This window comes from Flavobacterium sp. Root935, assembly GCF_001429295.1.
Classification (GTDB): domain Bacteria; phylum Bacteroidota; class Bacteroidia; order Flavobacteriales; family Flavobacteriaceae; genus Flavobacterium.
In genome coordinates, this window is record NZ_LMJL01000012.1 from 403,701 (window position 1) to 510,244 (window position 106,544).

General features: G+C 34.1%; 90 protein-coding genes and 2 pseudogenes (1 of these 92 only partly in view). 41 read left to right on the forward strand and 51 right to left on the reverse strand.

Annotated features, from left to right (window positions below; genetic code table 11):
• Positions 1-1,748: the 3' portion of an aconitate hydratase AcnA gene (gene acnA / locus ASE40_RS16505; RefSeq protein ID WP_057118223.1), read on the forward strand. 1,030 nt of this gene lie to the left of the window's left edge; the window shows 1,748 of its 2,778 coding nt (coding positions 1,031-2,778); its start codon lies beyond the left edge, outside the window; the stop codon is at positions 1,746-1,748.
• A gap of 112 nt (positions 1,749-1,860) precedes the next feature.
• On the opposite strand, the gene ASE40_RS16510 is transcribed toward acnA, so the two are convergent.
• Positions 1,861-2,751 (reverse strand): alpha/beta fold hydrolase, encoded by an 891-nt coding sequence (locus tag ASE40_RS16510; protein ID WP_082586823.1) that lies wholly within the window; start codon positions 2,749-2,751, stop codon positions 1,861-1,863.
• Positions 2,752-2,970: 219 nt separating this feature from the next.
• Positions 2,971-5,430, reverse strand: a complete 2,460-nt coding sequence (locus tag ASE40_RS16515; RefSeq protein ID WP_057118224.1) for a sensor histidine kinase — start codon at positions 5,428-5,430, stop codon at positions 2,971-2,973.
• Between the two features lie 209 nt (positions 5,431-5,639).
• Here ASE40_RS16515 and ASE40_RS16520 point away from each other — a divergent pair, with 209 nt between their 5' ends.
• Positions 5,640-7,616, forward strand: coding sequence for a sigma 54-interacting response regulator (locus ASE40_RS16520; RefSeq protein ID WP_082586824.1), 1,977 nt, complete (start codon positions 5,640-5,642; stop codon positions 7,614-7,616).
• On the opposite strand, the gene ASE40_RS16525 is transcribed toward ASE40_RS16520, so the two are convergent.
• The 9 genes from ASE40_RS16525 to ASE40_RS16565 form a co-directional block, all read right to left on the reverse strand.
• Entirely contained in the window at positions 7,613-8,398 is a 786-nt protein-coding gene (locus tag ASE40_RS16525) for an alpha/beta hydrolase (protein ID WP_241774387.1), read from the reverse strand. The genes ASE40_RS16520 and ASE40_RS16525 overlap by 4 nt on opposite strands.
• 172 nt (positions 8,399-8,570) lie before the next feature.
• Complete coding sequence (locus tag ASE40_RS16530; protein ID WP_057118226.1) at positions 8,571-9,101, reverse strand: hypothetical protein; 531 nt, start codon at positions 9,099-9,101, stop codon at positions 8,571-8,573.
• A gap of 4 nt (positions 9,102-9,105) precedes the next feature.
• Entirely contained in the window at positions 9,106-9,723 is a 618-nt protein-coding gene (locus tag ASE40_RS16535; protein ID WP_057118228.1) for a cysteine hydrolase family protein, read from the reverse strand.
• 56 nt (positions 9,724-9,779) lie between these two features.
• A complete protein-coding gene (locus tag ASE40_RS16540; protein ID WP_057118230.1) occupies positions 9,780-10,601 on the reverse strand; it encodes an alpha/beta fold hydrolase in 822 nt (273 codons plus the stop codon).
• Positions 10,602-10,682: 81 nt separating this feature from the next.
• Positions 10,683-11,453 carry an alpha/beta hydrolase gene (locus tag ASE40_RS16545; RefSeq protein WP_057118232.1) on the reverse strand — a complete coding sequence of 257 codons (771 nt, stop codon included), beginning with the start codon at positions 11,451-11,453 and terminating at the stop codon, positions 10,683-10,685.
• 310 nt (positions 11,454-11,763) lie between these two features.
• Positions 11,764-14,715: an Ig-like domain-containing protein gene (locus tag ASE40_RS16550; RefSeq protein ID WP_057118234.1), complete on the reverse strand. Its 2,952-nt coding sequence runs from the start codon at positions 14,713-14,715 to the stop codon at positions 11,764-11,766.
• A 297-nt stretch (positions 14,716-15,012) separates the two neighbouring features.
• Complete coding sequence (locus tag ASE40_RS16555; RefSeq protein ID WP_128414986.1) at positions 15,013-15,606, reverse strand: hypothetical protein; 594 nt, start codon at positions 15,604-15,606, stop codon at positions 15,013-15,015.
• Between the two features lie 193 nt (positions 15,607-15,799).
• Complete coding sequence (locus ASE40_RS16560) at positions 15,800-17,224, reverse strand: SusD/RagB family nutrient-binding outer membrane lipoprotein (protein WP_057118238.1); 1,425 nt, start codon at positions 17,222-17,224, stop codon at positions 15,800-15,802.
• Between the two features lie 12 nt (positions 17,225-17,236).
• Positions 17,237-20,413, reverse strand: a complete 3,177-nt coding sequence (locus ASE40_RS16565; protein ID WP_057118240.1) for a SusC/RagA family TonB-linked outer membrane protein — start codon at positions 20,411-20,413, stop codon at positions 17,237-17,239.
• A 699-nt stretch (positions 20,414-21,112) separates the two neighbouring features.
• Here ASE40_RS16565 and ASE40_RS16570 point away from each other — a divergent pair.
• Positions 21,113-22,333, forward strand: coding sequence for a DUF763 domain-containing protein (locus tag ASE40_RS16570; RefSeq protein ID WP_057118241.1), 1,221 nt, complete (start codon positions 21,113-21,115; stop codon positions 22,331-22,333).
• 82 nt (positions 22,334-22,415) lie between these two features.
• Here ASE40_RS16570 and ASE40_RS16575 read toward each other — a convergent pair whose 3' ends face one another.
• From ASE40_RS16575 to ASE40_RS16585, 3 genes are all read right to left on the reverse strand, one after another.
• Positions 22,416-22,862 carry a hypothetical protein gene (locus ASE40_RS16575; RefSeq protein ID WP_057118242.1) on the reverse strand — a complete coding sequence of 149 codons (447 nt, stop codon included), beginning with the start codon at positions 22,860-22,862 and terminating at the stop codon, positions 22,416-22,418.
• Positions 22,863-22,987: 125 nt separating this feature from the next.
• Complete coding sequence (locus tag ASE40_RS16580) at positions 22,988-23,668, reverse strand: hypothetical protein (protein WP_057119809.1); 681 nt, start codon at positions 23,666-23,668, stop codon at positions 22,988-22,990.
• A gap of 199 nt (positions 23,669-23,867) precedes the next feature.
• Positions 23,868-24,062 (reverse strand): hypothetical protein, encoded by a 195-nt coding sequence (locus ASE40_RS16585; RefSeq protein WP_057118243.1) that lies wholly within the window; start codon positions 24,060-24,062, stop codon positions 23,868-23,870.
• Between the two features lie 257 nt (positions 24,063-24,319).
• Here ASE40_RS16585 and ASE40_RS16590 point away from each other — a divergent pair, with 257 nt between their 5' ends.
• The 3 genes from ASE40_RS16590 to ASE40_RS16600 all read left to right on the forward strand — a co-directional run bounded on the left by ASE40_RS16590 (position 24,320) and on the right by ASE40_RS16600 (position 27,324).
• On the forward strand, positions 24,320-25,774 hold the full coding sequence (locus ASE40_RS16590) for an FAD-dependent oxidoreductase (protein ID WP_057118244.1): 1,455 nt from the start codon (positions 24,320-24,322) through the stop codon (positions 25,772-25,774).
• A gap of 413 nt (positions 25,775-26,187) precedes the next feature.
• A complete protein-coding gene (locus tag ASE40_RS16595) occupies positions 26,188-26,769 on the forward strand; it encodes a TetR/AcrR family transcriptional regulator (RefSeq protein WP_057118246.1) in 582 nt (193 codons plus the stop codon).
• A gap of 54 nt (positions 26,770-26,823) precedes the next feature.
• Positions 26,824-27,324 (forward strand): acyl-CoA thioesterase, encoded by a 501-nt coding sequence (locus ASE40_RS16600; protein ID WP_057118247.1) that lies wholly within the window; start codon positions 26,824-26,826, stop codon positions 27,322-27,324.
• Positions 27,325-27,429: 105 nt separating this feature from the next.
• Here the strand turns inward: ASE40_RS16600 and ASE40_RS16605 are convergent, their stop codons facing one another.
• The 8 genes from ASE40_RS16605 to ASE40_RS16640 all read right to left on the reverse strand — a co-directional run bounded on the left by ASE40_RS16605 (position 27,430) and on the right by ASE40_RS16640 (position 35,999).
• Positions 27,430-29,454 (reverse strand): M56 family metallopeptidase, encoded by a 2,025-nt coding sequence (locus ASE40_RS16605; RefSeq protein WP_057118249.1) that lies wholly within the window; start codon positions 29,452-29,454, stop codon positions 27,430-27,432.
• Entirely contained in the window at positions 29,451-29,813 is a 363-nt protein-coding gene (locus ASE40_RS16610) for a BlaI/MecI/CopY family transcriptional regulator (RefSeq protein WP_057118251.1), read from the reverse strand. Before ASE40_RS16610 ends, ASE40_RS16605 begins: the two co-directional genes overlap by 4 nt.
• Before the next feature lie 219 nt (positions 29,814-30,032).
• Complete coding sequence (locus ASE40_RS16615; RefSeq protein ID WP_057118253.1) at positions 30,033-31,049, reverse strand: cytochrome-c peroxidase; 1,017 nt, start codon at positions 31,047-31,049, stop codon at positions 30,033-30,035.
• 61 nt (positions 31,050-31,110) lie between these two features.
• Positions 31,111-31,977, reverse strand: coding sequence for an MbnP family protein (locus ASE40_RS16620; protein WP_057118254.1), 867 nt, complete (start codon positions 31,975-31,977; stop codon positions 31,111-31,113).
• A gap of 44 nt (positions 31,978-32,021) precedes the next feature.
• Positions 32,022-32,399 carry a hypothetical protein gene (locus ASE40_RS16625; RefSeq protein WP_057118255.1) on the reverse strand — a complete coding sequence of 126 codons (378 nt, stop codon included), beginning with the start codon at positions 32,397-32,399 and terminating at the stop codon, positions 32,022-32,024.
• A 5-nt stretch (positions 32,400-32,404) separates the two neighbouring features.
• Positions 32,405-34,384, reverse strand: a complete 1,980-nt coding sequence (locus ASE40_RS16630) for a TonB-dependent receptor plug domain-containing protein (RefSeq protein ID WP_057118256.1) — start codon at positions 34,382-34,384, stop codon at positions 32,405-32,407.
• Between the two features lie 4 nt (positions 34,385-34,388).
• On the reverse strand, positions 34,389-35,312 hold the full coding sequence (locus ASE40_RS16635) for a hypothetical protein (protein ID WP_057118257.1): 924 nt from the start codon (positions 35,310-35,312) through the stop codon (positions 34,389-34,391).
• A gap of 318 nt (positions 35,313-35,630) precedes the next feature.
• Positions 35,631-35,999, reverse strand: a complete 369-nt coding sequence (locus ASE40_RS16640; protein WP_057118258.1) for a hypothetical protein — start codon at positions 35,997-35,999, stop codon at positions 35,631-35,633.
• A gap of 238 nt (positions 36,000-36,237) precedes the next feature.
• On the opposite strand from ASE40_RS16640, the gene ASE40_RS16645 reads away from it, so the two are divergent.
• Positions 36,238-36,447, forward strand: coding sequence for a hypothetical protein (locus tag ASE40_RS16645; RefSeq protein WP_057118259.1), 210 nt, complete (start codon positions 36,238-36,240; stop codon positions 36,445-36,447).
• A gap of 27 nt (positions 36,448-36,474) precedes the next feature.
• Here ASE40_RS16645 and ASE40_RS16650 read toward each other — a convergent pair whose 3' ends face one another.
• Positions 36,475-36,942: a response regulator gene (locus tag ASE40_RS16650; protein WP_057119811.1), complete on the reverse strand. Its 468-nt coding sequence runs from the start codon at positions 36,940-36,942 to the stop codon at positions 36,475-36,477.
• A gap of 10 nt (positions 36,943-36,952) precedes the next feature.
• The gene (locus ASE40_RS16655) at positions 36,953-40,018 is read right to left on the reverse strand and encodes a PAS domain-containing sensor histidine kinase (protein ID WP_082586825.1); all 3,066 of its coding nucleotides are present in this window, start codon (positions 40,016-40,018) and stop codon (positions 36,953-36,955) included.
• 329 nt (positions 40,019-40,347) lie between these two features.
• Between ASE40_RS16655 and ASE40_RS16660 the strand changes: the two genes are divergently transcribed.
• On the forward strand, positions 40,348-41,205 hold the full coding sequence (locus tag ASE40_RS16660) for a helix-turn-helix domain-containing protein (protein WP_057118260.1): 858 nt from the start codon (positions 40,348-40,350) through the stop codon (positions 41,203-41,205).
• Positions 41,206-41,314: 109 nt separating this feature from the next.
• Positions 41,315-41,815, forward strand: a complete 501-nt coding sequence (locus ASE40_RS16665; protein ID WP_057118261.1) for a hypothetical protein — start codon at positions 41,315-41,317, stop codon at positions 41,813-41,815.
• Between the two features lie 100 nt (positions 41,816-41,915).
• Here the strand turns inward: ASE40_RS16665 and ASE40_RS16670 are convergent, their stop codons facing one another.
• The 4 genes from ASE40_RS16670 to ASE40_RS16685 are packed head-to-tail and all read right to left on the reverse strand — an operon-like array spanning position 41,916 to position 45,726.
• Positions 41,916-42,671, reverse strand: a complete 756-nt coding sequence (locus ASE40_RS16670) for a LytR/AlgR family response regulator transcription factor (RefSeq protein ID WP_057118262.1) — start codon at positions 42,669-42,671, stop codon at positions 41,916-41,918.
• A 10-nt stretch (positions 42,672-42,681) separates the two neighbouring features.
• Complete coding sequence (locus ASE40_RS16675) at positions 42,682-43,776, reverse strand: sensor histidine kinase (protein ID WP_057118263.1); 1,095 nt, start codon at positions 43,774-43,776, stop codon at positions 42,682-42,684.
• A gap of 35 nt (positions 43,777-43,811) precedes the next feature.
• On the reverse strand, positions 43,812-44,858 hold the full coding sequence (locus ASE40_RS16680; RefSeq protein WP_057118264.1) for a beta-ketoacyl-ACP synthase III: 1,047 nt from the start codon (positions 44,856-44,858) through the stop codon (positions 43,812-43,814).
• Between the two features lie 34 nt (positions 44,859-44,892).
• Positions 44,893-45,726: a universal stress protein gene (locus ASE40_RS16685; RefSeq protein ID WP_057118265.1), complete on the reverse strand. Its 834-nt coding sequence runs from the start codon at positions 45,724-45,726 to the stop codon at positions 44,893-44,895.
• Positions 45,727-46,025: 299 nt separating this feature from the next.
• Here ASE40_RS16685 and ASE40_RS16690 point away from each other — a divergent pair, with 299 nt between their 5' ends.
• The 4 genes from ASE40_RS16690 (at position 46,026) to ASE40_RS16705 (ending at position 50,374) form a co-directional block, all read left to right on the forward strand.
• Positions 46,026-46,511 carry a DUF4280 domain-containing protein gene (locus tag ASE40_RS16690; protein ID WP_057119813.1) on the forward strand — a complete coding sequence of 162 codons (486 nt, stop codon included), beginning with the start codon at positions 46,026-46,028 and terminating at the stop codon, positions 46,509-46,511.
• Positions 46,512-46,523: 12 nt separating this feature from the next.
• Positions 46,524-48,815 carry a hypothetical protein gene (locus tag ASE40_RS16695; protein ID WP_057118266.1) on the forward strand — a complete coding sequence of 764 codons (2,292 nt, stop codon included), beginning with the start codon at positions 46,524-46,526 and terminating at the stop codon, positions 48,813-48,815.
• A 7-nt stretch (positions 48,816-48,822) separates the two neighbouring features.
• Positions 48,823-49,980: a hypothetical protein gene (locus ASE40_RS16700; protein ID WP_128414987.1), complete on the forward strand. Its 1,158-nt coding sequence runs from the start codon at positions 48,823-48,825 to the stop codon at positions 49,978-49,980.
• A 160-nt stretch (positions 49,981-50,140) separates the two neighbouring features.
• On the forward strand, positions 50,141-50,374 hold the full coding sequence (locus tag ASE40_RS16705) for a hypothetical protein (protein ID WP_057118268.1): 234 nt from the start codon (positions 50,141-50,143) through the stop codon (positions 50,372-50,374).
• A gap of 89 nt (positions 50,375-50,463) precedes the next feature.
• Here the strand turns inward: ASE40_RS16705 and ASE40_RS16710 are convergent, their stop codons facing one another.
• A complete protein-coding gene (locus ASE40_RS16710) occupies positions 50,464-51,207 on the reverse strand; it encodes an SDR family oxidoreductase (RefSeq protein ID WP_057118269.1) in 744 nt (247 codons plus the stop codon).
• A 327-nt stretch (positions 51,208-51,534) separates the two neighbouring features.
• On the opposite strand from ASE40_RS16710, the gene kaiC reads away from it, so the two are divergent.
• From kaiC to pgl, 10 genes are all read left to right on the forward strand, one after another.
• The gene (gene kaiC / locus ASE40_RS16715; protein ID WP_057118270.1) at positions 51,535-53,211 is read left to right on the forward strand and encodes a circadian clock protein KaiC; all 1,677 of its coding nucleotides are present in this window, start codon (positions 51,535-51,537) and stop codon (positions 53,209-53,211) included.
• A gap of 1 nt (position 53,212) precedes the next feature.
• Complete coding sequence (locus ASE40_RS16720; protein WP_057118271.1) at positions 53,213-53,506, forward strand: circadian clock KaiB family protein; 294 nt, start codon at positions 53,213-53,215, stop codon at positions 53,504-53,506.
• Between the two features lie 3 nt (positions 53,507-53,509).
• Positions 53,510-53,809, forward strand: coding sequence for a circadian clock KaiB family protein (locus ASE40_RS16725; RefSeq protein WP_057118272.1), 300 nt, complete (start codon positions 53,510-53,512; stop codon positions 53,807-53,809).
• Position 53,810: 1 nt separating this feature from the next.
• Complete coding sequence (locus tag ASE40_RS16730) at positions 53,811-55,067, forward strand: sensor histidine kinase (protein WP_057118273.1); 1,257 nt, start codon at positions 53,811-53,813, stop codon at positions 55,065-55,067.
• A gap of 1 nt (position 55,068) precedes the next feature.
• Positions 55,069-55,473 (forward strand): response regulator, encoded by a 405-nt coding sequence (locus tag ASE40_RS16735; RefSeq protein ID WP_057118274.1) that lies wholly within the window; start codon positions 55,069-55,071, stop codon positions 55,471-55,473.
• 123 nt (positions 55,474-55,596) lie between these two features.
• Positions 55,597-55,932, forward strand: a complete 336-nt coding sequence (locus ASE40_RS16740; RefSeq protein WP_057118275.1) for a winged helix-turn-helix transcriptional regulator — start codon at positions 55,597-55,599, stop codon at positions 55,930-55,932.
• Between the two features lie 188 nt (positions 55,933-56,120).
• The gene (locus ASE40_RS16745) at positions 56,121-57,194 is read left to right on the forward strand and encodes a calcium:proton antiporter (RefSeq protein WP_057118276.1); all 1,074 of its coding nucleotides are present in this window, start codon (positions 56,121-56,123) and stop codon (positions 57,192-57,194) included.
• Positions 57,195-57,476: 282 nt separating this feature from the next.
• Complete coding sequence (gene gndA, locus ASE40_RS16750) at positions 57,477-58,886, forward strand: NADP-dependent phosphogluconate dehydrogenase (RefSeq protein WP_057119815.1); 1,410 nt, start codon at positions 57,477-57,479, stop codon at positions 58,884-58,886.
• Between the two features lie 27 nt (positions 58,887-58,913).
• Positions 58,914-60,452 (forward strand): glucose-6-phosphate dehydrogenase, encoded by a 1,539-nt coding sequence (gene zwf / locus ASE40_RS16755; protein ID WP_057118277.1) that lies wholly within the window; start codon positions 58,914-58,916, stop codon positions 60,450-60,452.
• The gene (pgl, locus tag ASE40_RS16760) at positions 60,436-61,152 is read left to right on the forward strand and encodes a 6-phosphogluconolactonase (protein ID WP_057118278.1); all 717 of its coding nucleotides are present in this window, start codon (positions 60,436-60,438) and stop codon (positions 61,150-61,152) included. Before zwf ends, pgl begins: the two co-directional genes overlap by 17 nt.
• Positions 61,153-62,091: 939 nt before the next feature.
• Here pgl and ASE40_RS16765 read toward each other — a convergent pair.
• The 8 genes from ASE40_RS16765 to ASE40_RS16800 all read right to left on the reverse strand — a co-directional run bounded on the left by ASE40_RS16765 (position 62,092) and on the right by ASE40_RS16800 (position 75,140).
• On the reverse strand, positions 62,092-62,652 hold the full coding sequence (locus ASE40_RS16765; RefSeq protein ID WP_057118279.1) for a hypothetical protein: 561 nt from the start codon (positions 62,650-62,652) through the stop codon (positions 62,092-62,094).
• 2 nt (positions 62,653-62,654) lie between these two features.
• On the reverse strand, positions 62,655-69,833 hold the full coding sequence (locus ASE40_RS16770; protein WP_057118280.1) for an RHS repeat-associated core domain-containing protein: 7,179 nt from the start codon (positions 69,831-69,833) through the stop codon (positions 62,655-62,657).
• Between the two features lie 7 nt (positions 69,834-69,840).
• A complete protein-coding gene (locus ASE40_RS16775) occupies positions 69,841-70,296 on the reverse strand; it encodes a T9SS type A sorting domain-containing protein (protein ID WP_057118281.1) in 456 nt (151 codons plus the stop codon).
• Positions 70,293-71,303, reverse strand: a complete 1,011-nt coding sequence (locus tag ASE40_RS16780) for a hypothetical protein (RefSeq protein ID WP_057118282.1) — start codon at positions 71,301-71,303, stop codon at positions 70,293-70,295. The genes ASE40_RS16775 and ASE40_RS16780 overlap by 4 nt, the downstream gene beginning before the upstream one ends.
• 7 nt (positions 71,304-71,310) lie before the next feature.
• A complete protein-coding gene (locus tag ASE40_RS22130; protein WP_057118283.1) occupies positions 71,311-72,249 on the reverse strand; it encodes a hypothetical protein in 939 nt (312 codons plus the stop codon).
• 5 nt (positions 72,250-72,254) lie between these two features.
• Entirely contained in the window at positions 72,255-72,974 is a 720-nt protein-coding gene (locus tag ASE40_RS16790) for a hypothetical protein (protein ID WP_057118284.1), read from the reverse strand.
• Between the two features lie 171 nt (positions 72,975-73,145).
• Entirely contained in the window at positions 73,146-74,231 is a 1,086-nt protein-coding gene (locus ASE40_RS22135; RefSeq protein ID WP_057118285.1) for a hypothetical protein, read from the reverse strand.
• A 546-nt stretch (positions 74,232-74,777) separates the two neighbouring features.
• On the reverse strand, positions 74,778-75,140 hold the full coding sequence (locus tag ASE40_RS16800) for a nuclear transport factor 2 family protein (RefSeq protein WP_057118286.1): 363 nt from the start codon (positions 75,138-75,140) through the stop codon (positions 74,778-74,780).
• 231 nt (positions 75,141-75,371) lie between these two features.
• Here ASE40_RS16800 and ASE40_RS16805 point away from each other — a divergent pair, with 231 nt between their 5' ends.
• The 7 genes from ASE40_RS16805 (at position 75,372) to ASE40_RS16835 (ending at position 83,841) form a co-directional block, all read left to right on the forward strand.
• Positions 75,372-75,731 (forward strand): hypothetical protein, encoded by a 360-nt coding sequence (locus ASE40_RS16805; protein WP_057118287.1) that lies wholly within the window; start codon positions 75,372-75,374, stop codon positions 75,729-75,731.
• Between the two features lie 232 nt (positions 75,732-75,963).
• Complete coding sequence (locus tag ASE40_RS16810) at positions 75,964-77,055, forward strand: efflux RND transporter periplasmic adaptor subunit (RefSeq protein WP_057118288.1); 1,092 nt, start codon at positions 75,964-75,966, stop codon at positions 77,053-77,055.
• 50 nt (positions 77,056-77,105) lie between these two features.
• Positions 77,106-80,228, forward strand: coding sequence for an efflux RND transporter permease subunit (locus tag ASE40_RS16815; RefSeq protein ID WP_057118289.1), 3,123 nt, complete (start codon positions 77,106-77,108; stop codon positions 80,226-80,228).
• 175 nt (positions 80,229-80,403) lie between these two features.
• On the forward strand, positions 80,404-81,900 hold the full coding sequence (locus ASE40_RS16820) for a TolC family protein (RefSeq protein WP_082586826.1): 1,497 nt from the start codon (positions 80,404-80,406) through the stop codon (positions 81,898-81,900).
• 153 nt (positions 81,901-82,053) lie between these two features.
• Positions 82,054-82,614, forward strand: a complete 561-nt coding sequence (locus tag ASE40_RS16825) for a Crp/Fnr family transcriptional regulator (protein ID WP_057118290.1) — start codon at positions 82,054-82,056, stop codon at positions 82,612-82,614.
• Positions 82,615-82,687: 73 nt separating this feature from the next.
• Positions 82,688-83,014, forward strand: a complete 327-nt coding sequence (locus ASE40_RS16830) for a DMT family transporter (protein WP_057118291.1) — start codon at positions 82,688-82,690, stop codon at positions 83,012-83,014.
• Positions 83,015-83,394: 380 nt separating this feature from the next.
• A complete protein-coding gene (locus ASE40_RS16835) occupies positions 83,395-83,841 on the forward strand; it encodes a GNAT family N-acetyltransferase (RefSeq protein ID WP_057118292.1) in 447 nt (148 codons plus the stop codon).
• A 4-nt stretch (positions 83,842-83,845) separates the two neighbouring features.
• Here the strand turns inward: ASE40_RS16835 and ASE40_RS16840 are convergent, their stop codons facing one another.
• Complete coding sequence (locus ASE40_RS16840; protein ID WP_057118293.1) at positions 83,846-84,709, reverse strand: LysR family transcriptional regulator; 864 nt, start codon at positions 84,707-84,709, stop codon at positions 83,846-83,848.
• 63 nt (positions 84,710-84,772) lie between these two features.
• Between ASE40_RS16840 and ASE40_RS16845 the strand changes: the two genes are divergently transcribed.
• Both ASE40_RS16845 and ASE40_RS16850 read left to right on the forward strand, forming a co-directional pair.
• Complete coding sequence (locus tag ASE40_RS16845) at positions 84,773-85,291, forward strand: GNAT family N-acetyltransferase (protein ID WP_057118294.1); 519 nt, start codon at positions 84,773-84,775, stop codon at positions 85,289-85,291.
• 37 nt (positions 85,292-85,328) lie between these two features.
• On the forward strand, positions 85,329-86,216 hold the full coding sequence (locus ASE40_RS16850) for a DMT family transporter (RefSeq protein WP_057118295.1): 888 nt from the start codon (positions 85,329-85,331) through the stop codon (positions 86,214-86,216).
• A gap of 111 nt (positions 86,217-86,327) precedes the next feature.
• Here ASE40_RS16850 and ASE40_RS16855 read toward each other — a convergent pair.
• The 10 genes and pseudogenes from ASE40_RS16855 to ASE40_RS16900 all read right to left on the reverse strand — a co-directional run.
• Positions 86,328-88,589: pseudogene (locus ASE40_RS16855) on the reverse strand (ATP-binding protein); the annotation flags it as partial.
• A gap of 4 nt (positions 88,590-88,593) precedes the next feature.
• On the reverse strand, positions 88,594-89,187 hold the full coding sequence (locus tag ASE40_RS16860) for a biliverdin-producing heme oxygenase (RefSeq protein WP_057118296.1): 594 nt from the start codon (positions 89,185-89,187) through the stop codon (positions 88,594-88,596).
• Between the two features lie 317 nt (positions 89,188-89,504).
• Positions 89,505-90,935, reverse strand: coding sequence for a glycosyltransferase family 2 protein (locus tag ASE40_RS16865; protein WP_057118297.1), 1,431 nt, complete (start codon positions 90,933-90,935; stop codon positions 89,505-89,507).
• A 12-nt stretch (positions 90,936-90,947) separates the two neighbouring features.
• Positions 90,948-91,769 carry a hypothetical protein gene (locus tag ASE40_RS16870; RefSeq protein ID WP_057118298.1) on the reverse strand — a complete coding sequence of 274 codons (822 nt, stop codon included), beginning with the start codon at positions 91,767-91,769 and terminating at the stop codon, positions 90,948-90,950.
• Position 91,770: 1 nt separating this feature from the next.
• A complete protein-coding gene (locus tag ASE40_RS16875) occupies positions 91,771-92,985 on the reverse strand; it encodes a YaiO family outer membrane beta-barrel protein (RefSeq protein WP_057118299.1) in 1,215 nt (404 codons plus the stop codon).
• Entirely contained in the window at positions 92,985-93,350 is a 366-nt protein-coding gene (locus ASE40_RS16880) for a response regulator transcription factor (RefSeq protein WP_057118300.1), read from the reverse strand. The genes ASE40_RS16875 and ASE40_RS16880 overlap by 1 nt, the downstream gene beginning before the upstream one ends.
• A gap of 77 nt (positions 93,351-93,427) precedes the next feature.
• Positions 93,428-95,413: a GAF domain-containing hybrid sensor histidine kinase/response regulator gene (locus tag ASE40_RS16885; RefSeq protein ID WP_057118301.1), complete on the reverse strand. Its 1,986-nt coding sequence runs from the start codon at positions 95,411-95,413 to the stop codon at positions 93,428-93,430.
• Between the two features lie 78 nt (positions 95,414-95,491).
• Positions 95,492-96,433: a homocysteine S-methyltransferase family protein gene (locus ASE40_RS16890; RefSeq protein ID WP_057118302.1), complete on the reverse strand. Its 942-nt coding sequence runs from the start codon at positions 96,431-96,433 to the stop codon at positions 95,492-95,494.
• An 85-nt stretch (positions 96,434-96,518) separates the two neighbouring features.
• Positions 96,519-97,157, reverse strand: coding sequence for an NAD(P)H-binding protein (locus ASE40_RS16895; protein ID WP_057118303.1), 639 nt, complete (start codon positions 97,155-97,157; stop codon positions 96,519-96,521).
• 107 nt (positions 97,158-97,264) lie between these two features.
• Positions 97,265-98,566 (reverse strand): alginate export family protein, encoded by a 1,302-nt coding sequence (locus ASE40_RS16900; RefSeq protein ID WP_057118304.1) that lies wholly within the window; start codon positions 98,564-98,566, stop codon positions 97,265-97,267.
• Positions 98,567-98,698: 132 nt separating this feature from the next.
• Here ASE40_RS16900 and ASE40_RS16905 point away from each other — a divergent pair, with 132 nt between their 5' ends.
• The 3 genes from ASE40_RS16905 (at position 98,699) to ASE40_RS16915 (ending at position 100,098) form a co-directional block, all read left to right on the forward strand.
• On the forward strand, positions 98,699-99,025 hold the full coding sequence (locus ASE40_RS16905; protein WP_057118305.1) for an ArsR/SmtB family transcription factor: 327 nt from the start codon (positions 98,699-98,701) through the stop codon (positions 99,023-99,025).
• A 52-nt stretch (positions 99,026-99,077) separates the two neighbouring features.
• Positions 99,078-99,548, forward strand: coding sequence for a DUF6428 family protein (locus ASE40_RS16910; RefSeq protein ID WP_057118306.1), 471 nt, complete (start codon positions 99,078-99,080; stop codon positions 99,546-99,548).
• Positions 99,549-99,678: 130 nt separating this feature from the next.
• A complete protein-coding gene (locus ASE40_RS16915; RefSeq protein ID WP_057118307.1) occupies positions 99,679-100,098 on the forward strand; it encodes an arsenate reductase ArsC in 420 nt (139 codons plus the stop codon).
• A gap of 46 nt (positions 100,099-100,144) precedes the next feature.
• On the opposite strand, the gene ASE40_RS16920 is transcribed toward ASE40_RS16915, so the two are convergent.
• Together ASE40_RS16920 and ASE40_RS16925 are read right to left on the reverse strand one after the other, a co-directional pair.
• Positions 100,145-101,053: a nuclear transport factor 2 family protein gene (locus ASE40_RS16920; RefSeq protein WP_057118308.1), complete on the reverse strand. Its 909-nt coding sequence runs from the start codon at positions 101,051-101,053 to the stop codon at positions 100,145-100,147.
• 92 nt (positions 101,054-101,145) lie between these two features.
• On the reverse strand, positions 101,146-102,213 hold the full coding sequence (locus tag ASE40_RS16925; RefSeq protein ID WP_057118309.1) for an NAD(P)H-dependent flavin oxidoreductase: 1,068 nt from the start codon (positions 102,211-102,213) through the stop codon (positions 101,146-101,148).
• Between the two features lie 229 nt (positions 102,214-102,442).
• Between ASE40_RS16925 and ASE40_RS16930 the strand changes: the two genes are divergently transcribed.
• From ASE40_RS16930 to ASE40_RS16940, 3 genes are all read left to right on the forward strand, one after another.
• Entirely contained in the window at positions 102,443-103,036 is a 594-nt protein-coding gene (locus ASE40_RS16930) for a hypothetical protein (protein WP_057118310.1), read from the forward strand.
• Between the two features lie 125 nt (positions 103,037-103,161).
• Positions 103,162-103,650: a GNAT family N-acetyltransferase gene (locus ASE40_RS16935; RefSeq protein WP_057118311.1), complete on the forward strand. Its 489-nt coding sequence runs from the start codon at positions 103,162-103,164 to the stop codon at positions 103,648-103,650.
• Positions 103,650-104,123 carry a MarR family winged helix-turn-helix transcriptional regulator gene (locus ASE40_RS16940; RefSeq protein ID WP_057118312.1) on the forward strand — a complete coding sequence of 158 codons (474 nt, stop codon included), beginning with the start codon at positions 103,650-103,652 and terminating at the stop codon, positions 104,121-104,123. The genes ASE40_RS16935 and ASE40_RS16940 overlap by 1 nt, the downstream gene beginning before the upstream one ends.
• Positions 104,124-104,125: 2 nt before the next feature.
• On the opposite strand, the gene ASE40_RS16945 is transcribed toward ASE40_RS16940, so the two are convergent.
• On the reverse strand, positions 104,126-104,485 hold the full coding sequence (locus tag ASE40_RS16945) for a winged helix-turn-helix transcriptional regulator (RefSeq protein ID WP_373428866.1): 360 nt from the start codon (positions 104,483-104,485) through the stop codon (positions 104,126-104,128).
• A 105-nt stretch (positions 104,486-104,590) separates the two neighbouring features.
• Here ASE40_RS16945 and ASE40_RS16950 point away from each other — a divergent pair, with 105 nt between their 5' ends.
• The 3 genes and pseudogenes from ASE40_RS16950 to ASE40_RS16960 form a co-directional block, all read left to right on the forward strand.
• Positions 104,591-105,223 carry a nitroreductase family protein gene (locus ASE40_RS16950; RefSeq protein ID WP_057118313.1) on the forward strand — a complete coding sequence of 211 codons (633 nt, stop codon included), beginning with the start codon at positions 104,591-104,593 and terminating at the stop codon, positions 105,221-105,223.
• Positions 105,224-105,483: 260 nt separating this feature from the next.
• The gene (locus ASE40_RS16955; protein WP_057118314.1) at positions 105,484-105,861 is read left to right on the forward strand and encodes a hypothetical protein; all 378 of its coding nucleotides are present in this window, start codon (positions 105,484-105,486) and stop codon (positions 105,859-105,861) included.
• A gap of 117 nt (positions 105,862-105,978) precedes the next feature.
• A pseudogene (locus ASE40_RS16960) lies at positions 105,979-106,425 on the forward strand (transposase); the annotation flags it as partial.
• Positions 106,426-106,544: the final 119 nt, after the last annotated feature.

Below are 106,544 nucleotides of genomic sequence, written 5' to 3' on the forward strand. Positions count from 1 at the left end.
GGCGAACAGGAAATGAATCTATAAATTATACTGACGTAATTGAACTCGATCTTTCTACGATAGAGCCTACAATTTCAGGTCCAAAAAGACCACAGGACAAAATTTTACTTAAAAATTTACAGCCTTCTTTTGTTGATATACTTGATAAAAGTTTTGGCAGGAAATATAAAAAATCTGAAAAACAAGTTTCGAGATGGTTTGCTGAAGGAGGATCGCAGCCAACAATTACAAGCAGTGCACCTCTTCCAGATGAAACAATAATTCAAGAAAAAACAGAAAACGGAAGCATCAGCGTAGAGGTTTCTCTTGGATCTGAACAATTTACACTTTCAGATGGCGCAGTTGCCATAGCTGCAATTACTTCATGTACCAATACATCCAATCCTTTTGTAATGATTGGAGCGGGATTGATAGCCAAAAAAGCACGTGAAAGAGGCATCGACACTAAATCTTGGGTAAAAACTTCGCTTGCACCAGGCTCTAAAGTAGTAACAGATTACTTGATAAAAGCTGACCTTTTGAAAGATCTAGAAGCTCTTAAATTTCATGTAGCAGGTTATGGCTGTACGTCTTGCATAGGGAATTCCGGTCCGCTTCCGCCTCATGTGGCAAAAGCGGCAGAAGATTATGATCTTGTACTTGCTTCTGTTCTTTCTGGAAATAGAAACTTTGAAGCGAGAATACATCCGCAGGTCAAAATGAACTTTTTAATGTCTCCAATGCTCGTAGTGATCTTTGCTATTGCAGGAAGAGTTGATATTGATTTGTTAAATGAGCCTATTACATATGATTCTAATCTACTGCCTGTTTACCTCAAAGATTTATGGCCTGAAGATGATGAAATCAATACGGTATTGAGAGAAGTACTGTCTCCAAAACAATTTCAACAATGTTATGAATCAATTTTTGAAGGCAATTCAATATGGCAGCAGCTTCCTATTCCAGAACAAAAAAATTACCGCTGGGATGAGAATTCAACATACATAAAGGAAGCGCCATTCTTTAAAAATCTTCCTGAAAATCCAAAACCGCTGCAAGACATTTCAAATGCTCGAACATTGCTGGTTTTGGGAGACAGCATAACTACCGATCATATTTCTCCGGCTGGTTCCTTTAAAGAAAATTCTGCTGCAGGCGCCTACCTGATGAGCCGCGGTGTTGAAAAAAGTGATTTTAATTCCTACGGTTCACGAAGAGGACACGACGAAGTGATGATAAGAGGAACTTTTGCCAATGTCCGTATCAAAAATGCACTTGCTGATCATGAAGGAGGTTTTACGAAATTCCTTCCCACAGGAGAAGAAATGAATATTTATGAGGCTTCTATTAAATACAAGGAAGCTCAAACACCGTTAATTATTCTTGCAGGAAAAGAATACGGAAGCGGTTCATCTAGAGATTGGGCAGCAAAAGGTACTTTCCTGCTCGGCGTAAAAGCGGTACTGGCAGAAAGCTATGAAAGAATTCATCGAAGCAATCTCGTTGGTATGGGCGTTCTTCCGCTGCAGTACAAAAATGGAGAAAATGCCGCAGTGCTTGGACTTACAGGTAAAGAATATTTTACCATAACTGGAATTGCAGAGGATATAACTCCTTTGAAAGAGCTCGACGTTACTGCTGTTAAAGAGAACGGAGAAGCATTAAATTTTAAAGTAATTGCAAGACTCGATTCAAAAATAGAAATTGAATACTATAGAAATGAAGGTATACTTCAATATGTTTTAAGACAATTTCTTCAAAAAGCGTAATTGAAAAAATTAAAGCGGGCCTGCGAAAAGAGCCCGCTTTATTTTAATACAGAGAATTAACCAACTTTTGATATACCTGCATTAAGTACATTTAAAACCTTATTCATTACATTTATTGTGACAGAAAGGTATTTATATACCCAGCAGTCAGTAATGGTTCTTGATGCTGCGGAGCGTGGCCAGCATGCGGAAGTATAATAATCTGCACAGTAGGAAGCTCACGTAGCAGCGGAAACCAGTTTTCAATAGCAGCACTAATATCGTTGTCTCCTGAGATTACTAAAATTGGCACAGTGGTTTCTTTAAGTTTATCTCTAAGTCCTTCCTTATCTTCTACTGCTGCACCGCCAGCTTGAAAATACAGCTGAAAAACTTCCATTGTAGAAGGAATTTTAGACACATCAAGTCTCTTGCGTATTCTCTCATAAGAAATCTTAGCGGCTTCTATTGATTTTTGAGATTTTGGCTCATAAAAAAGAATAATTTCATCATCAAAGTCATTTATTGGTTTTACTGCGGCTTCTAAAAAAGCAGGTCCTATCTCAACTATTCTTTCTCCTAATGGCACCGCACCAATAACAACTGCACGAGTTATTAATTCTGGATATTCAAGTGCCGCAGCTTGTGCAATTAATCCTCCCCAAGACCAGCCTAACACAACTATTTTATCCAGTTTTAAATAGGAAGCCAAATCTTTAATATCTTTTGCGACAGAGATTACATTTGTTGGCAGTGTTCCTGTAGAATAACCGATTCCAGTGTAATCAAAGGTAATAATACGAAAGTTCTCCGCAAGTGTATCTAAAAATAATGGATCCCATGTATCCAGAGTACCTCTAAAACGGTTGCTTAAAATAATAGGTGTTCCGCTACCGATGGAGCGATACGCCAGTGTTCTTCCTGAAAGTTCGGCATATTGAGTTTCACTGCCATGCGCGGTATCTTTCTCATTTCTGCCAACTACAGTTGTCAGTATTAATGCATTTAAAGAATTTGTTTTCATAATAACTTTGTTTTTTATAATATATTGATCACTCTATTGTCTAAAAATCAGCATCTTATAAATGCTCGAAATAAACTAGAACAATTCAAGTACCAAAACATAAACAGTTGATTATAAACACTTAAAGCACTGTTTTAAAATATACTTTTTTATATTTCGCCATGCTTAGTAGCAAATTTGTGAAATATGATAAAAACAAATTCAATATCATAAAGCAATTTAGATATCCAAAGTTACATCCGGTTTCTTCAAATACTTTTTATTAAGAGGATGTTCTGGCTTAAACTCCAATTTTAGAATAGTACCGTTATTGTTTTCCATAACCAATTTTCCTTCCAAGTCATCACTCAGACCTTTTATTAAACTCATCCCAAAAGAATCAGATTTATTTGTGCTTAAAGCAGTATCAATTCCAATTCCATTATCTGAAATCGTCAGCAAGTATTGATCTTCTTCAGTTTTTTCAAGTATGATACTAATGATTCCACCCGCGTTATCTGGAAAAGCATATTTAATTGAATTGGTAATGGCTTCATTCAAGATAAGCCCAATTGGAATTGCCTGCGCAACATCTAACTCTAACTGCTCAACTCTAATTTCAAACCGAATTCGCTGTCCTATAGAAAAAGAATCCTTTAAATATTCAACTAATTCATTGATATAGCTGGGCATATTAATTGTTGCAATATTTTCTGACTTATAAAGTTTTTGGTGAATCAATGACATGGAGTGTATTCTGTGCTGGCTGTTTTTTATTGCAGACAAAGCCATATCATTATTTAAGTAAGCTGCTTGCGAGCTTAAAAGACTTATTACCGTTTGCAGATTGTTTTTTACCCTATGATGAATCTCTTTCAACAGCCATTCTTTTTCATCTAGTAAATGTCTAAGATTAATATTATTTTGGTTGATTTCTCTTTCTTTAATCTCCAGTTTGGCGTGATTTCGTTGTTTTAATCGATATCGGTTATACAATAACCCAATAATTATCAGCAAAAGAACTAAGCTTCCACTCGAAACATTATTAAGCAGTTTAGATTTTTGCAATTCACTTTGCTGCAGTTTAGATTGATTGTTTAAAAGTCTGATTTTCTGTTCTTTGTTTTTAGTTTCATATTCAATTTTTAGCTCTTCAATTTGTTGGTTTTTGGAAATACCGTGCACTGAATCACTAATTTTTTTATAATTTTGAAAATGTAGTAAAGCATCTTTATAATTGCCATTGATCGAATCCATTTTATAAAGCAATATGTTAAGCATTTCTGTATTAGCAGTACTAATACCTCTTTTACCAAACATTAGTATTTTATCTGTGTAGAATTGAGCTAATTTAGGTCTGTTTGTATTGATGTAGAACAAAGCCATTGTAGTATATTGATGCGCGATTTCTCTGGTTGTTTCAGGTGTATTAAGCTGTTTTGAATAAAAATCCATTTCCTTAAAATATTTTTCAGCCTGAATATTATCTTTTAAAGCTTCATAACAATTAGCTTTAATAAAGGCAACCGACATTTTATCGAAAATACTTTTTGGAGGGTATTGTGCGGTCATGGAATTAATGTAAGCAATAGCTTCTTTATTATTCCCTTTTAATGATAAAGCCGCAACAGCACTAAAAAAACTCTTATACCAAGCTCCCGTATCTAAATTATTTTTTCCTATTTTAATACTTTTTTGATATAGCTGCAATGCCTCCTGATTATGGCCGTATACATTATAAACATCACCCAGACGCATGTAAAAAATGTCTGCAAAAGTATAATCATTTTCAGTTTCCATTCTTTTCACGCTTTTTAAGGCGTAGTATAAAGCTGGTCTTATATTATGCTGATACAATTCGAGAAAGGATATAGTTGTTTCTGCAAACTGCTGATGTGCAAAATCAATTTTTCGTAAATCAACTAGATTTTGATAGAGTCTCTTTTTTGCTTCTTGTATTCTTCCTGACCAAAAATAAATAGTAGTAATCTTAGAATAATTTTCGATTCTTTTTTCCTCTAATCCTAATGCTGCATAAAGTGAGATTACTTCAGTAAGTGTTTTTTCTTTTTCAGGATCTTGATTAGGCAAAACATCTGCTTTGGCTTCTAGACCCCGCGCTAAACCCAATTTGTCTTTACTTTTTCGGCATTCGTTTATAACGTGCGAAAAGCATTTTATACTTTGGGACTGATTATTGGCCTGAAAATAATATTTCCCCAGCAATAACATACTTTGATGCTGCCATTTTACTATTTTGATTTGATTACTTTCTGCAATTGCACTGTCGATATAGTGTTTTGCGCTTTGAAGATCTATTGGTTTAGCACCTGGTTTAAATAGATAAAAACTTCCTAATTGTAATAGCAGTTTAATCTTTTCTTCGCCTTTTAAATTGGTGAGAAGCGTTTTTGCTTTATCACTATTTCCTTTTTCTATTAAATCACTTCCAATGAAAGGTTTTTCACTAAACCCTTCATCATAAGCCAGCATTAAAGGAAGTTTGTATGCCGTTGCTGCTAAAACAACGGAGCTGTCTGCATCTATTGCTCCTTGATTAGCATTATACAAATACATTGAACAAAGCTGGAGTAATAACCTTTTTTTAGGAAGGTCATATTTGGCAACTTTTACAGGCACTTGAGCTGCTGCCGAACAAATAAATAATAAAGTTAAATAGTAACACAGCTTTCTTTTCATAATCAGCTTTAAATCAGGTTATTGTTTTATTTTGGTTTAAAAACAAATATAGAAATAAACAAGAAAGCTCTTTTAAAAATATCAAGAAAATTCACATTAAATATGATTTTATTGCTAATATTTTAAAAGAAACAACTAGATTATTTCTAAGAATTAACTATTTTTATATCAATTAATTACAAGATTTCTAATCTCAATAAAAGTCTAACATGGGAATGCTCTATAACGAAACCCCACAATCTGAAAATCTAGTAAAAAAAAGTATACTTATTGTTGAAGATCAATTTGTTGAAGCACATGATCTCCAGCTAATTCTTGAAAAAGCAAATTATGAAGTGCTGGGAATTGCGCGTTCTGTAGATCAGGCTTTGGAAAAACTCCAGACTCAGACTCCAGATCTTGTATTTCTAGATATCATGCTGAAAGGTGATAAAAACGGGATAGATCTGGCTCATATTTTAAAGAATAGAAACATTGGATTTATTTTTATTTCGGCAAATTCAAGTAAATTAATTCTCAATGAAGCCAAAATAACCTGTCCTTACGGATTTATTATCAAACCCTTTAGAGAGCAGGATATTTTGACTACTCTGGAAATTGCTTTTTATAGACAGCAATACAGCTTAGAATCACATTTAAAGCATCAATTTCAACTTAAAAATAATATCACTGATTTAATAAACTCAAATCTAAATCTTGAAGACGGTTTGATTTCGTTTGCCAAAATAATTCAGACTTTTATTTCATTTGATTATCTAGAGGCTGGATTTACTGATACTGAGCAGTATTCCAACATAGGTGTTATCCGTAAAAATATAGAAGAATATCAACTTGTTCCTGTAGTTAAACTTTCTAAAATAGCGGAGATTTCGAGTAGAGAACTAGATGAAACTTATAAAAAATCTCAGATTGATCTGCATCCTGCTATTTACAGCAGAGAATCTTTGATTAACAATTTTCAAGTTTCTCCTATAAAAGGAATAATTGCTCATAATTTCGGCATTAAATCATATTTAGTTTTCCCTTTTTCAATAGGAAACTCACAAAAGTTCAGTGTTACTTTCTACAGCAGGGATTACAATGCTTACTCAGATGAGAATTTGAATTTATTAATTCCTATTGAAAGCACCATTTGCCATTTTTTTACGCAGTTATATTCGGATAAAAAAACAATTATTGAACCGAAAACAAAAGCAGTCCCTCAAAATAAAGAACTATCAGAAATTACAAAACCAGGTTTTGAAGGCATAATTGGCAGTAGCTCACAGATGGCAACGGTTTTTAACTATATTAAAAAAGTAGCTCCCTCTGAGACTTCAGTTTTAATTTTGGGTGAAAGTGGAACTGGAAAAGAAAAAATAGCGCAAAGTATTCATGCTTTATCTCCACGAAAAGAAAAACCTTTAATTATTATAAATTGTGGTGCAATCCCTGAAAATCTGGCTGAATCTATACTTTTTGGCCATGAAAAAGGCGCTTTTACAGGAGCACTGGAAAGACGTATTGGAAAATTTGAATTGGCAGACGGAGGTACAATCTTTCTAGACGAAATTGGAGAAATGCCACTGACACTTCAAGTCAAATTACTGCGTGTTCTACAAGAAAAGAATATAGAACGTGTTGGCGGGTCGGCACCTCTAAAAATTGATGTGCGAATTATAGCAGCGACAAATAAAGATCTTGAAAATGAAGTTGCTGCTGGGCGCTTTAGAATGGATTTATATTATAGATTATATGTTTTTCCTATTTTGGTGCCTTCTCTTAGAAACCGAATTGAAGATATTCCAGAATTGGCAGATCATTTTATAAAAATGTATAGTGAAAATATGAATATAAAACCTCCAACACTTTCTAAGGCCGCTTTACAACAGCTTATAAATTACAGCTGGCAAGGCAATATTAGAGAAATGGAACATGTTATACAGCGAACATTACTGCTTAATGAAGAAAATACAATTAAAACTATTGAATTTTCGCCATCATCAATACTTAAAACAGAGCAAACCACAGAATCATTTTCAATTAAAACAATGTTGGAAAATGAGCGTGATTATATTCTTTATATTCTTAAAAAATGTAATGGAAAAGTCTCTGGAGCAGGCGGGGCTGCAGAAATTCTAGATATCAATCCTTCCACTTTAACTTCAAGAATTAAAAAACTGGAAATCAATAAAAAAATAAACTAAGATATTTTATCCAGCCATTGCACAATATGCGATGCAGTTTCTTTCCAGTGAGGCTCCAATACAACAAAATGATTGCGGTCGTCGAAATTTTTGTAACAGGTTAAAGAATGGACATTTCTGTATTTTTTAAAATTCCAATAAATTAATTTTGGACTTACAATTTTATCTTGTGAGCAGGAAATTAATAAAAGAGGAGAATGTCTTTTTTTGAAATTTATTACAGCTTTTTTTGAAAATAAATCTCTTAATACCTTTTGAGATTCTGGAATAGCGTATTTCTCATATTTAGTCGATTGTTCGTGATACGAAACATTATTGAAAAAAATATACTGCCAATTTTTGAAAGATAATTTATGTGTTTTTTCTAAAGAAATTAAATTGCTAGAAAGGCCAAAAATGGTTTTATAAAATGTAAGTTTTGAAAATGTAAATCCTGATGGCGGAAAAGAATTAATGCAGATTCCAGCTGATGCTAAATCTTTCTGAATCAATAATTGTACTAAAAGACCACCATAAGAATGTCCTATTAAAATAGGCTTTTCGGGAAGTATTTCAATTATTTCTGTATAATAACAAAGAAGGTCTGATAAAGTTATAGTTCCAATTTTCTGTGTTTGATTTTGCATTCTTAGATTTTCTGTACTGTCGTTTTTATAAAGCCATGGCGGCGCAACAACTTTATAACCTCTTTTCTCCAAAAAAACAATCCACTCTTCCCAATAGTGATGACTCACAAAAACTCCAGAAATGAGCATAATGGTTTTGGTGGTGGTTGCATACATAATACCTTCTTTTAATATTTTGCCCTATTTTTTTGCAGTACAGGTGAAGTTCATTTGAAGTAAAGTATAAGAAAACGCCCAGTCAAATAACAAGACGTTTTCTTGACTTTTCTTTATAAGATTTAATAAAATTATGCAACAGCTCTAACATTTAAAGCAACTCTTGATCTCTTTACTTCCAAATTTCCAAAAGAGCTTTACTCTCAATATCCTTTGCAAATAGTGGTGTTTCTTCTTTATTATGCATTGATACATTTTGCCCCATAAGAGATTTAACAGGATTTAAATCGGTAACACCTGCCTTTTTGAGCAATGAAGAAAATTCGTCTGTCATTAAAATTGTAACTACATTAGTAAACTCACAACTATTCTCTGTAATCTTTTTTACTTTGAGTTCCCAGACTATTCCTAATTTAGTTCTGCCTAAAGGAGAAAAAGAGTCTGATATTGAGTTTACTTTACAATAGTCTTTCTCTCCTATTTCTTCAATGTAATTTTGTATTAACAGTGTATCAGCAACCTGTTCAACATTTATAGACATTCTTTTACCATTTACAGAAATAGATCTGCCTGCAGCAATATGTGAAGACGAACAAGCTTGATATTCGTGGCTTTTTAAACTAAAGAGCCATTCTGTCAGATCAATCTTTTCTATAGACGCATTAATTAAGGCTGTTGCACTGCTTTCTGAAATGATTTCCATTACTTCAAGATTTAGGACTATTTACAAATTCTTCAGTAGTCAACATCGCATGTCCATAATTTGGAAAAGTAATTTCGACAGTAACCCGAATTTCTTCCCAATTGAATGCAGCTATTGCATCTTTAACTAGCGTTACATGATAACCCAATTCTACTCCATATCTAGCTGTTGAATCAATACAGGTGTTGGCTCTCATTCCTGCAAGTATGATATGATCGATATTATGTACTCGCAATAAAAAATCCAGATCTGTATTGGCAAAACCGCTGGCTGTCCAATGATTTTGAGCTATTAAGTCACCTGGCTGTGGTTGAAGTTCAGGATGAAACTCAGCTCCCCAAGTATTTTTTTCAAACAAGACAACTTTCTGACTTCCTTGATGAGAAGGTGCTAAAAATTTCCAATTTAAATAATCAGGTTTCGTTGTGTGATGATGCGGAGCATAAATAACTTGTATTTTGCGGTCTCTTGCTCCTTCAATTAACTTTTTAAGATTTTGCACCAGCGAAATACCTTCTACTGTTTCTTTTGTAAGCGGATAAAGTTTCCCTCCCTCAGATAGAAAGTCGTTGAATGGGTCAATTAATATCAGGGCTGTTTTTGAATATTTACTTGCATCCATTTTCTTTTATTTTTATAATTCGTCTTCTAAAATGCACATAGATTTCAAAATGAACCTTAGGATTTAATGAAATTAAGTATATCTAAATTCACTTTATCAGCATCTGTTGTTGGTATTCCGTGGCAAAGTCCTGGATAAGTGATCAATTTTCCATTTTTTACAAGTTTAATAGCTCTTAGTGCTGTAACATTATGAGGAACAATTTGATCGTCTTCGCCGTGAAGTATTAGTACTGGATAATCAACGCTTTTTAAATCCTCTGTAAAATCTGTTTCAGAAAATGCTTTTATACAATCAAAATGTGCTTTTATGCCGCCCGCCATTCCCTGACGCCACCAGTTATCCTGAATTCCTTTTTTTATAACTGCCCCTTCTCTATTGTATCCATAAAAAGGAAAAGTAATATCCTGATAAAACTGTTGTCTGTTATTTGCTGTATTAAAACGGATATCATCAAATACTGCTAATGGCACTCCATCAGGATTATTTTCGTTTTGAATCATATAAGGTGTTACAGCACTAATCAGTATCACTTTAGACACTCGGTCTTTACCATATTTTGCAGCATATCGAATGGCTTCGCCGCCGCCAGTCGAATGTCCGATATGAATCGCATCTTTTAAATCTAGAAAAGCTGTAAGTTCTGCTACATCTGATGCATAGGTATCCATCTCATTACCTGTAACTGTTTGTGTAGATCTTCCGTGCCCTCTTCTATCGTGTGCAATTACTCTAAATCCTTGGTTTAGGAAGAAAAATAATTGTGCATCCCAATCGTCTGCTGACAATGGCCAGCCATGATGAAAAAAAATTGGTGTTCCAGTTCCCCAATCTTTGTAATAAATCTCTGTTCCGTCTTTTACTGTAATCTTAGCCATATTAGTTTCTTTTAATTGTTATTATAATTTTTAAATGAATTCTATTTCTGATCATAAATTTTAAACTTTTGTCAGAAGCATTTATAAGTTTTCGTACCACTCGATAATATAATCAGCTACTGTTTCCCATCCAGGTTCTCCGCATATAAAGTGGCTTTTACCTGGAAAAATCTTCAAATTAACTCTGCTGTTTTTGTCTTTATATTTTTTTGCCAGCGTTGTTGTAAGAGATGCAGGAAAGATATTGTCGCTTCCCCCTCCAATAAACAAAATAGGATTATGAGCTTTGCCAAAATCAATATTAGAGAAAGAGTTCAAAACAAGTTCACGGCTTACTTTATAACTTTCGGGAACTGCAATGCTGTCAAAAGCAGCTGCCCTTTCTCTTTCGGGCAATGTGTTGAAAAAACATTTGTCGTACCAGTCGCGGCTGCCCATAAAATATTTTGAAGACGAAAAAAAACCAAAAGCCGGCAGTACTGATTTTAATGTTTTAAAGGGAGGAAAAACATTCTTTGGAGGAGCTCCGTCAATACTAACTGCGGCGTCTGCCTTGCCGAGTTCCAGTAATTTCATAGCTGCCATTCCTGCCATCGAATGCCCAATTATTAATGGCTTTTCAGGCAGGCTGTCCACAAGTCTTACAATGTTGTCAACTACATCTACAAAACCTGTTTGAACAAGATCGGGATGAACCTGTTTTCTTAAATCAGAAGGGTTTCCTTCGTGACCCGGATTGGCTGGCGTATAAACCTTATAGCCTTTTTCTTCATAACGTTCTTTCCACCTTGCCCAGCTTGTGTCGTTTACAAAATTCCCGTGTATGAGAATAATGGATTTCGATTTTGTCATAAGATTAATTGTTTAATTAGTAATAGCATAATCTGAAATTGATAACTGTTTGGATGACAGTTTTTTTAATTGTATCCAATTATGCCAAAACAGAGAACAACAATTATACTAAACAAATTAACCCTTAAAAATCAAACAAATAGGCACTTTATTTGTTTTCTCACTTACTATATTTCGCAAATTAGTATCGATATTGTTAAATATAAAAACAGTATTGAAAACAAATATTTGACTTGAATCATCAAAAAACAAAAAAACAACCCGAAGGTTGTTTTGCTAAAGATTAGTATTTCGTAAAATTATCTTTAAATCATTTTACGATAAGTTTTTTAGAAACATTAAACGCATCTGAATTGATGTTAACAATATAAATTCCTGATCCTAAATTATGATTGATTTTAGCAGAAGAAGTATTAACCTTTTTGATCAGGACTTCTCTTCCAGTGATATCAGTAATTGTTAATGTTGCCACATCGCCTGTTTTTAATTCTGGCAGCACAATATTAAATTCATTATTCGTTGCTGGGTTTGGGTAAATGCTAATCAAATTATTCTCAGCCATTACTTCTGGTTCATTTAAGCTGGCTTTTTTTGCTGTTGAAGTTGTTTGAAACTGCCATTGTGCGCTTTCCCAATTATTTTGAGCTCCAGCATATTGAGCAGAACCATTTAGATTTTCTATATGAATCATGCTGCCTGTCTGCCATCTATTTTTAATTCTTACCCAAGTGCCATCAACATTTTCGCTTGACCATTGCGCACTCCACCAAGAAGTCGATCCAGCAGTACATTGTACAGCTCCTGTCAGATTTTCAATATGCATGATATCTCCAGTTCCCACATTTTTTAGTATGAAATAAGTTGCGTCAATAGCGACTTTTTCCCATTTGTAATTATTATTTGCTACTGTTGCACCATATCCCACATTTGCTCCTGCATCATATAAATAATTATTTGTCCACTTATTTTTAATGGTAAAATAATTTCCTGTCGGCGTATTAACCGAAATTACAGCTGTACTTGTTTTATTTCCATCTGCAGTTGTTACTGTGATTGTTGCTGTTCCGTTTGAAACTGCAGTCACTAAACCTGAATTATTTACGGTTGCTACACCTGTATTATTGGAAGCATAACTTACAGATTTATTGGTTGCATTTGATGGTAAAACAGTTGCTGTTAATTGTTGAGTCGCACCTACAGCTAATGTCGTTGATGTTGGATTAAGACTTACACTTGTTACAGCTACATTAGATGAATTCACCGTAACTGCTACAGCTGCCGTTTTAGCTCCATCTTGTGTAGTCACCGTTATTGTTGCCGATCCTGATGCAACGGCTGTAATTAAACCAGCAGAATTTACGGTTGCTACACCCGTATTATTAGAACTGTACGTTACCGTTTTGTTTGTAGCATTTGCTGGAGAAACAGTCGGTGTTAATTGCTGCGTCGCTCCAGCGCCTAGAGTTACTGCTGCAGGCGAAACGGTTACTCCTGTTACTGGAACTGATGTAGTGGAACAATTAGAGCTCTGTGTCCAAGAAAATGTACCAATAGCACTGATTTCTTCGTTAGCTGTCGCATTTCCGCCTCTGTTAGAATAATTCATGTTGCAATAAGTTCCGTTTCCACTAGGAGAACCTGCTATAAGTACAAAATAACCTCTGCCCCAATTTCTATTAAGTGTATTATTGTTTGGGAATTCTTTACCTGTTCCGTTGATGGTTACGTCTTTAAACGAAAGATTGTAGATACCGTCACCAGATCTTTTACTTATAGAAATAGCATCATTTCTAGAATCAAGAATGTCAATATTGTAAAACTGGACATTCTTAACCTGAGTTCCTGCGTTACTGGCACTAAAAATATCTACAGCCGCTACAGGATTGTTGTAAGTGTCATTAAAAGTTCCGCAGGCTGTTATTGTAATATCATGTATTTCATGCATGCCGTCGTTGTTAAATGGCGCTCCATCAAAATTATTGCTTACTCGAATACCTGCTTCCAGATTGTCTTTTATAATTAAATTATAGGCTTTGTTATTTTTTCCTCCATAAATAGCTAAACCAGTGGCACGCCAGCAGTTTTCTGAGGTGTTGTATCTAAATGTATTATTGATACATTCCTGCCCATTTGCAGACCAAATTGCCTGATCATCATCTCCATTATTTCTAAAACTGCAGTGCTCCACAATTGCATTTGCGGTTCCTTTGCAGAGATTAATTCCATCGGCATAATTGTTTCTAAAACGACAATGCGATAGTGTAAAGCCATCTGCTATTGCAGGCCCGCCAGTATTGTATTGTGCAATCCAGGCACCACATTCAAAATGTTCTGCCCAGATGTTTTTTATTGTAGAACCAGCTGTAAAAACACCATTTATAGCTTTATAAGAATTACTTCTAGAGGCCGAATTTGTTGTTAAATAAAGATCACTAAAGGAAATATTACTTGCATTGGCACGCAGTCCACCATTTAAACTGCTAGTGTTGGTAAAATTAATTTGAGTATACCACATTCCTGCTCCTATTAAAGAAGTATTGGCAACACCAAAATACAATTCTCGATTAACGCTGTAAACACCGCTTGGAAGAAATATTTTTTTCCCCCCGTTTGCATCAATAAAAGTTTGAAGATCACTTCCGTTTCCAGTATAAGTTACCGAACCAGCTGGAGCTGTTACGGCAGTTGGAATTGGTTCCATCTCTGCAAAATCCAAATGCAGATTACCTGTTTCTCTAACTAGTTTTAATGTTCCAGAAGCAGGGATTTTGCTAGGAAGTTTATAACGAACTTCATCAAATCGCATCCTTGGGTTTTGGTTGGTAATTCCGTTATTATTCGGATTTCCATTGCTCCATAAATATTCCCAAGACCAGGTTGAAGTCAAAGTCAGTGTTGTAATTTTTATGTTTCCATGATATACGCCCAGAGTAGCCGTTTGTCCATCAGGGACACTGTATCGCACTACGAGTCCATCAGCAGCTTCTGTTAACGTCCATTGCACAGTTGCATTAGTCACAGACATGTTCACACATTGCTGGTCTGAAGCTTCTGATTGAAGATCGGCTTGATTGTATGATTTTGAAGTAGTTGTACTTCCATTAGATAATTGTCCTAAGTTTGCTTCATATCTTTTATACGGCGCATCATAATATCCACGCTGCGCATATAAATTGGAGTTCAAGAGGATGAAAAAGATCCACATTATAATAGGACAGCATTTGCCCTTTTCTAAAAAAATAGCATGTAATTGTTTTCTCATAATTTTTGGTTTTTTAATTAGTAAGGTTCCTTAAATAAGGATATAACGAAACTAGACCTAAAAAATAAATTAAAGAAAAGATGTGTTAAAAATCAAGATTCATACAATGATTTCATCATGCCAAAATACTATATATCAATACAATACACTTTAAAGAGATAAAAAAGAATCAAGAATAAGTATAGATGGTAAAAGGCATTTTGTTTTGCATACATAAAAAAATCACTTCCGCAAATACAAAAAATTGCAGAAGTGATTAGTGTTCTTAAGTGATATAAATACTTTTATTGTATATTATTATGGATTGACAATATCCATATACGGAAGATTAAAACTACCATCTGTAATATTTATTACTGCACCTGATTCCATGTTTCTAACTTTTCCAGAAAATGTACCTTTAATTCCGCTTTTACTTATAGATTCAATTTTTACAGTAAAAATATCATCAGCAGTTCGTGTGTTGTAAAGTATAGTTCCTTTTGGAGTTTGAATTGCATATCGTGCAACCATTCCTTCATCAACTGGTGTTGAATAAGTACCAGCAGTAATGTTACCTCCTAATTTCCATATTTCAAAATCTAGTGAAGGTGGTAGCTGTTCCCCAACTTTCGTAGGATGGGGCGCTTCAAATCCTCCTATTACGATTTGCTCGAAACGATCATCGTTACCGCCTCCCTGAAAGTTTACAGTGTAAAAATCTATTTTTCGACCATCCAGAGCTGCTCTAAAATAATAATCGGATGCCGTTTTATCAGATCCGCCATCATCACTTGAACAAGCAGATAATAGTACAGCAAAAACTGATACATAAAAAAGTTTTTTAAATAAACTTGCTGTTTTATTTTTTAATGCTGACTTCGTTATTAAAAGACTATTGCTATTCATCATTGTATATTTTTTTGATTAATAACAAATTTACTACTGGTAGATTCTAGAAACAATACCTGTATTCATGGTTATTTGCTATAAGAAATTGTAGAGCATAAAATGGAATACAAAAAGAAACCCTCCAAAATCAAATGACTTTGAAGGGTTTATATTTATGAATGCTACTTAAAATTATTCTTTTCAGAATCTAGTTTTATTTGGCATCAAACCATAATTTTGTAGTTAACAAATCTTTTCCTTGAGCAGTTATTGCCGCTTGGTAGCTAACTCCATTCAATGATTGTTCTGTACCTGGATAGAAGAAACGAGAAGGTATTTGCCCGTCTAAAACTGTCGCAGGACCAGCTTTCAATACAGGGTAATCAAGTCTTCTCCACTCTGTAAAAGCATCAAGACCTTGCCCGTAAAATGCAATCCATTTTTGAGTTCCTATAGATTTGGCATAGTTTGTTGCATCGTATTTTACTGAAGCTTGATTAAGATAAGTAGAAATAACTGCTGCATCTGTAATACCAAATTGATTTAGTGATGCTGTAATTGCACCTTTATAGAACTGCTCTGCATCTCCTGCAATGAAACCGCGGGCTGCAGCTTCGGCAAGATTAAAAAGTGTTTCTGAATAAGAAGCAATAACAGCTGGTGATGATGATGTTAAGAAATAAGTACCTGGTTTTGATGTTTTAGCAAAACCTTGACTATTAGCATCACTATTTGATAATCCGTTAGCGCCGCCAACATATTTACCAACGCTCGCATCTGACGGAAGCTGAGCATATACAGGTAAACGCGGATCTGATAATGCACTTAACTGATCGACCATTGTTTTCGAAATACGGAAATCATCACGAGTTTCAAACCAAGCTGATGCTGGATTTTGCTGAGGCGAACTGATATAAGTAAACTTAAAAGTGTCATTGTTACTGCTTAGTAAACCAGCAGCATCAGATGTTGCTTCAATAGCAGCCTGTTTAGCTAATTCAGGTTCTTTGTCTGAAATTCTCAAAGCTATACGCAGACGAAATGAATTTACCAGTTTTTTCCATTTTGAAATATCTCCTTTATAAACCAAATCACCCGTTACAGCACCGCTTGATGCGTTTAATAATGACTGAGCTTGTTTCAAGTCTTCAAGTAATCCTGTATAAACTTCCTTTTGAGTATTATATGCAGGAGTTATTTTTTGACCTGCTTCTTTATAAGGAATACTTCCGTAAGCATCTGTCAACAATAAAAATGTCCAAGAACGCAGCGTTAAAGCAATTCCTTTATAGTTTGGATTTGCCTGTCCATCTGGGAAATTAATAATTGTATTTAAATCCGTAATTAAAGTTGCATATCCAGTATTCCACAAAGAAGTGAAAGAAGTGTTCGAAACATCATATCTGTCTGGTTCCGTATATTGGATTTTAGCCCAATGTTGTACAAACAATAGAGACGAGTTAAAATTGTTATCTGCGCCCCAGTATAAATCAGCCCCTTGTTTTAACGATCCTGTTAACAGGTAAGGTGCCAATGGTGTTTCAGTTGCATTTGGATTTTTATTGATATCATCCAACGTATCGCTGCAAGAGGTCAACGTTAATGCAAATAGAGTTATATAGGCTATTTTTTTTAGCATGATTCTGTATTTTTAGAATTTAAGATTAACATTAAGACTGAAATTTCTGGTTGTTGGCAAAGATAAACTCTCCAAACCTTGAGCATTTCCAGTATTGAAAGCTGTTTCTGGATCAATATTTGGTGCATCTTTATAGATAAAGAACAGGTTACGGCCAACTGCAGTAATACTTGCTCCTTCTAACCCCAGTCTTTTGGCAAATGCCTTATTTAAATTGTAAGACAATTTTATTTCTCTCATTTTTACAAAAGTTGAGCTGTAGATATAAGCCTCGCTAATGTTGTATGAAGCTTTGTAATATTCTTGAGCACTAATAACTTGAGTATTTGGAGTTCCATTATCGTATACTCCGTTAAAAATCATTCCATCATCATATACAGTCGTTCCAGCTGGAGGAGTTCCAGTTACTAAGGTTTTCGTAGTACCATTCAAGTAGTAGCTTAAACCTCCATTTGCAGCATCACGACCTGGAAGAGTTTGCGCCAATACTCCTGTATAAGTACCTGTTCTGTTAGTACCTGAGAAAATTTCTCCACCTACACTTGCATCAACAAGGAATGATAATTCAAGGTTTTTATAAGTCAATGTATTCGTAACACCTGCTAAATAGTCTGGCGTATAATGTCCTAAAACTTTCTTAGTCGGATCAGCTTTTGGCAATCCATTTGCTCCTACTACGATATTTCCGCTAGCGTCACGCAGGTAAGCAGTTCCATAAAGTGCTCCGTATGCTTGTCCTACAGATGCTAATACATCAACACCTCCTGAAGTACCTATTGTATAGTTTTGAATCTGTTTTGCATAATCCAAAATCTCCACTTTACTTCTGTTTCTAGAATAATTGGCACCAATATTCCATTTGAAATTTTCCGTCTGAATCGGGCTTCCATCCAATTGAACTTCTATACCATTATTGTTTATTTTACCAGCATTAATTAACTGAGAGTTGTAGCCACTAGATGCAGTTGTTTTAATTTCCAAAATCTGGTCGAAACTATTCGTGTTGTAATAAGCCACATCAAAATGCAGTCTATTTTTCCAGAAAGAAGCTTCTAAACCAACTTCAGTTGAACGCGTTGTTTCTGGTTTCAAATTCTCATTCAATTTCTTTTGTGAAGAAGTTTGAATCGGGTTTCCATCAAATGCAGTTTGGAAATTATAAACAGTCGATAATTGGTAAGGATCTGCATCATTACCTACTTCAGACCATCCACCGCGTAATTTTAAGAAATCAAGCGTACTACTTTTCAGTTTCAAAGCTTCAGATAAAATCAAACTTCCATTAACAGAAGGATAGAAATAAGAACGGTTACTGCTTGGTAATGTAGATGACCAGTCATTACGAGCTGTAAGGTTTAAATAAGCATAGTTTTTATAGCCTAATTGAGCAGATGCATAAGCGCTGTAAACTCTCAATCTTGACAAATAATTTGAAGAAGTTAAAGGGTCCCTAGAATTTGTTAATGTATACAAATCTGGTACTGCCAAACGAGGCGCTTTTTGATAGTTATTTGCATCACTGTGATTACGAATATTGAATCCAGCAAGAGCATCTAAACTAAAATCATCATTTAGTTTTTTAGTATAAGTAAAAATACCTTCTGTATTTTGCTCATTTACAGTGTAAGCATCTTCTGCATACGATCCGAAAGGAGTTCCATTTGTACCATATTTAATGGTGTATTTTCTACGGTCGTTATAATAATCAACTCCTGTACGGAATTTAAAATTAAGTCCTTCAGCCAATTTTGCATCCAAATGAACGTCACCAATTATACGGTTACGCTGCTGACTTGTTGTATTATAGTAAGCATTCCAATACGGATTACTGTAGTAGCTATTGTTCCAGTTAACATCTCTATTACTTTCTAACTGATTGATATCAACCTGACGACCAAACCAAAGAAACTGAAGCATTACACCAGCAGCACGGTTTCCAGATGGACCACCTGGCAGCGCTGGAGCATTAGTTGTAATATAATTACCAGTTACTCCTACTCTTATTCCTTTAGATATTTGATAATTTGTGTTGATTGTAAAGTTTGTTTTGTTTACTTCACTATTAGGTACCGTCCCTAATTGTTTTTGGTTGTTTACTCCTAAACGGAAATCTGATTTTTCGTCAGATCTGGCAACAGAAATACTATTGTCGTAAGTAACACCTGTATTAAAGAAATCTTTTACATTATTAGGATGCGCAACAAAAGGCACTGCCTCGCCATTTGAGAAAAATTGAGGAATAAGTCGTCCGTCCATTTTTGGTCCCCAGCTTTCGTCAACACCATCATTAATACCGCCTCCTTTACCATCTACATAACTAAATCTTCCGTTTGATCCTTGTCCGAATGTATTTTGAAAACTTGGCAGTGTAGCTACTTGAGAAATCGTAATACCAGAATTTAAAGTAATTCCCAATCCTTTTTGACTTTTTCCAGATTTAGTAGTAATCAAAACCACACCATGCGCAGCACGAGATCCGTAAAGAGCCGCAGCATTTGGTCCTTTCAATACTGTTAATGTTTCAATATCATTTGGATTCAAATCGGCAATTGCATTTTTAAAGTCACGAGTAGCTCCACCCACACTTCCTAACTGCGAATTATCAACAGGAACTCCATCTACCACAAATAATGGCTGGTTATTTCCTGCAATAGAAGTTTCTCCACGAATAATAATACGAGAAGATCCCATATCTCCTTGAGAATTTGTAATACGAACACCAGCTAATTTTCCGCTAAGACTGTTTAAAAAGTTCGTTTCTTTTGTCTCTGCAATATCTTTATTCTTAAGTGCTTGAGTTGTATATCCTAAAGATTTCTTTTCTTTTGAAATACCAAGTGCAGTCACTACAACTTCTGATAACTGGTTTTGTTCTTCAGTAAGCTCAATAACCACAGCATTTTTATCGACTACAACCTCTGCTTTTTTGTAACCTAAATAACTTACTATTAAAGTATAAGGAAATTTTTGTCCAGTTTGAAAATAAAACTTTCCATCAAAATCTGTTTGAACCCCGTGTGTAGTTCCTTTTATATTAACCGAAGCACCAATAACAGGGTCTTTTGTAACCGCATCTATTACTGTTCCTTCTAGTTTAGACTGGATCAAGGGTTTTGTTTCTTGAGCTTTAACTCCTATGGAAATCAACAAAACACATAACCAGATATAGCTATTTAATTTTTTTTTCATTACTTAATTTTAGTTTTATAAATAAGGCAGATCGAAACGGATATATCATTTTCAAGCTCCTTATAGATATGTACAATTTCTTTAAGCTTCGTCATTTCTGCTGCAACAGAAATGTTTTTTTGTATCTACAAACACATTCGTTTTTTCATTTTTACTTTTTTTTTGATTACTATTTTTGGCCTATACAATATTTCAACCCTTTCAGGTTCATTTTTTTAAAATTTTTATATGAATTAAAAAGAGAAGGTTTTAACCGTAGTAACTCACAAGCTATAGAATGATAAATGAGTCTTTTGTATTCAGAAATAAACATACAAATGGTCTTAATCTCAATGTTTTTAACTTATTTTTTAAACTCTACTAATTCGATAGAACAAAAGTAAATTAAATATTTAAGTTCCCAAATTTTAATTTAATTTTCTGAAAAAAAAATGTTAACAAAAACGTTTTAGTAATTTTAAACTACTATAAACAAGACAGTTATTGAATAAGGAATTTTTACAGTTTATGTAAGATTTTTATTTAAAACAAAATAAAAAAATGAAAAATATTGACTGAGTGAATGACTTTATTTGCATTTTTTTTGCATCTAAAAGTCAAAATGCAGTCAAAAAAGATGTAAAAACGAGACGAGAAGATTTAAGAAACAATTAAAATTATTAAAACCATTTTTGCCTATTTTTGTAAAAATACTTTCAAATGAAGCGTTCTGGCACAGCTGATCTCCCACTACACTATGGACAAGTTCCATTATGGCTCTCCGAACGGATGTCTAAACTTGGTTTTGCAATTGTTGAAACGATTGCTTTAGAATTTTCAACTTCTGAAGTTATAAGCAAGCTTAGTAATCCTTTTTGGTTTCAAAGCTTTGGTGCCGTAATGGGAATGGACTGGCACTCTTCTGGAATTACAACTTCTGTACTTGGAGCACTAAAAAAATCTGTAAATCCACATTCTAAAGAATTAGGAATCTATATCTGTGGCGGCAAAGGCAAACATTCTATGTTAACACCGCAAGAACTTCTATTTGTTGGTGAAAAAACAGGACTTGATGGCAACAATTTAGCGAACTGCAGCAGACTTGCCGCAAAAGTTGACAATACCGCTATTCAGGATGGATTTCAATTGTATCAGCATAATTTTATTGTTGATAATAAAGGTCAATGGGCCGTAATACAACAAGGAATGAACCCTGATTCTAAAACTGCGAGAAGATACCATTGGCATTCGCCGGGTTTAAAATCTTTTATTGAAGAACCACATACTTTTATTTATGGTGAAAATCAAGGAACTATTTTGAATCTTACTGCGCAGGCGGCGGCAAAATCCAGAGAAGGAATTTTAGAGTTAGCGAAAGAATCTCCAACCAAAATAATGAAGGAAATGCAATATCTTTCTATGCCTGCACATCATGATGTGAGAATGGAAGATGTTAACATGAAAAGACTCGGCGCTATGCTCTGGGCAACTCACGAAAATAAACCTGAAGATTTTGAAGAGCTATTGCTTTTAAAAGGAATGGGACCGCGAGCCTTACAATCATTAGCACTTGTTAGTGAAGTCATTTATGGCACTCCTACCCGATTTGAAGATCCTGCGCGTTTTTCATTTGCTCACGGCGGAAAAGACGGACATCCTTTTCCTGTTCCTGTCAAAATCTACGATGAAACGATTGATACTCTGCAAAAAGCAATTCACCGTGCTAAAATTGGCAACTCAGACAAAATGGCTGCAATTCAAAAATTATCTGAAATATCTAGAAAAGCAGAAGAGAGTTTTACGCCAAATTCCAATTTTGATGCTTTAATTCAAAGAGAAAGAGATGAATCTTATAAATATGGAGGAAGAACTATTTTTGGAGAAGCTAAACCTCCTAAAAAGAAACCTATAAATCCAAATAATCAATTAGAATTATTTTAAAATTAAAAATTTATCAAATAAAAAAAAAACTCCAAAATCAAATGACTTTGGAGTTTTTTATTAATAGCTTGTTTAAAATATATTACATTAAGTCGTTAAACTCGTGTAAAGATTTTAATGTATTTTCGTAAAATAATATTGCAGCGATAAGATTTCCTTTATCTGAATAAGGCATCATTTTTCTTTGAAACTCTACTGTAGTATCTAAGAAAGTTGTAGTACCAACTGCTTGATTATCTAATATTTTCTTGTGATCACTATCGTCTGGAATACCTAAATCTGCCATTGTAACACCTGGTTTAGTAACCAAAGCAATATATGGAAGAGTTTTTACTAGAACTTTAATACGCTCAATGTACAATTCTAAAAGTTCTCCTTTTTGCATACCGCTCAATTCTTTTTGGTCGTGGTATTTACGGATTAAGGCTGTTGTACTGATAATACTTCTTGGGGCATTTTTTGCCTGTGCTGATATAGCGCCAGTCGTCAAGAAGAAAAGGAAACTTAGTAAAATAATTTTGCTTTTCATTTTAATGTAATTGGTTGTTGATTAATGACAAAAATATATAATTTAACTTAAATTGCAACTTTATTGATTTCTTTTTTTCTGAAAATTTTAACAAATTGATATTAACTTAGTCAGAAGCAGTATTTTTAGTACGATTGCACCAATTTAGGAGTATTATTTTCTATCTCTTCTGTTGGTTTTATTATCCTAAAACGACTTGGGTATTTTATCCAGATACTTTTTTTGTTGCCATAGTAATCCATAAATTCTTCGCATACAAAAACGGCATGCGCTTTTGACCACGCCACTACACCACAGTATTCACTTCCAGACTGTCTTTTCAGCTTCTGCACTTGTTTGCCTTTTGTAAATCCTAAGTATTTGTAGATTGTTGGTGTATAAACTGTACCGTCTTCCAGATCTTCTAATGCTTTATCAAAAGTCGATTCTTTATCGATAATCTGTTTGTATTTTCCCATTACGGCATAGGTCAATATTGCGTAGTCTGTTATTTTTTCACTTTCGCAATTGTCTTTAATGTAAACAAACCCAGCTGAAGTTTTAGCTATTTTAATTTCCTCATCTTTTAGAAGAAATGAGGCGTTATTCTTTAATGTGATCTTTTGTAAACTATCATTTATCTTTTCAGTTACAAAAAGATTATCCAACCCATAAACGTTTAAAGATGCTTTAATAAAAGCAATTGACGAGCAATTTGTGCGTTCTCCTTGTTTAAAGCTTTCGAATATTTTATCTGCACTTAATTGTGAATAAGAACTTGAATAGACAAACATTAAAAGTAAAAATATTGAACTGACAGATTTCATCGAATTTAAATTTTTATAGTTGGTTTGCACCATTTTTTTGGAATATACAGTTTTACAAATCTATAAAAATCAATTCATAGTTCTTTTTTTAGTTTTGAACTTTTTTGAAAAATTTTAAAATGTGAGTAATACTGCTTAAATAACAAGTAAATAGGTCTAAAAAAATAAAGCGCCTTAAATATTTAAGGCGCTTTATTTTTTATTTTTTTTCTTCATTGTTCATTTTGTCGTCAAAATCAGGTTTTTCACCTTTAAACTTATGAGTGTCAACATCATAATTCTCATCGTTTGTTAGAACTTCATCATGATCTTTATATTGATGTTTTCTCGTATCACTGCGATTATCAGAACTATTATCTTTAGTAATATTCTGATTTTGATTATTTGTTTTCATAATTTCTACATTTTAATTTTTATTAAAATTAGTCGAAATATGTGCTTTAGCACTTATATAATCCTAGCAAAAAGTTATAAAATACTCTTATACATATATAAATATAATCAAAATCATCACGTTTTAACTGTAAGTTTGAAAAACTCATTTTGTACTGGTAACCTTTTACCTTAAATTTGCACAGCTGTAAAAATGTGAGAAATATTTTTCACATTAGATTGTACCGAAATACAATTAGATCCAGCAAATGAACGAAAGTGGAAAAAGAGAAAAGAGATAAAGCAAGCTGGACTATTTGTAATGAGTGTCAAGGACGTGGCAAAAAAAGCCGCGGTCTTAGTGACAAAGCGCGACGCCAATACCAGAATGCAGTAGACCAATTTGAAAAAACAAATGGCAAAGGAACAGCTCCTATTCGACCTAAAGCTCACCAGCATACTTGCTTAAATTGTAATGGATCTGGATTGATTCCTTCTGACAATCATCCTGAAGCAGATACAGAAAATTATCCCCATGTTGCTATTATTGGCGCCGGAATTGGCGGAGTAGCATTAGCTGCTGCCTGTTTACATCGGGGTGTTCCTTTTACGCTTTACGAACGTGATGCTAATTTTGCAGCTCGATCTCAGGGTTACGGACTTACTTTGCAGCAAGCAAGCAAAGCAATCGAAGGATTAGGTATTTTTTCTTTGAATGAAAAAGTAATTTCAACCAGACATTTGGTTCATACTACAGAAGGAAAAGTGATTGGAGAATGGGGAATTCGAAAATGGCTGCAGCAAGATGCTAAAAAATCTTCGAAACGCACCAATATGCACATCGCACGACAATCTTTACGATTAGCATTACTTGAGCAGCTCGACGGACATGATACTGTACAATGGGGACATCAACTAATTGATTTTAAAGAAAATGATGATGATATTGAACTGAATTTTCAAGTAAATGGAGAACTTAAAACATCTAAAGCCGACCTTATCGTTGGTGCCGATGGTATTCGCAGCTCGGTTCGCAGATTACTGATTGGCGATGATATTACCCCCCTGCGCTATCTCGATTGTATTGTTATATTAGGAATTTGCCCTTTAAGCGCTCTAATAGATGTTGAGAGTTCTTTATTAGATTCAGCAACTGTATTTCAAACTGCCAATGGAAATGAACGAATTTATATAATGCCTTACACAGCAGATTCTGTTATGTGGCAGCTTAGTTTTCCAATGCCGGAAGAAGATGCTAAAGCGTTAAGCGCACTTGGACCAAAAGCACTTAAAGAAGAAGCCTGCCGTAGAACGCAGTGGCATGATCCTATTCCTCAAATTTTATCAGCGACAATGGAAGCTCAAATTTCTGGATATCCGGTATATGACCGTGAATTACTCCAATCTGAATTACTGGAGAAAGCTGGAAAAGTTACACTAATTGGAGACGCAGCCCACCCAATGAGTCCGTTTAAAGGACAAGGAGCCAATCAAGCTTTACTGGATGCACTCACACTCGCAAGAGGAATTTCAAAAGAATGCCGACCGCTTTCTGAATGGAGAAAAAAAGGAATTAGAAAAACTGTTTTAACCGACTTTGAAACAGAAATGCTAGAACGCAGTGCTGTTAAAGTAAAAGACTCTGCAGATGCGGCACAATTTCTTCATTCGGAAATCGTACTTCACGAAGGCAATGAACCGAGAGGACGTTGTTTGAAGAAAAAAGAAGCTTAAAATTCTTCTATTCTAATTTTAAAATAAATATCGTGTACTTTTTCTTTCATCAAATCTTATAACTGATGAAATTCCCCTACAATATTTCTCAAAAATGACAATAATAGCACCCATTTCTTAAATTTGATGGAGATTATTAAATAAATAACTATAATTGCATCAAATTATTAAACTTTTTTCACACTTTGAAATAATTTCCCTTCACTATAATTAAAGATTTTGTAGTAAACATAAAATGGAAGATTATGTTTATGGACAGCCCGCCTTATGCTTTATGCATCTGGCGGGTTTTACAAATTATAATGTCTAATAAATATAATCATTAATTATTTTTGAAATATTTAAAACCTTTTAAATACCGATCGGTATTTATTGTTATATTTACTGAGAATTTTAATTCAACTTAAAAAATCATGAATACTTCTGAGTTTATATTAGAAAAAGTTTCCCCAGTTTTCAACAAACAAGGATATGTTGGAACCAGTCTTACAGACATTACAAATGCAACTGGACTTACGAAAGGCGCTATATATTGTAATTTTTCTAATAAAGAAGATTTAGCATTACAAGCTTTTCGCTACAATATAAATGCAGCAATAACTCCTTTGTTTACATTAGTCGCTGCTACAGAAGGCAGTATAAATAAACTTTATGCCGTAACCAATTATCAGCGCAGTTATTATGAATTAGTGAAAGACAGAGGCGGATGTCCGATGCTGAGAGCAGGAATAGATACAAAATTTATTAATCCGTTATTGTTTAAGGCCGCACAGCAATTATCTCAAAAATTTATTATCGGTCTTACTACTATTATTAATGATGGAATCACTGCTAATCAAATTAATGAAAATACAGATCCGGTTAAATATTCCAAAATAATTCTATCCCTCATTGAAGGAAGTTCACTTCTAGCATTTACCCATAACGATGAAAGTTACATAGCCAATGCTATGGACTTTATAGACAGTACTATAATTGCCGCTATTACCAAATAAAAATTTTTTAACCTTTCAAATACCGATCGGTATTTGATGTAATACATTTATAAAATGGAAAAAATATTAAAGACAAAAAGAAAAGTTAGATTTCAGGATTGTGATCCTTTTAATCATTTAAATAACTCGAAGTATCTAGAGTACTTTATTAATGTGAGAGAAGATCAAATCGCAGAGCATTATGACCTTGATATTTTTAAATACATGAAAAAAACAGGTCTCAGCTGGGTTGTGGCATCAAATCAAATAAGTTATATAAAACCAGCATTTACAATGGAAACGGTTTTAATTGATTCGCAATTAATTCAATATACGGATAATTTCCTGCTGGTTGAGATGAAAATGTGGAACGAAAGTGAAACCGAACTAAAATCTGTTTTATGGATAAAGTTTGTGCATTTCAATCTTCAAACCCAAAAAACAGCCAATCATTCTGATGAATTGATGCAGTTATTTCAATCGGTTGTTGTACCTGTAGACCAATCTATTTTTGAAAAAAGATCAATAGAAATTATTCAAAAATTAAAAAGCAGAACGGAAGTGAATCAGCAATAAAGCTTCAATAATTTAATAAATAAAAAAGCCCATTCCTATTCAGTTTGGGCTTTATTTTGTCTTACAACTTGAGTTTTTTAACTCATTCAAATAATTAGTTTTCTTTTAATTATTAGCAAGAGCTTTCAATGCAACATATCGGTCCAGGCTTTTAAAATTATGGCCTTTTGCTTTCATTGATTTGATATAAGATGGTGTGGTGCCTGTTGCTTTTGCTCCAACGATATCTTCTAAATTTAGATCTTCAAAACCAAGACTTTTATATTCTTTTACTAAATCTGGCGTTATATCTTGTGATTTCAAAGCGATCAGATTTTCTGCCTCTATGTTTTGAAAACCAGCATTCTGAAAACTTTTTACGTACTCTGGAGTTACATTCAGTGATTTCATACCAATAAGATCACTGTTTGAGATATTTTTATATCCCAGCTTTTTAAAAGACTCCACATATGCTTTATCAATATTTAATGCTTTAAATGCAATAATATCATCGTCGCTATTATCGTTGTCATTATTATTGCTGCTAACTTCTTTATCATTGCTATCGTTATTATTTTTAGCAGAGCGAAAATCACTAATATATTTGGCATCAATTCCCTGCGATTTTAATGCAATAATATTACCTGGACTAACATCTTTATACCCAGAACTGCGTATTTCTTCAATAAAAGCTTTATCTATTCCTAATGATTTGAAAGGAACAAGATTGTCTAAATCAATCTCTGGAATTGCTTTTCTTATAGAAGCAATATAAGCTTCATTTACATCTAAAGCCGCTAGGGGAATAACTTGATCTTTGTCTAAATCGGTATAACCATTTTTCTTAAGCATCTGTACGTAAGACACTTTCACGTTTATCATAAAGAAAACCAAAAGATCATTATCATTTGCAAGCTCTACTCCTTCTTTGCGCATTGCTGTGCTGTAATCTTTGTTTGCAGTAAATTTATAAGTTCCCATTCCTCTGTCTCCTTCAAATTTTCCTGTAAAATACATCGTTCCTGCTTCACGCGTCAATGTAAATTCTCCCTGTTTGTCTCTAGGAAGATTACTGATTTCACTCAATTGAAAAGTACTGGAAGAATTATTCTCATCACTTTTAAAATTGATTTCTAAAGAATTGCCTTTAATGGTAGCAAACCAGTTTCCGTCTGTTTTCATTCCGTTTTGAATGGCTGTTTCTTTTTGTGCTTCCCCTTTAGAATTTAGGGTTTGACTCTGCGCTGCCGGTTGATTAAAAAGGCAGGCAAAAAGCACCATTAGCGGCACTAGGAAAAAATATTTCCAAGTGGTGTGCACATTTGATTTTTTTGAGTTCATCATGATGATTCGTTTTTTTAATAATGATTGATTATAATTGGTTGTAAGACTCAATGGAAATTGCGGCGCAGCAACCTGCAGTAAGCTGAACTGATAACTTTCTTTTTCAACGTTATCTTGTTGTAGCATTTGATCGTCTGTTAAAAATTCTAGATTGGTCTCTAGGGCTTTTCTCCATTGCCAAGCAAAAGGATTAAACCATTGAAAGATCAGAACAATCTCGGCAAGCAGCAGATCGATAGTGTGTTTCTGTTCGATATGAATTTTTTCATGAAGCAAAATCTGGCTGTAGGTTTCCCATTCGTATTTTTCAGGATTAATAAAAATATTATTGCCGAAAGAGCACGGAGCTTTATCTCCTGTTATTTCCACAATACGAAATTTACCATCTTGAATAACCGATTTAGAATTGGCCCTAAATAGTAATATAACAGCCTGCATTAAAAAATTAAGTCCAAATATTACGACTCCAAACCAGTACAAATACACCAAACACTTTAATAAGACATCAACATTGATTACTTGTTTTGTCTGTTCTGTAAGTGTTGGCTGAACTGTAGGCTCTTTTACTGCTGTTGAAGTAAGATTTTCAACTGGAGCTTTGACAAGTGTAATGTTCTTTTCGGCATCAATTTTTCTAAAAGACAATTGCTGAGGAACTGGAACTAATGGCAGAATAAAAGCCAGTACCATACAAGACAACAATATATATCTGTTTAAATGAAAAAAAGTTTCTTTTTGCAAAAGCAGTTTGTAAAACGCAAAGCAAGCTGAAAGAATAAGTGCTGTATATAAAATATAAGGTATCATATTTTTTCTTTTTTAATGATGCTGACGATTTCATCCAATTCCTTTTCTGAAAGCTTTTGTTCTTTTGCAAAAAAGGCAAGCATTCTCGGATACGAATTATCAAAATACTGACTTACAATATCTTTCAAAGCAAATTGCTGGTATTCTTCCCTGCTGATTATTGGAAAAAAGCAATGCATATTTCCAGCAGTTTCATAATTCAAAAATCCTTTTTCTGCAAGTATCTTCACAATTGTGGCTACACTGTTGTAATGTGGCTTTGGATCTGGCAGCAATGGAATAATATCTCTTATAAAGGCTTTATTCAGATCCCAAAAAACCTGCATGATCTGTTCTTCTCTTTTGGCTAATTTTATCATGGTTGAATATTTTGATGCAAGATACTACTAATTAATTAGTAGACAAACTAATTCTTTAGTTTTTTAACTAATAAATTAGTTTTTATATGAAAACCATAGTAATTACAGCACAAAAAAAGGCATTAAAAAACAAAACAAATAATTGATTTTCAATATTTAAATAAAAAAAGCTAAACTTTTCAGTCTAGCTTTTTCATTCTTTTCGAAATCTAAATGCAGTTAGTTCTTGATAAAATCAGTATCACTTAAGGTTTTCATAAAAGCAATAAGATTGATTTTTTCTTGTTCAGTAAGCGGAATTCGTTTGCCATTTTCTTTAAAAATTGGATCCAGATTTTCAGCATCTAAAACGCCATTATCAAAATAATCCAAAACAGATTCTAAAGTTGCAAATTGTCCAAAACTTCCATAAGGAGCTGTATATTCTATATTTCTTAACGTCGGCACACGAAAACTCATAAAATCAGCAGCAATTCCAGTAACCCTGCCACGCCCTGCTTCATTGGTATCGGTGTTTAAAGGAAAACCAATATTTCTAAAACTCTGATCTGTAAACAATTCTGAACTATGACAGCTCGCGCATTTTTGCTGAAAGGTTTGATAACCCTGTAATTCGCTTTCTGTAAAAGATGCCGTATTTCGTTTTACTTTATCATATTTGCTGTTAGCAGAAATTAAAGTGTATTCAAATTGTGCAATACTTTTATAAATCCTTTCAGGAGTAACATTCTCATCTCCAAAGGCTTTTCGGAACAAATCTTTATAAACGGCATCATCTTTAATTTTACCTATAACTTCTAAAATAGAGGAATCCATTTCTTCGTGCGTTATAATAGGCACTAACGTTTGCGTTTCCAGCTGCAGTTTACTTCCATCCCAATTGTAAAATTTCATAAAAGCCAAATTTTGAATGGATGGCGTATTGCGAAGTCCAATTCTGCCTTCAATTCCAACTGCTTGTGCATGCTGGTCTGTAAAAGCATTTGCCTGAATATGACAGCTTGAGCAGGAAATGGTATTATCTGCGCTGAATCTTTTTTCTGAGAAAAGCTTTTCACCTAATTCCACACCGTATTTTGTCGGCTTGTTTAGACTTACAAAACTATTGAGTTCTGGAAATCCAGACGGAATATTCAGCGAAATTTCAGGATTATCAATAGAAATCATATCCGAATCATCGCTGTTACATGACGCAAACAATAATAATAGAGATATGAAGCCGGCTATTTTTTTCATTATAAATAATTTAAAACAGAACCGCCAATTCTTAAATTAAGACGGTTCTGAAAATATGATTTTAGTTTTCTACACCTGTTACAGAAAACATTCCTGTAATATCGCTTGAGCCATTTCCTCCGAAATTATCAACAAATTTTACCATTTGAGCTGCTGTATGAATATTTGGAGTTGCGTTATCGGCATCTCCAGTTCCTGTGGATAGCGTAATTGTATTTGTTTTTCCACTTAGCATTTTATCAAAATCAGCTTTAATTTTGATTTTCGGAGCTTTGCTTCCAACAACTGCATTTGTTGTCAAGTTTAATGTAATATCTCTATAAGCATTTACACCTTGCGTATAACTGCCTGCAGTTCCCTGTACAGTGCTTCCGGTGTGAATAGACATTGTTTTATTATCAGTATCATAAAAGCCTTCTACTTTTGTAAAACGGTAGCCGCTTCCCCACTCCCACATCATTGCGGTATCGTTAGCGCCAGCTGCAGCATAGAAATTTGGAAATCTTGCTTGGTCTAAAGTGTTTTGCTCTGGTTTAATACCCAAACCAAATTTAATCTGCTTATAAGTTGCAGATGGCACATTACTCAAAACATAACTTAATGTCGCCGTTTTTGATTGATCGATAACTGTTGCGCCTTTATCCAAATCATTTACATTGTATGGAACTTCATCTCCGTTATCTTTTACAAGACGGATATTACTAATTACATATTTTAATTCTGAAAAATGATGTACCTGCCCAGCCGCAGAAGTATTTGTCGTTGCAGAAGTTGAAGCCGCAGCACCTAAAACAATAGTCGTATTCTTAAATGTATTATTGAATTCTAACGTTACATTGTTTGCAACAGGATTATCATCATCACTTGAACACGATACAAATGCCAATGAAGCGATTGATAGTAATAAGTATTTTTTAAAATTTTGCATTTTCTTTTAATTTAATTTTTGTATTTCTATTTTTATTAATGAGATTAGGTAATACCAAATAAAATAGGTGGCGGTACAAAAATTTCGAGACAAGGTTCTAACAAACCCAATTCTTTATAAATTAATATTTTACTAGAATTTATAATTTTTAGAACTGGAACTGTAAATTCGAAATTAGATATTAAAGTGATATCGATTTTCTTACCGATACTCGTAAGTTCCAAATCGTTGTTATCTGATTTTTCTAATTCTTTCTTTAAATGACATTTACCATGGCATTGCAGTTCTGGTTTGGCTTTGTTGACACAAAACTCTTGCTCTATGTTCTTCTGATTCAGTTTAAAGTGTACAATAATCAATGCCTGCTGGAAAGAAACCAGCAGAAACAGCATTGTCATTGTGAAACTAAAAACTTTTTTCATTTTTATTAGAAATTGAATTTTAAAGAGGTGAAAACATTACGTCCCATTCTCGGAATATTTCCCCAGTCTGCATAAGTGCTGTAATATTCATTTAATAAATTTTCTGCTCCAACCTGCACAACGCTTTTTACTTTATTGATTTTAAAAGAATAATCGGCAGAAATATTCCATATTGTGTAAGCAGATGTCAAGTCCTCCCCATATTCTGGGCTGTAATTAATTTGCTCGAAATCACCATTTACAGAAGTTTGAATTCCGAAATTTTTATGCATAAAATGAAGCGAAGTCTGATAACTCAACGGACGAATAAAAGGCAGATTTCCTCCTTTGTCATCCATTCCGCGTGCATAAGTCAGCGTTCCTTTCCAATGCAGATGCGGTAAAATATCATAACTGGCATTCATAGACATATTCAAAAGCGTTGCATAATCTAGAGAGGTATAACCTTTTACTCCAACGGACTGATAATTCATCGGACTTCCCATGCTTAAAATTCTTCCAATGATGTAATTTTCAATGTAGAAGTAATTTATTTTTCCTTGAATACTTAACCTTTCGTTTTTAAAACCTGCACTTGCATTTCCTTCGTATGAAATCTCATTTTTCAAATTAGGATTTCCGATATAATCGTAACGATCAAAACTATTATAGATATAGTAACCGTAACCTTCAGAAACAGAAGGCGCTCGATGTCCGTAACCTGTTCCTACAGAAAAATTAAAATGATCAACATCCAGATTATAACCTGCATGTAAACTTGGCAGAAATCTTGTTTTTTCCTGAGGTGCTCCAGGATGAAAAATCCAGTTGAACTCTACATATTTGGAATAATTGTAATTTACGCCTAAAGAACCTCCTAAATTTACCTGGCTTTTCTCTGAAAGATCCCAAGAATTATTCATCGAAAGTCCTGCATATCGCGTCGTTACCCACGGCCAGCTGTAAGCAAACATGGTTCTTTTGCTTCGATCCTGCGGATACATTCGCATTTCTGCAATTGACAAATTATTGTAAGCATTCAACTGTATTTCAGAAGAATAACTACCTTTTTTTGCATTTGCTTTAGAAACCAGACCATAAGTCGTGCTCCATCCCGGCATATCCATATGAACTAGATTTTCGGGACGAGTGGTATCGTCCATATAATGCTCGATTGCGTTGAAATAAATCTTTGTATCTACAACTTTTATTAAACCTTCTTCAAATAATTGCTTATAAGAAGCCGATGTGATAAGAGCACGCGAAAGCGATAAATCCATTGGCAGCGCTGGATATCCAACATCTTTTGCCATATCAAAAATCGCATCCAATCTTACTGAGGATAAATCAGTTGTTTTATAAGCAAAACCTAATGAGGTGTTGAATTTTTTATATTGTGAATGTTTGACTTCATCATTATTTCCATCATAATAATCATCAGCTTTTCGATAAGAGATGCTTCCTTCTGCCACAAACTTTTCTCCAGAATAAGCTACATTTCCAAGATTAAAAAACTGTTTGTTATTAAATTCGAATCCGCTTTGGTAGACTCCATTCCACTTTTTAGCGAGACCAAAAGGAGTGCTTTTTCTTTTTAAATCGATACTTCCCGCAACAGTTGCACCGTGTAGGCTTCCTTCCTGCCCTGATTTTATGTCAATGGTAGAAAGATTATTACTCTCTACATAAGACGTTATTGGGTCCATTTTATCCGTACAAGCTCCAAAAACGTGCATTCCGTCAATTGTAACGGTAGAACGTTCGGAACTCATATTATTGAGCAGCGGTTCCCACGCGTAAGCACCGCGTTTTATAAAACTAATATTATCTGATGATGACAAAAATTCGTCAACTGAAACCGCCATTTTCATTTCGGTCTCGATTTTCTTTTTGGCTGCGTTTTTTACTTGTACTTCTTCTAAGTTTTTTATGCTGTCGTGATGAACGTGCACATTTTGAGCAGTTACAGACATTCCTAAAAAAAGTAACATTACTATATATTTCATGTTTTTAAAATAATGTATCAATATAAAGTTCACTTTTCACACCTTCAACTCCAGGCGTAAAATCTGTTGGAACGACAGTTCCTTTTATGATCAACCCATTTTGATTCATCATTATTAAATTCAAAGTCCAGTTTCCCGTCATCGTATAATTCACAACTCCGTGATACAAACCGTCATTTTGCTGTGTCAAATCCTGATTATTGGGCGAAGAATGATTTCCCATTGAAGGCTCTGGCATTCTTGGATCTAATTTTAAAGTATAACCACTCACTTCTGAATAAGAAAATTGCGAAGGATCTGGAAAAGTTCCACCTGCATTAGCTGGTTTATTGTATTTGTAAATACCTGCAACTAATTTATTTTCAGAAACGGTAGGTTTTTGCGGCGAAATTAATGCAATCACATATTGCTCGTCATCTTTTCCTGTAAAGCTGGTCATATTGAGGTTTTTATTGCTTTGCTTTTCAACCGAAATGTCTTTAGTCACTTCATATTTCTGATTATCGGCAATAAAACTCACATACAGTTTCCAGCTGTTTGTTGTGGCGCTTTCATTTGTAAATACAGAATATCCAGCGAAATATTTATTAGCCATATCGTATTGCAGATTATACTCATGCGGACATGACGTTTTGCTTCCATCTGTATTACTCATGATGGGTAAAAAAGTTACTTCAGATGCGCTTACATTTTGATTGGTCTGCGTATTTGTAATTTTCAAATGAAGTTCATTATACCCTTTATAAAATGTCCCGTTTAAAGCTTCAATACTTATCTTATAAAGACCGCTTGTAAATGAAACCGCTTCTTTAAACTCATAATATTCTGGAACTTGAGACCCTATTTCAGCTTCGTAATCTGTTTTATCGATTGTACAGGAGGTAATTACACACAATAGTGCAATGACTAAAAATTTAAAAGATTTCATTGTAATGAATGTTAGAAAACTGTTTAAAACACAGCATAAAGCAGTCAGATTTCGAAAATCAAAAAAGCGAAAGTGCTGTGAAGTTTGAATGTGTTTTTTAATTGAAATAATACATTTCAGGGTATATTTATTCAATTATTGAATAGAGATCAATGATTTCTGTAGAAAATAATATTTGCAGATGTACGTGTTCGTTAAAAACTCAATTGTAAAATTCATATCATATGAAAAATACTACCACAAGTGTTTTATATCATTAAATATGAATAATGATATAATTTCTAAACAAAATTAAAACTGAAATATTGATATAAATAACTAGACTGGAGGGTGAAAAGTAAGATTAGAAGCCGAAATTGGTTTCTTTTCGAATAAAGTAGAAGTATTTTCTTTTGATTCAATAACGGGAACAATGTCAAAGCTAATTTCTGGAGTGCTTTGAACGTAAATTAGCTCTAATTTGTCTTTTAGGCTGTCCTGCATTTTTCTTTCGTTATCAGAGTATTTTTTGATGCTTTTTTGAAGTTCGCATCGGCCATTACAACTATTAAATGCCAGTTTACGTTGTACACAAATTGTTTTAGCTATTTCTTTCTGATTGATTTTAAATGAAGCATATACGAACAAGCTGCCAAATGATGGCGATAAGATTAAAATCGAAAGTGCTATTATAATTACCCTTTTCAACTGCTTGTTGTTCTATTTTGGCAACAAAAATACATACTATTTTGTATTTATTTTAACTAAAAGTGTTTTTTATAATCTAAATTAATTTTGAGGATAAAAATAGTGCGATTCAGTTTACATAAAACTATTGATTAAAAGAAGGTTATGTGATAATTTGATAACAAATTACAATTATTATGTAACTAATTCGTCTAAGGTCTTTTTACTTTTGACATACTTAACTTAATATTTTACAGCCATGGAAACTCCCGTAATCAACAATAGTAAAAGAAACTTTATATGCACTACAATTCTGTCTAAAGGAGACAATGACGAATTGGTATTCACAAGATCTTATCGCGGAGATTGGGGACATTGGGATGATAAAATTGAAACTACTACCCAATCTGATATCGAATTAGATAATACTGAATTAGACACAGCAGCTAGTGAACAGCAAATGAGCTAATTATATTTTGTACGGAAATATTAAAATTTACAAATTATTATCGTCACAATTAAAAACATGTTTAAAACCATTTTCTTGTAGAGTTACAACTACATCTTTAAGTCCATTATCAATATTTGAGGTAATGGAACGGAGAACGTGTTTTAAATCACTAAAACTATTTGGTTTGACAAAATAACAAACTGCACCTAATTTTGATGCGGTCTCAAGATCATTTTTATGGGATGAAGTTGAGATCATGATAACGTGTATGTCTTTATAACGGCTATCTGATTTTAAGTGCATAAGACAATCCCATCCATTCATTATTGGCATGTTTAAGTCTAGAAAAATGACACTTGGAAGTTCTTTCAGTCCGTCCAGTATTCTCAAAGCATCGCTGCCATTCACAGCGCAATGACATATTATACTTTCATCGATATCTGCTAATGCTTCACAGAACATTTCTGTGTCATCCATATCGTCATCAGCCAGTAAAATTATTTTTTGATCCATTTCTTTAATATTAAATATCATTCTCATTTTGCTCAAATGGCAATGTAATAACAAATACAGCTCCTTTACCTACAGTACCATCAGCACTAATTGTGCCGCCATGGCGTTCTGCAATTTTTTTACAAAGTGACAGTCCTAAACCTGTACCTTCGTAGCTGTCTTTAGAATTTAAACGGGTAAATGTCTCAAATATTCTTTCGGCTTGACTCTCATCAAACCCTATTCCGTTGTCCTCTAGTGTAATTACAACCCAATTTTTATCTAATTTAATAATTTTTTCTGAAGAAATTTTTATTTCTGGGGGCGTACCTTCTTTTGCAAATTTAATAGAATTATTGATGAGATTGTAAAAAAGCTGATAAAGTAAAACCAATGCTCCTTCTAAAACTGGAAGATTGTCATGATAGATTTTTCCGCCTGTTCTCTGCAGTGAAACTTCTAAATCTGTTTCGATATTTTTTATAACTTCATTTAAATCTACTAATGCCGTTTTCTGTGAATCTGCATTGATTTTAGAATATGCTAATACACCATCGATCATATTAAACATACGCTCTGCCGCTACATTAATTCTGCTAATATATTTAGACGCAGGCTCATCTAACTGATCTTGTAAATGATCTTCAAGTCGGCCCACAAATGTCTTAATTTTTCTAACTGGTTCCTTTAAATCGTGCGAAGCGACATGGGCAAACTGCTGTAAATCTTCGTTAGAACGCTGTAATTCCTTGGTGCGGTCTGCTACTAAAAATTCTAATTTTTCTGTGATTGTCTTTTGTTCATGAATATCGGTACAAGTACCAAACCATTTACTAATGACTCCAGTTTTTTCTTTAATTGGAACAGCTTTACTTAAAAACCATCGATATTCTCCGGTGTTCCCATTTTTCAATCGGAATTCTGTTTGATAAAAACTCCCCGATTGAACACTTTGATACCAATTCTCGAGAACAAATGTCACATCATCTGGATGTATTTTTGGCACCCAGCTTAGATCTCCATATTCATCTACTTCAAAACCAGTGTATTCATACCAGCGTCTATTGTAATAATCTATATAACCATCTGGATTACCAGTCCAGATAATTTGAGGAACAAGATCTGCAAGCTGCCTGAATTTCTCTTCACTTTCTTTGATAACCTGTTGCAGCTCTTTTTGCGAAGTAATATCACTCGCAGCACCAAACCACTCAATTATATTATTTTGATCGTCTAATATTGGAACTACTCTCGAAAACGTCCAGCCTACAGTACCATCTGGCGCAATAGTTCTATGTTCAAGTTCGAATATACTTTTCTCCGCAATAGATTTAGCGATAAGGTTCATTACCTTTTCACGATCATTTTGATGAATAAAATGTTCTAACCATTTTGATACAGGTTCTTCAGAATCAGAAAGAGAACCTCCTCCATCAAGACTTCGCATGATTCTCCAATCGGCATCTATTTGATATACTACATTTGAGGCTGCATTTACTAAAGCTCGAAAACGGCTTTCGCTTTCTTCCATTTTTTGTCTGGCTGTAACTTGCTGTGTAACATCTATTGCAACCTGGATCATTCCTGTTATCTGCCCATTTTCCAGCAAAGGACGATATGCTAAATTATAATAGTATTTTCCTAATTGACCAGTGCGGTTATGCACAACAAGCACTTCACTTTGATCAAAAGGGATTCCTTTAAAATACACATTTTTAACCTGTTCCCACACGTATTGTCCCTCAAGCTCAGGAAGAACGGCAATTAATGGCATACCAATAATTTCGTATCCGCGACCAATTAGTTCAAGCATGTGTTTATTAATCTGCTCAATAACCAAATCGTCTCCTTTTAATACTAATGTTGGAGATGGGGTCTGATCGATCATAGATTTTAATCTGCTTTCGCTGTCTTCTAGTTTTCTTCTGGAAAGTACTTGCTCTGTTACGTCCAATGCAACATGTAAAACCGCCGAATTCCCATCTGAATCTTTAATACAATCATAAGAAAAATTGAAATATCGACGTTCCAGAATACCATCTATTACTAAATCTACAGGCTGCTCTTCTCCACGAAAAGGAACTCCTGTTTTTTGAACATTAATAACAGTTTGAAGTGCTGGCTGTCCTAAAAGTTCTGGTAAGGCATCAATCATTTTTTTTCCGAGTACCTCATCTGGATTGGTTTTGTTCATGAATTTGAGCATCGGCTTATTAATTGTTTCAATAATAACTTCCTCTCCTCTAGACAGTAACATTGCTATTGGCGACTGCTCAATCATATGGCGAAACCTATTTTCGCTTTGCTGACGTTTTTCTTCTGCCTGTTTTATTTCCGTTATATCTCTGGTTGTTCCTGCAATGGCTTCAACTTCGCCTTTTTCGTTAAAAACTGGGGCAAAAATATAGTCATAAATACGCTTTCCTAGTTCTGCATGAGGAAAAGACACTGTTCCTCGAATGGATCTTTTTTCAGCGGCTACAAAATCAATTTCCCTTTCGTGCATCAAGGCATGCCATTCTTCATAACCATTTTCTCTTAAACCCAGACCAATAGAATCTTCTGCAGATTTCCCCCACATTGTCAATAAAGCTTTATTGGCATAAGTAAATTTATAGTTGAGATCAAAAACATATACCAAATCTGGTGTATTATTTATAACAGAATCGTATAGACGTTTTTGTTTCTCAGCAGCAGTAAGTGCATTATTTAAGGCTATTTCTGCCTGTCTTTTTTCTGTAATATCCTCTGTGGTAACTACAAGTAACTCCCCTTGTTTTGTGGCAGTAAATTTAAACCAGTGTATGGTTTCATCACTTTCGTACCACTGCTCAAAACTGGCAGTCAGGCCGGTTTCGGCTGTTTCGATAAACTTTTGAAAAATATCGCTTCTGTTTACGTTAGGAAAAATTTCGCTGTAATTTTTATCTTGATAGCCAGAATCTTCAATCCAGTTAAACATATAAGTATTGAGTAAAACAATTGAAAAATCTTTTACTCGGCCTTCATCATTATACAAAGACTTTAGAACTACAATACCATTTGGCACAGAGTTAAAAACGGTTTGAAAAAGCTCTAAATTATGTATTAACTCCATTGCTGCTTGTAATGTCTAGACGTTTCGTTTAGAACTTTATAGGTTATCGATTTAAGGTATGTTTATGCTATAAGTTATTAAAATATTTGGCAGTACTTCAAAATCTAAACAATTCAAAATTATAATGATTTCGGTTATAGATTATAATCTGCCAGCTTCCTTAATCAAATATAAGAAAAAGCGACATTTTATACTAAAATTTTATTAAATAATAATTTTCTTTATTCCTTCATTTTAGTAGTCAATTCTGACCAGATTTTAGTGCCATTCTAATCAAATCATTAATTATATTTGAATGCAAAGTAAAATCCCGGCAAAGCTTCATAGAAATGAGCAAAATCAGCACTTATTCACTCGAACATCATAAAAGTTTGTTTACACACGAAATTAATCCAAAAGACTATTTCTATGTGCAGATTCAAGATCATCCTTATATAGATGTTCCCTATCGTGCAGAAAGTTACGCAATTGAATTTCTTAAGAAAGGGAGCATTATAATGCAGACCCGACTGGATAAAATTGTTATTGAAGCGCCTGCAATGCTTGCGATTGGTCCAAATGTTATTAGAAGTTTTACCAAAAACAGCGAAGAAATTTTAATGGATATTATATTTTTTAAACCTGAGTTTTTTCTCGAAAGCCAGAGTAATATCTTCTTTCTTTCTCAATTTGATTTTTTCGAAAACAGCGATATGCATGTATTTCCTTTGGAGAAAAAAACAAAACCAAAATTCGAAAAGCTTTTTAATTTAATTAAAGAAACAGTCAGCTTCGAACATTTTCATCAAGCTTCTATTTTGAGAAGTTATTTGTACATTCTCATATTTGAACTGGATACTATAAAAAAAGCTTTTTCCAATAAAGAAATCCAAAATCCTTTGTTCGAAAAGTTTAAAGAGCTTGTAGCGAAAGATTTTACAAAACATCGATCTCCCACATATTATGCAGATCATTTAAATGTGACTCGAAAATATCTTTCTGAAGTAATTAAAAACAACAGTGGTAAAACGACACGCGAATGGATTGATAATATGGTAATTCTCGAAGCTAAAGTTTTACTTCATAATAAATCATTAACCATTAATCAAATAAGTGATACTTTAAACTTTTCCAATCAATCTGTTTTTGGAAAATTCTTTAAAACCCAAACTGGAATTTCTCCCTTAGAATACCGAATCAACAATTAGATTCAAACTGACTTTCTGACCAACATATCAGACTTTTAAACCTTTATTTATAAAACAAATTATAGCAGTTTTGCTAAATAACAATTCAAGTATATAAATAAAAGAAATCATGTCTAAAAAAGCGCAATTTGTAGTTATCATAATGGAAACGGCTTCTTGGATGGAAAGCCAGGCTCAAAAGTTTTATGCTGCTTTATTTCCATCAGATGAAGAAGGAGAAAGATTCGCTGCTAAAAACCTTTCTATTTCAGAACTTTTTAAAGTTCAAAATGATTTTAATATTGAAGTTTTGATGGTGTATGAAAATGAAAATCCATCATCTTTCCTACAATTAAACTCTTCCAGGATTTTTAATGAAAGTATCAAAGCAGAAAAACCAATTTGTGTGGAATATATTATTTATTCAAACCCAGAAGAAATTCTACTACTTACAGATCGCGCAGAAGTAATTGCAAAACAAAGAAAAAACGATTTAATCTGGGTAAAACTATTTGAATTTGATGTTGTTCTAAAAGAAACTTTAGAATCTAATGGGTATGAAAAATTTGATTTCGAGGAAAATGAAACCACTTCCAAACAAATCTATCTAAAAAAAGCTATCCCAAACTAAAGAGTTAAATTCATAAACCTTTGAACCTTTGCCGCTCTGCCTCTTTGAACCTCAGAACCTCAGAATCTTAGAACCTTAGTCCCTCAGAACCTTAAAAAAATCACCTATCCATCCACTGCTTAAAAAAAGGTGTTTTTTCCCTGCTGATAATTACTTCGCGTTCTGGATCTAATTTCAATTGAATTTTAAGTTTGGAATTGAAATAATTGGCAATAGAATAAATGCTTTCTGCACGAATAAAAACCTTTCTGTTGGCCCTAAAAAAGATATTCGGATCTAATTCATGTTCCAATTCTTCCATGGTCTGCGGAATAGCAATTACTACTCCCGATTTTAGAAACAAATTACTCGTTTTAAACTCAGAATACACAAAATCAATATCCGAAACATCTACGCTTTTATAGCCGTCACGATAAGTCACCAAAAAGCGTAATCTGTATTTGGGTTTGTGAATCAGCTCTTTTATGATTCCGGCAATATTAGGAACGCCAATTTCTTTTTGGGCTAAAGATTTGAATTTGCTTAAAGCATATTCCAGTTCGCTTTTTTCAATTGGTTTCATCAAATAATCTATGCTGTTTACCTTAAAAGCTCGAATGGCATATTCATCATAAGCCGTCGTAAAAATAACTGGACAAGTAATGTTGATTTCTTCAAAAATAGAAAAGCTTAATCCGTCTGCCAATCGAATATCCATAGTAATTATATCTGGAGCAGGATTTGATTTGAGCCAAGCCACAGTATCTACAACCGTATCGATGATTCCTAGAATTTCACAATTGGGTTCCAATTCCTCGAGCAGTCTTTTTAAACGGTTGGCGTTTATACTTTCATCTTCTACAATTAAAATCTTCATATTCCTTCCTCTAAATTAATGGCAGACGTGCATAATAATTTCCGTTAGACTCGCAAAAATCTGGCATTCGGTCAAATAATATTTTATACCGAAATTCTATGTTTTTATTTCCAATTTTGGTAGAAGTCAGGCTTTTTCCAGCAGTTCGCTGCAAGTTATTTCGAACTATAATATCTTTCAAATCGGAATATACCAAAATTGTAAGCGGACAAGCTAAAGTCGCCATATTATGTTTTACAGCATTTTCAACCAGTAATTGCAAAGTCAAAGGTGGTAAATGAAGTCCCATACAAGATTGATCAACCTGTATTTTTAAATCGATTTTTTCTCCAAGTCTTTTCTTCAAAAGATAAAAATAGGCGTTTAAAAACTCTATTTCTTCTTTTACACTTATGGTATCTTTATTCAAGTTAGAAATCATGTAACGATAAACCCTTGTAATATTTTCTAAAAAAGAGGCGGCTTCGTCTTGATTTTCATAAATTAACTCCGTCAGCGTACTGAAATTATTGAAGATAAAATGCGGATCTAACTGCAATTTTAAAGATTCGAGTTCAGATCTCGTAACCGCTTCCTGCAGCTCCGATGCTTTAATTTTTAATTCGGCTGTTTCTTCAGAGTTTAAACGCCATCTGTTCAGTAAAAATATTCCCGTATGAATGGCACTTATAAAAAGAGAAATAATAGCTGCCATAATTTTTGACTGCCAAATGATAACCAATTCATTTTCTTCAAAATCTATTCGCGGATATAGATAATCCCACAGGCAGAAAAAAAGATAATTTAAAAGAATATTCCCGGCAATTAGACATATAAATTGTGCTATTGCCCTAAAAGCAGGGTTTTGGTCCCAGCGTATATAATAATTTAATCTTCTGCCGACAAAAAGCGTAAGCTCGGTAAGTATCGCGCAATACAGCAGAATAATGAAAATATCGAAAGTCTGATCTAAGTCCAGCAAACCTTGATCTTCAAAATTTCTATAAGGATTTAAAAAGTAATAGGAAGACAAATACACTAAAAAAACAGCTGGAATTACTATAATTCTGTAGTATTTATAGAAAAAATTCTTTCCTGATTTTTTATTTTGTTTTTGTCTTCCCATTAAATATAACTTTTCGAGCAGATGCTGTTATTGCATTAATGCTCCACTAAAACATTCTCGTTTACAGTTACTGTCTTAATAGTTTTAACGGCTTTCTTTTCGCGCATAACACCCCATTTTAAACAAGTTGCTCCCCACGAAAATCCTGCGCCAAATGTAGTAATCAATAAGTTCTGACCTGGTTTAAAGTCTTCTTTAAAATCCCATAAACACAACGGAACTGTTGCAGATGTTGTGTTTCCGTAACGGTGAATATTCACTTTTACTTTTTCAGAATCGATATTAAGGCTTTCGCTTACTGCGTTTATGATTCTTAAATTAGCTTGATGCGGAATTACCCAGTCAATTTGTTCTGCGTGTAATTCATTTTTAGCCAAAGCATCTTGCGAAACCTGACTCATAGAGGCAACTGCTTTCTTAAAAACAAAAGCACCTTCTTGTTTTAAATAATTGGTTCTGTGCAAAAGGCTCTGCATTGAAGTTGGATTTCTAGATCCTCCTGAAGGCACTAATAATGAAGATGTTCCGCTTCCGTCTGTCTTCAAAATAGTTTTCATTAATCCGTTATCCGATTCTGTTTTTTCTAACAAAACTGCTCCTGCTCCATCACCAAAAAGAATACACGTATTTCTGTCTTCATAATCTACGATCGAGCTCATTTTATCTGCTCCAACGACAATTATTTTAGAATAACGTCCGCTTTCGATCATATTTGCTCCCATTTCCAGCGCATATAAAAAGCCGCTGCAAGCCGCATTCATGTCAAATCCGAAAGCATTTGCAAGACCGCTTTTTTCGCACACAATACTAGCAGTTGGTGCCAAAATATGATCGGGAGTTGCTGTTGCCACAAGCAAAGCTTCAACCTCTAGACGGTCTACATTATAATTTTCTAAAAGGTTCTCAATTGCAGCACTGGCAAGGTCTGAGGTTGCCGTATTACAATCTGCAATTCTACGTTCTTTTATTCCAGTTCGTTTTTCGATCCATTCTTCTGATGTATCAACGGTTTCTGAAATTTTTTTATTGGTTAGGATTGATGATGGTACAAAACCACCTATAGCTGTTATAACTGCATTCATTTGTTTGGAATTTTTAACGGGTACAAAAATAACACTAATAATTCGGAAACGATAATAATGGGATGTCTAATCCTGCTGCCATTATTCTGGTTTTACTTTTATGAACCAGAGAATCCCAAAAACCATATTTTTGGGGTACCATAACTAAAATATCAGCTTCATAACTTTTAATTTCTTTCTTTATCTCATTAATCACAGCATTTGAGCGGACTGTTTTATAGAGATATTTCACTTCTTCAAACTCTTTTTCGAGCGTTGAGTTTAATAAAATTCTATTCTGTTCTTCTTTAAGGGCATCCAATTTCTCATCAACACTGAAAAATTCAATTTCAGCCCCAAGATTTCCGATTACTCTTTTCATCCAGCTGAACTTTTTAATAGCCGAAAAACCTAAAGCATCGCACGCGTAAAGTACTCTTTGTACATTTTCAAAGCGAGCTTTTTCTGGAACTGCTAAAACTGGAATATTTAAATTCTTAATGATTGATGTTGTGGTATTTCCTAGCAATTCCTGCTCAAAAGAACGTTCTGCCATTCCCATTACTACTAAACTGGCTTCAGTTTGAGAAATTATAGATGGAAGTTCGTCTTCTAAAAAGGAGAAATTACAGATCGAATTCACCTCGATTTTAAACAGATCGGCAATTTCTTTCCCTAAAGTTTCAAGTCTCGAAGTAGCTTTCTCGATTTGTTTCTGCATGGCGTCTGCAGTTATGTGCGAATTAGCGCTGTGCACGCTCAAGGAAAACGAATTAAATAGAACTAATTTTGCCCCAGTAGCTTTTGCAAGTCCCGCAGCATAATTAACCGCATTATTTGCTATAGCCGAAAAGTTGGTAGCAGCTATTATAGTAAGTGGTGGAATCATAAAATTGGATTAAAGTATTTGTTCTGCAAAATTGCCCAATTAAACGCTTCACTATTTTTTTTACTCACCGAAGAATCATTTTTCAATACCCAACCGTAAATTTTCGTTTCTGAAAATATGGGTTTCAAATGTTATAAGCGTATATTATTGGGGTTGGGGGTTTGTTTTTGGGTGTTGGTTTGGGTGGTTTTTGTTTTTTCTTCTTTATAAAAATTTTTTTTGTAAGTAATTTATTTCATTTTAATAAATTTCATATATTCGTTTTATATAAGATTTTATTTACAATTAAAAATTTAATTATGAGCCAAAAACATGTTGTAGTACATGGTGCTACATGTAGATGCCAATTTAGTGTAGAACCCACAACTGACATACTAGAAGTAAGATCGCAAAGCAAACATTTTGCAAATGATAAAAATGCAGACAAAAAACTTATCGCTAACACTAAAGATATTGGCAAAACATTAAAAGCAAATACTTTTGGAAAATGCAAAAAACAGCCATCTGGCAATGACTATCTGCCATGCCAGGCTGTAATTACAGAATGGCAAAATTTTTATAAAAAAGTAACTCTTAGTAATCAAGGTAAAGTACTCATTGAAACAAGTACAGCAAGCTGTGCTATAGGTGGTACAGGGAGTATTTCTATACTCAAACACGGACAAAAAGCAGAAATAAGCATACAAAATGTTATGAGAGCTAAACCGGTAATAAGCAATATTCTAAATCCGTTGGTAAATATGAAAGAATTCCAAAACGACTTAATTGAAGATGATATACTTTAAAAATGAATTGTAATGCCAGACTTTAAAATAATCGGAAATCCAAATCCAACCGTGGGCGAAAAGCAGACCTATTCTATTCAAGATAATTTTACACCTAAAATTCCATTAAATAATTCGCACGAAAAACAAAATATCTTTACACAAGAAGTCTATTGGTCAATTTATCAATTAAAAAACAATAGCTGGATTCATAAACCCAAAAATGACAAGAAAGGTCAAACTGTAGATTACAGCTTTTTTCAAGCAACACTTGATTATGAAGGAATAAGACTTATTGCCAAACGTGGAGAGGATAAAGCGATAATGGAAATAAAAACCAAGAAAAGCATCGAACGTAAAATTGCACATGTAGATTTTTTAGATGCTGACTGGAATAAACCAAAACGTCCGTTTGCTTATGGAGACAAAGTAATAGTACGAGTACATTGTGTAAATTTAGATCGATGTCATGGCACTGTTACGTTATGGGAAAATGATGCGTCGAAAAAAGCAAAGCGAACTGATATCAATAAAAACAATAAAGCTACAACTTTACCCCTGTACATTGAAGACGGAAAGGGGGAAGTGCAATTTTTCTTAACTCCTGATTTTGCGGCAATGGCAAATGCACAGTCGGATCAAAATAATAAAGACGAAGGACAATTTCACGAATACTATGTTACCGTTGAAATTTTCAACCAAAAAACATTTGAAAGTGAAAACATAAATGTTACAAACCCCGATTACAAAAATAGAGAGTCTCAAAATTCAATTCCAGCAGAAAAAAAAGGTCCTTCTGAAAAAGAAACACATGGAATTAAACCCACAGAAAGCATTTTCGACTATCTGGAATCTAAAATCAATGTTTTAACTGAAATACGTCAAATTGGTGACAGTGTTAGAGAAACTCTTAATAAAGTATTGACAGTAGATGATCAAACTTCTACCGAAGCAAAAGAAAACATCTGCTCTTGCAAAGAAAATAATTTCTACTGGAGCAGCAGATTAACTTGCGACGAACGTAAAAAAGTGCTTGAGGTATGCGCAAAACTTTGGGGAGAAGATAAAAAGAAAGAAAAAGCAAGTGAGCTAATGGCAATTATGCATCTTGAAACGGGTGAAAAAAACATGTTTAAACCTTATGCTGATAATGGAGCTGACTATTCTGGTTTAATACAATTTAGTGATGCTTCAGCCAAAAAATTAGGTACTACAAGAGCTGAGCTAAAGAAAATGACTTTTATAAAGCAAATGGATTATGTTCATGATTATTTTGCTTCAAAGAAAGAAATATCAAACATGGTAGACTTGTATTTACATGTTTTAAAACCTAATGCGGTAGGAAATGGAAACGATCCTGATTATGTCCTCTTTGATGAAAGCATTTCGGTGCCAGATGGAGACGGAAGCCAAACAAGTCTTGAACAGAGAAAAATAAATATTGGGAGAGAACCTTGGGTAACAAAATATGGTTATTCGTCAAATCCTTCTTTCATGAAAGGTGAAGAACATACAAAAAGAAAGAAATGGGTTTATACCAAACAGCGTTACGATGACCGCTGGGGATTTATTAATGGAAAAACAACGGTTGCTGATGTTATTTTGGAATTAAACGAAGCACATTATAATCCAGGAGCTAAAGAACTTTTTATTGGCGTATGTGAGAATACCACAAAAGAAGAAAATCCAAAAGAAAATACAGGAGAAAGAGCGCCTTGGATGAAAATAGCATTAGATGAAGCAAAATCTTACGGAGGTAAAAATGAAAGTACAATTGATACACGAATTCAAACATATCACAAAGATGGAGGTAGTAGTCCAGGCTCTGGAAACGAAACAGCTTGGTGCTCATCATTTGTGTGTTGGTGCATTGAAGAAAGTGGAAACCAAAGTCCAAAATCAGCAGGATCAAGAATGTTTTTAGATAGTAAAAAAGTTGAGAAATGTGATCCTTTTTATGGTGCAATAGCCATTTTTTCCGATTGTGATTCAACAGGTACAAAATTACAATCATCAGGTCATGCAACTTTTATATTTGGCGAATTGTCTGAAAAAAACATTTATGCATGTCTGGGAGGAAATCAAGGAGATATGTTAAAAATATCTAAGTATGATTGTAGTGGAAATGTTTTTATTTCTTACACAACAAAAAAGGGAGTAAAGCATTATAAAATTTTTAGAGGTTTTTATAAACCTCGAGGATATGAAATTAAAGAAGTAGACAATTTAACTAAATCTGATAAGTACACTTCTGCTGATGAAGCAAGTAAAAAAGTACTTAAATTAAATATTAAATCAAATGAATCAGGTGAAAGCTCTAGATAATAAAATTATGAAAAGTATAATAATGTTAATTTTCTCATTATTCACAGTCATTTTAAGTTGTCAGAGAAAAGATGAAAAAATAAATAAAATAAAAAAAATGGAATTAAGTAAGATAGAAGAAATACTAAAAAAACAACTAGAGAGTGGAGCATCCGCAGATTATGGAAGCTTTGATGATTATAGAGAAGAAGACTTAACAACTTTAATACATATTGAAAATAATATTTTAAAAAATTCCGGCTATATTTTTCCGTCACAAAATCAATTTTCAGATAAAATAAATTCGATTTTTAATAGAGTAATTGATCCTACATCAACTTCAAGTTTTTTAAAAGTTGATTTATCTATTCCCTGCGATAAAAAAATTGATTTTAAAGTATGGACTCCTGATTATCCCTATATATATATATCTAAAAAAAGACATTTCATAACAAACTTTTTACCTATTCCTGAGATTATAAACTATGAAAAGGAATATCCAAAATTATCTTACATAGAAGACAAAACTTTTTATGCAAAAGACGAAATTGAACAATCTAAAATTGAAATTAGAAAATGGAAGAATGTAAAGAATTTAGAACAAAACCGTCAATCTAATATTCAAGTATTGATAAATCGCAACAAATATCTTTTCAACGATAGTAAAGCCAGCTTAGTTTGGCTAAAATTTAATGACGAATACTTTTTAGAATCGCTAGTTAAGGTATTTGGTTACATGGAAGATAAAGATTTATTAAAATGGGTTTTAGACAGAAGCTTAAGTGATGATAAATCTAAAGAGGAGGAATTTTATAAAATACTAGTCACAAAAACCTGTGATAACAAATATATTTTCCATAAAGAGGTTTTTGAAGTAATGACTCAGGCAGATGATAAAAGCAAAAAAGAATACCTTTTACTTTTAAAAGGAAGAATAGATTTACCAAAGCTTCATGACCTTAATTTTAACGAGGCGGCAAAAATCGAGGCGCTTTACTGTTATTATGCCACAAAATTTACGGCAAGTATTGAACAAGGTGATGTGTATGCTTTTTTTCCAAAATTAAACGACCCCAAATTTGAAGAAGAATTTAGAAAAAACAATTATTACAATATTTCTGATTTTAAAAAATTATATGATGATACTAAAAATGGCGGTATTTGGTTACATGGTATGCCTGAATAGCTAAATAAAACATACAACTTTTCTTATAATTATAATAATCCAAATTTAATATACTTCTTGCCCATGTGGTATGGTGGCGGCATTGGAAACAACCGTAGCGCTTCTGTAAGCGTAGGACACCTTAGCTACGTGGGTTTTATATTTCCTAAATTACAGAATTATGAGTACCAAAACCCTTTCAAAAGAAGCCGAAATCGGTCTAATGAATTTCTTCAATGACAGAATTGACCCACTCGATATGGCCAGAGCCATAAGCCAGGTAAATCTAACCCTAGCGTTGGGCGTTCTAAACGATCAGGAAAACATTCAGCTAAACGCTGCTAAACTTGGAGACAGCTTCTATTGGCTAAATGAACTAGCCGAAATTTTAGATCCTTATCTGGATTTGGAGTAAAGGTTTATTTCTTTTGAAAAAAATTAAAACCCTCAGTCTTTTAAAAAAGATTGAGGATTTTGTTTTCAATAGAAGTCTTTTTTAATAATTCACCCCAAACTCATTCCACCATCCATAATAAAATCAGCACCAGTAATAAAAACCGCAGCATCACTACTCAAATAAGCAACCATTTTAGCGGCATCTTCTGCCCTTCCCATTTGTTTGAGCGGGACTTTTTCTATTACGACATCCATAATACCTTTAACGGTGGCTTCGTCTAGACCTACTTTGTTCATGACTTCGGTTTGGGTTGGTCCTGGACTTACTGAATTGACTCTGATTTTTCTTGGCGCTAATTCTAATGCCGCCGATTTCATTACTGAATTCAAAGCCGTTTTACTTGCCGAATAAACGGAAGATCCCGGCCCCGGCATACTCGCTGTATTCGAAGAAAGAAAAACTACTGAAGCGCCGTCTTTCAGAATCGGAATAAATTTGCTGAGCGTGAAATAAGCTCCTTTAAGATTGACATTCATAATATTGTCAAATAGTTCTTCTGTGGTTTGTTCGATTGTTCCTAAACCTGCAATTCCAGCATTGATAAATAAAATATCTACCAAACCAAAATTAGCTTTTACCTGAGCGGCCAGGTTTTCGATATCCGAAATATTTGATTGATCTGCTGTAATGGCAGTAACATTTAATTCTGAAGCTGCTTTTTCTATCGCTTCCTTTCTTCTTCCTGTAATAATAACCTGTGCACCGTGCTCTTTTAATTGTTTGGCTGTAGCATAACCTATTCCGCTGTTTCCGCCCGTTATTACTACAATTTTATTCTCTAAATTGTCCATTTGTATGTCCTTTAAAATTAATAAAGCAAAGATAAATTCAAATTGGTATAACTTTGTAACCAGTATCATAGAGTATACCAGATATGGATTTTAACAGTAAAACAGCAGCAAAAAATCAGTTTTATTAAAAACGGAGAATTTAGTGTTAAATATCTACTAACTATAATGCCGTTTTTAGGTTAAAAAAATCCGATTTATTTAGATATTTCATTCATTTATCTTAATTTATTTCTAAAACTTCATTAAACAGCTGTTAAAAGTTAACAAGAATTAATTGAAAATCTTCGAAGAAAACGTATATTTGAGATAACACAGAATTATATTATCGTGCAAGAAAAAACAAAATCACATAGTTTTATATTTCCAAAAACTCCAACTGGAGTCGACGGACTAGACGAGATTACAGGTGGCGGCTTTCCTAAAGGACGTCCAACTTTAATTTGCGGTGGTGCCGGATGCGGAAAAACATTGTTGTCTATGCAATTTCTTATTAAAGGAATTACAGATTACAATGAACCTGGAGTTTTCATGTCTTTTGAAGAACCTTCGGATGACCTTACTTTAAACGTTAAATCGCTTGGCTTTGATTTAGAGCAGCTTAAAAAAGATAAGAAACTTGTAGTAGATCATGTTCGTGTCGAAAGATCAGAGATTGAAGAAGCAGGTGAATACGATCTCGATGGCCTTTTTATTCGATTAGGTCATGCCATCGATTCTATAAAAGCAACCCGTGTTGTTTTGGATACGATCGAATCTCTATTTGCAGGTCTTGACAATCAGGCGATTCTTAGGGCCGAATTGCGAAGATTATTCCATTGGCTCAAAACGAAAGGTGTAACAGCAGTTATTACAGGAGAACGCGGTGAAGCAACATTAACCCGCCAAGGTTTGGAAGAATATGTTTCGGACTGTGTAATTGTTCTCGATCATCGTGTAATTGAGCAGGTTTCGACCAGAAGACTTCGAATTGTAAAATATAGAGGTTCAACGCATGGAACAAACGAATATCCGTTTTTAATTGATGAGGATGGAATTTCGGTTCTTCCTATTACATCATTAAAATTGGACAACGAAGTTTCATCAGATGTAATTCCGACGGGCGTTCCTGGATTGAACGAAATGTTTAATGGCGGCGGATTCTACCGTGGCAGCAACATATTAGTTTCTGGAACGGCTGGAACGGCAAAAACTACAGTGGCTTGTTATTTTGCCAATGAACAGTGCCAAAAGAACGAAAAAACCATTTACTTTGCGTTCGAAGAATCGCCCCAGCAATTGGTTCGCAACATGAAGTCAATTGGGATTGATCTGGACAAACATATCAAGAAAGGCATTTTGCAAATTCATTCGTCACGTCCATCATTAAATGGTCTTGAACTGCATTTGCTTACGCTGCGAAAATTGATCAAAGATTTTCAGCCAACAACTATTATTATTGATCCAATTAGTAATTTAATTACGGTCGGAAGTGAACAAGAAGTGAGATCTATGCTCGTAAGACTTATTGATATGCTTAAAGCAAATAATATTACGGCATTGTTTACATCTTTGAACAAACAGACGGATAATTTTAGACCTGATCTGGCAGAAGAATCTGTTTCGTCATTGGTAGATACTTGGATCACAGTTCGTGATATGGAAGGTGTAGGCGAAAGAAACCGCGGTATCTTTATTATCAAAGCCAGAGGAATGGGGCATTCTAATCAGGTTAGAGAATTTGTTATAACCGGCAACGGAATAGAATTATTGGATGTAGAATTAGGACCACAGGGAATCCTGACTGGTGCTGCGAGAAAATCACATCAATTCAAGAAAACTATTTCTGATATTAAACTTCAAAACGAAATTAGCCGAAAAGACAGGGAAATTGAACGTAAACGCAAAGTCCTTGAAGCTAATATTGAAGCTTTAAGAAACGAATTTGAATCGGCAGAAGAAGAATTAAGCATCCTGAAAGCAACAGAAGAATTACAGGCTAAATTATCTTCTAACAAAAACAAATAAGATGAAAAAAGAAGTAGCCGAATGGCAATTATTGCTTTACATAGCAGGGCAAACGCCAAAATCGATCAAAGCACTTGAAAATATAAAAAAGTATGCCGAAGAACATCTTAAAGGAAAGTACAGCATCGAGATTATCGATTTGCTGAAGAATCCGCAATTGGCAGAAGGCGATCAAATTTTGGCTGTACCTACTTTGGTGAGAAAATTTCCTGAACCAATACGTAAAATTATTGGAGATCTTTCTAATGAAGAAAGAGTGCTTGTAGGACTTAATATCAAACCTATAACTGCTTAAATTATGGAAGATTCATCTGATGGCACTAGTACAACCAAACATAAATTCATACTTTTTGTTTCAGGTATGTCTGTTAAATCAGGACATGCAATCGAAAATTTGCGCAAAATCTGCGATACATACCTCACAGATAATTATGAATTAGAAATAATAGATATCAGCCGTGATAAAGAGCAAGCCGTGATTCATCAAATTGTAGCTATTCCTACATTGATAAAAACGCATCCAGAACCTAAAAGGATTATTTTAGGGGATTTATCAGATAAAGAAAAAGTATTGTACATACTTAATATAAGCGAATAATTTGGAAGACAACAAAAAAAATATAAACGCATTATTAGCAGAAATTGAGTCGCTAAAGGAAGAACTTTATGAGTCAACCAGCATCATTAATGCTATAAAGCAGGGAGATGTCGATGCGCTGGTAGTAAGCAGCAATGGAGTTCCTGAACTTTACTCTCTCGAAACTGCAGATTATACCTATCGTCTTCTTATTGAAAAATTTGGACAGGGCGCGCTGAGCATTTCAAGAAACGGACTTATACTCTACTGCAATGAGTATTTTTCTAAATTGGTCGGAATACCGTCTGAGAAAATAATTGGAAATTATCTTAATGAATATTTTGCTAATCAAGAACAGTTTACTCAGTTAATTGAAGCACTTCGTTATGGCATTAACACGCATGAGATTCTTTTAAAATCAGATAATGTTGAGAAGACTTTCCCTGCATATATCGCTTTAACAGATCTTGAGCCTGCTGTGGAAGCTATTGGAATCGTGATTACCGATTTAACCGAGAAGAAGAAACACGAAGAAGCTTTAATTCGGCATCAGAAGGAATTAGAAGAAAAAATACACGAATTGAATAAAACAAACCGTAATCTGGAGGAATTTATTCACGTAATCTCACATGACCTTAAGGAACCGCTTCGAAAAATTGTGATGAATACCGGCAGAATCGACGGAAGTTATTTTAAAGAAGCAGACACGAAAGCGATAAATGTTATGAAATTATCTGCCCTTCGATTGAATTCGCTGGTGGACGATTTAGTTTCGTATTCCTCACATACCGCGCAGGAAGAACGCACAGAAATAAACCTGGAATCTGTAATTTCTGAAGTAATTGAAGATTTTGAAATTATAATTTCTGATAAAAATGCGAAAATTAAAATTGGAAAATTACCAATCATTAAAGCTTCCAGAGTTCAAATGAGACAGCTTTTTTCTAATCTGATCTCAAACGCCATTAAGTACGGCAAAGCCAACACTCCACCAGTAATAGAAATTTTTCAGGAAGAAAATTTAAATTCTGAAATACCAAATCAAAATAGTAAATTTGTAAAAGTTCAGGTAAAAGATAACGGCATTGGAATGGAAAAAAGTCATTTGCTGAAAATTTTTATCATTTTTCAGCGTCTGCATGCCCGAAATGAATATTCAGGAAACGGTATCGGTCTTGCCATCTGTAAAAAGATTATGGAAAACCACTCTGGAAATATTACCGTAGAAAGTAAATTGAACGAAGGCACAACATTTAATCTTTACTTCCCAATCTTATAAAATGCCAGAAAAAAATAATTTACATATCATAATCGCCGAAGATGACATTGATGATGCTGATGTTATCACAGAAACTTTTACAAAAAATCCACATTTCAGCAAAGTAAGCCTTGTGGCTAATGGCGAAGAACTGCTGAATTACTTAAAAAATACTTCAAACGAAAGTCCTGACGTTATTCTTACCGATATCAATATGCCTATTATTGACGGAATTGAAGCTTTACAGGAAATTCTGAATACCAATGAATTGAAAAACATTCCGTGTTTCGTTTATTCGACAAGTATAAATCCTTCATACAAGGAAAAATGCGATGATCTGGGCGTAAAAGCCTATCTTATTAAGCCGTATTCTTTTGAAGCTTTCGCGGAAATCCCAAAAACTATTTTAAGTATTATTGAAGCTTAATTTCATTTTTTATCCTGGAGAAAGCTTTTCTTTTCCATTATTTTAGGATTAGAGAACAAATTTAAACCGTAAAATGGTATAACTTTGTAACCAATTATTTTTCCTAATTTAATGGAACTTAGTATGGAAAGAAATCAGAAGGAAGAAGTACAAGCACTTCAAGATACATTGCACGTTTTGGGCGGTAAATGGCGGCTGCCAATTATCAATTCAATCTGTAACGGAAATCATCGTTTTAGAGAAATCGAACGCAGTATTCCGGGAATTACTACACGCATGCTTTCGAGAGAACTCAAAGAAATGGAACTCAACATGCTGATTAAAAGAACCGAAGACCGCGATGCCGAAATTCAGGTCAAATACGAATCCACACCCTATTGCAAATCATTTGGTCCTGTTATTGAAGAAATGATCAAGTGGGGAAAATCGCATCGCGAAGAAATCATTAGAAAATCCTAAAAATACCTTTAGTCCTTTATCGTAAATTGACCATTTTTGAATCAAACAAGATACAAATGAACTTAAAAAGTACTTAAAAATGTAGTTTTTTAATCAATTACAGCCATAAAAGCTTTATCTTACATAAGTAAAAAGCCGATTCTGTTGGCCCTATCGGCGCATATTGCTATAATTTTAAAAAACACAAAATGAAACAATTATTACAGTGGACCATCATTATTCCAATTTTATCATGGGTTCTTTTTTTCAGCGGTCTTGTTGAAAACAGCAGTATCTTTCAAATTATTGCCAGCATTTTACTTATTCTTAGCGTTATGTCTGCCGTACATCATTCTGAGATCATTGCAGAACGTGTTGGAGAACCGTACGGAACAATTATTTTGGCCATCTCGATAACTGTTATTGAAGTTTCAATTATTGTGTCATTAATGATTTCTGAAGGATCAGAAGCTGCGTCTTTAGCCAGAGATACGGTTTATGCCGCAACAATGCTTATTTTAAACGGAATTATAGGTCTATGCCTTCTTATTGGAAGCATCAAACATTATGAACAGAATTTTTCGACTTCGTCTGTAACTATTGGTTTAGTTTCGCTGATTTCTATAATCGTATTTACTTTAGTATTTCCCACTTTTACAGAAAGCGTTCACGGTTCTTACTACTCAAAGCCACAGCTTATTTTTGCGTCTATTGCGTGTCTGGTTATTTACGGTTCTTTTTTGTTCGCACAAACCAAAGGCTACCGACAGTATTTTCTAACTAACGGAGGTGACGATGAAGCTAAAACGCACCCAATTGAAATCAATAATAAAACATTTTACACGAGCATGGTTTTTCTTTTGGTTAGTTTAGGAATCGTGGTATTACTAGCCAAAACCCTATCGCCAACTATCGAAACTATTATTATCGGTTATAATCTTCCCAAATCTTTAGTTGGGGTAATCATTGCGATAATTATTTTGTTACCCGAAGCTATTGCAGCCATAATCGCAGCGAGAAAAAATAGACTTCAAACAAGTTTAAATTTAGCTTTAGGTTCTGCCCTCGCAAGTATCGGATTAACAATTCCAAGTGTTGCGGCGGTTTGTATAGCCATGAACATGCCGATTGTTTTAGGACTTGATATTAAATCTATTGTACTTTTGGCTCTATCGGTTTTCACCGTAATGCTATCTTTAAGCAAAGGAAAATCCAACATTGTTTATGGAGTTGTGCTTCTAGTGAATCTATTTGCGTTTATGTTTCTTATGATTTATCCTTAAATGCTTAAACACATAGAAACATAAAAATAAACTTTAAATACTTTTTCAAAATCAAAATAAGCGTAATTTTTACACATAAAAAGTATCACAATAAAGACTAAAAGTGAACTATTTTACTCCTTACTTTTCAGCATTTTTCTCTAACTTAGCGCTCTACATTTTGAAATGTAAGATTAAAACAAACTTGTTTTTCTGCAAAGCATTGAATGAAAAAGAATTACCATACTTTCTCTTACTTTTTGCTGTAAAACATTCTTCTAATAATTTAGTTAATTGAAAACTATGAACAAATTTGATTTTGGAATTGTAGGACTTGGCGTAATGGGTCGTAACCTACTTTTAAATATCGCAAGCCACAACTTTGCGGCTGCAGGTTTAGACTTAGACACCGAAAAAGTCAATTCTCTTCAACAAGAAGCCGATGCCGACCATACTATTGAAGCTACAACAGATGTTAAACATTTTGTAGGACTTATTCAGCAGCCTAGAGCGATTATGCTGTTGGTTCCAGCTGGAAAACCAGTAGACAGCGCTATTGCGAGCTTATTGCCTCACTTAGATAAAGGAGATATTATAATTGATGGTGGAAACACATATTTTACTGATACAGACAGAAGATTTTTAGAATTATCTGAAAAAGGTATTCACTTCTTCGGAATGGGAATTTCAGGCGGAGAAAAAGGCGCGAGATTCGGTCCTGCTATGATGCCTGGAGGAGATCAAAAAGCTTACGAAAGACTTCGCCCTATTTTTGAAGCAATTGCTGCAAAAGTGGATGGAGAACCTTGCGTAGAATATCTTGGAAATGGTTCTGCTGGAAACTACGTAAAAATGGTTCACAACGGAATTGAGTACGGAATCATGCAATTGATCTCTGAGATTTATGACCTGATGAAAAGAGGTTATAATCTAGATGATACCACTATCCAGAAAACTTTTGAAGAATGGAACCAGACTCATGATCTTAAATCATATTTGATTGAAATTACAGCAAGCATCTTAAAAGAAAAAGATGAGGATGGAAGTCTTTTGATCAATAAAATTTCAGATTGGGCTAAATCGAAAGGAACAGGAAAATGGACTTCGCAAAACGCAATGGATTTACAAGTTCCAGTTCCAACTATCGATGCTGCAGTTGTTATGCGCGATATGTCTAAAACAAAACCAGAAAGAATTGAAGCTTCTAAAAAACTAGTTTGGAACGGCGAAGCATCTGAAGTAAACACAAACGAAGCAATCGAAGCTTTAAAATCGGCTTTATACCTTTCTATTGTTGTAACTTATGCACAGGGATTAGCGCAGCTTTATACAGCTTCTAAAGAATATAACTACGGATTAAATTTAGAAACTGTTGCCAAAATATGGCGTGGCGGCTGTATCATTCGTGCTAATATCTTGGAAGATTTTAGAAAAGCGTATGTCACAAAAGCAGATTTACCAAACTTACTTTTAGATTCAGGAATTGCTTCTAAATTAAATGATAACCAAGCCGGAATGAGAACTGTTATTCAGTTTGCTGTTCAAAAAGGATTGCCTGTGGCAGGACTTATGAATTCGTTAGCTTATTTTGATGCTTACAGATCTGCAAATCTTCCAACAAACCTGATTCAGGCACAGCGTGATTATTTCGGAGCTCATACGTACGAACGTATTGACAAAGAAGGTGTATTCCACACACAATGGTCTGAATAAGAAATTAAAGCAACACAACTACACACAATGACTAAAAATAAACTAAAAAATCCAACAATCATTGTTATTTTTGGAGGAACCGGAGACTTGGCAAAGAGAAAGCTCTTTCCTGCTTTTCAAAATCTGTACCTTGACGGACGTTTGTCTGAGAAGTTTCAGATTATTGCCCTTGGAAGAGCAGAAAAATCCAATGAAGATTTTCGCAGTTATGTCTTAGAAAACCTAAATGCTTTTTCAAGAAAAAAAGGAATTTCTGATCCAGAAACTGAAAAATTTCTTTCTCATATCACTTACCACAGTCTTGATATTGACAAAGAAGAATCGTATATCGGATTGAACGAGAAAATCAACAATTTTGACCTTGCTTTTGGTGAACGTGCCAATCGTTTGTTTTATTTGTCGATTACTCCTTCTTTTATCTCTACCATTTCTAGTAATATTAAGAAAATAGGCCTTGCAGCAAATTCAAAGCAGGATCGTATTATTATAGAAAAACCTTTTGGTTATGATAAAGCTTCTGCAATCGAATTGAATGAAATGCTTTCGCAGACTTTCAAAGAAGAACAGATTTATAGAATCGACCATTATTTAGGGAAAGAAACCGTGCAGAATATCTTGGCTTTCCGTTTTGGAAATTCAATGTTCGAACCTTTATGGAGTCGTAATTTTATCGATTTTGTTCAGATTACCGTAGCAGAAGAAGTCGGTGTTGAAGAACGCGGCGGATTTTACGAAGGAGTTGGCGCCTTAAAAGATATGATTCAGAACCATTTGCTTCAAATTTTATGTATGACTGCAATGGAAGCGCCTGCATCATTAGCAGCAGATGATATTCGTAATCGTAAAGCAGATGTTTTAAAATCGATTCGTCGTATTAAACCAGAAGAAGTTGACCATTATATTGTTAGAGGTCAGTACGATGCTGGAACTATCAACGGAAAACCAGTTCCGGGATATCGTCAGGATAAAGGGATTGCACCAGATTCTAATACCGAAACTTACGTGGCAATGAAAATTTATCTAGACAACTGGAGATGGCAGGGAATTCCTTTTTACTTACGTTCTGGAAAAAGAATGGAAGAAAAACAATCCTCTATTATTATCCAGTTTAAACCAGTGCCACATTCTGCATTTTCTTATGGAAAAGAAGGCATGACACCAAACCGACTGATTATCAATATTCAGCCTGCAATGGATATTAAATTGCAGTTTATGACCAAAAAACCAGGTTTATCTCTGGCTTTAAGACCTGCCGAAATGGTTTTTGATTATTTCGCCTGCTCTACAATGTCACCAGAAGCTTATGAAACGTTGCTAGCAGATGCTTTAGCAGGAGATCCTACCCTATTTATGCGTTGGGATCAGGTAGAAGAAGCTTGGGATGCTATTGATACAATCCAGCAAGTATGGAAAACAACTGCGCCAACCAATTTCCCAAATTACAAAGCAGGAAGCTGGGGACCAGAGGAAGCAGACGAACTACTGGCACGTCAAGGACACAAATGGATTCCGAACACACAAAACGTTAAAAAAGAAGAAGAAGTTTTAAATGATACAGATATTTAATAATACAGAAGAAATTAATATTGCAGCGACTGACCTTTTTGTAGAATCGGCACAAAAAGCAATTGCTGCAAAAGGTAAATTTACAGCCGTTCTTACGGGAGGTTCTTCTCCTGCAGGAATCTATAAATTATTAGCTTCTGATACGTACAAAAACAAAATAGACTGGAGTAAAGTTTATATTTTTTGGGGCGACGAACGCTGGGTGCCTTTAAACGATGATCTTAGCAATGCTAAAATGTCTTACAACACTTTATTAAGCCACGTCCCTATTCCGCAGGAAAATATCTTTGAAATGTACAAAGACGGCGTTACGCCAGAAGAGTATGCCGCAACATACGAACAGACTATTAGAAAGGTTTTAGGCGAAGAAGGAAAATTTGACCTTATTCTATTAGGTATGGGAGATGACGGACACACTGCCTCTCTTTTTCCAGGCGAAGCAGTTTTAGAAGAACAAACTAAATGGGTTGACGCTTATTATTTAGCGCCTCAAAAAATGCACCGTATTACGCTTACTGCTCCGTTAATCAACAAAGCAGAAAAAATTGTTGTAGTGGCTTTTGGAGAGAAAAAAACACATGCTTTAAAAGAAGTTACGACTGGAGAATTTAATCCGACTTTATATCCAATGCAGTTGATTAAACCTGTTTCTGGTGAATTATTGTTTTTAGTGGATAAGATTGCTGCTGGAAAGAATTAAGAAATTGTTTTTACAATATATTTATTAAGGTTTATACTGAAAAGTGTAAACCTTTTTTGATTGCAAAATATATTGTTTTAATTAAAGCTACACGCAAATTTGTTTAGATTTAAGCTTACTAAATTCAACTTCTAATTCACTTATTTTTTACATCTTTGAAAAAATGGCCCGCCTTAATCGGATTTACAACACTGTAAATCAACGAAAAAGGAGGCTAAAAAAAATAAAAAAACTCCATTAATAAATGCTGGCAATGTGCCGATATTATGATTTCATCTTCTTCAAATATTTTGGAGTGAGTTTTTTTATTTTTGATTTAAATTGTAAATAGAAATGGTCCTAGCTAAATCTTTTATTTGGTAAACACTCTTCATTATAATTATATAATTTATAAGTTTTTCAATCCCTTTAAGCCAATATTATATTTGTTAGAATCAATTTTTAATTTAACTCTATTAAATTTTAAATGGCCATCAAAAAACAAAAACCTTTAGATCTTACGATTTAAAGGTTTTTCTGCTTTTACGATAAACTGTACCTATCAGTGTACCTCTTCTGAAAAATGATGGATAATGCCCGTATTTAGCGGGATTGCAATAAAGACTGCGGTGCTCTTCATCCGCAGCAAATAAATTTTAAAATATATCGAAATTGCTATAAATGGACGCTGAGACTTTCGTGCGGCAATCATGCACATCATTTTGTAAACTTCATATCTTATTTCACGCAAAATGCTAAGGCGAATTTTAAAAATCCTAACTAATCTGAAAATTAGATTTAAAAAAAATAATTAAGGGTGCAAAAAATGCCCCCTTATCTTTGTTTCCAATTTTCGATAGTATATCCACTTCTTTCTTTGCATAAAAATGAAGAGACAGCAGATTTGGTGCCTCTTCATATCTTATATCTATCCTTTACCTTTTAATAATATCAAATGATTTAAACATCCCCTAACATCTTCCTGATTTTTCCCTGAATAATCCACACTGATGCTAACGGAAATGAAAACAGAATAAAATTACCCGAGATATCACTAAAATAAACCTTTTTTTCCAAATCTAATGTAGCTAAAAGCTTGGAAATAAAATAGCCATTATAAGCGAAAGATACTACCCCTATAAACTGAATAAAACCCATAAAACCAATTATGTTAATATTGGGACTCTCCCCGCTATCGATAAAACTAAAAATATAAGCAACAAAAAAAATGAAATTAAAAACTGTAATTAAGTTTACTAATAAACTTATCTTAAAATTTATAAAATCAATTTTAAAATTATTATTTTTTTTATTATTATAAAGAAATCTTACAGCAGCATTTAACCAATAAAAATAAGGGAAACATAATAGCCAAAAGATAAAAAATAAAAAATAATACAACCGTTCATCTGAAACAGCTTGAACAATGTTCACAAGAGCAAGCTGCATTATTATAGGAGTTAATACTAAAAGTAAAAAAATCTTCCTAGTGCTTAGAGTTAAAAAATAATTTATATTCATATTTAAAAGTTAAATTTCCATCCTGCTTTAATATTAGCAAATCCTCCAATACCAATCCCTGCAGAGACCCCTGTGTCTAATCCAATATAAATTTGGTTTCGATAAATATCATTTTGCACAGAATATTCAAATGAAAAACCAAATGCACTGAGTGCGATAGATTCAAATCTACTTTCACCAATATTGTATTTAAAATCAACACCAAGTCCGTAACTTGCTGCAAATTCAAAAAAATGATTTTTATTATATGTATGATTTAATTGATTATTTTGATAGTCAAGTTTATGACTAAATTCTCTATATTCTCCAATCCTTAAACCAAACACCTTATTAAATGGTGTAAAATCTACAAATGTACCAATTCTTGCTCCAGTTTCAGCTTCAAAATACTGATTTTTAGTAACCCACGAATCGTATAAAAAATCTGTAAGAGGTTTACGTTCCACTCCTGGCGGATCAATTTGATGCATTGCATGATTCAAACCGCTAACGACTAGTCCTGTCGCAGCTCCCTGCCAAAAATTACCACCTGTTATCGCAGCTCCTAAACCACCAGAAACAGTTCCAAAAGCAATCATCCCAATTGTATTATTTGCTCCAATTGCGCCACTTATCCCTTGATGTGAAAAAGTCTGTGTGACAAAACGCCCCTCTGTCAGATTAGCATTCGACTGAAAACTGGTTTCTGTTGTGGCTCCTCCCCTCCATACGCTTGATGCAATACTGCTTAAAGCACCAGCCGCAAAGCCGCTCCAGAATTTACCTCCAGAAATTGCAGTCATTGAACCTTGGAAAGTTCCATGCGCAGCTGCACTAAATGCAGCTTGTGAATAAAAATTGGTAAACATACTCGTGGCCGCACTTCCGATACCAAAAGTTACTGCCGAACTCGCAGCTCCAATAAATGTAGCCTTTACTAAACCTCCAACATTAAATGGAACGTCAGCAACTAATGCCGTAATTGTATAAGTCAACGCAGCGATAGCGGCACCGATTCCGACAGCAATTGCTAATTCATAAGATTCACCACTTGAATCAGTATACTTTAATGGATTATTAAGAACATAGGCGTACTTATTGTAATTCTGCGTATTATAAGGTTCCTGCACGTAATTATCCGGCTGCAGGAATCGATGCAGTTTTGGGTCATACAAACGGCCGTTCATATGGATAATGCCGACACTCTGCAGATGCTCATGTCCGGTATAACCTCTGTCCAATACCGTTAAGCCTGAAAGTATATTCCCTGCCCCATCCTGTACTTTTACCACCGCACCCCAGGCATCAAACAGTCTTTTCTCTACAACTGCACCGTTCTGGTCACTTACCGCAACAATAGTTCCCTGATAATCCCTGTGTAAATATAGATAATTCTGGGCAGTTCCGTCACTTTTTAACACGACAGGCGCACTGTAGCCGTCGCCTCCTATATAGGTCACAAATTCGATCCCACCAGTAGCGGTGTTATGCTTGATTTCCATGCTGCCGTCAGCTGAATAATGCTTGCGGTAAGTCCTCTGGAGTTTATCTTCTTGAAGACTTCCATAAAACATAGAACTTCTATCGTTACCGTCATTATAAGTGAAACTTATTTTATCTACTCCTGTTTCTTCTATTTGAACAGGACTTTTAAAGGTATTATAGGTCACATTTAACGCTCTGGCTGAAGTCGGCGCATCATTTGTTTTTCTTATTTGTACATCATCAAACCAAACGCTGCCTGATCCATTGTTATCCAGACGAATATTAAGTTTTTTAATATGGGCTGGAACAGTAACAGTTTTTTCCATTTTAATCCATTGATTCTTAACATCGGTAATAATATTATCAACCACGCTAAAATAACCTGTTTCTGTTGGTGTTTTCATAAACAACAGCATCTCCGCTTGGGGATTATCTGAATATACCCACGCTGAATATGTATATTGTGTATCAACTGCATTATCAATATTTATCCACTTATCGCCATGAACATACTGTTCAATTGGTGTCGGGTTTTCAATTTTTAAAGATGTTTTACCTGTATGTGATTTTGTTGTATCGTAAACATATACTGATGTAACAGGGTGTCTAACAATACCAAACCCCGAACCTTCCTCCATACTATCATTATAAATCCCTTCTCTATTGGTATAATAACCAGTGGCTTCCGGAGTTGGAACTATCGCTTTGTTTTGATACGTTTTAGATCCGTCGTATTCATACGTTCCTATATTATTCTGGGTAATTCTTCCTTTATCATCATAAGTTTGTGCAACTTGAATTCCAAGTCCGTCAGTATATTCCGTTAAGCGGTCAAGTCCGTCATATTTAAATGATTCATTTCTATTGAATAAACTATTGGTGCGGCTGTTTAAATTCCCTCTTTTTATTTCAAAATCGGTATTAAGTGTCATTATATTGGTAACCGTAGGGCTGGTTTTATCATGCTTGATCTGTCTGACATAACCGTACTGGTCGTAAGTATTGGTGACAGCAATTCCGTTTCCTAACGTTCCTCCTGTAAGCTGTGCCCTCTCGTTTAATGAATTAACCTGCCATAAGACCTGCTGTGTCTCATCGTCGACAATCTGCCATGGAAAGCCGTTCTGGTAGATGTTTTTCACTGTTTTTGAGCTTGTCTTGCCCGATGCCGATGCTGTTGACGTTTCTTTCAGGATTCTTCCCTGCGTGTCAAATGCCATCTCTTTAACAAAAACGGCATAAGGCGTGGTTTCCGTGGTTTTATATAATCTTTTTAAACTGTCATATTCATAAACATTTGTCGTGGATTTTCCCTCTATATTATCTAGAAAAGTCGTACTGGTTATCTGGTTTAATGAGTTATATGCGTAAGTTGTTTTACTTTTTGTAAGAGTTCCTGAAATCGTTTTCTCGGTTGGTTTCCCTGCAGGGTCGTATACAAATGAAGTTGTGCCGTTTGGAGTGCTTTCTGTCAGCAGCTGCCCGAAAGCATCATAACTGTATGTGTATATTCCAGCACTCGGATCTGTTAATTTAATTTTATTTCCCCATCCGTCAATTACTATCTGGACTTTGTTGCCCTCATAATCAGACTCCTTTAACTGGCCGTTAGCAAAATAAGTAAAGTTTATTGTTCCTCCAGGGTCTGTAGTCTGTATCTTATTGCCTAAAGCATCTGCTGTGACAGTTGTAATCTTACCATCATCACTGCTGGTGGTTGTTACGCCTGAATAAGTAAAGGTCTGTATTTTTCCTGTAGGAGCTGTAATTTTTGTAGGTCTCATTAAAAAATCATACTCGTAGCTTGTCCATAAGCTTGGCGCAGAAAAATAGGCCTCGCTTTCTTTTTCTTTTCTGCCAAGACCATCATAAACAGTCTGTCTGGTTATCATCGTATTGACTGCAAATCCTTTTGCAGAGTTTTTAACCACTCTGCCCAGAACATCATATTCTGTAATCGTCTTTGCATCCAAGCTGTTTGTCGTCGTAACCGTATAGCCTCCCGTGCTTAGTTTGGCATAGACATTTGTGGTGGTTATTGGTATGGCAGAAGAGCCTGTCACTGTCGAATAGGTCAGCTTGCCCCAGCCGTCATAGGTAAAGTCGCTGACAACCCCCATATAGTCTGTCGACTGGGTTACCTGCCCTAAATTATTATAGGTAAAATTAGTCACAAATCCCTGATGGTCTGTTTTCTTGATAACGAAGCGCTTGGCTGCATCATACTCATCGGTAATTGTTCTGGGTGCCGGGGCTGGAGATGCTGTTGGAGCTGATACTGTTTTTGTAAGCAGATTACCAACATTATCATAAGTCATATCTTCAACAATAGCATAGGTATTATGTCCCTTCTTCTCTGTTTTGACTAAATTAAATCCAGAGTAAGTATAGGCTTCTTCAGAAGTACGTGTGTCTCCTGAAGCATAGTTCTGTGCTGTTGAAACGATTTTTTTAGGTCTTCCAACATAATAATCAGCCCCTGCTCCTGTCGGGTTATTATCATACTCAGTATCAACTGCATTACTCCCCTGAAGTGACGAACCGCTGTAATGCTTTGTTACGCTTCTAACTTCTAATCCATAATAATTGCCGCTGTCCACGCCGCCATCATATGAGTAAACAGTCTCTGATTTGATGCCTGTTAAATGATCTTGAATTGTTTGTTTACTCAGTAAAACATTATAGACACCATTATTAGAATCTGTTGCACCTGCACTTGGCGCGGCTGCAGCTGTCGGTGATGCAGTAAATTTACTACCGTTAACTGCACTGGCTGTAAAGCCCGGCTGTAAAATAATCTGCGGCGCATTGTAATTAACTGCCAAATCATTACTGATAGACGATAAAGCTGTAATTTTATTTCCTGCTTTAAAGGTCTGGCCTGTTGTAACGGCATCTGTAATGATCAGATTATCTGGAACAGAGATTGAAGATACTGCATCGCCCCCTCCTTTTACATAAGTTGTGAAGACATTGGTTTTTGTAGTCAGCAGATTAGTTGGGACATTGTCAAACACTGTAGATCCTGTAGTGCTTGTCCATGTAATGGTATTGGCTCCTCGCAGATTTGGATCATTATACTGAGTAGTCCATATTTTTGAATCAGATTCAGATAAGTACCAGCTGCTTCGTGCAGTCCTTGTAAAGCCTACAGTTCCATAATTGAAATTCGAAACAAAGCCTCTGTATCTGAAATCCTGATATTTGGAAATTCCATTAATTGTTGCAGTAAGCTTAGAAACCAGATAGCTGTCTGAATTTCTAATAATTTCAATATTAGGGTAATTAACTCCATTTTCTGAAGAATAAAAATCACTGGAGACAATTCCCAAACCTCCATTGAAAGCCACCATCGGTTTGTATTCGATCGTCTGTTTAATATTTCCGTTAGACTCGGTAACTGTAGCCAGCCTATTTTCAGTATCTACATTTTTATTGAACTGGTAATATTCAATTTTATTATAATGACCTCTAACAACAACTAAATCGGTATTAGCACCATCATATCTGTAATTGGAAGTTACCGGAATAGGAATATCTGGCGAATTTGAGAAAAGAACTCCTGAATTGTAACCTGATGTAAATCCAGCTGTTCCCACCTTTCCAATATTATTTACAAAACCACTTACCTGCCATTCGGTGTCATGGTTATTAATTGTCCAGCTGTCTTTAAAGTATTTTCTCCAGACACGCACCAGATCTGACTTTCCGTCTTTATTAATATCCATCGCATAATAATTGCTGAAATGTCTCTGCGTATTATATGTCGAACCGGTATCCGGCCAGTATTCTACTATGCTGTGAGATTCTTTAACAAAAAAACTTCCCCCTGCTGGATTTGGATTACTGTAATAAATATGCCAAACTGTTTGTCCTGAACCGCCTTCAGTGTCTGGCAACATAATATCTGTCTTTCCATCTCCATTGTAATCACCCAGCAGCATCTGTTTGGTTTTAGAATATTTATCTAAATTACCTTCACCTATAACTTCCAGAGCTATCCAAGGACTTACTGTCAACTGTTTAAAACTTATTATTTTAAAAGTTTTATCTTCATTAATAACCAAAACATCTGACTTACCATCCCCATTAAAATCAGCCACATATCTCCATAGAGAATTTAACAAACTTGTATTCAAATTTACAAACCCATTACTTGCTAGTTGAGTAGAGGCATTACTATCTAAATTCAGCCAGTAAGTATTTGACGCTACTGGATAAACCCCAGGATCACAATCACATACATTACCTTGATATTCGTCCCAATAACATCTCTCAGCGTAATGAACTGCACTTGTTTGCATATTGAATATTACTTCACTAATTCCATCGCCATTAAAATCTCCTTCAATTAAGTCACTAACAGAATCAAATCCAACATTTCCACTGTTAAATTCATTTAAGTACACACTATAACCACTATCGTTACTTTGACAAGTAAAACTTCCCGCTGTTCTCTGATTATTTATTTGTACTGTTTTAGTATAATAATTATTGAAAGATCCATTATTTAATTGATAATATTTAAAATCAATTTTATTTAATTCAGAAATCGGAGTGATTACTGAATGAAATTGATTGATTTTGTTATTTGTTAAAGTTTTAGCTGTAAAAGAATAGTAATGAAGCGTCTGATTTGGTATCTGAATTGGCGCATTTCCTGTATCACCCTCAAACAATTTTGTAAAAATCTGACTATTAGCAACAAAATCCAACCTTCCATCTCCATCAAAGTCACCAGCCAAACTTATTCTATCAAATGCGAGGTTATTATTATAACTTTTCTCTGTTCTTTCCTGATTTGAAGGACTTGAAGCATAAGTGAATGTTACAGGATTTGATGCTTCAATCTGGCCGTTAATTTCCTGAATACTTTTGATACGTTCATAACCTAATGAAGTATCTGTATCATGCTGAATCTGATAATTTCTAAATAGGCTGTTATTGGAATATACCTGTACGCTTTCTAATATCTGAGAGGCGTAAACAGCTTGTCCCTTCATATAATCCCTTTCAATACGTTTGGACAATCTATAAAGAAATGTAATTTTATTCTGCGCAGCTATTCCGGCTGCGTTATTGCCGCTAAAAGTTATGTTATCAATATAAAGCTGATTGGTACCGTTATAGATAACTGTTTTATAATTGTAATCTATAAAATTACCGTTTACATCCTCATAATGTACAATGTACCAAGAATTTAAAGAAACTGAATTCTGAAGGCTTCCAGATCCTTTAGAACCGTACCAGCTTCTGGAGCCATCTGGAGCCGTTACTATAAAATACATCGTCGTCCCTTCAACCTTTAGCTCTATACGGGTGTTGCTTTTGTACTCCGTTTCGTAAGTGGATCCCGGTGCCCAGTATGTACCTGATTTTATTAAAAGACGCTGGCCGTCTAAAGCCAATTTGTCATTATCATCAAAATCAACCCCGTCCACAAAACCGTCTATATCGCGTCTGGTAGCAATTCTGCTTATTGTTGAAATACTGTTAATGCTCCAGCCCTGTCCCGCTATGCCGCCTCTCACTCCGCTGCTGTAAACCAGATTTATTGCAGGAGCAACGTTCTTGATGCTAGGAGGGACAGCAATAGGAAGCGTATAGATTGCAGTTCCCGATGATGATATCTGAAGTTCCCCTTTGGTATCGGCAAAATTCTGCGAATAGGAAGAAACTGAAAATAATAAAATAATGAAATAGTAAAATTGTTTCATATTCAATTTATTGCTTGATGATTTTAATTGTTTTCTGGTCGCCGTCTTTATAGCTAAGCACCACTAAATAAACCCCTCTCGGATATTCCCCAAAAGAAATAATCTGATTATCGACGCTTTCCGTTCTTGAAAAAGTCTGAAGAATCTGGCCTGATATTCCATATACCGAAATAGAAGAAACCTTATTGTCATTTACCAGCTCCCATTTTAAGTATAGCTGTTCTTTTACTGGATTGGGATAATAAGATATAACATCTTCATTAGAGAATTTAAAAAGATCATCTTCTGTGACAGCTTCAATTTCTTTAACATCCTGCACTGATTTTCCAGCTGGGTTGCAGCCCGAAATGCATAAATTCCTTACGATCTGGTTCCCGGCCGAATCATAGCTGAAAGTGATTTTCTGCTGGGCATTTGCAAAAGCGCAAAACCCAAACAATAAAAGTGTAATTAGTTTTTTCATGGCTTGTTTTCAAGTTTTTCTAAACGTTTGTTTTGTTCCGATATAATGTTTTTTAATTGTTGCGTTTTCTTATCCTGCTCAATCATATAAAGGGTAAGCTCTTCAATCTTCTGAAGCAGTTTCGAATTCATTTCTCCAAGATTGATTCCGTTTTTCAAAACCTCCTCTTCACTTGGGATATTCTCCAAATGCCCTTTCTCTGCAATATGCTTTTCTACTTCTTGAAGTGTAGGTAGTGAATAATCTTTTTTGAAAACAAAATCAGACCAGCCATTCATGTCTACTTTTACCTCTTTGGAATGGATTGTGCCGTTTACAGCTAATTTACAATCGGGAGATTTTGTTCCTATTCCAACATTTCCTCCTACTGGGGCGAGCAATAAATTTTGTTGATCTGTTCCTGGTTTAACACTTTGAATATATCCCGCTAAATACTGGTCGTCATAGCCAAAATACATGAATTGGTTTACTGTGGCACTCCTTAATTTGATAGTCCCTACTTCATATCCTGCCTGAGAAGAACCAATTATTTCCAATTTAGCAGTTGCATTATCGGTATTGATACCTAAATTTCCTTGAGAATTTATAGTTACAGCTTGTTTATCTGTTCCGTTTACCGAAAAAACATTAAATGACATTGCGTTATCCAATAATCGAATATAAGACCCTCCTCTTGCAGAATTTAATAAATGAATACCTCCATTAGTTGTATTGAAATTATGAACATTATTCCCAATACCTACACCTGTATATGTCCAACCAGGTTCACTGGCCCAAAGCATAAGATCGGCTTGACCACCTTCAGCTCCATTTCCAAAAGAATGGAGTAAAATTCTAGAATCTCCATGACTGCCATAAACTTCCAATTTATTTGTTGGAGCATTTGTACCTATTCCTACAAAATTATTGCCTGATAATCCTTGAATTGCTCCGTTTGGCGTATATATCTGAGCATTTACAGCTGTTGCAAGGAGTGCAATAATGATCTGGGGTAATTTAATTCTCATATAATTTTTATTCTAATTTCTTTTCAATCTCTGAAAGCCTTTCAGACATATACTTATAGTTTTGGTTCTCCCTCTTTAATTCTTCTATTTTCTTATTCTGCCCAATCATATATAAAGTCAATTCTTCAATTTTCTGCAAAAGCTTGGCATTCATTTCTCCAAGATTTATTCCGTTCTTCAAAACTTCTTCTTCACTTGGAATATTCTCCAAATGCCCTTTCTCTGTAATATGTTTTTCAACTTCTTCAAGAGTTGGCAGACTGTATTCTTTTTTAAATACAAAATCAGACCAGCCGTTCATATCGACTTTTACTTCTTTAGAATGGATTGTTCCATTCACTGATAATTTTGAATCGGGATCAATTGTGCCAATACCAACATTTAGATTTTCATTAATTGATAAAGCAGGTATGAAAGAAGCATTATTGTCTTTCCAGCCAAGTCTTAGATATCTGTTATTTGATCCTCCAGCACCACTATTCGTTTTAATTTGAATTGCACCACTACTTGCGGGACCTGATATTGTGCTTATTTCTAAATCTTTTCCAATTATTAAATCTCCTGTTAAAATTTGATTTCCAACCAAAATTTGATTTCCGTTAAAGACATTAGCGCCTCTTGTAGCCACTTCATTCCACTCAGAATTTGATGATACTGCACTTCCGGATGCAATTTTTCTAAAAAATAAACGATCGTTTGACGAATAAGATGAAGATAATTGTAATTGATAATTATTACCATCATTAGAATGCCTTACCACAAATAAATGCTGCCATCCAAATGCTTGATCAGCATTCACTCCGCTTGCTAAATATCCTTGATAAGCTCCCGATCTTAAAGGAACAGAAAAATCTGTAATTTCTAAAGCACGACCATCTGCAATTTGCTGTCCAAATGAAATGGCGGAAATTAAGAATAAGATTATTGTAATTGATTTAAGTTTCATAATAATTATTTAGAATTTAATTTTTTTTCAAGAGCTATTATTTTTTCATTTTGGTTATCGATTTTTTTATTTTGTTCAATCACATACAATGTCAGTTCTTCAATCTTTTGAAGTAACTTAGCATTCATTGCCCCAAGATTAATTCCATCTTTTAAAACTTCTTCTTCACTTGGAATATTCTCTAAATGCCCCTTCTCAATAATATGTTTTTCTACATATTCAAGGGTCGGCAGATCGTATTCTTTTTTAAATACAAAATCCGACCAACCTGTCATATCTACTTTTACTTCTTTGGAATGTATTGTCCCGTTTACATCAAGTTTGTTTTGTGGATTATTGATTCCAATTCCAACATTTCCATTTCCAAGAATTCTTAACTTTTCCGTTTGTGGTCTTAAATATGATTCTTGAGTGAAAAACTGTAGACCATAAGTATTATTACCAGCACTTTCTGTAATAGTTCTAATTGAAGTACCATAAGTATCATAAGTAGTTATATTAATAGAATGCGCAATCATAATAGCAGATTCATTATCAATATTTGCATAATTTCTTACTAGTATATTTCCATTATCAACTTGTAGTTTTGCCATTGGATTTCCTGTGCCAATACCAACATTAGCGTTGCCAGACGTTCCATGAATAATACCTGAGGGCGTATATATTTGCGCATTTACATTCAAAGCAAAAATTATTGCCGACGCAATAGTTAATTTAATTTTCATAAATAAGGTTGTTTTTACTAATTTCAATATTTAAAATTTATTAAGCTCATAAAAAAAATAATTGTATAAGACACAAAGGTTTCTTTCTGTAACATCATACAAAAGTTTTTGTGAATGTCGGATTAACTTTTGATTACAGACTAAATTCAGCTACTGTATATATCTTCATTTTTAATTTTTCTTTATCTGCTTTAAAATTGAAATATCTTTTTTAATTTCTGAATTCTCCCTTTTAATACTTTCATTCTCTTTTTTCATCTCAATCATATAAAGAGTTAATTCTTCAATTTTTTGCAGAAGCTTAATATTCATTTCTCCCAGATTAATTCCATTTTTTAAAACTTCCGCTTCACTTGGAATATTTTCTAAATGACCTTTTTCATTAATATGTTTTTCTACTTCTTCAAGTGTCGGCAACTTATATTCTTTTTTAAATACATAATCCGGCCATCCAATCATGTCAACTTTTACTTCCTTGGAATGAATTGTGCCGTTTACATCTAATTTGTTTGTTGGATTATTTACTCCAATACCTATATTGCCTACATTACTAATCATCATTCGGTCTTTCCATCCATCAGTATAAGTTCCGAATACTATAGAATTTGAGCCCCTAACTCCAAGCTGCTGATTAACTTCTCGTGAAGTTAAATAATTAGTTTCGCCGATGTGGCCCAGTAATATGTGACCATTATTTTGCAAATCACCTGCAACGTGGAGTTTAGCTTCTGGTGCAAAAGTTCCAATACCAATATTTCCATTATTGCTGATATGAAAAAAGGGATGGGATGTATCGTCTGTCCAGTTGTAAATTGAAAAGCTAGATTCAGTTATCATATTAGCACCCGAGCTTATTGCCCAAGTTTTTCCAGCGGGATTTCTAAGAAAAATTTTTGTTGTATTGGCATTGACACTTTCATTCCCTACTCCAATACTTCCCATAACGTCAAGCTTATAAGCAGGATAATAGCTTCCTATACCAAAGTTTCCAGAATAGATATATGAATTTCCCCCATCCTTAAAAAATACGTCGGCACCGATACGGGTCCCTCCCGTAAAGTCACTCGCGTAATTCAATGACAAAACATTACCAGTGTCATGAACAATTGCTCTTCCGCCTGAACCTCTATCAGGGAAACGAAAAATGACATCAGCCAATCCGTTGTAATAAAAAATATTATTACCATTAGGTGAATTAATCTGCGAAACTGCACTAATTGAAATTAAAAGAAGACCTAAAATGTAAAATTTCTTCATAGTTATAATTTGTATTTTGATTTAATATTATTCATTTCCTTTTTCAAACTTTCAATTGATTTATTCTGCTCAATAACATACAGAGTCAGTTCTTCTATCTTTTGTAGAAGCTTTGCATTCATCTCCCCTAGATTAATACCGTTTTGCAAAACTTTTTCTTCACTTGGAATATTTCTAGATGTCTTTTTTTATTATTATATTTTCTACTTCTTCAATTGTTGGAAGATTATACTTTATCTTAAATATAAAATCTGAACACGCATGTAGTATATTCGTTTTAAGTATTTATAATAAGTTTGTAAAATAAATACAATTTAACAAGAAAAAAACACTGAAAAAACATATCTAATTTAGATATACAAACTAAAAAAAATAAACCCATAAAATTTTACGGCTTTCCTCATTTTGAATATTTATCAATCAAAAAATTTAATTAAAACATAAAAGGCAAAATCTAAGATCTTGCCTTTTTTAAGAGAATATAATTTTTTAAAACTTTTGAATGTTATTTTCCTAAATTATTTGCGTCATTAAACTCATTTATAACTAATCTTCTTGAACCAACTCAATATCCATTGTCTTAATCAACCCATCTTCAAAAGTATAAACATGCTTAACTAGACCGTCAAAAATCAAATTACCCTGCAGGTCTTTTACATTTTGCTGTACTAAAACTTCTAAACTGTCATTTTCCCTTTCAGCAAAACCAACTGGATCTACTTTCGGATTAATTTCTGCCCATTGTCTTGTCCAATATTGTCTAATTTCGTCGTGTCCACTAATATAGCCGCCTTCCCAAGCCTTTGACCATTGTACATTTTCTTGCATTGTCGATAAGCATTTGTCTATATTTCTTTCGTTAAAAGCATTATACGCTTTTCTGATTACGTCTTGGAATTGATTTGACATTTTATACGTTTTAAAGTGGTCAACTAATATAGCAATTCTAACTTATTAAAATAAATACCGACAAAAATTTAAAACCCTAAAAATCAACTTCAATTATTATCAAATTTTTAATTATTATGGTTTTTAGAAAAATTTTAAGAATCCTTACTTTTCAAATTGCTATATTTGGCGCACTTTCAACAACTATAAGCCTAGTTTTTGAGTAACAAATATAATCCTGCTGTGCTGTAAATGAAACCTATTAAGTTCATATATATCGTTTTACTTTCGCTGCTTTCTTTCTTTAGAGGCACCGAAACGTATCAGCAGCCTGTAAATTTTAGCAGCTGTATCACTCATGACAGTGTTACCGCAGATGATACACTCTTTAATTCTTCGGATTATTCTTCTTCTAAAAATTTAGAAGTTCATTATAAACTCAAAAAGAAAATAAAATCCAGAGCTACTACTTTAGAACAAAGTACAATCAAAGCTCCTTATTTTAGTAATCTAATAAACTTCAAGCTTTACAAAAAGAGCTTAATTTATGGTATAGCTTCAATCTACCAAGTTCAAAGGCATACTTATCTTCATTTGTATCAGTTATTCTAGGACTCCAAATTTGGTTGTTTTTATATTTTAGATTTTTCTGAAACGATTTTTCATGTGCCTATATGGCGTATGGAATATCATTGCTATAAAAACATTTTTTCTAAGAACGGTGCTTCTATCCAAAAAGGAAGTAATCCGAAAACATCTCTAATTTCAATATTTACATAGATTTCAAACTCCCTTTTCTTGCATTGGAGAGCCTATATTTTTATTTAATTTTTAAAACCTAATCATGAATATTTATAAAAATCCATTCCTTTTATTCACTTTATCATTGTTCGTTTTAGTCTCGTGCGGTGATAAAGCAAAAAAGAATTCCGAAAACATTAAAACACTTCCTGTATACAAAGTCACCTTAAAAGACACCATAGTTTCGAGCAAATTTGTTGCCGATGTACATGCTAAAAACAATGTAGAAATCCACGTTAGAATTCCTGGTTTACTAGACAAAGTTTATGTAAGCGAAGGACAAAAAGTTAAAAAAGGACAAATCTTATTTAAAATAAGCGATGTCGAACTTCAAATTCAGTTGCTGAAAGCAGAAGCTGTTTTCAAAAGCGCAAAAGCCGATTTAAGAATCGCAACGGTAGAATTAGAACAAGCACAAACTCTTTTCAATAAAAAAGTAATTGCAGACAAAGAATTAGAATTATCTAAAGCAAAACATGAAGCGGCTTCTGCGAAATTAGCCCACGCTGCCGCAGAAAGAAAAGCAATCAACCAGCAGATTAGTTTTACTACAATCCGTGCGCCGTTTGACGGAACTGTAGATAGAATTCCGTTCAAAGAAGGAAGTTTAGTAGAAAATGGTTCACTATTGACTACTGTTTCTCAGCTGGATGACGTTTACGCTTATTTTTCAATTCCTGAAAATACATATTTCCAAATGATGGAAGACAAAACTCTTAATACACAAGGAGATATAAAACTTGTCTTGCCAAACGGAATGGTTTATGATCAAAAAGGAGAACTAAGAACTGCCGACGGAGAAATAGACAGACAAACGGGTTCTATTCAATATAAAGCCAAATTTCACAATCCGCAGGGATTTATCAAACACGGAACTTCGGGTAAACTGATTATTTCAGAACCAAAAACCAATGCAATTTTAATTCCGCAGAAAGCTGTTTTTTCAATTCAGGACAAACAATACGTATTTCTGGTAAAAAAAGATGGAGTAGTTAAAATGACCAATGTTACAATTGGAAGTACTCTAGATGATGTTTATATCCTAAATGATGGTCTAAAAAATGACGACCTGATTGTACAGGAAGGTACGCAATCATTGAGAGACGGCGATAAAATCAACATCAAACAAATGTAGGTTATCAACTTGTAAAACAGTTATTTAATTATTGATCTAAAAAAAATATAATGATAGAGTTATTTATCAAAAGAAAAATATTGTCATTAATCATCTCGGTTATGATAGTTCTTTTGGGATTACTGGCTTTGTTCCAGCTTCCCATTACCCAATTCCCAGATATTGTACCACCTTCTGTAACCGTAACAGCCAAATATACAGGAGCAAACGCAGAGGTTTCTGCCAACGCCGTCGCCCTTCCGCTCGAGAGAGCCATAAATGGTGTGCCGGGAATGACGTATATGTCGACCGTAACTTCTAATGACGGTTTAACCTTAATTCAGGTTTTCTTCGAAGTTGGAACCGATCCCGATTTAGCGGCTGTAAACGTGCAGAACCGTGTAACAACAATATTGGATGAACTACCCGAAGAGGTAATTCGTGCGGGTGTTACAACCGAAAAAGAGGTGAACAGTATGCTGATGTACTTGAACATTACGAGTACAGACAAAACTCAAGATGAGCAGTTTATCTTCAACTTTACAGATATTAATATCCTGCAGGAATTAAAACGTATTGATGGTGTCGGACGTGCCGAAATTATGGGGCAAAAAGAATATTCTATGCGTGTCTGGCTGGATCCGCAAAAGATGCTTTCGTATAATATTTCGGCAAATGAGGTAATCAGCTCACTTCAAAAACAAAACATTTCTGCTGCACCAGGTAAAGTGGGTGAAGGATCTGGACAGCTTGATAATCAGTTACAATATGTAATTAAATATGGCGGAAAATTCTTTGAACCCAAACAATACGAAGAAATTGCGCTAAGAGCCAATCCAGATGGAACAATCTTAAGATTAAAAGATATTTCGAACATAGAATTTGGTTCGATGAGTTACGGAATGGTTTCTAAAACCGACGGAAAACCTTCGGCATCCATCATGTTGAAACAACGTCCGGGGTCTAACGCTTCTGAAGTTATTGCAAGCGTAAAAGAAAAAATGACGGAATTAAAAGGAACTTCTTTTCCTCCGGGAATGGAATTTAATATTGCGTACGACGTTTCCCGTTTTCTTGATGCTTCTATTCATGAAGTTTTAAGAACTTTGATCGAAGCCTTTCTTTTAGTAGCCTTTGTAGTTTTTATTTTCCTGCAAGATTGGAGATCGACTTTAATTCCAGTATTGGCAGTACCTGTCGCACTTATCGGTTCGTTTACTTTTATGTCGATGATGGGATTCTCGATCAACTTACTGACTCTGTTTGCTTTAGTACTTTCGATCGGAATTGTAGTCGATAACGCTATTGTTGTCGTCGAGGCCGTTCACGTCAAAATTTCCGAAGAACATATGGCACCGCTTGAAGCCACCATAAGTGCCATGAAAGAAATTACAGGTGCCGTAATTGCAATTACAATTGTTATGGCTGCTGTATTTATTCCCGTAGCATTTTTGAGCGGTCCGGTTGGGGTTTTCTACAGGCAGTTCTCTTTAACAATGGCGATTAGTATTGTCATTTCTGGAATTAACGCCCTTACCCTTACTCCTGCCCTTTGTGCAATTATGCTAAAAGCGCATGATCCGAATAAAGAAAAGAAATCATTATTAGATCGTTTTTTCCAGAGATTTAACAATTGGTTTGATAATGTAACTTCAAAATACATTAAAGTATTAGTAAAGTTTGCTGACAGAACTTCGGTTACTGTTGGTTTACTGGTTCTTTTCTGCCTCTTTACTTGGGGAACAAGCAAGTTTTTACCGTCAGGATTTATTCCGTCTGAAGATCAGGGAATGGTTTACGTAAGTGTTACAACACCGCAGGGTGCAACTGTAGAACGTACCGAAAAAGTATTGGATCAAGTAACTAAAGTTGCCAAAGGAATTCAAGGTGTCGATAACGTAACTACGCTCGCCGGATACAGTATCGTAACTGAAATCGCAGGTGCTTCGTACGGAATGGGAATGATCAACCTAAAAGACTGGAGCGATCGTGATATTTCTGTAAATGAATTTATAGCGCAGCTTACTGAAAAAACAAAAGGTATCTCTGATGCACAGATTGAAATATTTGCACCGCCAACCGTTCCTGGTTTTGGTAATACCAGTGGTTTCGAACTTCGATTACTGGATAAATCCGGCGGAAGCATTACGAATACAGATGAAGTGACGAAAAACTTTATTAAAGAATTAAATGCTTCGCCCGAAATACAAAACTCTTTTACCAGTTTTGACGCCACTTTTCCGCAGTATTTAATTCATATTGATTACGATCAGGCTGCGAAAAAGGGAATTTCAGTAGACAATGCAATGGCAACCTTGCAGACGATGTTAGGTTCTTTTTATGCGACCAATTTTATCCGTTTTTCTCAAATGTATAAAGTAATGGTACAGGCAAGTCCGCAGTTTAGAAAAAATCCTGAAAGTATTTTGGATATGTACCTAAAAAATGATGCTGGCGAAATGGTGCCGTTCTCCACTTTTATTAAATTAGAAAGAGTTTACGGTCCAGAAGTACTTACACGATACAATATGTACATGTCGGCAATGATTAACGGAGAACCTGCAGAAGGCTTCAGTTCTGGAGAAGCAATTGCTGCAGTAGAAAAAATCGCTGCAGAAAAACTCCCAAGCCGTTTTGAACTGGAATGGTCTGGTATGACGCGTGAAGAAATTTTATCAGGAAACCAAACCATTTACATTTTTGCGCTTTGTATACTATTCGTATACTTATTATTGGCCGCACAATACGAAAGTTTACTGCTTCCGTTCCCTGTATTATTAAGTCTTCCTGTGGGAGTTTTTGGTTCTTATCTTGCTCTTTTGATGGTTGGATTAGACAATAACATTTACGCGCAGGTAGCACTCGTCATGCTGATTGGTCTGCTCGCCAAAAATGCGATTCTAATTGTAGAATTTGCAATGGCACAAAACAAAATAGGAAGAGATATTACAGAAGCCGCGATTGAAGGTGCCAGACTTCGTTTCAGACCAATTTTGATGACTTCTTTTGCTTTTATTTCAGGATTGATTCCGCTGTGTATTGCTTCTGGTGCGGGTGCTGTGGGGAACCGTTCTATCGGAACTGCGGCTGCAGGCGGTATGTTAATTGGAACTGTGTTTGGTCTGGTAATTATTCCAGGACTTTACATTTTATTTGCCAAACTTGAAAAAGCAATGAATAAATCTAAAGTATAATTTTTTTAAGACACATAGATTCATAGAATTTAGAAATCATAAAAAGGCGTTTCACTTTTTTTAAAGTCACATAGCCATGTGTTAGAAACTAGTTTTTTTCAATCCCTTTTCAAAAAAAACTATGTTTCTATGTGTTGAATCAATTACGCTGCAGATTAAACAAATAAATTAAACAATGAAAGAGATATTAAATCAATATAAAAATGCTAATACGCAGTTTTTAAGGACAACCAGAAGTGCAGTTATAATAACTGGAGTTTTACTTTTAACGGCTTGTTCTGCGCCAAAAGTGAGCGATAAATTAACTGCTGCAAAACTTCCTGAGAATTTTGACGCGAAGAGAAAAGACAGTATAAATAATGCTTCGGCTTTTATTCCATTAAAAACAGAAACCTTTTTTAAAGATCCAAAATTAGAGCTGTTACTAAAGAAAGCTATCGCTCAAAATCCAGATTATTTAATTATGCAGGAAAGGATTTTAATTGCCAATTCGCATTTAAAAGTGGCAAAATTAGCCCTTCTCCCTTCTTTAGATCTAGTCGCAGATGCTTCTGGAACGCGTTATGGAAAATATACAATGGATGGAGTTGGTAATTTTGATACCAATTTTTCACAAAATATCAGCGACAAGCAAAGAATTAATGAAGACCTTACTCCTAACCTTTTTTTAGGCGGAAAAGTTTCTTGGGAAGCTGATATTTGGGGAAAACTAAGCAACCGTAAAAAAGCAGCACAGCAAAGATATTTTGCTTCGCAAGCAGGAATGCGATTATTGCAGACCCGACTTTTAAGCGATGCCGCCGATTTGTATTTCAAGCTTATTGCTTTAGACAAACAGGCAGCGATTTACGATAAAAACCTCACAACCCAAGAAAGAGCACTTGATATTGTTTCGGCTCAAAGATCGGTTGGAAAAGCTACGGAATTGGCTGTACAGCAGTTTAATGCGCAAAATAATAACATCCATGCCCAGGCATCTGAACTGAAATTAAGCATCGACCAAACCGAAAAAGCTTTGTTGACGCTTTTGGGTGAATACGGCGGAAAAATCGATCGAAGCAGTGACTTTTTATCGGGACATTTAGAAGTTTTAAACCAAAAAATAAGTGTAGATTCTATTATTCACAAAAGACCAGACGTTGCAGAAGCATACTTCGAATTATTAGCCAGCAACGCTGATGCAAAATCCGCAAGAGCTGCATTTTTCCCAACTTTAAATTTAGGCGGTTATGCAGGTTTCAATTCATTTTCTTTCAATACTTTTTTTGATGCTGGATCTTTCGCCTGGCAGATTTTAGGCGGTTTAACAGCTCCTGTTTTCAATAAAGGACAAATTAAACAGGAATTTTATGTCTCTAACCGAAGACAGGAAATTTCGTTTCTTCACTATCAAAATACAATCACAACCGCTTTCAACGAATTGAGTGCTTTATTGCATAGAAATGAAGCTTTTGAAGATGTTTTGAAATACAAATTAAAAGAAATTGATCATCTTGAAATTGCTGTAAACGTTTCTAACGATTTGTATTTAAGCGGTTATGCAAATTATCTCGAGATCATAAATGCGCAGAAAAACAAACTGCAGGCAGAACTTGATTTTGTTGATATTCAATTGCGAAATGCCAATTCTCAAGTACTATTGTACAAAGCTTTAGGCGGAGGAATTAATTAGTTTATATATTGGTCAAAAACTGTTCTTTTTTTAGCTCATCAAGAATACAGTTTTATATCCCATTTGCTCAGCAGATGGGATTTTTTTTTGAAGGAAATTTTCTGTTCGTTGTTACAACTACTATCTTTATTCTAAATTACTAAAAAAGCAACGATGAATATTGCCGATATTCTTGATCATATATACAAACTTCCCGAGCATTCTAAACTGGCTTTAGAAAATAATGTCCGGGATATGGCTTTTCCTAAAGGTCATATTTTACTGAGAGCCAATAAAATAGAATCAAATATTTATTTTATAAAAAAAGGATTGGTCAGAGCTTTTATTGAAAGGGATAATGAAGTTACTTTTTGGTTTGGAAAAGAAGGCGAAACCGTGATTTCGATGAAAAGTTATGTCGAAGAACAACCTGGATATGAAACGATTGAACTTCTGGAAGACTGCGAATTGTACGAATTAAAGACAGAAAACCTTAGAAAACTCTTTAACGAAGATGTTCATATTGCGAACTGGGGACGAAAATTTGCTGAAAAAGAATTAATCAAAACCGAAGAACGTTTGATTTCCAGACAATTCAAAAATGCATCAGAACGTTATCTCGAACTCATGAAAGATCATCCGGAACTGCTTCAAAGAGTACAATTGGGACATATCGCTTCTTATCTCGGCATTACCCAAGTCAGTTTAAGCCGAATAAGGGCGGAGTTAAAATAAATTTATTTTTTATCATTTGTTAAATTTTTTCTGAATTTCATAAAGGAACTTTGCACCACAAAATTTTAACGATATGAACTGGATTATTTTAATCATTGCAGGCTTATTTGAAGTAGCTTTTGCAGCCTGTCTGGGAAAGGCAAAAGAAACTACAGGAACAGAAATGTACTATTGGTATATTGGATTTTTTATTTCCTTAACCCTGAGCATGCTTTTGCTGATGAAAGCAACTGAAACACTTCCGCTTGGAACTGCGTATGCGGTATGGACAGGAATTGGCGCAGTTGGAACGGTACTAGTTGGTATTTTTGTTTTTAAAGAACCTGCATCTTTCTGGAGATTATTCTTTTTGGCAACTTTAGTAGGTTCTATTGTTGGTTTAAAAGCGGTTTCTCACTAAAAAAATATTATCCGAATTGGATACAACTTTGTCAAAGTTTCGAACTTTGACAAAGTTTTTTTGTTTTAAACACATAGGAATTACCCCAATCTTGTCATTCCGAGGAACGAGGAATCACACGTGGGATTCGACAAAGATTCTAGGCATTTTGTGTGGAGTTTCTAGTGTGATTCCTCGTTCCTCGGAATGACAAACTGTTCGTAAAGCTTTAAAATACAGCCCAAAGTTTCCATTTTAGTTTTGTGTTTTCAGCTTGGAATTTGGGATTTAAAATTTTGGAATTTAAAAAACTAATGCATTTTCAGCATCACATGATAAAAAAATAGCATTTTATATCATTAGTCTTCCCTTTATCTTTGTCAAATAAAGCATCATAAAACATGAAATTTAGCCATACCATTAAATCATTTGAGGAATTCACCAATGATGAACTGTATCAAATGTTACGTTTACGGAGTGAAGTTTTTGTTGTCGAACAAAACTGTCCTTATTTAGATCTGGATAATAAAGACCAAAAGAGTTTTCATCTTTTATATTATGTAAATGACCAATTAGCGGGCTGTACACGTTTACTTCCTGCAGGTTTATCATATGTTGAAATAGCAATTGGAAGAGTTGTGATTGACAAAACACATCGCGGATTGGGCTTAGGAATAAAGATTATGGAAGCTTCGATTGCAGGCTGTCAGGAAAAATTTGGCGAAGGCCCAATTCGGATCAGCGCTCAATATCATTTGTCGAAATTTTACCAATCAGTTGGATTTGTTGAGCAAGGCGAAGTTTATGATGAAGACGGAATTCCGCATATCGAGATGCTCCGAACTTAATAAATTACGGCAGAATCAGTTTTAAAACATTTGCTAGTACAGGATTATGATCTTCGGTTCTCCAATTGATATACAAATCAGTCTCTAAAGGAAGTTTTATAAATCGAATACCCGAGATTTCATGGAAAAGATAAGAATCTGGAAGAATTGCAATTCCGAGTCCTTTTCGAACCAAGGCAATAATTGCAGAACCGAATTCAGAATGAAGATATACTTCTGGTGCATTTTCAAAAGAATTGAATAATCGTTGTATTAAATCGCTGTAACTGCTGCCTTCATCGTTAGTTGGCAATATGAACTTTTGAGAAGCAAGTGTTTCTTTGGTAAGATCTTCGACAGTTTGATACGGATGGTTTTCAGGAACTACAATCGCCAAATTATCAGTATGGATTTTTTCTGATCGAATATCCCGCGAATTATTAATATCTCTGGTAATAGCCAAATCGATTTTATAATTTTGGAGATATTCCTGCTGATTTTCATACAGAACTTGGACCAATTTGATTTTTAGTTTTGGAAAAGCATTCGAAATACGGGACAAAATATCAGGCATAAGCGAAGCCGAAATAGAATCGGGATGCGAAATAGTAATAGTACCGCTCTCGCCTAACTGAATCTGGCGTGCCGACTGATGAATGAATTCGAGTTTACTCATTTCGACTTCCCATTTTTCTTTTAAAAACTGGCCGGCTGCTGTGAGTTTAACATTGCGTTTGTTACGTTCAAACAACTGAACGCCAAGCTGATTTTCGAGAGACTGAATCTGGCGGCTCAATGCAGATTGGGTAATATTCATTTTGCCGGCTGTATTCCAAAAATGAAGTTCACGAGATAAAGCTAGAAAATATTTAATTTGCTGTAAATCCATTGATGCAATTTACGCATTTATTAAAAACAAAAAATAGGTTTTAATGCATTAAAGAATAAAATAATGAGCACACTAGAAATAAAAAAAGCAGCTGTTAAAGATTTAGAAGCTCTTCAATTAATTGGAAGACAAACTTTTTCAGAAACTTTCGCAGAGGTAAACAGCGAAGAAAATATGATTAAATATTTGGAAGAAAGTTTTGCCGACGAAAAATTAACTGCTGAACTCAATCATCCAGATTCCCACTTTTACTTAGCCGAACTTGACAACAAAATTATTGGCTACTTAAAATTAAATACCGGCGGTGCACAAACCGAAAAACAAGATCTCAACGCTCTTGAAATAGAACGCATTTACGTCGCAAAAGAATTTCATGGTAAAAAAGTTGCACAGGCACTATATGCTCAGGCTTTACAAACTGCTGCCGAACTCAAAGCTGGATATATTTGGCTTGGCGTTTGGGAAAATAATCTTAGGGCAGTTAGCTTTTATACTAAAAATGGTTTTATTCAGTTTGATACTCATATTTTCAAATTGGGCGACGACGAACAAACTGATTTATTGATGAAGAAAGTTTTATAAATCAATTAAAAAGGCAATTTTTACGAATTATAACTTAATGGAAAGAAAACAATTTTTACTGATTTTACTAATCATTGGCACTGCATTTTGGGGTATCTCCTATTCAGTTACTAAAATGGCAATTGGAGATTATTCTCCTGACACTTTTTTGTTTTATCGTTTCCTTTTGGCTGTTATAGTTTTAACTATTATTTTTTGGAAATACGTTAGAAAAACAAATTTAGAGGCTGTTAAAACAGGTGCAATTTTAGCTTTTCCAATGTTTTTAGGAATTCAGCTTCAAACAGTTGGACTTAAATACAGCGATGCTTCGCAATGTTCTTTTATCGCTGGATTAACCGTTATCATCATTCCGTTAATTAAACTCGCGGTCTATAAAACCAATGCATCCTTAAAAATATGGATTGCAGCCCTAACTGCTTTAGCTGGTTTATTTATTATAGCCATACAAGATAAATTTACAATAAATATAGGCGATCTATTTACAATCGCGGGTGCTTTTGCTTTTGCGGTTTATTTGATTACTGTCGAAAAACATTCGGTTTTAAAGAATTTGCTGTATTCGATTGTTCCCATGTTTGCATTTTGCGCACTGTTTACTTTTTGTCTCGCAGTAACAGATTCTCAAGCGGTTTGGTTTCCAAAAAATGATACATTTTGGCTTGGTGTTGTTTATTGCGCACTTTTTTCTACTGCATATATGTATACGGTTTCGAATATTTCACAGCGTTATTTATCTGCCGAACGTGTTGCGGTAATCTATTTATTTGAGCCTGTTTTTGGTGCAATTGGCGCTTTTTTTATTTTGGGAGAAAATCTTTCTTGGCGTCTGCTATTGGGAGGAACTCTCATTTTTGCCGCAACTATAATTTCTGAAGTAAATTTTAAAAGCTCCAAGCTTAAAATTTTGGCTAAGAAAGATTAGAAAAATCTACACATAAAAATGGTTCTCGAAGATTTAGCAGATTAGGAAGATTTATTCTCATTTGATCTGCGTAATCTGTGAGATTTACGAGAAAAACAGTCAAAAAAAAANTGTATCTTCTGGGTCACATGGAAAATAAATAACTATATCAGTTCCTTCGCCAGGTTTTCCTTCTGCATGAATATCACCTCCAACGGCCTGCATGATTTTTTTACATAATGCCAGACCAACACCTGAGCCAGTATAATGTTCCTGAGTATGAAGTCTTGTAAAAACCTTAAAAATAGATTCGGCATATTTTTGCTCAAAACCAATTCCGTTATCAGAAAATCGGACCCAATGACAATACACTTTATACTTGTCATGTATGATTACAGGTTCTTGAGAAGCTGTTATTTTAATTTTTGGCTGTCTTTCAACTGAAGCGTATTTTAATGAATTCTGAAGAATATTAATAAATAATTGTCTCATTAAAAACCCAATAGCATGAATTTTTGGAAGATTTTCAGACTCAATTACTGCATTACTTTCTGAAAGTGCTTCAGACATTTCTTTAATTGTAGATTCTAAAATTTCATTTAAATCTACTTCATGAAGAGTATCCCTGGTGTTTTTTATTCGGGTATATTTTAAAATATCTTCCAATAAACCGCTCATTCTATTGGCAGATTTCGAAACACGTTGTAGGGAATTTGAAATTGAATCGGTTGAAATAACATCCAATTCAGATAACATTTTTGAGGTGATAAGCTGAATTTTACGCAATGGTTCCTGCAAATCATGCGTACTGATCCAGTTAATATTTTCGAGTTCTGAATTTGTTTCTTTTAATATTTCGCTTTGACTGCGATATTTTTCCTCTTCTTCACTCAACATAATCAAAATAAGCTGATTGTGCAAGGCGTGTGCATATTGAATAGCTGCATTAATTTCATACTGCTTCCACACACTGCTTTTATTTTTGACAATCTGTTTCCAGATATTGAATGAATTTCTAGGATGAAGTCCGTTGCTGTCTTTAACAATGCTTTTTTCAGGATCACCACCCCAATTAATTTCAGAAATAGTTTCGGGTCTGTACCAAATTATGTGATCATTATTTCCAAGAGAATGATAGATAATTCCAGCAAAATTTGAATTTTGAGCTAGTTCCGTGAAATCATCGCTGATTTTGTGAGTGGTAAATATTTCGTTGGAAAACTTAGCATTTATACCTTCAATCAGCTCCGTAATTTGTTCATCAGAAGGAACTATTCCACTTTTATAGATTTTTCCTCTAGATATAATAGAAACACCAGCTGCATTACAAAGTTCTAGTAATTGCGGTGCCTCACTAATTATTTCTAATGATTCTTGTTTAATCGGAAGATCAATACTTGTTAATTGCTCCAATGCTAAAATTGATTTGTGAGCATTTATATTCTCATCATTAGATTGGCGTATATCGATTTGTGAGGTAATAAATTGTCCTTGAAGTTTTGCAGCAAGTCTAATTTCGGGTGAAATATTTTTTTCTGAATAATGATGGCAGGCAATTAATCCCCACAATCTGTCATGATGGATAAGCGAAATTGTTAATGTTGCACCAACGCCCATATTTTTTAAATATTCTACGTGAATTGGCGATGTACTTCTCAATATCGAAAGACTTAAATCAAGATTTTTATTTTCTTTATCGTCCACCGTGTAAATTGGAACTGGCTCATAATTAATATCAACAATTAATCTCAGCTGATTTTTAATATATAATTCCCTTGCCTGAGCTGGAATATCGGTATGTGGATAATGGAGTCCTAAAAAAGGTTCAAGATCTTCCCTGCAGCTTTCGGCAAAGACTTCCCCATTATATTCTTCATCAAAACGATAAATCATTACACGATCGTAGCCTGTAATTTCACGTGTTCCCTGAGCCACTAATGCACACAAATCTTTAAGCGACTTGGTGTTGTTCATCTGCGTTACAAACTGAATCGTTTGTGTGTAGACGTCCGCCAATTTTTCTTTATCTGGAAACTGTGGTTCAGCTTCTAAAACATAAATATCATAACTTTTGTGAATACTAATTTGAAATAATTTTCCTAAAAGGCTTATTTCGAGCGGAAAAACATCTTGAATTTTATCTTCATTGATATACTCTAACAGCTGTTTTTCTGCTTCGGTACCAAAAACACTTTTAAAGTCTTTTCCTAATACCTCAGTATGAAGTAAATTTAAATATGCAACAATATTCTCTGTACAAAAATCTATTTTCCAATTGGAAGTAACGCCAATTAAAAAACCGTGAGGCTGAATTTTACCTGGTATATGTATCGGTTCATGCTCACAATTGGTCAACGTAACAATATCCCGATTAACTATATCTTTAATCTTCATTCTTTTATCTGCTCTCAAAGTGATTATAAATACTATCAAAAGCAAATACAGCTCCTTCTATTATAGCATCTCCACAATTATTCTGTTGTTCGTATTCTGATAGAAAGTTGAGGAAAGATTTCCAAAAACTTCCTGTTTTATCTCCGTAACCATTAAAATAAGAAACACCCTTATCTCCAGAAAGTTGCGGCACTTGTGAAACATTTTTTAAAATAAATCTACCGCCAAGCGTAGAACCTTCAACGACATAAAAAATTCCAAGAGCAAAAGGAACTGAAATGTTTTCAGTTTTAAAAACTTTCTCAGAGTTACTCAAATCATAGTTTAGAAAAGCAAGATCAGCCTCAATAAGTTGTTTTTTTCTTCTTTGTTCCAAATCACCTAAAAGTCCAGAAAATAATGGGTAAACCGTTTGTTCAGTATCAGCATGAACATCATGCATTAAATTTAGATATTTAGCGTATTCCTCAATTTTCATATCTGGTGACATAATTGACATGGAAACAGGAAGTTCTTCTAATTTTTTATGTGAGTCAGCAGTCTTTGTTTTCAAATCATTAAGAAAACTTGAGGCTACTGCAGTTGAATTTGTATTCATTATTTTACTATTACTTATTGGGAGGAATCTATGGAGAGTCTCTCTACAAATTTAGAAAAAAAACATTAGTAATAATTTTAAAAATACAGGTTTGTAAGATCAAAGTATTATTTTTTATTATTCTGCGATCAAACAAATTTCAAAAACAGTTTTTTCCTTTTCATTTTTCTAGAGAATATAAACTCCATGGGCTTCTATAATGTTTTTAGATAAAGTTAAACCTATCCGCGCACCTTCTTTTGTAGTGGTAAAACAATCGCATCAACCATTAACAATTAACAATCAACAATCAACAATTAACCATCAACAATCAACCATTATTTCTTAGTAAATCCTTTTCGTGTCATTTCTCCCCAGCCTTTCGTTCCCATAATTTTTTCTTTATAACCCACTAAAGCTGCATAAACAGTAAGTGGATGAAAATACAACGGTTCAATAAAAGCCGCCATAAGAAGCTTAAAGAAATCAATTTGTTTGGGATATTTATGATACGTTCGTTCTTCGCTATACAAAGCAATAACTGAAAAGAAAACAGCAAATGAATACACAAATAACAAAAGCAAAAAGAAAAAATGCCAGTTTAGCAGGCCAAATATTATAAAGAAAAGAGTTATTATAAGACCAATAAACTCAATTGCAGGAGCTAAAAACTCAAACAAAGTCCAATATGGTACGCTTAACATTCCTAATAATTTGTATTTAGGATTCAAAAACATTCTTTTGTGAATACTAAGGGTTTCGATTGTTCCTCTCATCCAGCGGCTGCGCTGTTTTTTGAAAATCTTAAAATCTTCTGGAGCTTCTGTCCAGCAAAGCGGATCTGGGATATAACTCACCGCATACGGAAGTTTGTTCTCCAGCATATAACGGCGCATTCTTACAATGAGTTCCATATCTTCCCCAACCGTTTTTGTGCTATAGCCTCCACACATTATGGCTACTTCTTTATCAAATGCACCAAATGCTCCGCTTATAAGCAGTAAACCGTCCAATCTTCCCCATGCCATTCTACCTAACAGAAAAGCCCTTAAATATTCTAAAACCTGAATTCTTGGCAGCATACGATCTGGAATATTAACCTCAACCAATCGTCCGTTTTTAATTATGCACTGATTGGCAATTCGAACAACACCGCCTGTGGCGATAATACGTTTTCCGTGTGATTCTAAAAATGGTTTTGCCAGTTTTAAAAGCGAATCTTTATCGAGAATACAATCAACATCTATACAAACTACATAAGGGTTTTCGGCAATATTAAGTCCAACGTTTAGAGCATCGGCTTTACCTCCATTCTCTTTGTCGACAACTATTAATTTTTTATAAGCCGCGTTTCTTGAAGTGTAAATTCCTTTGATTTTTTTAGTTTCAATTTGCGGATGAATATCTAATTCAGTCAAAACAAGATCATAGGTTTTGATCAGGATTTCCATCGAATTGTCCTTACTTCCGTCATTCACTAAAATTACTTGATAATGATTATAATTAAGAGAAAGGAGTGATTTTACATTTTCTTCAATAGTTAAACCTTCATTGTATGCAGGAGCAATCAGCGAAAGTTTTGGTGCAAATTCACTGGTAAGAAGCACTTCATAATCAACAAAACTATTTTTCTTAAGGTAACTTCGCAGTTCTTTTGTAGAAAGATAAGCGAGTAGTAAATAAGAAGACATGATTAATATGGCGTAACCCAGTATAAGAAGTATGTATACATCCAAAAACCATATTATTTCAGTAGTAAAAAAAGTCATTTTCTTATAAAGTTAAACGGTTAATGTCTGCAGAATACTTTGCGCTTCGTATTTTATTACTGTGTTTGGGGCTTTTGCAGCCAATTGCGCTACAAACGGAATTTTCTGAGTCAGTTTTAATTCTTTTATCAGTTTTAACCCCAGCGTAATAACAGTTGTATTCTGAGATTCTAATAAAAGCTCAATTCCTTTTGTATCTCCTATATCGTGTTTTTTAAACGCTGCGATAATATTCAGCTGAGTCCAATCATCAATAGGATCTGAATGTTCGACCAGATATACAACGCTTTTTGTGCCCGCAAGTCTAATACAGGCGTTTATGGCAGTAATTTTTAAAGTTTTATTTCGAGCTTTTGAATAACTTATGATTTCATCAAAAGCTTCTGTAATATTAAACTCTGACAGTTCTGTGATTCCTTTGCATTTTATTTCCCATTTTAGACTTTTAAGTTTTCTAAAAGAGCCTTTTATCAAATTAGAATCTTTATAAAATTGTTCAAGCTTTTGTGCATAAATACCTTCGTAATTCTTATGCAGATTTATAATTGATTCTGTCAATACTTCCTTGAAAAATGAAGTATCAAAAAGCACTAAAAAGTTTTTATTTTCTTTGATGCTTGAAAATGAAACATCGTTAAAGATTACTGATGTCATCAATTGATCAATCTCTGCACTATATTCATTTCTAAGTCTTTCTCTTTTAATTTTCTTATTTCGGCTTGCTACAATTAACAAGTACAAAATAAATGAAACGCAAACAAATGCGTAAATAGAAAAAGTAAGGAAAGGTATTTCCCAGCTGCCGTTTTTATATATTTCCCAGATATCTTTCATATTAAAAACGTTTAGTTACAATTAACTGAACATTAAATCTGTTTCTGTATTCTCCTGGAATATATTCTTCGCGCTCATACAGGAAAATAGGACGCACAAAGAAAGATTCGCCAAAACGATGCTGATATTGTATTCCTGCTCTATAAGCTTTTAAAGGCTGGGTAAAACTATTATAGAGATATAAATACGGAACATTTCCGTATTGCAATTCAAATCTTATCAAACGTTCTTTTTCTTCATTTACTTTCTGCAAGCTCAAAACATGAGAAAACAACTCGTTTGAAGTATCATAATACGGTCTGTATGCCACAGTATAAGTTCCAGCTGTATACGCAATTTGTCCCGTTAGTAAAGTGATATCATCTGTATCAAAATGCATAAATCTGGCTCCCAGAGAATAATCAAACTTTTTATGCGGAGCAAAATAATATTCTAAACCTGCTTTTGCGACAGGAAATATTGTTTCGCCTGTAGAAATTCCACCATTTGCATATAAATAACTTTTGTTGGAGAAAGTCTGATAATAATCGGCTTCGAACAACATTTGTGTATCGTCATTAATATGCCCCACATTGGCACGGCCGACAATGGCAGATTTGCTGAATTTATGTGAATATTCTACATAACCATAATGAAATGGCGACTGTCCTGGTTCTGAAGTTGAAATATTCAAGTAAGAAGCAGAAACGGTATTTTTTGCTTTGCGTCCTATGAGTGTACGTATTCCACTGAATGCCTGAGTGCTGTTATCGATAAAAGATGCTTTTTCTATTAAATCTAATGCTTCTTGATCACGATTGAGTTTCTCTAAACAAGTGGCTTTTATCTTTAAAACATCAATGGATTTTGGATCAATTACAAGATATTTATCGCAGTAAGTAATACACTTTTCATAATCTTCAGACCAAAAATAAATATTAATAATAGCCTGCAGTGCTTCTGGATTTGGATTAACTCTGTCTGTCATTGGAGACAAAATTTTTACTGCTGTTTTATAATCTTTTTTCCAGCTGTAAATACGTCCGGTGTAGACTTGAATATCTTCATTTTCTGGAAACTTATTCCGCAAAGGTTCAATGAGTGACAATGCTTTATCGTAGTTTTCTTTTTCTACTTCTCGTTTTACATTTGCCAAAGTCTCGTCTACATTGACTTCCTGCCCAATTGCAATGGACGAAAAAAAGAGTATAAAAATGGAGTAATAGATAAACTTCATTAGAAACGTTTGTTTAGTAATTTATTAATCCTTACCAAAAGTACAGCCGGACTGACTGGTTTGGCAATAAATTCATTGGCGCCTATATCGAAAGAATCTAATTCGGTTTGTTCTACACCCGAGGAAGTAAGTATGATTATGGGAACATCGGAGTTAATGCTTTCTCTAACATATTGCGTGATTTCCATTCCGCTTTTTCCAGGCATGTTTATATCTGTCAGAATTAGATCGTAATGATTGGCCTCTATTGCCTCCAATGCATCTTTTCCATCTGAAAATTGGTCAACACTAAATCCTTTAGATTCTAAGAAAAAAGATAATGATTTGCGTAGGATGTCATTATCTTCTGCTAAAATAATTCTCATTTTTTTTATATTTATCTTTGGGGCAAACTTTATATTATGACATCATAATTGTAAAGCTAGAATATATTTCTCTTTTATCATAGCGCTTTCAGAATTTTAACGACTTCTGCAATTCCACAATGTAAAATATTCACTTTATCAAGAGTTTCGCTGGTAAATTCATTCGCTTTTGCTTCTTCTTCAATTATACTAACACAATTACTAAGATCTTCAAGCATAAAAATATCTAAACTCGATTTCATATTATGAGCTAGCTTTTTTACGGTATCGTGATCGGTATTATGAAATGCTTCTTCTAATTGTGCTGTTTGAGCTGGTATCTTTTCTATAAAAAGATTGATCATTTCTTTTCTAAAATCGGGATCTCCGCAAGACATTTCATCCAGAAAAGAAAGATTTAAAACTCTTTTATGCGAAATGTCATTATCTGGGTTCATTACCGTTTTTATTGCTTTTAAAAGAACTGACTGTTTAAATGGTTTTGGCACATACGCATTCATACCTACTTTGTAACAGCGCTCCTGCTCTCCCACTAAAGAATGCGCCGTCATGGCAATAATCGGAATTGACGAATTCATTTCGTTACGAATATATTCTGTTGTCTGATAACCATCTTTAAGAGGCATTTGAAGATCCATCAAAACCAAATCATATTCATTTTGAGACAAAAGTTCTATTCCTTCTTCTCCATTATGCGCAATATCCAAATCAAATCCGAAATTATTAATTACGCTTTTTGCCAGCTTTTGGTTTAAAACATTGTCTTCGCAAAGAAGTATTTTAAGATGACCAAGGTCATTTTTAGACATTAATTTTACTGGAGCTTCTATAACTTGTGCCTTTTTATAGCTAAGAATAAAGATAAATTCAGAACCACGGTTCAGTTCACTTTTTACCTTAATTTCTCCATTTTGCAATTCTATTAACTGCTTTACGATGTTAAGACCAAGTCCTGTACCACCGTAAGTTCTCGTGGTACTTTCTTCTCCTTGAGTAAATCGTTCGAAAATAGTTGTCAGCTTGTTTTTCTGGATACCAATTCCGGTATCTTTTACTGAAAACTTTAATGTATAATTATCTTCTGTTTCTTCAATTTTTTTGACAGAAACGGTTACTTCACCTTCATTGGTAAATTTAAGGGAATTGCCTATCAGATTAACCAATATTTGGTTGAGTCTACCTTGGTCACCAACCACAACATCTGGCATTTCTGCATCTAAAAATAGATTGAACTCTACTTCTTTCTGCCTCTTTACTTTTAATAAATCATAAACGTGTTTAAGGGTCTTTTTTAAATTAAATGGCTCCGAATCAATTGCCAGGTTCCCCGATTCAATTTTAGAAAGATCTAAAATATCATTTACAATCAACAGCAGATTTTCTCCTGCTATCTGCACGCTTTCAATATATTCGCGCTGAACATCATCTAAATCAGTCTGAGCAAGAAGATCAGTAAAACCAATTACGGCATTTAAAGGTGTTCTGATTTCGTGGCTCATATTGGCCACGAAACTATCTCTAGCTAATACTGCTTTTTCAGCAATTTTTTTCTGGGCGTCTAACTGGGCATTCTTTGTGCCTAATTCTAATTGAGCAATTACGTGTTTAGCAATAATTGAAAGTGCATTTCGCTGATTATCGTTAAGTTCTTTAGTAACATGGTCTATAGCACACAAAGTTCCTATATTGTAGCCATCAGGCGTTGTAAGGGGAACTCCTGCGTAGAATCTAACATTAAATCCGCCGGTAACATTAGGATCGTTTTTAAATCTATCATTTAAATGGGTATCATTTATTTCTACCATTTTCGATTCCATAATCGTATAGCGGCAAAAAGAGATTTCTCGAGGCACTTCAGATGCTCCAATTCCAATTTCAGACTTAAACCATTGTCTGTTTTCATCTATAAACGAAATATGAGCAATGGGAACACCGCAGATGTAAGAAACAAGCTTTGTTGCATCGTCAAAAGCGTGATCGGGAAGTGTATCTAATATATTATAGCGTTTTAAAGCTGCTAAACGTTGTAATTCGTTTTCTGGTATGGGGAAATCGTTATTCATTTTATTAATAGGTAAAGCGTACAAAGATAAGCTAATTTAAAATATGACATTTACCTAGCTATTAGTTTCTTATAAAACTTAACTCCTTATTTGCTCAATAATTTCTACCAAATGTTCTTCATCTGTGCCACAGCAGCCTCCAAAAACGTTTAAGTGACCAAAGGAATCTTTCAATTTTTTATATTCTTTTCCTAGTTCTTTGGGAATTCCACGATCTAATACTGTGGATTCGTCTAGTTCTGCGTGGCTTTTGCAAGACGCATTTGCCCTAATACCTTTTATTCGTTTGATCCAATTTTCATCTTCTTTCAATTCTTTAAAAAAATGGGCTGGATGTGCACAGTTAATCATGTAATACAAAGGCGGAACTGATACACTTTTATCTACTTTTTGTATTGCTTCTTTTAGACTCATGCCAGTTGGCAATTTTCCATCTGTTTCAACTGTAAATGAAATAACAACAGGGGTGTTCACGTTTTCTGCAGCCTTTACGATACCAATAACCTCTTCTACATAATTCATAGTAAGTGCAGAAACAAAATCGACTGGAGCGATATTTAATGCCTTAATTTGGTCAGAATGATACGCTTCTGCTTCTTCAATACTCATACAATTTTCAGGTACGTATCCATCGCCACGAGGGCCAATACAACCGCTTATAAGAATAGAATGTATATCTTTTTCAAATATTGTTTTTAACTCAGCAAGCAATACTACTGCTTTTTTATTTAAGGCCGATAACTCATCCCTAGGATAACCAATTCTTTGAATCCAATCTGGGTTTGCACGCCATGTTGGAGTTTCTAAAATAAAATTGGTTTTGTATTTTTTGGCAATATTTAAATATCGTTTGTAATAGTTTTTGATTGCTTTATAACCCAGCTGATGCTTCAATAAATCAAAAGCAGCAAAACAAGGCAGATCAAATCCTTCCAGAAAAATTAAGGTTGTTTCAAGTCCTCCATCTGTTAAAAACACATCATCAGACTCTGTCGGTAAAGTATTTTTATTCGTCTCCATTTACATTCCTAATTATAAGTTATTAAAAATCAAATAAATAACATTATAAATATACGAAATTATAATTCTGGAAATTGATAAAAAATCAAAGCGCAATAATACGATCCAATTCTAGTATTGTTGTTCCTCTTGAAAGTGCTGTTGGAGCTTTTAGTAACTTATCTGCTAGAAATGAGGTCGAAATTGGTTTTACGTTTTTGAAAAGGCCTATGGCATTGAATAATTTAATAACTTTAATTGAAATTTTTTCGCCTAATCGATCCGTATTTTGACGAATTAAAGGTCCAGGTCTGAAAATTATATATTGTGAAAAATTAAGATCGTCTATATATTCTTCAAGCTTTCCTTTCATTTTAGAATAAAAAACACTGCTTTTTGCTGATGCACCATAAGAGGAAACCAAGACCAAAGAATTTACATTGTTTTTTCTTGCAGCAACTGCAAATGCTGCCGGAATATCAAAATCTATTTTCCATTGATTATCTTTTGAACCTGCATCTTTTAATGTGGTGCCGAGGCAAGAAAAAAGAACATCTCCAGTAATTAAATCCTGAAACGAATTGACATCTGAAAAATCAACAATATGCTCCGTAAGTTTTGGGTGTGATTTCCCGAATGGCCTTCTCACAAAAACTGAAACCGAGGCATAATTATTATCCCATAAAAGCCTATCAACCAGTTCTTTTCCTGTTGCGCCCGTTGCACCAATTATCAATGCTTTCATAACTAAATAGTTTTAAAAGTAAATATAATGATCTTTTTAATCGAAACCTCTTTTACTACCTTAAGAAAGAGGTTTTATTTATTACTCATGTAATGGGGTTTATTTTATTATTTTCTTGCTCTTCTGCAATTAACAGCATTAAAAGAATAAGAAACCATCAAATAACTCCAAAATGATAATTTGTTTTCATCCTGCACTTTTGGAAGGTTTTTCATTGAATCTTTTGCTTTATAAAATGAAAATGCGGCGTTAATTTCCAGCTCTTTTAATGGAATATATCTTACTGAAAAATCATTCTCAAATCCCAGAAATCTCGACATATCCTGATTTAAACCGTCTACTAACGGATATTGGGTATAAAAAAGATGAAAATCGTTACGAAGCGATAATTTTGTGTTTAAAGGAAAAGAAGCAAATAGATAAGGATTTACCAAACCTTTTCCTCCTACATCAGCGGGAAAGCGGGTAAACACATTCATATTTCCATTAAATTTCCAGGTAACGCCATATAAAACGTCAAAATCTGCGGTTCTATCAATATTTAAAGCAGCACTACTGCCGCTTATAATTTCTGCACCCAAACGCCATGTTGATTTTTGCAGTGACAATTTAACCTCCGGCTGAAAATAGTATGCCAGCAAATGCTGTCCTTTCTGATTTTGTCCAAATTGCAGATAACTGTTTAAAGTATAATACCACTGATTCCTTTTAAACTCGATTCTCCCTCCTGTGGTTGCCCGTGCGTACAAAGTTTCTCCATTTGTTTTTTCTAAAAAATCAACCGTACTACTCGAGTTGAAAGAGAAGTTTTGATGTGAGTTATAACTAAAATTATACACCAGCATGTACTTATATTTATTGGATGCAACAGGCGAATAAGCTGCCTCAAAACTAGTATTGTAATTTCGTGTAAACAAAAAGAAAAGATCATTCATAAAATGTTTAGAATATTTCATGATTCGAATTCCTTCATGCGATCTTCCCTGCTGTGCCCAAGGAGCATCAGAAAACAATCTCCCATTATCCAATAAAACACTTTGCCTTCCTAAACGAAAATTTACATTCTTAAATTTAGTTTCTAAAAACAATTGATAAAAATTAATACTTCCGACTTTAGAATTAGAATTTTCATTATCCCAAAGATGAATTTCTTGGACGTCAGCTTTTAAGAGCCATTTTTCTTGGGAATACTGCATTGAAATCCTATTTCGCTGTGTAATATAAAAATAAGGATCAATAGAATCGTTTGGAGGCAGTATGTAGTTTGAAGTATATTCTGCTCTTGGACGAACTTCTATATTTAATATAAACTGCCTGGCTATAGTATCGATTTGCTGTGCGTTGACGTGATTACCAATTGCGGTAAAAAAACAGAAAATGGAAAATGATGCAATTGTATTTTTTGGCACTATTTGATATTATCTATAGAATTAATATACAAATGTAATTATTGTCTCGTTATTTCATTCGAAGAAATTTAACTTTAAAAATTATATTGTAATTAATTATTATCGTAATATTGCAATATTAAATTACAAAAAATGGGAGCAACTAAAACAGAACATTTTACAGATGCACAAAACCAGATTGCTACAATTGCTAAAGCATTGGGACATCCTGCCAGAATCGCAATTCTAGAATATTTGCTTAAGGTGAATGAATGCATTTGCGGTGATATTGTAAACGAACTTCCGCTTGCACAGCCAACAGTTTCGCAGCATTTAAAAGAACTTAAGAATGCGGGTATCATTAAAGGAAATATTTCAGGAAACTCAATTTGCTATTGTATTGATGAAAAAGCTATTGCTATTTTAAATACTTATTTCTTAAAAATCACACAAAGCCTTTCACAATCTAAATGCTGCTAAACATTTTTTTGAAAAACTCTATCGTAATATTGCATTAAACAAATAAAAAGTTATGAAACTATCAGAAATCAAACAGCTTTTACCAACATTACAAAATGTTGAATTTCAGTTAGAAAATGGAACCTTTGTTCCAGAACATTTCCATGTAACCGAAGTGGGAATTATCAAAAAGAACTTTATAGACTGCGGAGGTGTTGTACGAAATGAGGAAGTGGTAAACTTCCAGCTTTGGAATGCCAATGATTTTGAACATCGATTAAAACCAAATAAACTACTGCATATCATCCAGCTTTCGGAAGATAAGTTAAATATTAAGGATCTTGAAATCGAAGTAGAATATCAAAACGCAACTATTGGAAAATATGATTTGGATTTTAATGGGAAAAACTTTGTTCTTAAAAATAAAACAACAGCTTGTTTAGCACAAGATGCGTGCGGTATTCCATCTGAAAAACAAAAAATAATTCTAAGAGAATCAATCGATAACAGTTCTTGCTGTACACAAAATTCTGGATGCTGCTAATAATGAAAGCACTAATTATTAAATATAAAAAACCTATTATTATTACCACTTCCGTTGTTGTGCTGCAACTTATTTTTGGCTTTGAACCCAAATTTTGCATCATTAATATCATTTGGTTATTCGTTTAAACATGGAAAAGAAAATACTTATACTTTGTACAGGAAACAGCTGCCGAAGCCAGATTGCAGAGGGTTATATGAGACATTTTGCCAAAAATAAAGCTGTAGTTTACAGTGCTGGCGTAGAAACCCACGGCGTAAATCCGAAGGCTGTTTTTATAATGAAAGAAGATGGAATTGACATTTCAAATCATACTTCAAACAATATTGATGAATACACTAATATTGATTTTGATTTTGTAATTACGGTCTGTGATAATGCTAAAGAACGCTGTCCATTTTTTCCAACAAAAGCGCAAAAATTTCATTATAATTTCCCAGATCCAGCCAAAGCAACTGGAACAGATGTCGAAATCGAAGAACAGTTTAGAACTGTAAGAGAATTAATAAAAGAATATTGCAGAGATTTTGCTGCAAAAAATTTAGCCTAAAATTTATTTACTAAAACCATTCTTTTAAACAAGAATGGTTTTAGTTTTAATCATGATTTACCATTTGGCGAAAAAGCATTAACTCTCCGTTACTATTTCTTTTCCAAACATTTATACTTTTTCCTTTTACATTTCCTTTTTTATCTCCATCGCTCCAATCGACACTGTAATAACCAAATTCTACAATTGCTTTTTGGGCATTAATAACTCCAGAAGTTCGAATCGAAATTTGATCGATACTTAAAGTTCCTGGTTTTTCATGTTCTATAAAATAAGCCGTGATATCTTTTTCGCCAGATAAAATCGGAGTGTAATAGGTTAAATACATGGCATCAGGCAGAAACATTTTTGCATGTTCGCCACCTAACCTATTTTGCACCAATTTTTTTATTGAATTGTTCCTTTCTATTACTTCCAAATTTAATTTATCAGATGTAACAAATTCTTTTGTGGAAGGAACTAATGCATCATCAATTTCAGGAATAAATCTGTCATCAAAATAACTGTCTGATCCCCATATTTCTGCAGCAATGGTCATTGGTTTATTTTTGGAAGCTTTCTTCCATAAAACCATATATTTTCCCGAATACGTATAGGGTTTTAAGTTTTGCTTATCCAAATGTTCCGTAAAATTTCCAATTTCCAAAACATAGCTTCCAAAATCCTGAAGTTCAAGAATAGTTCTTTGATAAGAAATAACTTTTGCCTGATCCAGCCATTGTTTATAGAAATCAGCAATGCTTTTATTTCCAGTTCTTTGCCTGCTGTGCTCGGGCATTAAAATGGTTTGTTCTGTATAGGCTTTTAGTAAAGCTTCTTTATTTCCTCCAGTAAAGTCTGCTGCAAAAGAAGAATTGTAACTTTCTATCTGCTTGCGAACATTCGAATCTATTTTATTTTCTTGTGCAAAAACTCCCAATGCAAAAAGAAAAAAGGTAAAACTAAATTTGATCATATCCAGTTCTTTTTAATTGATATTCAAATATAAAACATTAATAATCAATATTTTAAAATATATCAAAAATAAATAACTCGACTATCTTACTGCTACTTTACACTAAACTTTTCTACCTCTTCGATTAAATTCTTGATAAGATTTCCTGTTGAAATTTCGCTGTAATCAGTAATTGACTGGCCCGCCCAAATACCTACAAAATCTGGATTTTTTACCAGTTTAGAAGCCTTTCTCAATTCGGCAGTCAATTTATTTTGATAAGGATATGGGAGAACAAATTCCGTATTTTCAACTTCTTCGATAAAAGCATTTCTAATACCTCGGGCGTATCTGCCAGAAAAACTTTTAGTTAACACAATTTCGTTTTCTTTTAAATTTCTAAGACGTTGTTTTTCAAAATCATGTAAAGCACTTTCGGCAGAACCTAAAAATAAGCTTCCAATTTGAAAACCATCGGCACCGAGCAATTTAGCAGCCAATAAGGTTTTAGCATTGTAAATACCGCCTGCATAAATAATAGGTGTTTTTACAGTTTCTGTTACTTGAGACAACAGTGGCATTCCTCCTATCTGCGGAATAGTTTCTTCTAAAAAACTTCCTCGATGTCCGCCAGCTTCAATTCCTTGTACACAAATGATGTCAATGCCGCTATTTTCCAATACAACAGCTTCCTCAACAGATGTACAAGTTCCTACTAAAAGCACATTATTTTCTTTTAATTTGGAAATACTTGCAGCATCTAAATTCCCAAAAGTGAAACTAACAATACAGTTTTCTTTCAGAATCACTTCAATTTGATCGTGATAATCGGTCAGTTTAATTTCGCTTAAAAGCGGAAAATCAGCCACTACTCCTGATTTTTGACTAAAATCTTTCAAAAATGCTTTTGTTTTATCATAATCGGCCTGGAGTTTTGGTGAAATCGCATCAATTTTATTTAGAAAAATATTTACTGCGAAAGGTTTGTTCGTTAATTCTTTTGTGGCTTTAATCAATTCGATACACTTGTCTGCCGGAAGATCTCCAAGAGCCAGCGATCCTAAGGCACCTGCATTAGAAGCTGCAGCAGTCATTTCTGGAGTTGTAACACCAAGCATCGGCGCTTGTATAATTGGATAATCAATTTTAAACAAGTCTGTTAAATTATTTTTCCATTCCATAATATTTGATTTTTGTATGAAAAAGAATCTTGCAAAACAGATTCTGATTTCATACATAAAGATAAGCCAGTTTCAGCGATAAAATGTCAAATCCTGAATGAGATGGAAGTTAAATTTTCGACAATTAATTGGTAATAATACAATAATTAGCCCCATAAAATGTTTATATAGAAAGACCTAATTGGTCATTTTTTAATAATTATTACCCCAAGATTAATATTTACAAAGTATGAAAAAAATATTTTTGATAACTGCTATTGCTTCGTTTTCAACGCAGATTTATGCTCAGGAATTAAACAATAAGTTCAAATCAATTCCGGCAAAAGATCCTGCCGTTAAAGAAGTTATTCCACCGAAAGAAGTTTCTCCAAAAGAAAATCCGCCGGCAGTCGTAGAAAAACCTGCTCCACTACAGGTTAATCCAGACGAATTGTTCAAAGACACCAATCTATACAAACAGGAATCGAATGTTGATGGGATTTTTTATAGAAGAAACCAGTTTTTAGGAAACTTTAATACCAATGCGGTTACTTCTACTGTTATGTATCGAGATGCTGCTTTTGTAGATGGTGATAAAGTAAAAGTATATTTAAACGATAAAGTTATTGAACCTGAAGTTTCCTTGGATGGCGAATTTAAAAGTGTTAAAATAAATTTAGTTAAAGGAATCAATAAAATTGATATTGAAGCTTTAAACGAAGGATTCGCTTCTCCAAATACTGCCGAATTTAAAGTTATCGATGACAAAGGTGCTGTTATTTCTGCCAGCGAATGGAATGTCGGAACGGGTTATAAAGCTGTAATTGTTTTAGTTAAAGAATAAAATCTTCACTCGAATACAATTCAAAATCATAAAAAACACTTAAAACTGCTGACTTCAGCAGTTTTTTATTTGTATATATGTAGTTAACTACGTAGTTTTGTACCTATATTAAATTTTGAAATACAATGCATATTAAGCCTATACAAAATGAGTACGAAAATGAAATCGTAGATTTGATTTTAAACATTCAGCAAAAAGAGTTCAACGTTCCTATTACAATAGAAGATCAGCCGGATTTATTAGAGATTGAGAATTTTTATTTTAAACCGGGAGGAACTTTTTTAGGAGCTTTTATCGATGAAAAATTGGTTGGAACTATTGCTTTGGTAAAATTCAATTCCGAAGCTGGTGCGATTAGAAAAATGTTTGTTAAGAAAGAATTCAGAGGAAAAGAATTTGCAATTGCGCAGCATTTATTAGAGCAATTAATTGCGTACAGCCAAGAAAATGGTATTAAAGACTTATATTTAGGGACTGTTTCTATATTGCAGGCGGCTTTGCGTTTTTATGAGAAAAACAATTTTGTAAAGATTTCTAAAGAAGCGCTGCCAGTCGATTTTCCACTAATGAAACCAGATAATGTATTCCGCCATTTGCAACTAAACTCGAAGTAATGAATATAATTGACGAAATTGGCATATTAGCCTTATCTACACGACTACAGCGTCTTAGTGAACAATTACGCAAAGATGGAGCACTTGTATACAAATCTTTTGATATTGATTTTGAGCCTAAATGGTTTCCAGTTATTTATACGCTTCATATAAAAGAAATGCTCAGCGTTGTAGAAATTGCCAGTGAAATTGGCTACAGCCATCCGTCAACAATTAGTCTGCTTAAAGAATTGGAAAAGCAAAAAATAATCAGTTCTAGAAAAGATAAATTAGACGAACGAAAAAGATTGATTGTACTTACTGAGAAAGGAAAAGAGTTGATTTTAAAAATGCAGCCCGTATGGGATCTTATGAAAAATACCTTAAACGAAATTGCAGATAATCAAAATAATCTTTTGAAAGCCATCGAAGAAGCTGAACAAAAATTAGCCAATCAAGGATTTTTTCAAAGAATATCTGAACTCAAAAGCTGACATTATCCTCTTCCCGTAATCTTTTTTCGGTGATTAACTCCCCATTTTGCTAAAGAATCTATTACGTCTTTTAATGTATGCCCATATTCTGTCAGTTGATACTCGACAGTTATGGGTTGAGTTTTTAAAACAGTACGCGTAACCAATTGGTTTTCTTCCAGATTTTTTAATTCCCTGCTCAGCATTTTTCCCGAAATTCCTTCTACTTCTCGCAGCAAATCGGTAAATCTTAAAGTATTAAAACAAAGGGATGCAATAATAGAAATTTTCCATCTTCCGTTCAAAATATCCATCGCATCGTGCACTGCCATAATGTTTTGATTGCATGCTTTTCGATCGTGTTCTGGCTCTTTTATCATCATATGTTAGTAAGTTACCTCGATGTTACAGTTACTTTTGGTAATCAGATGACAAAAATACACTTAAAGTTTTTACATTTGAATGAAATTTTAATCAATTGAAAAAAAATGGCCTTAATAGATGCACTAAAGTGGCGTTATGCTACTAAAAAAATGAACGGACAAGTGGTTCCGCAAGAAAAAGTAGATTATATTCTTGAAGCTGCTCAATTAGCTCCTTCTTCGTCTGGATTACAGCCTTACAAGGTTTTTGTAGTAACAAACCAAGAGTTAAAAGAAAAATTAAGAGGAGTTAGTTTTGACCAAAGCCAAGTTACTGATGCGTCTCACGTATTGATCTGGGCAGCTTGGGACGGTTATAGCTTAGATAAAATTTCTGCTGTATTTGATAAAACTATAGCAGAAAGAGGAATTCCTGCTAACGCGATGGATGAGTACAAAGAGAGACTTTGGGGAATGTACGAACCTCTTGGACAAGAATGGCACGCAAACCACGCTGCAAAACAAGCTTATATTTCATTTGGTGTAGCTATTGCCGCTGCTGCAGAACAACAAGTAGATGCAACACCAATGGAAGGTTTTATTCCTGCTGAAGTGGATAAACTTTTAGGTTTGAGCGAACAAGGTCTTAAAAGCGTTGTAATTTTACCTCTTGGATATAGAGATGAAGCTAACGACTGGCTGGTAAACTTGAAAAAAGTGAGAACAGCAAAAGACGAATTTATTACAGAAATCAAGTAAAAAAATATTTTTTAGTTTGTTAATATTGCTTCTGAAATTGCATATATGCTTTTTCAGAAGCATTTTTATTTTAACAATTTTGAGTCAAAAATAAATTTCAATTCAACAAATATGTAAAAACCACTTTTTACCGAGTACTATTTTTTGTGTTCTAAACAAAAATAGGTACATAAAGCGGATAATTAAATAATATGTTATAATTATTTTTGTGGAATCCAAAACAATTCAATCTTAATTACAACACATTAAAGTCCTACATTATGTCAGATTTTTTAACCCAATTTGGTGAAGACCTAAAAAAAAACGTCCCAGGTTTTATCGCAGTTTCGGTAGCTGAAATCGCAAGTGGTATGTCATATTACTCTCAATCTGTTGTTGCAGATTTTGATCCAGAATTAGCATCGGCTTATAACCTAGAAGTGGTTAAAGCAAAAATGAATGCAATTAAGGCTTTAAATCTACAAGGTCAGGTTGTTGATAACATCATGATTACGCTAAGTTCTCAAATACACATTATTGACGTATCTGACAATCAGCTTTATTTTATTTATCTAGCAGTAGACTCTACTAAAGCCAATTTAGGAATGACTAAATCTATTTTAAATAAATATAAAAAAGAGATCGCGACAAAACTGTAGTACCTGTAATTTTTTGCCCTAAAAGGAATATTCACTCTGAATGTTCCTTTTTTTTTACGTCAGATTTCGAACTTGTATAAAAGTTAATATATTTAGACAAAAAAAGAAGCTGAAAACATGGAGCTGCGCGCCTATTTTGAAAAATACCCAGATGAAGCCACTTGTATAGAAGAGCTTAAAAATAAACGTTTAGAAAACGGGCTGACTTGCAGAAAATGCAGTCATGATGTTCATTCTTTTAGAAGAAATGATCTTAAATTTCAGTGCCGAAAGTGTGGCAACCGCATTAGTCTGCGCTCTGGAACTGTGATGGAAAACTCTAACTTACCCATTAGATACTGGATGATCTGCATCGAATTAATGACGCTGACGCATCGAAAAATTTCCATTCTTAAAATTCAATATTTGTTAGGACACAAAAGATACGAACCCATCTGGCTGATGGTGCAGAAAATTCGTTTGGTAATGAAAATCAGGGATGAAAAGTACAGATTAAGAGCCTACTCTGAATTCGACCCAGAATTCCTTCAGAAAATTGACAAAATGACTATAGAGAAGAAAAAAACAAAAAGCGCCTAATCTGAAGCGCTTTTTGTTTTTTCAATGTCAATGTCAATCAATAACAATCAACCATTAACAATCAACCATTAACAATCAACCATTAACAATCAACCATTAACAAT

Excerpts from the sequence above, each read along its gene's own strand:
- ASE40_RS16510 (WP_082586823.1), bottom strand. The coding sequence starts at position 2,751 with ATGAAAACAAATTCTTTAAATGCATTAATACTGACAACTGTAGTTGGC.
- ASE40_RS16515 (WP_057118224.1), bottom strand. The coding sequence starts at position 5,430 with ATGAAAAGAAAGCTGTGTTACTATTTAACTTTATTATTTATTTGTTCG.
- ASE40_RS16520 (WP_082586824.1), top strand. The coding sequence starts at position 5,640 with ATGGGAATGCTCTATAACGAAACCCCACAATCTGAAAATCTAGTAAAA.
- ASE40_RS16525 (WP_241774387.1), bottom strand. The coding sequence starts at position 8,398 with ATGTATGCAACCACCACCAAAACCATTATGCTCATTTCTGGAGTTTTT.
- ASE40_RS16530 (WP_057118226.1), bottom strand. The coding sequence starts at position 9,101 with ATGGAAATCATTTCAGAAAGCAGTGCAACAGCCTTAATTAATGCGTCT.
- ASE40_RS16535 (WP_057118228.1), bottom strand. The coding sequence starts at position 9,723 with ATGGATGCAAGTAAATATTCAAAAACAGCCCTGATATTAATTGACCCA.
- ASE40_RS16540 (WP_057118230.1), bottom strand. The coding sequence starts at position 10,601 with ATGGCTAAGATTACAGTAAAAGACGGAACAGAGATTTATTACAAAGAT.
- ASE40_RS16545 (WP_057118232.1), bottom strand. The coding sequence starts at position 11,453 with ATGACAAAATCGAAATCCATTATTCTCATACACGGGAATTTTGTAAAC.
- ASE40_RS16550 (WP_057118234.1), bottom strand. The coding sequence starts at position 14,715 with ATGAGAAAACAATTACATGCTATTTTTTTAGAAAAGGGCAAATGCTGT.
- ASE40_RS16555 (WP_128414986.1), bottom strand. The coding sequence starts at position 15,606 with ATGATGAATAGCAATAGTCTTTTAATAACGAAGTCAGCATTAAAAAAT.
- ASE40_RS16560 (WP_057118238.1), bottom strand. The coding sequence starts at position 17,224 with ATGCTAAAAAAAATAGCCTATATAACTCTATTTGCATTAACGTTGACC.
- ASE40_RS16565 (WP_057118240.1), bottom strand. The coding sequence starts at position 20,413 with ATGAAAAAAAAATTAAATAGCTATATCTGGTTATGTGTTTTGTTGATT.
- ASE40_RS16570 (WP_057118241.1), top strand. The coding sequence starts at position 21,113 with ATGAAGCGTTCTGGCACAGCTGATCTCCCACTACACTATGGACAAGTT.
- ASE40_RS16575 (WP_057118242.1), bottom strand. The coding sequence starts at position 22,862 with ATGAAAAGCAAAATTATTTTACTAAGTTTCCTTTTCTTCTTGACGACT.
- ASE40_RS16580 (WP_057119809.1), bottom strand. The coding sequence starts at position 23,668 with ATGAAATCTGTCAGTTCAATATTTTTACTTTTAATGTTTGTCTATTCA.
- ASE40_RS16585 (WP_057118243.1), bottom strand. The coding sequence starts at position 24,062 with ATGAAAACAAATAATCAAAATCAGAATATTACTAAAGATAATAGTTCT.
- ASE40_RS16595 (WP_057118246.1), top strand. The coding sequence starts at position 26,188 with ATGAATACTTCTGAGTTTATATTAGAAAAAGTTTCCCCAGTTTTCAAC.
- ASE40_RS16600 (WP_057118247.1), top strand. The coding sequence starts at position 26,824 with ATGGAAAAAATATTAAAGACAAAAAGAAAAGTTAGATTTCAGGATTGT.
- ASE40_RS16605 (WP_057118249.1), bottom strand. The coding sequence starts at position 29,454 with ATGATACCTTATATTTTATATACAGCACTTATTCTTTCAGCTTGCTTT.
- ASE40_RS16610 (WP_057118251.1), bottom strand. The coding sequence starts at position 29,813 with ATGATAAAATTAGCCAAAAGAGAAGAACAGATCATGCAGGTTTTTTGG.
- ASE40_RS16615 (WP_057118253.1), bottom strand. The coding sequence starts at position 31,049 with ATGAAAAAAATAGCCGGCTTCATATCTCTATTATTATTGTTTGCGTCA.
- ASE40_RS16620 (WP_057118254.1), bottom strand. The coding sequence starts at position 31,977 with ATGCAAAATTTTAAAAAATACTTATTACTATCAATCGCTTCATTGGCA.
- ASE40_RS16625 (WP_057118255.1), bottom strand. The coding sequence starts at position 32,399 with ATGAAAAAAGTTTTTAGTTTCACAATGACAATGCTGTTTCTGCTGGTT.
- ASE40_RS16630 (WP_057118256.1), bottom strand. The coding sequence starts at position 34,384 with ATGAAATATATAGTAATGTTACTTTTTTTAGGAATGTCTGTAACTGCT.
- ASE40_RS16635 (WP_057118257.1), bottom strand. The coding sequence starts at position 35,312 with ATGAAATCTTTTAAATTTTTAGTCATTGCACTATTGTGTGTAATTACC.
- ASE40_RS16645 (WP_057118259.1), top strand. The coding sequence starts at position 36,238 with ATGGAAACTCCCGTAATCAACAATAGTAAAAGAAACTTTATATGCACT.
- ASE40_RS16650 (WP_057119811.1), bottom strand. The coding sequence starts at position 36,942 with ATGGATCAAAAAATAATTTTACTGGCTGATGACGATATGGATGACACA.
- ASE40_RS16655 (WP_082586825.1), bottom strand. The coding sequence starts at position 40,018 with ATGGAGTTAATACATAATTTAGAGCTTTTTCAAACCGTTTTTAACTCT.
- ASE40_RS16660 (WP_057118260.1), top strand. The coding sequence starts at position 40,348 with ATGAGCAAAATCAGCACTTATTCACTCGAACATCATAAAAGTTTGTTT.
- ASE40_RS16665 (WP_057118261.1), top strand. The coding sequence starts at position 41,315 with ATGTCTAAAAAAGCGCAATTTGTAGTTATCATAATGGAAACGGCTTCT.
- ASE40_RS16670 (WP_057118262.1), bottom strand. The coding sequence starts at position 42,671 with ATGAAGATTTTAATTGTAGAAGATGAAAGTATAAACGCCAACCGTTTA.
- ASE40_RS16675 (WP_057118263.1), bottom strand. The coding sequence starts at position 43,776 with ATGGGAAGACAAAAACAAAATAAAAAATCAGGAAAGAATTTTTTCTAT.
- ASE40_RS16680 (WP_057118264.1), bottom strand. The coding sequence starts at position 44,858 with ATGAATGCAGTTATAACAGCTATAGGTGGTTTTGTACCATCATCAATC.
- ASE40_RS16685 (WP_057118265.1), bottom strand. The coding sequence starts at position 45,726 with ATGATTCCACCACTTACTATAATAGCTGCTACCAACTTTTCGGCTATA.
- ASE40_RS16690 (WP_057119813.1), top strand. The coding sequence starts at position 46,026 with ATGAGCCAAAAACATGTTGTAGTACATGGTGCTACATGTAGATGCCAA.
- ASE40_RS16695 (WP_057118266.1), top strand. The coding sequence starts at position 46,524 with ATGCCAGACTTTAAAATAATCGGAAATCCAAATCCAACCGTGGGCGAA.
- ASE40_RS16700 (WP_128414987.1), top strand. The coding sequence starts at position 48,823 with ATGAAAAGTATAATAATGTTAATTTTCTCATTATTCACAGTCATTTTA.
- ASE40_RS16705 (WP_057118268.1), top strand. The coding sequence starts at position 50,141 with ATGAGTACCAAAACCCTTTCAAAAGAAGCCGAAATCGGTCTAATGAAT.
- ASE40_RS16710 (WP_057118269.1), bottom strand. The coding sequence starts at position 51,207 with ATGGACAATTTAGAGAATAAAATTGTAGTAATAACGGGCGGAAACAGC.
- ASE40_RS16720 (WP_057118271.1), top strand. The coding sequence starts at position 53,213 with ATGAAAAAAGAAGTAGCCGAATGGCAATTATTGCTTTACATAGCAGGG.
- ASE40_RS16725 (WP_057118272.1), top strand. The coding sequence starts at position 53,510 with ATGGAAGATTCATCTGATGGCACTAGTACAACCAAACATAAATTCATA.
- ASE40_RS16735 (WP_057118274.1), top strand. The coding sequence starts at position 55,069 with ATGCCAGAAAAAAATAATTTACATATCATAATCGCCGAAGATGACATT.
- ASE40_RS16740 (WP_057118275.1), top strand. The coding sequence starts at position 55,597 with ATGGAAAGAAATCAGAAGGAAGAAGTACAAGCACTTCAAGATACATTG.
- ASE40_RS16745 (WP_057118276.1), top strand. The coding sequence starts at position 56,121 with ATGAAACAATTATTACAGTGGACCATCATTATTCCAATTTTATCATGG.
- gndA (WP_057119815.1), top strand. The coding sequence starts at position 57,477 with ATGAACAAATTTGATTTTGGAATTGTAGGACTTGGCGTAATGGGTCGT.
- zwf (WP_057118277.1), top strand. The coding sequence starts at position 58,914 with ATGACTAAAAATAAACTAAAAAATCCAACAATCATTGTTATTTTTGGA.
- pgl (WP_057118278.1), top strand. The coding sequence starts at position 60,436 with ATGATACAGATATTTAATAATACAGAAGAAATTAATATTGCAGCGACT.
- ASE40_RS16765 (WP_057118279.1), bottom strand. The coding sequence starts at position 62,652 with ATGAATATAAATTATTTTTTAACTCTAAGCACTAGGAAGATTTTTTTA.
- ASE40_RS16770 (WP_057118280.1), bottom strand. The coding sequence starts at position 69,833 with ATGAAACAATTTTACTATTTCATTATTTTATTATTTTCAGTTTCTTCC.
- ASE40_RS16775 (WP_057118281.1), bottom strand. The coding sequence starts at position 70,296 with ATGAAAAAACTAATTACACTTTTATTGTTTGGGTTTTGCGCTTTTGCA.
- ASE40_RS16780 (WP_057118282.1), bottom strand. The coding sequence starts at position 71,303 with ATGAGAATTAAATTACCCCAGATCATTATTGCACTCCTTGCAACAGCT.
- ASE40_RS22130 (WP_057118283.1), bottom strand. The coding sequence starts at position 72,249 with ATGAAACTTAAATCAATTACAATAATCTTATTCTTAATTTCCGCCATT.
- ASE40_RS16790 (WP_057118284.1), bottom strand. The coding sequence starts at position 72,974 with ATGAAAATTAAATTAACTATTGCGTCGGCAATAATTTTTGCTTTGAAT.
- ASE40_RS22135 (WP_057118285.1), bottom strand. The coding sequence starts at position 74,231 with ATGAAGAAATTTTACATTTTAGGTCTTCTTTTAATTTCAATTAGTGCA.
- ASE40_RS16800 (WP_057118286.1), bottom strand. The coding sequence starts at position 75,140 with ATGTCAAATCAATTCCAAGACGTAATCAGAAAAGCGTATAATGCTTTT.
- ASE40_RS16805 (WP_057118287.1), top strand. The coding sequence starts at position 75,372 with ATGAAACCTATTAAGTTCATATATATCGTTTTACTTTCGCTGCTTTCT.
- ASE40_RS16810 (WP_057118288.1), top strand. The coding sequence starts at position 75,964 with ATGAATATTTATAAAAATCCATTCCTTTTATTCACTTTATCATTGTTC.
- ASE40_RS16815 (WP_057118289.1), top strand. The coding sequence starts at position 77,106 with ATGATAGAGTTATTTATCAAAAGAAAAATATTGTCATTAATCATCTCG.
- ASE40_RS16820 (WP_082586826.1), top strand. The coding sequence starts at position 80,404 with ATGAAAGAGATATTAAATCAATATAAAAATGCTAATACGCAGTTTTTA.
- ASE40_RS16825 (WP_057118290.1), top strand. The coding sequence starts at position 82,054 with ATGAATATTGCCGATATTCTTGATCATATATACAAACTTCCCGAGCAT.
- ASE40_RS16830 (WP_057118291.1), top strand. The coding sequence starts at position 82,688 with ATGAACTGGATTATTTTAATCATTGCAGGCTTATTTGAAGTAGCTTTT.
- ASE40_RS16835 (WP_057118292.1), top strand. The coding sequence starts at position 83,395 with ATGAAATTTAGCCATACCATTAAATCATTTGAGGAATTCACCAATGAT.
- ASE40_RS16840 (WP_057118293.1), bottom strand. The coding sequence starts at position 84,709 with ATGGATTTACAGCAAATTAAATATTTTCTAGCTTTATCTCGTGAACTT.
- ASE40_RS16845 (WP_057118294.1), top strand. The coding sequence starts at position 84,773 with ATGAGCACACTAGAAATAAAAAAAGCAGCTGTTAAAGATTTAGAAGCT.
- ASE40_RS16850 (WP_057118295.1), top strand. The coding sequence starts at position 85,329 with ATGGAAAGAAAACAATTTTTACTGATTTTACTAATCATTGGCACTGCA.
- ASE40_RS16860 (WP_057118296.1), bottom strand. The coding sequence starts at position 89,187 with ATGAATACAAATTCAACTGCAGTAGCCTCAAGTTTTCTTAATGATTTG.
- ASE40_RS16865 (WP_057118297.1), bottom strand. The coding sequence starts at position 90,935 with ATGACTTTTTTTACTACTGAAATAATATGGTTTTTGGATGTATACATA.
- ASE40_RS16870 (WP_057118298.1), bottom strand. The coding sequence starts at position 91,769 with ATGAAAGATATCTGGGAAATATATAAAAACGGCAGCTGGGAAATACCT.
- ASE40_RS16875 (WP_057118299.1), bottom strand. The coding sequence starts at position 92,985 with ATGAAGTTTATCTATTACTCCATTTTTATACTCTTTTTTTCGTCCATT.
- ASE40_RS16880 (WP_057118300.1), bottom strand. The coding sequence starts at position 93,350 with ATGAGAATTATTTTAGCAGAAGATAATGACATCCTACGCAAATCATTA.
- ASE40_RS16885 (WP_057118301.1), bottom strand. The coding sequence starts at position 95,413 with ATGAATAACGATTTCCCCATACCAGAAAACGAATTACAACGTTTAGCA.
- ASE40_RS16890 (WP_057118302.1), bottom strand. The coding sequence starts at position 96,433 with ATGGAGACGAATAAAAATACTTTACCGACAGAGTCTGATGATGTGTTT.
- ASE40_RS16895 (WP_057118303.1), bottom strand. The coding sequence starts at position 97,157 with ATGAAAGCATTGATAATTGGTGCAACGGGCGCAACAGGAAAAGAACTG.
- ASE40_RS16905 (WP_057118305.1), top strand. The coding sequence starts at position 98,699 with ATGGGAGCAACTAAAACAGAACATTTTACAGATGCACAAAACCAGATT.
- ASE40_RS16910 (WP_057118306.1), top strand. The coding sequence starts at position 99,078 with ATGAAACTATCAGAAATCAAACAGCTTTTACCAACATTACAAAATGTT.
- ASE40_RS16915 (WP_057118307.1), top strand. The coding sequence starts at position 99,679 with ATGGAAAAGAAAATACTTATACTTTGTACAGGAAACAGCTGCCGAAGC.
- ASE40_RS16920 (WP_057118308.1), bottom strand. The coding sequence starts at position 101,053 with ATGATCAAATTTAGTTTTACCTTTTTTCTTTTTGCATTGGGAGTTTTT.
- ASE40_RS16925 (WP_057118309.1), bottom strand. The coding sequence starts at position 102,213 with ATGGAATGGAAAAATAATTTAACAGACTTGTTTAAAATTGATTATCCA.
- ASE40_RS16930 (WP_057118310.1), top strand. The coding sequence starts at position 102,443 with ATGAAAAAAATATTTTTGATAACTGCTATTGCTTCGTTTTCAACGCAG.
- ASE40_RS16935 (WP_057118311.1), top strand. The coding sequence starts at position 103,162 with ATGCATATTAAGCCTATACAAAATGAGTACGAAAATGAAATCGTAGAT.
- ASE40_RS16940 (WP_057118312.1), top strand. The coding sequence starts at position 103,650 with ATGAATATAATTGACGAAATTGGCATATTAGCCTTATCTACACGACTA.
- ASE40_RS16945 (WP_373428866.1), bottom strand. The coding sequence starts at position 104,485 with ATGATGATAAAAGAGCCAGAACACGATCGAAAAGCATGCAATCAAAAC.
- ASE40_RS16950 (WP_057118313.1), top strand. The coding sequence starts at position 104,591 with ATGGCCTTAATAGATGCACTAAAGTGGCGTTATGCTACTAAAAAAATG.
- ASE40_RS16955 (WP_057118314.1), top strand. The coding sequence starts at position 105,484 with ATGTCAGATTTTTTAACCCAATTTGGTGAAGACCTAAAAAAAAACGTC.